98 protein-coding genes and 14 pseudogenes (1 of these 112 cut by a window edge) are annotated in these 111,623 nt (G+C 69.4%); 52 read left to right on the top strand and 60 right to left on the bottom strand.

Going from position 1 to position 111,623, the window contains the following annotated elements; all coding sequences use genetic code 11:
* The 15 genes and pseudogenes from QEG98_RS04120 to QEG98_RS04050 form a co-directional block, all read right to left on the bottom strand.
* Window positions 1–152, bottom strand: a pseudogene (locus QEG98_RS04120) (protein kinase domain-containing protein); its annotated part reaches 343 nt to the left of the window's first position; the annotation flags it as partial.
* A gap of 514 nt (window positions 153–666) precedes the next feature.
* Entirely contained in the window at window positions 667–1,197 is a 531-nt protein-coding gene (locus QEG98_RS04115; protein ID WP_316565819.1) for a hypothetical protein, read from the bottom strand.
* A gap of 260 nt (window positions 1,198–1,457) precedes the next feature.
* Window positions 1,458–2,261, bottom strand: a complete 804-nt coding sequence (locus tag QEG98_RS04110; RefSeq protein WP_140787285.1) for an ABC transporter permease — start codon at window positions 2,259–2,261, stop codon at window positions 1,458–1,460.
* A 2-nt stretch (window positions 2,262–2,263) separates the two neighbouring features.
* The gene (locus QEG98_RS04105) at window positions 2,264–3,040 is read right to left on the bottom strand and encodes an ABC transporter ATP-binding protein (RefSeq protein WP_090485909.1); all 777 of its coding nucleotides are present in this window, start codon (window positions 3,038–3,040) and stop codon (window positions 2,264–2,266) included.
* Window positions 3,025–4,176 (bottom strand): GAF domain-containing sensor histidine kinase, encoded by a 1,152-nt coding sequence (locus QEG98_RS04100; RefSeq protein WP_316565818.1) that lies wholly within the window; start codon window positions 4,174–4,176, stop codon window positions 3,025–3,027. The genes QEG98_RS04105 and QEG98_RS04100 overlap by 16 nt, the downstream gene beginning before the upstream one ends.
* Window positions 4,134–5,531: a GAF domain-containing protein gene (locus tag QEG98_RS04095; protein ID WP_316565817.1), complete on the bottom strand. Its 1,398-nt coding sequence runs from the start codon at window positions 5,529–5,531 to the stop codon at window positions 4,134–4,136. Before QEG98_RS04095 ends, QEG98_RS04100 begins: the two co-directional genes overlap by 43 nt.
* 103 nt (window positions 5,532–5,634) lie before the next feature.
* Window positions 5,635–5,907 carry a DUF5985 family protein gene (locus QEG98_RS04090; RefSeq protein WP_186817910.1) on the bottom strand — a complete coding sequence of 91 codons (273 nt, stop codon included), beginning with the start codon at window positions 5,905–5,907 and terminating at the stop codon, window positions 5,635–5,637.
* A gap of 9 nt (window positions 5,908–5,916) precedes the next feature.
* The gene (locus tag QEG98_RS04085) at window positions 5,917–6,177 is read right to left on the bottom strand and encodes a DUF5985 family protein (protein ID WP_011550845.1); all 261 of its coding nucleotides are present in this window, start codon (window positions 6,175–6,177) and stop codon (window positions 5,917–5,919) included.
* Window positions 6,170–6,571: a hypothetical protein gene (locus QEG98_RS04080; RefSeq protein ID WP_316565816.1), complete on the bottom strand. Its 402-nt coding sequence runs from the start codon at window positions 6,569–6,571 to the stop codon at window positions 6,170–6,172. Before QEG98_RS04080 ends, QEG98_RS04085 begins: the two co-directional genes overlap by 8 nt.
* 55 nt (window positions 6,572–6,626) lie before the next feature.
* Window positions 6,627–7,004 (bottom strand): hypothetical protein, encoded by a 378-nt coding sequence (locus QEG98_RS04075; RefSeq protein WP_316565815.1) that lies wholly within the window; start codon window positions 7,002–7,004, stop codon window positions 6,627–6,629.
* Complete coding sequence (locus tag QEG98_RS04070; RefSeq protein ID WP_316565814.1) at window positions 7,004–7,762, bottom strand: two-component system response regulator; 759 nt, start codon at window positions 7,760–7,762, stop codon at window positions 7,004–7,006. Before QEG98_RS04070 ends, QEG98_RS04075 begins: the two co-directional genes overlap by 1 nt.
* A 64-nt stretch (window positions 7,763–7,826) precedes the next feature.
* Window positions 7,827–8,317, bottom strand: a pseudogene (locus QEG98_RS04065) (chemotaxis protein CheB).
* Window positions 8,314–9,150: a CheR family methyltransferase gene (locus QEG98_RS04060; RefSeq protein ID WP_090485927.1), complete on the bottom strand. Its 837-nt coding sequence runs from the start codon at window positions 9,148–9,150 to the stop codon at window positions 8,314–8,316. The pseudogene QEG98_RS04065 and the gene QEG98_RS04060 overlap by 4 nt, the downstream one beginning before the upstream one ends.
* On the bottom strand, window positions 9,147–15,602 hold the full coding sequence (locus QEG98_RS04055) for a HAMP domain-containing protein (RefSeq protein ID WP_316565813.1): 6,456 nt from the start codon (window positions 15,600–15,602) through the stop codon (window positions 9,147–9,149). The genes QEG98_RS04060 and QEG98_RS04055 overlap by 4 nt, the downstream gene beginning before the upstream one ends.
* Before the next feature lie 231 nt (window positions 15,603–15,833).
* Window positions 15,834–16,067, bottom strand: a complete 234-nt coding sequence (locus QEG98_RS04050; RefSeq protein WP_316565812.1) for a hypothetical protein — start codon at window positions 16,065–16,067, stop codon at window positions 15,834–15,836.
* A gap of 20 nt (window positions 16,068–16,087) precedes the next feature.
* Between QEG98_RS04050 and QEG98_RS04045 the strand changes: the two genes are divergently transcribed.
* Window positions 16,088–16,618 (top strand): hypothetical protein, encoded by a 531-nt coding sequence (locus QEG98_RS04045; protein WP_316565811.1) that lies wholly within the window; start codon window positions 16,088–16,090, stop codon window positions 16,616–16,618.
* A 43-nt stretch (window positions 16,619–16,661) separates the two neighbouring features.
* Here the strand turns inward: QEG98_RS04045 and QEG98_RS04040 are convergent, their stop codons facing one another.
* The 5 genes from QEG98_RS04040 to QEG98_RS04020 all read right to left on the bottom strand — a co-directional run bounded on the left by QEG98_RS04040 (window position 16,662) and on the right by QEG98_RS04020 (window position 19,551).
* The gene (locus QEG98_RS04040) at window positions 16,662–17,027 is read right to left on the bottom strand and encodes a response regulator (RefSeq protein WP_011550838.1); all 366 of its coding nucleotides are present in this window, start codon (window positions 17,025–17,027) and stop codon (window positions 16,662–16,664) included.
* A 28-nt stretch (window positions 17,028–17,055) separates the two neighbouring features.
* Window positions 17,056–17,721: an RAD55 family ATPase gene (locus tag QEG98_RS04035; RefSeq protein WP_316567821.1), complete on the bottom strand. Its 666-nt coding sequence runs from the start codon at window positions 17,719–17,721 to the stop codon at window positions 17,056–17,058.
* On the bottom strand, window positions 17,658–18,479 hold the full coding sequence (locus QEG98_RS04030; RefSeq protein WP_316565810.1) for an RAD55 family ATPase: 822 nt from the start codon (window positions 18,477–18,479) through the stop codon (window positions 17,658–17,660). Before QEG98_RS04030 ends, QEG98_RS04035 begins: the two co-directional genes overlap by 64 nt.
* A gap of 138 nt (window positions 18,480–18,617) precedes the next feature.
* Window positions 18,618–18,971, bottom strand: a complete 354-nt coding sequence (locus QEG98_RS04025) for a DUF3703 domain-containing protein (RefSeq protein ID WP_316565809.1) — start codon at window positions 18,969–18,971, stop codon at window positions 18,618–18,620.
* Window positions 18,972–19,035: 64 nt separating this feature from the next.
* The gene (locus QEG98_RS04020; protein ID WP_316565808.1) at window positions 19,036–19,551 is read right to left on the bottom strand and encodes an AraC family transcriptional regulator; all 516 of its coding nucleotides are present in this window, start codon (window positions 19,549–19,551) and stop codon (window positions 19,036–19,038) included.
* Between the two features lie 516 nt (window positions 19,552–20,067).
* Between QEG98_RS04020 and QEG98_RS04015 the strand changes: the two genes are divergently transcribed.
* A complete protein-coding gene (locus QEG98_RS04015) occupies window positions 20,068–21,609 on the top strand; it encodes an ATP-binding protein (RefSeq protein ID WP_316565807.1) in 1,542 nt (513 codons plus the stop codon).
* A 6-nt stretch (window positions 21,610–21,615) separates the two neighbouring features.
* On the opposite strand, the gene QEG98_RS04010 is transcribed toward QEG98_RS04015, so the two are convergent.
* The 3 genes from QEG98_RS04010 to QEG98_RS04000 are packed head-to-tail and all read right to left on the bottom strand — an operon-like array spanning window position 21,616 to window position 23,737.
* Entirely contained in the window at window positions 21,616–22,296 is a 681-nt protein-coding gene (locus QEG98_RS04010; protein ID WP_316565806.1) for a hypothetical protein, read from the bottom strand.
* The gene (locus tag QEG98_RS04005) at window positions 22,221–23,588 is read right to left on the bottom strand and encodes an FUSC family protein (RefSeq protein WP_316565805.1); all 1,368 of its coding nucleotides are present in this window, start codon (window positions 23,586–23,588) and stop codon (window positions 22,221–22,223) included. The genes QEG98_RS04010 and QEG98_RS04005 overlap by 76 nt, the downstream gene beginning before the upstream one ends.
* Window positions 23,585–23,737, bottom strand: a complete 153-nt coding sequence (locus QEG98_RS04000; RefSeq protein ID WP_316565804.1) for a hypothetical protein — start codon at window positions 23,735–23,737, stop codon at window positions 23,585–23,587. Before QEG98_RS04000 ends, QEG98_RS04005 begins: the two co-directional genes overlap by 4 nt.
* Window positions 23,738–23,914: 177 nt before the next feature.
* Here QEG98_RS04000 and QEG98_RS03995 point away from each other — a divergent pair.
* The 3 genes and pseudogenes from QEG98_RS03995 (at window position 23,915) to QEG98_RS03985 (ending at window position 27,535) form a co-directional block, all read left to right on the top strand.
* A pseudogene (locus tag QEG98_RS03995) lies at window positions 23,915–25,257 on the top strand (short-chain fatty acid transporter).
* An 82-nt stretch (window positions 25,258–25,339) separates the two neighbouring features.
* Window positions 25,340–25,840, top strand: coding sequence for a hypothetical protein (locus QEG98_RS03990; RefSeq protein WP_090485950.1), 501 nt, complete (start codon window positions 25,340–25,342; stop codon window positions 25,838–25,840).
* Window positions 25,841–26,461: 621 nt separating this feature from the next.
* Window positions 26,462–27,535 (top strand): hypothetical protein, encoded by a 1,074-nt coding sequence (locus tag QEG98_RS03985; RefSeq protein WP_316565803.1) that lies wholly within the window; start codon window positions 26,462–26,464, stop codon window positions 27,533–27,535.
* Window positions 27,536–27,656: 121 nt separating this feature from the next.
* Here QEG98_RS03985 and QEG98_RS03980 read toward each other — a convergent pair whose 3' ends face one another.
* Window positions 27,657–28,220 (bottom strand): hypothetical protein, encoded by a 564-nt coding sequence (locus tag QEG98_RS03980; protein ID WP_316565802.1) that lies wholly within the window; start codon window positions 28,218–28,220, stop codon window positions 27,657–27,659.
* Window positions 28,221–28,354: 134 nt separating this feature from the next.
* Entirely contained in the window at window positions 28,355–29,305 is a 951-nt protein-coding gene (locus QEG98_RS03975; RefSeq protein ID WP_316565801.1) for an alpha/beta hydrolase, read from the bottom strand.
* Window positions 29,306–29,472: 167 nt separating this feature from the next.
* On the opposite strand from QEG98_RS03975, the gene QEG98_RS03970 reads away from it, so the two are divergent.
* The 4 genes from QEG98_RS03970 (at window position 29,473) to QEG98_RS03955 (ending at window position 33,620) form a co-directional block, all read left to right on the top strand.
* Window positions 29,473–30,396, top strand: a complete 924-nt coding sequence (locus QEG98_RS03970; RefSeq protein WP_090485961.1) for an oxygenase MpaB family protein — start codon at window positions 29,473–29,475, stop codon at window positions 30,394–30,396.
* Window positions 30,397–30,547: 151 nt separating this feature from the next.
* Window positions 30,548–30,937: a hypothetical protein gene (locus QEG98_RS03965; protein WP_316565800.1), complete on the top strand. Its 390-nt coding sequence runs from the start codon at window positions 30,548–30,550 to the stop codon at window positions 30,935–30,937.
* A gap of 236 nt (window positions 30,938–31,173) precedes the next feature.
* Window positions 31,174–31,905 carry an ABC transporter permease gene (locus QEG98_RS03960; protein ID WP_316565799.1) on the top strand — a complete coding sequence of 244 codons (732 nt, stop codon included), beginning with the start codon at window positions 31,174–31,176 and terminating at the stop codon, window positions 31,903–31,905.
* A gap of 5 nt (window positions 31,906–31,910) precedes the next feature.
* Window positions 31,911–33,620 carry an ADOP family duplicated permease gene (locus QEG98_RS03955; protein WP_316565798.1) on the top strand — a complete coding sequence of 570 codons (1,710 nt, stop codon included), beginning with the start codon at window positions 31,911–31,913 and terminating at the stop codon, window positions 33,618–33,620.
* Window positions 33,621–33,678: 58 nt separating this feature from the next.
* Here QEG98_RS03955 and QEG98_RS03950 read toward each other — a convergent pair whose 3' ends face one another.
* The 4 genes from QEG98_RS03950 to QEG98_RS03935 all read right to left on the bottom strand — a co-directional run bounded on the left by QEG98_RS03950 (window position 33,679) and on the right by QEG98_RS03935 (window position 38,754).
* Window positions 33,679–35,733, bottom strand: coding sequence for a B12-binding domain-containing radical SAM protein (locus QEG98_RS03950; protein WP_090485972.1), 2,055 nt, complete (start codon window positions 35,731–35,733; stop codon window positions 33,679–33,681).
* 141 nt (window positions 35,734–35,874) lie between these two features.
* A complete protein-coding gene (locus QEG98_RS03945) occupies window positions 35,875–36,147 on the bottom strand; it encodes a hypothetical protein (protein WP_225888511.1) in 273 nt (90 codons plus the stop codon).
* A gap of 237 nt (window positions 36,148–36,384) precedes the next feature.
* Window positions 36,385–36,705, bottom strand: coding sequence for a hypothetical protein (locus tag QEG98_RS03940; protein WP_316565797.1), 321 nt, complete (start codon window positions 36,703–36,705; stop codon window positions 36,385–36,387).
* Between the two features lie 567 nt (window positions 36,706–37,272).
* Window positions 37,273–38,754 carry a hypothetical protein gene (locus tag QEG98_RS03935; RefSeq protein ID WP_316565796.1) on the bottom strand — a complete coding sequence of 494 codons (1,482 nt, stop codon included), beginning with the start codon at window positions 38,752–38,754 and terminating at the stop codon, window positions 37,273–37,275.
* Between the two features lie 363 nt (window positions 38,755–39,117).
* On the opposite strand from QEG98_RS03935, the gene QEG98_RS03930 reads away from it, so the two are divergent.
* From QEG98_RS03930 to QEG98_RS03895, 9 genes are all read left to right on the top strand, one after another.
* Window positions 39,118–39,441 carry a hypothetical protein gene (locus tag QEG98_RS03930; RefSeq protein WP_316565795.1) on the top strand — a complete coding sequence of 108 codons (324 nt, stop codon included), beginning with the start codon at window positions 39,118–39,120 and terminating at the stop codon, window positions 39,439–39,441.
* Window positions 39,442–39,594: 153 nt separating this feature from the next.
* Entirely contained in the window at window positions 39,595–41,013 is a 1,419-nt protein-coding gene (locus tag QEG98_RS03925; protein WP_316565794.1) for an NAD(P)/FAD-dependent oxidoreductase, read from the top strand.
* 250 nt (window positions 41,014–41,263) lie between these two features.
* A complete protein-coding gene (locus tag QEG98_RS03920; RefSeq protein ID WP_316565793.1) occupies window positions 41,264–42,193 on the top strand; it encodes a siderophore ABC transporter substrate-binding protein in 930 nt (309 codons plus the stop codon).
* A gap of 12 nt (window positions 42,194–42,205) precedes the next feature.
* On the top strand, window positions 42,206–43,168 hold the full coding sequence (locus QEG98_RS03915; RefSeq protein WP_090485991.1) for an ABC transporter permease: 963 nt from the start codon (window positions 42,206–42,208) through the stop codon (window positions 43,166–43,168).
* Window positions 43,158–44,126: an iron chelate uptake ABC transporter family permease subunit gene (locus tag QEG98_RS03910; protein ID WP_316565792.1), complete on the top strand. Its 969-nt coding sequence runs from the start codon at window positions 43,158–43,160 to the stop codon at window positions 44,124–44,126. Before QEG98_RS03915 ends, QEG98_RS03910 begins: the two co-directional genes overlap by 11 nt.
* Complete coding sequence (locus tag QEG98_RS03905) at window positions 44,123–44,881, top strand: ABC transporter ATP-binding protein (protein ID WP_316565791.1); 759 nt, start codon at window positions 44,123–44,125, stop codon at window positions 44,879–44,881. Before QEG98_RS03910 ends, QEG98_RS03905 begins: the two co-directional genes overlap by 4 nt.
* Window positions 44,881–45,111 carry a cittilin family RiPP precursor gene (locus QEG98_RS41620; RefSeq protein ID WP_090485999.1) on the top strand — a complete coding sequence of 77 codons (231 nt, stop codon included), beginning with the start codon at window positions 44,881–44,883 and terminating at the stop codon, window positions 45,109–45,111. Before QEG98_RS03905 ends, QEG98_RS41620 begins: the two co-directional genes overlap by 1 nt.
* A gap of 118 nt (window positions 45,112–45,229) precedes the next feature.
* Window positions 45,230–46,582, top strand: coding sequence for a cytochrome P450 (locus QEG98_RS03900; RefSeq protein ID WP_316565790.1), 1,353 nt, complete (start codon window positions 45,230–45,232; stop codon window positions 46,580–46,582).
* Window positions 46,566–47,180, top strand: a complete 615-nt coding sequence (locus tag QEG98_RS03895) for a class I SAM-dependent methyltransferase (RefSeq protein WP_316565789.1) — start codon at window positions 46,566–46,568, stop codon at window positions 47,178–47,180. Before QEG98_RS03900 ends, QEG98_RS03895 begins: the two co-directional genes overlap by 17 nt.
* A gap of 43 nt (window positions 47,181–47,223) precedes the next feature.
* Here QEG98_RS03895 and QEG98_RS03890 read toward each other — a convergent pair whose 3' ends face one another.
* The gene (locus QEG98_RS03890) at window positions 47,224–48,459 is read right to left on the bottom strand and encodes an RNA polymerase sigma factor (protein ID WP_316565788.1); all 1,236 of its coding nucleotides are present in this window, start codon (window positions 48,457–48,459) and stop codon (window positions 47,224–47,226) included.
* An 18-nt stretch (window positions 48,460–48,477) separates the two neighbouring features.
* Window positions 48,478–48,855, bottom strand: coding sequence for a YciI family protein (locus tag QEG98_RS03885; RefSeq protein WP_316565787.1), 378 nt, complete (start codon window positions 48,853–48,855; stop codon window positions 48,478–48,480).
* A 276-nt stretch (window positions 48,856–49,131) separates the two neighbouring features.
* Here QEG98_RS03885 and QEG98_RS03880 point away from each other — a divergent pair, with 276 nt between their 5' ends.
* The 3 genes from QEG98_RS03880 (at window position 49,132) to QEG98_RS03870 (ending at window position 51,679) form a co-directional block, all read left to right on the top strand.
* A complete protein-coding gene (locus QEG98_RS03880; protein WP_316565786.1) occupies window positions 49,132–49,941 on the top strand; it encodes a M57 family metalloprotease in 810 nt (269 codons plus the stop codon).
* Window positions 49,942–50,182: 241 nt separating this feature from the next.
* Window positions 50,183–51,154: an aldo/keto reductase gene (locus QEG98_RS03875; protein WP_316565785.1), complete on the top strand. Its 972-nt coding sequence runs from the start codon at window positions 50,183–50,185 to the stop codon at window positions 51,152–51,154.
* A gap of 144 nt (window positions 51,155–51,298) precedes the next feature.
* Entirely contained in the window at window positions 51,299–51,679 is a 381-nt protein-coding gene (locus QEG98_RS03870) for a hypothetical protein (protein WP_090486024.1), read from the top strand.
* A 69-nt stretch (window positions 51,680–51,748) separates the two neighbouring features.
* Here QEG98_RS03870 and QEG98_RS03865 read toward each other — a convergent pair whose 3' ends face one another.
* The 4 genes from QEG98_RS03865 to QEG98_RS03850 form a co-directional block, all read right to left on the bottom strand.
* The gene (locus QEG98_RS03865; RefSeq protein ID WP_316565784.1) at window positions 51,749–52,294 is read right to left on the bottom strand and encodes an SRPBCC family protein; all 546 of its coding nucleotides are present in this window, start codon (window positions 52,292–52,294) and stop codon (window positions 51,749–51,751) included.
* 41 nt (window positions 52,295–52,335) lie between these two features.
* Complete coding sequence (locus QEG98_RS03860) at window positions 52,336–52,824, bottom strand: SRPBCC family protein (protein ID WP_090486031.1); 489 nt, start codon at window positions 52,822–52,824, stop codon at window positions 52,336–52,338.
* Window positions 52,825–52,935: 111 nt separating this feature from the next.
* Window positions 52,936–53,256, bottom strand: coding sequence for a transcriptional regulator (locus QEG98_RS03855; RefSeq protein ID WP_316565783.1), 321 nt, complete (start codon window positions 53,254–53,256; stop codon window positions 52,936–52,938).
* Entirely contained in the window at window positions 53,253–53,810 is a 558-nt protein-coding gene (locus tag QEG98_RS03850) for a hypothetical protein (RefSeq protein WP_228558119.1), read from the bottom strand. Before QEG98_RS03850 ends, QEG98_RS03855 begins: the two co-directional genes overlap by 4 nt.
* 267 nt (window positions 53,811–54,077) lie before the next feature.
* On the opposite strand from QEG98_RS03850, the gene QEG98_RS03845 reads away from it, so the two are divergent.
* From QEG98_RS03845 to QEG98_RS03835, 3 genes are all read left to right on the top strand, one after another.
* On the top strand, window positions 54,078–54,281 hold the full coding sequence (locus QEG98_RS03845; RefSeq protein WP_002635980.1) for a cold-shock protein: 204 nt from the start codon (window positions 54,078–54,080) through the stop codon (window positions 54,279–54,281).
* A gap of 93 nt (window positions 54,282–54,374) precedes the next feature.
* Window positions 54,375–54,941, top strand: a complete 567-nt coding sequence (locus QEG98_RS03840) for a DUF99 family protein (protein WP_141254708.1) — start codon at window positions 54,375–54,377, stop codon at window positions 54,939–54,941.
* A gap of 200 nt (window positions 54,942–55,141) precedes the next feature.
* Entirely contained in the window at window positions 55,142–55,570 is a 429-nt protein-coding gene (locus QEG98_RS03835; RefSeq protein WP_174258632.1) for a hypothetical protein, read from the top strand.
* Window positions 55,571–55,624: 54 nt separating this feature from the next.
* Here the strand turns inward: QEG98_RS03835 and QEG98_RS03830 are convergent, their stop codons facing one another.
* Complete coding sequence (locus QEG98_RS03830; protein ID WP_316565782.1) at window positions 55,625–56,182, bottom strand: DUF2378 family protein; 558 nt, start codon at window positions 56,180–56,182, stop codon at window positions 55,625–55,627.
* 55 nt (window positions 56,183–56,237) lie between these two features.
* On the opposite strand from QEG98_RS03830, the gene QEG98_RS03825 reads away from it, so the two are divergent.
* On the top strand, window positions 56,238–57,023 hold the full coding sequence (locus tag QEG98_RS03825; protein WP_316565781.1) for a hypothetical protein: 786 nt from the start codon (window positions 56,238–56,240) through the stop codon (window positions 57,021–57,023).
* Here QEG98_RS03825 and QEG98_RS03820 read toward each other — a convergent pair.
* The 5 genes and pseudogenes from QEG98_RS03820 to QEG98_RS03800 form a co-directional block, all read right to left on the bottom strand.
* Window positions 57,011–60,124, bottom strand: a pseudogene (locus QEG98_RS03820) (efflux RND transporter permease subunit). The gene QEG98_RS03825 and the pseudogene QEG98_RS03820 sit on opposite strands and share 13 nt — an antisense overlap.
* 12 nt (window positions 60,125–60,136) lie before the next feature.
* On the bottom strand, window positions 60,137–60,955 hold the full coding sequence (locus tag QEG98_RS03815; protein WP_316565780.1) for an efflux RND transporter periplasmic adaptor subunit: 819 nt from the start codon (window positions 60,953–60,955) through the stop codon (window positions 60,137–60,139).
* A gap of 14 nt (window positions 60,956–60,969) precedes the next feature.
* On the bottom strand, window positions 60,970–61,242 hold the full coding sequence (locus tag QEG98_RS03810; RefSeq protein WP_316565779.1) for a hypothetical protein: 273 nt from the start codon (window positions 61,240–61,242) through the stop codon (window positions 60,970–60,972).
* Complete coding sequence (locus tag QEG98_RS03805) at window positions 61,239–61,970, bottom strand: helix-turn-helix domain-containing protein (RefSeq protein ID WP_316565778.1); 732 nt, start codon at window positions 61,968–61,970, stop codon at window positions 61,239–61,241. The genes QEG98_RS03810 and QEG98_RS03805 overlap by 4 nt, the downstream gene beginning before the upstream one ends.
* Window positions 61,971–62,068: 98 nt before the next feature.
* Window positions 62,069–62,743: pseudogene (locus tag QEG98_RS03800) on the bottom strand (DUF2293 domain-containing protein).
* A gap of 119 nt (window positions 62,744–62,862) precedes the next feature.
* Here QEG98_RS03800 and rnz point away from each other — a divergent pair.
* On the top strand, window positions 62,863–63,786 hold the full coding sequence (gene rnz / locus QEG98_RS03795; RefSeq protein ID WP_011550794.1) for a ribonuclease Z: 924 nt from the start codon (window positions 62,863–62,865) through the stop codon (window positions 63,784–63,786).
* A 2-nt stretch (window positions 63,787–63,788) separates the two neighbouring features.
* Here the strand turns inward: rnz and QEG98_RS03790 are convergent, their stop codons facing one another.
* Window positions 63,789–64,313, bottom strand: a complete 525-nt coding sequence (locus tag QEG98_RS03790) for a hypothetical protein (protein ID WP_316565777.1) — start codon at window positions 64,311–64,313, stop codon at window positions 63,789–63,791.
* A 201-nt stretch (window positions 64,314–64,514) separates the two neighbouring features.
* On the opposite strand from QEG98_RS03790, the gene QEG98_RS03785 reads away from it, so the two are divergent.
* From QEG98_RS03785 to QEG98_RS03770, 4 genes and pseudogenes are all read left to right on the top strand, one after another.
* Entirely contained in the window at window positions 64,515–65,288 is a 774-nt protein-coding gene (locus QEG98_RS03785; RefSeq protein ID WP_090486063.1) for a rhomboid family intramembrane serine protease, read from the top strand.
* 100 nt (window positions 65,289–65,388) lie between these two features.
* Window positions 65,389–66,084 (top strand): hypothetical protein, encoded by a 696-nt coding sequence (locus QEG98_RS03780; RefSeq protein ID WP_316565776.1) that lies wholly within the window; start codon window positions 65,389–65,391, stop codon window positions 66,082–66,084.
* A 42-nt stretch (window positions 66,085–66,126) separates the two neighbouring features.
* Window positions 66,127–67,928 (top strand): annotated as a pseudogene (locus QEG98_RS03775) (amidohydrolase).
* 186 nt (window positions 67,929–68,114) lie between these two features.
* The gene (locus QEG98_RS03770) at window positions 68,115–68,663 is read left to right on the top strand and encodes a hypothetical protein (RefSeq protein WP_244171470.1); all 549 of its coding nucleotides are present in this window, start codon (window positions 68,115–68,117) and stop codon (window positions 68,661–68,663) included.
* Window positions 68,664–68,702: 39 nt separating this feature from the next.
* Here QEG98_RS03770 and QEG98_RS03765 read toward each other — a convergent pair whose 3' ends face one another.
* Entirely contained in the window at window positions 68,703–70,709 is a 2,007-nt protein-coding gene (locus QEG98_RS03765) for a hypothetical protein (RefSeq protein ID WP_316565775.1), read from the bottom strand.
* Here QEG98_RS03765 and QEG98_RS41615 point away from each other — a divergent pair.
* Window positions 70,665–72,046: pseudogene (locus QEG98_RS41615) on the top strand (DUF6068 family protein). The gene QEG98_RS03765 and the pseudogene QEG98_RS41615 sit on opposite strands and share 45 nt — an antisense overlap.
* Window positions 72,047–72,244: 198 nt before the next feature.
* Here the strand turns inward: QEG98_RS41615 and QEG98_RS03750 are convergent.
* The 3 genes and pseudogenes from QEG98_RS03750 to QEG98_RS03740 form a co-directional block, all read right to left on the bottom strand.
* Window positions 72,245–72,681 (bottom strand): annotated as a pseudogene (locus QEG98_RS03750) (organic hydroperoxide resistance protein).
* Window positions 72,682–72,698: 17 nt separating this feature from the next.
* Window positions 72,699–73,154, bottom strand: a complete 456-nt coding sequence (locus QEG98_RS03745; RefSeq protein WP_171452291.1) for a MarR family winged helix-turn-helix transcriptional regulator — start codon at window positions 73,152–73,154, stop codon at window positions 72,699–72,701.
* Between the two features lie 107 nt (window positions 73,155–73,261).
* Window positions 73,262–74,881 carry a S8 family serine peptidase gene (locus QEG98_RS03740; RefSeq protein ID WP_316565772.1) on the bottom strand — a complete coding sequence of 540 codons (1,620 nt, stop codon included), beginning with the start codon at window positions 74,879–74,881 and terminating at the stop codon, window positions 73,262–73,264.
* A gap of 181 nt (window positions 74,882–75,062) precedes the next feature.
* Here QEG98_RS03740 and QEG98_RS03735 point away from each other — a divergent pair.
* Window positions 75,063–75,847 (top strand): annotated as a pseudogene (locus QEG98_RS03735) (HipA family kinase).
* Window positions 75,825–76,241 carry a DUF3037 domain-containing protein gene (locus QEG98_RS03730; protein WP_316565771.1) on the top strand — a complete coding sequence of 139 codons (417 nt, stop codon included), beginning with the start codon at window positions 75,825–75,827 and terminating at the stop codon, window positions 76,239–76,241. The pseudogene QEG98_RS03735 and the gene QEG98_RS03730 overlap by 23 nt, the downstream one beginning before the upstream one ends.
* Here the strand turns inward: QEG98_RS03730 and QEG98_RS03725 are convergent.
* Together QEG98_RS03725 and QEG98_RS03720 are read right to left on the bottom strand one after the other, a co-directional pair.
* Complete coding sequence (locus QEG98_RS03725; RefSeq protein ID WP_316565770.1) at window positions 76,216–76,773, bottom strand: hypothetical protein; 558 nt, start codon at window positions 76,771–76,773, stop codon at window positions 76,216–76,218. The two genes, QEG98_RS03730 and QEG98_RS03725, sit on opposite strands and share 26 nt — an antisense overlap.
* 56 nt (window positions 76,774–76,829) lie before the next feature.
* Window positions 76,830–77,348, bottom strand: a complete 519-nt coding sequence (locus QEG98_RS03720; RefSeq protein ID WP_316565769.1) for a hypothetical protein — start codon at window positions 77,346–77,348, stop codon at window positions 76,830–76,832.
* A gap of 321 nt (window positions 77,349–77,669) precedes the next feature.
* Here QEG98_RS03720 and QEG98_RS03715 point away from each other — a divergent pair, with 321 nt between their 5' ends.
* A complete protein-coding gene (locus tag QEG98_RS03715; protein WP_141591761.1) occupies window positions 77,670–78,662 on the top strand; it encodes an endonuclease/exonuclease/phosphatase family protein in 993 nt (330 codons plus the stop codon).
* Window positions 78,663–78,672: 10 nt separating this feature from the next.
* On the opposite strand, the gene QEG98_RS03710 is transcribed toward QEG98_RS03715, so the two are convergent.
* Window positions 78,673–79,464 (bottom strand): J domain-containing protein, encoded by a 792-nt coding sequence (locus QEG98_RS03710; RefSeq protein WP_316565768.1) that lies wholly within the window; start codon window positions 79,462–79,464, stop codon window positions 78,673–78,675.
* 187 nt (window positions 79,465–79,651) lie between these two features.
* Here QEG98_RS03710 and QEG98_RS03705 point away from each other — a divergent pair, with 187 nt between their 5' ends.
* The 3 genes from QEG98_RS03705 (at window position 79,652) to QEG98_RS03695 (ending at window position 84,359) form a co-directional block, all read left to right on the top strand.
* Window positions 79,652–82,294, top strand: coding sequence for a M1 family aminopeptidase (locus QEG98_RS03705; RefSeq protein WP_316565767.1), 2,643 nt, complete (start codon window positions 79,652–79,654; stop codon window positions 82,292–82,294).
* Window positions 82,295–82,489: 195 nt separating this feature from the next.
* Entirely contained in the window at window positions 82,490–84,037 is a 1,548-nt protein-coding gene (locus QEG98_RS03700) for a sensor histidine kinase (protein ID WP_316565766.1), read from the top strand.
* Between the two features lie 154 nt (window positions 84,038–84,191).
* Window positions 84,192–84,359: a hypothetical protein gene (locus QEG98_RS03695; protein ID WP_162295036.1), complete on the top strand. Its 168-nt coding sequence runs from the start codon at window positions 84,192–84,194 to the stop codon at window positions 84,357–84,359.
* Between the two features lie 6 nt (window positions 84,360–84,365).
* On the opposite strand, the gene QEG98_RS03690 is transcribed toward QEG98_RS03695, so the two are convergent.
* Window positions 84,366–84,935 (bottom strand): TspO/MBR family protein, encoded by a 570-nt coding sequence (locus QEG98_RS03690; RefSeq protein WP_090487035.1) that lies wholly within the window; start codon window positions 84,933–84,935, stop codon window positions 84,366–84,368.
* Between the two features lie 102 nt (window positions 84,936–85,037).
* On the opposite strand from QEG98_RS03690, the gene QEG98_RS03685 reads away from it, so the two are divergent.
* Entirely contained in the window at window positions 85,038–85,592 is a 555-nt protein-coding gene (locus QEG98_RS03685) for a DUF924 family protein (RefSeq protein WP_316565765.1), read from the top strand.
* Between the two features lie 3 nt (window positions 85,593–85,595).
* Here QEG98_RS03685 and QEG98_RS03680 read toward each other — a convergent pair whose 3' ends face one another.
* Together QEG98_RS03680 and QEG98_RS03675 are read right to left on the bottom strand one after the other, a co-directional pair.
* On the bottom strand, window positions 85,596–86,369 hold the full coding sequence (locus QEG98_RS03680; protein ID WP_141591755.1) for a ferritin-like domain-containing protein: 774 nt from the start codon (window positions 86,367–86,369) through the stop codon (window positions 85,596–85,598).
* Window position 86,370: 1 nt separating this feature from the next.
* A complete protein-coding gene (locus QEG98_RS03675; protein WP_316565764.1) occupies window positions 86,371–87,576 on the bottom strand; it encodes a hypothetical protein in 1,206 nt (401 codons plus the stop codon).
* 264 nt (window positions 87,577–87,840) lie between these two features.
* Between QEG98_RS03675 and QEG98_RS03670 the strand changes: the two genes are divergently transcribed.
* The 3 genes from QEG98_RS03670 to QEG98_RS03660 are packed head-to-tail and all read left to right on the top strand — an operon-like array spanning window position 87,841 to window position 91,783.
* A complete protein-coding gene (locus tag QEG98_RS03670) occupies window positions 87,841–90,195 on the top strand; it encodes an adenylate/guanylate cyclase domain-containing protein (RefSeq protein ID WP_316565763.1) in 2,355 nt (784 codons plus the stop codon).
* A 26-nt stretch (window positions 90,196–90,221) separates the two neighbouring features.
* Window positions 90,222–90,800, top strand: coding sequence for an SH3 domain-containing protein (locus QEG98_RS03665; protein WP_194863009.1), 579 nt, complete (start codon window positions 90,222–90,224; stop codon window positions 90,798–90,800).
* Window positions 90,797–91,783 (top strand): M48 family metalloprotease, encoded by a 987-nt coding sequence (locus tag QEG98_RS03660; RefSeq protein ID WP_316565762.1) that lies wholly within the window; start codon window positions 90,797–90,799, stop codon window positions 91,781–91,783. Before QEG98_RS03665 ends, QEG98_RS03660 begins: the two co-directional genes overlap by 4 nt.
* Before the next feature lie 10 nt (window positions 91,784–91,793).
* Here QEG98_RS03660 and QEG98_RS03655 read toward each other — a convergent pair whose 3' ends face one another.
* The 3 genes and pseudogenes from QEG98_RS03655 to QEG98_RS03645 form a co-directional block, all read right to left on the bottom strand.
* On the bottom strand, window positions 91,794–93,014 hold the full coding sequence (locus QEG98_RS03655; RefSeq protein ID WP_316565761.1) for an extensin-like protein: 1,221 nt from the start codon (window positions 93,012–93,014) through the stop codon (window positions 91,794–91,796).
* A gap of 5 nt (window positions 93,015–93,019) precedes the next feature.
* Entirely contained in the window at window positions 93,020–93,979 is a 960-nt protein-coding gene (locus QEG98_RS03650) for a ParA family protein (RefSeq protein ID WP_090486128.1), read from the bottom strand.
* A gap of 40 nt (window positions 93,980–94,019) precedes the next feature.
* Window positions 94,020–96,148, bottom strand: a pseudogene (locus tag QEG98_RS03645) (HEAT repeat domain-containing protein).
* A gap of 367 nt (window positions 96,149–96,515) precedes the next feature.
* Between QEG98_RS03645 and QEG98_RS03640 the strand changes: the two are divergent.
* The 3 genes from QEG98_RS03640 to QEG98_RS03630 all read left to right on the top strand — a co-directional run bounded on the left by QEG98_RS03640 (window position 96,516) and on the right by QEG98_RS03630 (window position 98,774).
* Window positions 96,516–96,875: a helix-turn-helix transcriptional regulator gene (locus QEG98_RS03640; protein WP_026114223.1), complete on the top strand. Its 360-nt coding sequence runs from the start codon at window positions 96,516–96,518 to the stop codon at window positions 96,873–96,875.
* A 145-nt stretch (window positions 96,876–97,020) separates the two neighbouring features.
* The gene (locus tag QEG98_RS03635) at window positions 97,021–97,920 is read left to right on the top strand and encodes a fatty acid desaturase (protein ID WP_316565760.1); all 900 of its coding nucleotides are present in this window, start codon (window positions 97,021–97,023) and stop codon (window positions 97,918–97,920) included.
* An 80-nt stretch (window positions 97,921–98,000) separates the two neighbouring features.
* Window positions 98,001–98,774, top strand: a complete 774-nt coding sequence (locus QEG98_RS03630; RefSeq protein WP_316567820.1) for a helix-turn-helix transcriptional regulator — start codon at window positions 98,001–98,003, stop codon at window positions 98,772–98,774.
* A gap of 244 nt (window positions 98,775–99,018) precedes the next feature.
* On the opposite strand, the pseudogene QEG98_RS03625 reads toward QEG98_RS03630, so the two are convergent.
* Window positions 99,019–99,650: pseudogene (locus QEG98_RS03625) on the bottom strand (phospholipase D-like domain-containing protein).
* Between the two features lie 98 nt (window positions 99,651–99,748).
* On the opposite strand from QEG98_RS03625, the pseudogene QEG98_RS03620 reads away from it, so the two are divergent.
* The 5 genes and pseudogenes from QEG98_RS03620 to QEG98_RS03600 all read left to right on the top strand — a co-directional run bounded on the left by QEG98_RS03620 (window position 99,749) and on the right by QEG98_RS03600 (window position 104,813).
* A pseudogene (locus tag QEG98_RS03620) lies at window positions 99,749–100,430 on the top strand (TetR family transcriptional regulator).
* Between the two features lie 28 nt (window positions 100,431–100,458).
* Window positions 100,459–101,910: an aldehyde dehydrogenase family protein gene (locus QEG98_RS03615; protein WP_316565759.1), complete on the top strand. Its 1,452-nt coding sequence runs from the start codon at window positions 100,459–100,461 to the stop codon at window positions 101,908–101,910.
* A gap of 38 nt (window positions 101,911–101,948) precedes the next feature.
* Complete coding sequence (locus tag QEG98_RS03610; RefSeq protein ID WP_090486156.1) at window positions 101,949–103,388, top strand: aldehyde dehydrogenase family protein; 1,440 nt, start codon at window positions 101,949–101,951, stop codon at window positions 103,386–103,388.
* Between the two features lie 75 nt (window positions 103,389–103,463).
* Complete coding sequence (locus QEG98_RS03605; protein WP_316565758.1) at window positions 103,464–104,054, top strand: PH domain-containing protein; 591 nt, start codon at window positions 103,464–103,466, stop codon at window positions 104,052–104,054.
* A gap of 75 nt (window positions 104,055–104,129) precedes the next feature.
* The gene (locus QEG98_RS03600) at window positions 104,130–104,813 is read left to right on the top strand and encodes a PH domain-containing protein (RefSeq protein WP_316565757.1); all 684 of its coding nucleotides are present in this window, start codon (window positions 104,130–104,132) and stop codon (window positions 104,811–104,813) included.
* A 51-nt stretch (window positions 104,814–104,864) separates the two neighbouring features.
* On the opposite strand, the gene QEG98_RS03595 is transcribed toward QEG98_RS03600, so the two are convergent.
* Window positions 104,865–106,487, bottom strand: a complete 1,623-nt coding sequence (locus QEG98_RS03595; protein WP_090486165.1) for an ABC-F family ATP-binding cassette domain-containing protein — start codon at window positions 106,485–106,487, stop codon at window positions 104,865–104,867.
* A gap of 185 nt (window positions 106,488–106,672) precedes the next feature.
* On the opposite strand from QEG98_RS03595, the pseudogene QEG98_RS03590 reads away from it, so the two are divergent.
* From QEG98_RS03590 to QEG98_RS03580, 3 genes and pseudogenes are all read left to right on the top strand, one after another.
* A pseudogene (locus QEG98_RS03590) lies at window positions 106,673–107,298 on the top strand (hypothetical protein).
* Between the two features lie 50 nt (window positions 107,299–107,348).
* The gene (locus QEG98_RS03585) at window positions 107,349–108,125 is read left to right on the top strand and encodes a YdiY family protein (RefSeq protein ID WP_316565756.1); all 777 of its coding nucleotides are present in this window, start codon (window positions 107,349–107,351) and stop codon (window positions 108,123–108,125) included.
* Window positions 108,126–108,271: 146 nt separating this feature from the next.
* Window positions 108,272–108,610, top strand: coding sequence for a CBS domain-containing protein (locus QEG98_RS03580; protein ID WP_186817966.1), 339 nt, complete (start codon window positions 108,272–108,274; stop codon window positions 108,608–108,610).
* Window positions 108,611–108,637: 27 nt separating this feature from the next.
* On the opposite strand, the pseudogene QEG98_RS03575 reads toward QEG98_RS03580, so the two are convergent.
* From QEG98_RS03575 to QEG98_RS03565, 3 genes and pseudogenes are all read right to left on the bottom strand, one after another.
* A pseudogene (locus QEG98_RS03575) lies at window positions 108,638–110,337 on the bottom strand (dihydroxyacetone kinase family protein).
* A 14-nt stretch (window positions 110,338–110,351) separates the two neighbouring features.
* Complete coding sequence (locus QEG98_RS03570) at window positions 110,352–110,993, bottom strand: carbonic anhydrase (RefSeq protein ID WP_141591611.1); 642 nt, start codon at window positions 110,991–110,993, stop codon at window positions 110,352–110,354.
* Window positions 110,994–111,110: 117 nt separating this feature from the next.
* Entirely contained in the window at window positions 111,111–111,599 is a 489-nt protein-coding gene (locus QEG98_RS03565; RefSeq protein WP_316565755.1) for a gluconokinase, read from the bottom strand.
* Window positions 111,600–111,623 lie beyond the last annotated feature (24 nt).

Genomic DNA, 111,623 nt, shown 5'->3' with positions numbered 1-111,623 from the left:
TGCTCCGCGAGCAGCACGACGCCCAGGCTCCCCCGGCCCAGCTCGCGCAGCAGCCGGAAGTGGCCCACCTGCTGTCCCACCAGCGAGGCCGCCGAGGACGGGAGCGGGGCCTCCCTCGCGGGCGGCACCAGGAAGGATGGCGGACACCCCATGGACACACGACGCGCGCCCGCCCGGGCCGGACACTCGCAGACTTCCCCGTGCGCGGGGACACAGCCACACGGGGACCGGAAGGTCTGGGTGAACACGGGAACGGAGGTGGTGACGTCCGACCGGGACATGATGCCAACGTCCTTCGCGCGATAGGCGCCCCGCTCCGGCCAGCAGCCAGTGGGCCCACGCACGAGCCAGCGCGAAATGGGTTTCGGAAGAGGTGACAGCGCCCGTTCGGAACGCGCGTCCTGGCGCTCCGATGTCCCCCTCCTTGAGCTGAAACCCTAACGCCGTCACGGCGCGTTTCGCGACGCACTTCGGAGCGTGCGTCGAACGCGCAACGACCGCTCTGTTGGGCGGAGCACGCACGCCTCGCGGGACCTCCAGGGTGGACGTCGCGCCACCGTCTGGAGCCTCGGCAAGTGTGCTGCGCTCAACGCGCGTCCGCGCCCGTGAGCCGAGCGCGGCGGACCTCCCCGCCCAGGTGCGGACGGGGAGGTGCGTTCATCCACGTCAGCCGATGACGGGATCGCAGGTGTTGTCCTCGCCGCACATCAGCCCCAGGCAGCACTCGGCGGCCTCACCACAGGCCTCGCCAATGGGGGCGCACACCGGAGCACCCGCGTCCGGCTCCTCGCCGCCCGTGCCCGCGTCCGGCTCCTCGCCACTGCCGGCATCCGGCTCCTCGCCACTGCCGGCATCCGGCTCCTCGCCGCCGCCTTCGCAGGGGCCCAGCGTGTCTCCATGCCGCTCATGCGCCGGCCAGGCCGACGTGGACACCGAGATGGTGTGCGCGTTGGCGGGGTTGCCCGGGGGAATGTGGCAGATGGTGACCTTGCCCGGCGTGGCGTCATCGTCCCCGGGGTACGTCGGCTCGTCGCCGAAGCCAGGGCCTCCTTCGCCGGCCTTGCCGCCCAGCCCGCCGCTCTGAGGGGTCTGCATGTCCGGCTCATCGCCCGACGGTGAACCGCCACAACCGCCCGCGAGCAGTGAGCACAGGGCCATCACCACCGCGGACGAGAAAACAGGTTTGAGGCTTCGCATCGGTATGCTCCAGGTACGGGTGTACGATTGCTGCCACCCACGCCGGGCCTCATCCACGACGACCTCAGCCACCACCTTGCGCATGTCGACACCAGTCCGCGGGCAGGGGCGCGGCTTCTGGAGTCACAAGCGCGGTTCGTCCAGGACTCGGCCCCCCGCGGATACAGCCACCACGGAGATTAGACTCGCCCACGGCCCCATCGGCCACGCGTTTGCGCACGCCCTCCCCGTGTTGACAGCACGACTGAAAACGTCCTGAATCAGCTCACGCTCTCAGCGCTGTATCGCGCGATGAGTCCCGTGCGCACGGCCTGCCGGTGTACCCGCGTGAAGAAGGCACACGCGAGCAGGATTTCCACCACGGCGAGGCCAGCCCCCCACAGCAGCGTGGACACCTGGAACGCGCCCCCCGCCGCGAGCGTGCGCATACCCTCGAACACATACGAGGGTGGTAGCAGATGGGACACCGCCTGCATCCACGCGGGCAGCGTGGACAGCGGGTAGAACACGCCGGCGAAGGGCGACAGCAGCGCGGGGATGGGCCAGACGAACCACTCCGACGCCGGGCCCAGGCGCAGCACCAGCGCGCAGCCGAAGATGCCCAGCGCGATGCCGAACAGGAACAGCACCAGCAGGAAGGGCACGAAGAGCACGCCGTACGCGGCGAAGGACAGGCCGAAGACGGTGCTGGCCAGCACCAGCATCACCAACAAGCCCAGGGTGCTGGTGGCGATGCTGGAGAGCACCAGCCCGCCCAGGTATTCGGAGATGGTGAGCGGGGACGCGAACATGTTGAGGAAGTTGCGCGACCACACGTCCTCGAAGAACACCATCGTCACGCCCTGCATGACGCGGATGAAGAAGTCCCACAGCAGGACGGCGCCCAGCAGCACCGGAACGAAGTTGTATTCCTGAGAGGTGACGGTGTTGAGGTAGCGGCTCATGAAGCCCCACAGCACCATGTCGATGGCCACCCACGCGAAGAGTGGCAGGAAGCGCGCGAGGCTCCCTCGCAGGAGGTAGTAGTGGCGAAGCGCGACGGCGGCGGCCCGGTGCAGGTGCATGGTCAGCTCCGCTCCAGCGCGAGCGGCTCGCGCGCCACGGCGATGAAGAGCTCTTCCAGCGAGGCCTGGCCGTGCTCGCCGGGCAGCGTCCTCGGGTTTCCTTCCAGGAGCACCCGGCCGCGCGCCAGGAACAGCACCCGGTCGCAGACCTCCTCCACCTCGTACATGTTGTGGGACGTCCACAGCACGCCGCCGGTGTCCCGCGCGGCGAACTCGCGAATCCGGGCGCGGATGTCCCGGGCCGTCGCGGGGTCCAGCGACGCGGTGGGCTCGTCCAGGAGCAGCAGGTGCGGACGGTTGAGCATCGCCTTCGCCAGCGCCACGCGGGTCTGCTCTCCGGAGGACAGCACGCCGCACTTCACGTCGCGGTACTTCACCAGGTCGAACTGCTCCAGCAACTCCGCGATGCGCGCCCCCAGGGACTTCACCCCGTAGATGAGGCCGAAGACGCGCAGGTTCTGGTACACGGAGAGGTTGCCCGGCAGCGGCGAGTAGACGGCGGCGAAGTTCGTCAGCGCCAGCGCGGCGGAGCGCTGCGCCGCCAGGTCCAGGTCCTGGATGTGGATGGTGCCGGACGTGGGCTGCAGCACGCCGAGCACCATGTTGATGGTGGTCGTCTTCCCCGCGCCGTTGGGGCCCAGCAGCCCGACAATCTCTCCGCGTCCCACCTCGAAGGAGACACCCTCCACCGCGGCCTTGCCGCCGTACTCCTTCCGCAGCTTCGCCACCGACAACACCTTGGGCACGTCCGCCCTTCCCACGGTCACCATGGCGCGCATTGTGCCGTGGACCGGGGCAGGCGCACGGTGAAGATGGACCCCAGCCCGGGCCGGCTCTCCACCTCGATGCGGCCCCCCATGGCGTCCACGATCTGCCGGCTGATGTAGAGCCCCAGTCCCAGGCCGCCATAGTGCCGGTCGGACACCGCGCGCTCGAAGCGGCCGAACAGGCGCGGCAGGTCCTCCGCGGCGATGCCGATGCCCTCGTCACGCACCGACACCCGCACCATCTCCTCGCCCTCGAAGGCCGCCTCCACCAGGACAGGCCGGCCCGCGCCGTACTTGGCCGCGTTGGTGAGCAGGTTCACCAGCACCTGGTCCAGCCGCAGCGAATCCCACTTCCCCGGCAGCGGACCCGGCACCTCCACCCGCACCGGACAGCCCGCCAGGGAGAACACCTCCTCCATGCGGTCCACCGCGTCGCGCACCGCCTGGCCCAGGTCCACGTCGGACGGCTCCAGCTTCAGCCGCCCCAGCGACATCCGGCTGACGTCCAGCAGGCTGTCCACCAGCGCGCTCAGCCGCTGCACCTGCCGCACGGCCGTGGCCAGCCGGGGCCGCACCTTGTCCCCCACATCTCCGAGGGCGGCGCGGTCGATGAGGCCGTGCTGGAGCTTCAGGCTGGTGAGCGGCGTCTTCAGCTCATGGCTGGCCACGGAGAGGAACTCGTCGCGCAGACGCACCGCGGCCTGCGCGTCCCGGTACAGCGACGCGTTCTCCAGCGCCACCGCCACGCGCCGCGCCAGCTCCTCCGCCATGGCCACGTCGGCGGTGACCAGCCGGCGGCAGGGGGCCGCGGTGCCCAGCGTGATGACGCCCAGCGTGCGCCCCCGCATGCGCACCGCCACCGCGAGCAGCGAGTGTGGATTCAGCGCCTCCAGGAGCGCGCGGTGCTCGGGCCCCTGGCACATGCGCTCGCGCAGCTCCGGCCCCACCTCGGGCAGGAAGCGCGTCTCCCCCGACAGGAAGCACTCGCGCGCCGGATGCAGCGTGCCGTCCACCCAGGGAAGGGACAGCGAGGCCAGCACCGCCCCGTCCCGCTCCGGCTCCCGGTGGGACGCGGCCACGCCGCGCGGCACGCCGTCCGCTCCCATCAGCTCCACCAGGCAGTACGTGGCCACGTTTCGCGCGGCCACTCGCGCCAGTGCTCCAGCGTCCACTCCACGTCGTCCAGGTGCTCGGCCAGCGCGCGGCTCGCCTCCAGCAGGAAGAAGAGCCGTTCCTCGGCCTCCTTGCCCGCCTCCAGCGCCAGGTGCAGCTTGCCGCCGCGCTCACGCAGCGCCTCGTACAACGCCGCGCGCTCCAGCGCCTGCGCGCACTGCTGCGCCAGCGAGGACAGGAAGCCGCGCTCCTCCGCGAGGAACACCTGCGGCCCGTCCCACGCGAACAGCAGGAAGCCCCGGATGCGGTGCTCCACCTTCAAGGGCAGCACCGCCCAGGCCCCGGTCCCCACGCCCTGGACGAAGTCCCCTGCCCACTCGGGCACGGCGCGCGGCACCGCCGCGGGGTTGGAGAACCACTGCGGCTCCAGTTGCTCCAGCGCCCGGTCCACGCCGGGCACCTGGTCCGCCCACAGCCCGCGCAGGGTATCCAGCACCGCCGGCGCGTAGCCAAAGGAGCCCAGCACGTGCAGCCGGCCATCCTCCAGCATGCCGAGCACCGCGCCGCGCGCCGGGCCCGTGGGCCGCAGCTCCTCGCGCATCAGCGCTTCGGCCACGTCCTCGGCGGTGGCCGCGCGGGACAGGGCCGCGGTGACGGCCTGGAGGCGCTCGGTGCGCTGCTGCGCGCCGCGCGCCTCCGCGTACAGCAGCGCGTTGTCCAGGGACAGGCCGGCGCGCCGGGCCAGCTCCAACGCCAGCTCCAGGTCGGACGCGCCGGGCCCCTCGTCTGAGTCGCCCCGGACCAGCGACAGCGCGCCGAGCACGCGGCCTCGCGCCAGCAGCGGCACGATGAGGCCCGCCCGGATGCCCAGGCGCCGCGCCACCTCCAGCTGCGCCTCCGTGAGCACCACGCCCGGCAGCATCGCGTCCAGGACTTCGGGCAGGAGGGCGGCCTTGCCGGTGCGCAGGACCTCCGGGATACCGCCCTCGGCCGTCAGGTCCAGGGGCTGGAGGCGTGCCAGCTCGTGCACCAGCGGCACCTGCTCCGCCAGGCGGTGCGCCGCGGCCACCCGCTCCACCCGCCCGTCCGCCGTGAGCACGTCCACCGCGCACCAGTCCGCCAGCAGCGGCACGGCCAGCTCCGCCAGTCGCTGGAGCACCGTGCCCGAATCCAGGGACGACGACAGCAGCTCGCCCGCGCTGGCCAGGAACGCGAGGCGCTCCTCCGCGTCGTCACTGCCGCGCAAGCGGACGGCCTTCCCGGCCCCACCCACCTGGGACTCCAGCCCTCGCGGCGGACACACCGCGTCCGATTCCGTGGAGACGGACCGCTCGGGTTCGCGCTCGTCCACGGACGCGGGCCGCGAGGATGAAGAAGGGCGGCGCGACATGGGGTGTCGGAGATAATGACGCCCCTCCACCTGCGACAACGGTGCCTGGCCGCAGGTACGAGGCAACTGTCAGCCAGATGACCTGCCAGACAACGGCGCGGCCCTACCCGGGGCCGTGGCGGTTCGCGCGGTTCTTGTCCCAGATGGCGTAGAGGATGAGCAGGAAGGCGAAGAGCCGCACCACGTAGATGTAGTAGCGCCGCTCGTCATCCGCGTCCAGCAGCGCCGCCACCACCGAGTTGCCCGCCAGCATCGTGAAGGCCAGCGCGAAGAAGGCGAAGAGCCGGTCCTTCGACTGGACCCAGAAGCGCAGGAAGAACAGCGCGCTCGCCAGCCACGCCATCGCCACCGCACCGTTGAGCATGGGTTTGAGCATCACGGCACCTCAGGACGCGTCCCAGATGAGGCCATAGAGCAGGACAGAGGCACTGGACAACGTGGCGATGGCACGCGGCATGTACAGGTCGATGGTGGCGGGCAGCAGCACCAGGTCCACGAAGAGGAGCACGTTGCTGACCACCAGGCCCACGAAGCACAGCCCACTCCACAGGAGCAGCCGCATGCCCGTGCGCTTGTAGGCCCGGAGCAGCAGCACCGCGCACGCCACGCTCGTCAACGCACACAGGATGTAGACTGCTTCAGCCATGGCCGTCCTTGTCCTTCTTCAGGATGAATGCCTCGGCAAAGCCCCGCACCTTGTCCAGCGGCCTCGAGAAGATGAAGGAGATGACGCTGACGCGCTTCGCGCCGTACACCGCCGCCAGCTCCGTCACCGCCTGCACATCCTCCGACGACTCAGGACTGTAGCGATACGACGGAGGTGAGGCACCATCGCTCACCAGCATGCGTCGGTTCGTCAGGTCCTCCAGCCTGGAGGCGGCGGAAGCATCTGTAATGCGCAGTTCCAGACTCACCGCCGATGCCGTCCACTCCCTGTCCGCGTGCGCACGAAGCAGGAGGAGCACCTCCAGCTTCTCCAGGGAGTCGATGTGCGTCGAGATGAAGCGCTGGACCCGCTGTGGGATTCCGGCGTCACTCACACGGCCACCTTGCCCATGTTATTTTGTGCGTCAACCATTTCTCGACCGGTGATGTTCAGCGCGCGGGCCGAGGAGGATTGCCCGCCTGGCTGCTCTCCTCTGCTCGCAAGGAGCCCTCCTCGCGCTCCTGTCCGGGGCTCCCGGTGCTCAAGCCCGGAAGGTTCCGCAGCACCTCGATGAGCCGAGTGAGCGGGCCAGTGTCTTCACCCTGTGCCTCCAGTGTAGCGATGTGCTCCGTGAGCGGCAGGGGGAGCCAGTCGTGGCGAGCGGCGGCTCGGAGCGCCGTCACGTCCAAGAGGCCCAGCACCATGGTCTCCGGGCGTCCATGCATGCGAGGCAGCCGCTCACTGGAAGCGAGCACCGAACCGCGCTGGCCGCCCACGTTCCACTCTACGGGGGACGCCTGGAACACCTCACCGCGCGCGGCGCGCATCAGCGGCAGGTCTTCATCCGCGAGCAGCCGGCCATCCGCGCCGCGGAAGCATGCGTCCGCATGCAGCGCGCGCGCCTCGCGGTAGGCCAGGCAGCCCCCGCCAGCCCTTGCGCCGCCCGGTTGGCCAGCAGGGTGTGGCCGCTTCCCGGCTCCACCAACGCCAGCGGCATGGGGAGCGCGGCAAGCGCCGCCTCCAGCCAGCGCTGCTGGTTTCGGTTGGTTTCTGAACGAAGCCGCTCGGCCTCCACGCGCCGCTGCGCCTCCAACAACTCCCGCGCGTGCTCGCGCTGCTGGGCCTCGCGCAGCGCCTCCGCCTGCCGCCGCACCAGCTCCGTCTTGCGGTGCAGTTCCACGAAGACGCTCACCTTGGAGCGCAGGATGGCCGGTTCGAAGGGCTTGAGCAGGAAGTCCACCGCGCCCATGGCATAGCCGCGCAGCTCCGGATGGGGCCCCCGCGACAGCCCGGTGAGGAAGATGAGGGGCGTGCCGCGGCTGCGCTCTCGTTCGCGGATGAGCTGGGCCGTCTCGAAGCCGTCCATGTCCGGCATGACGACGTCCAGGAGGATGACGGCGAAGTCCTGCGTCAGCAGGTGACGCAGCGCCTCGCGGCCGCTGCTCGCGGTGACCAGCCGCTGCCCCAGGGGCGCAAGCGTCGCCTCCAGCGCCAGCAGGTTCTCCGGCTGGTCATCCACCAGCAGCAGGCAGACGGGCTCCGCCGGAATCGCCGGCAGGCGCTCGCGCGTGGGCGCGCCGCTCAAGGCAGCACCTTGGAACGCGGCACATAGGCCAGCCGCGCGAGCCACCCTCCCACGGAACCCAACGTCAATTGCGCCATCTCTCCCTCCTCACCACCATCTCCGCCCGTCTGGAGCGTGCCCACCACGGCCACCCGGGCGCCTCTCGCATGGAGCACCTGCAAGCCCGCCCCCCATCCTCGTGCCCCGCGAAGAGCAGCCCCGCGGCCCTGGGGCCATGGCTGTCCGCCGCGGATTCGAAGAGCGCGTCCAGGCCGGGCCGCTGCCCATGCTCGGGCGGCTCCACGGACAGGGACACGCAGCCCCGGTCCACCAGCAAGTGGTAGCCCGCGGGCGCCGGTACACGGCGCCGGGCAGCAGCGGGTCCTTGTCGTCCGGCTCCACCACCGGCAGCGCGCAGCGGCGGCCCAGCGGCGCGGCCAGCGCGTCCAGAGGGCCCCGGTGCAGCGCCAACACCACCGGCACGGGCAGGTGCGGAGGCAACAGCGCCAGCACCGACTCCACGTCCGCCGCCGCGCAGCGCGGCGCCCCCACCACCAGCAGGCCCAAGGGATTCATGCCACCCTCCTGAAGATGCGACCGCAGTCCTCCAGCATCTCGTAGGCCCCCGCGTGCGGCGTGCGCGCCAGCGACTCCTTGCGCCCCAGGCACAGGAAGCCGAAGCGGGCGAGGCTCTCGAAGAGGCGGCCGTGGATGTGGTCGTGCAATGCGCGGTTGAAGGTCAGCAGCGTGTCCCGGCACACGATGACGTGGAACTCGTTGAACGAGCCATCCGTGGCCAGGTTGTGCTGGGTGAAGAAGATGCCGTCGCGCAGCCGGGGCTGGAGCAGCGCCCAGTTGCCGTCGCGCGTGTAGTAGTCGGAGAGCGCGCCCTTCCCGCCCGCCTCCAGGTAGCGCTGCGCGTCCTCCTGCGTGGGCAGCGGCAGCACGCCGGTGCGCGCGTCTGCCAGCAGCCCTTCACTCGCGTCGGACGCATACAGCCGGCACTTGCCCCACAGCCCTTCCTCGTGGAGGAGGATGGCCAGCGCGTACGTGTCCTCGCCGGTGCCACAGCCCGCGTGCCACACGCGCACGGAGGGCCAGGTGCGAAGCACCGGCACCACCCGGGTGCGGAAGTCGCGGAAGAAGACGGCCTCCGCGAACAGGGCGGGCGGTGTGCAGGACAGCGTGCGCAGCAACGCGTCCAGCGCCTCGGCGTCGTGCAGCACGCGGGCCTGGAGCGCGGAGAAGCTGTCCAGCCGCTCCTCGCGGAGGTGGTGCCGCAGCCGCCGCAAGAGCTGCGGCCGGGAGCGGTTGCGCAGGTCGAAGCCCCATTGCCGGGCCACGCCCTCCAGCAACAGGTCCACCTCCAGCGCCTCCAGCTCCGCGCCGCGCGCGCCGGGCCCCGTCATCCGGAGACCTCCGTGCGCGAACCGCGCGGCGGCATGCCCCGCGGCGCGTGCAGCCACACGCGCAGCAGGCTGAGCAGCTTCTCGATGTCCACCGGCTTGGTGATGTAGTCGGACGCACCGGCCTCCAGGCACTTCTCCCGGTCACCCTTCATGGCCTTGGCGGTGAGGGCCAGGATGGGCAGATGGACGAAGCGCTCCATGCGGCGGATGGCGCGCATGGCCTGGTAGCCGTCCATCTCCGGCATCATCACGTCCATCAGCACCAGCTCGATGTCGGCGTCCTTCTCCAGCTGGTCCAGGCCCTCGCGCGCGCTCTCCGCGAAGGCCACCTTCATGCCGTAGCGCTCCAGCACGGTGTTGAGGGCGAAGATGTTGCGCACGTCGTCGTCCACGACCAGCACCTTGCGGTTCACCAGCAAGGGGTCCTTCTCGCGCGCCTTCTCCAGCATGCGGCGCTTGGGCTCGGTCAGCTCCGAGGGCGAGCGGTGGAGGAACAGGCTCGTCTCCTCCAGGAGCCGCTCCGGGCTCTGCGCGTCCTTCACCACGATGGCCTCGGCCACCCGCCGCAGCTCCGTCTCCTGGGCGCGCGTCAGCTCGCGGCCCGTGTAGACGATGAGCGGCGGCCCGCCCGCGCCGTGCGCCTCATGGATGCGGCGGATGAGCTCCGTGCCGGGCATGTCCGGCAATCCCAGGTCCAGCACCATGCAGTCGAAGCGGCGCTCGGCCAGCGCGGCCAGGGCCTCCGCCGCGGTCCCCACCGCCACCGTCTGCACGTCATCACTGCCCAGGAGCTCCGTCAGCGTCTGGCGGTGGACGGGGTCGTCCTCCACCACGAGCAGCCCGCGGCCCTTGCGCTCCACGAAGCGCTTGAGGGACTCCAGCGCGGCCACCGCCGCCTCCGGGTCCGCCGCCGCGCGCAGGTGGCCAATGGCGCCCAGGTTGAGCGAGCGCTCGCGGTGGTCCTCCACCGACACCGTGTACACCGGCAGCGCGCGAGTGGACGCGTCGTGCTTCAGCCGGTCCAGCACCACCCAGCCCGCCATCTCCGGCAGGTCCAGGTCCACCGCCACGGCCGCTGGCCGCGTGTTGCGGACGGCGTCCAGCGCGTCCTCCACCTCGGTGGACACCAGCACCTTGAAGCCCGTGCCCTGCGCCGCGGCACGCAGGCGCGCGGCATGGTCCGCCAGGTGCGTCACGGCCAGCAGCACCTTGTCTCCAGGCAGGATGGAGCTCCGGTCATCATCGATGTCCATCCGGCTCAGCGAAGACACCCGCGACTCGGAGACTGGCTCCGCGAGGGGCACGGGAAGCACCGTGGTGGCCAGCGGGTGGTAGTCCCAGCGCGCATGCTCCTCCTGCGGACGCTCCGCCATGAAGGCCAGCGGCAGGTAGAGGGTGAAGGCGCTGCCCCTGCCCACGTCGCTCTCCAGCCGGATTTCGCCGCCGAGCAGTCGCGCGATTTCACGGCTGATGGACAGGCCCAGGCCGGTGCCCCCGTACTTGCGGGCGGTGGAGCCATCCGCCTGCTGGAAGGCCTCGAAGATGATTTGATGCTTGTCCTTCGGGATGCCGATGCCCGTGTCCACCACGGTGAAGGCGACCACCGAGGGCGCGGAGGACAACATGGCGTGGTCCGGAGACCAGCCGCCCTTCGCCAGCCCGATGTGCAGCGACACCGAGCCCGCCTCGGTGAACTTGAAGGCGTTGGACAGCAGGTTCTTGAGCACCTGTTGCAGGCGCTTCGCATCCGTCTCCAGCTCGCCGGGCAGCGAATCCCCCAGGCCGATGTGGAACTCCAGCCCCTTCTTGTCCGCCACCTGCCGGAAGGTGCGGTCCACGAACTCGCGCAGGTCGCCGAAGCGCAGCGGTCCCACGTCCACGGCCATGGTGCCGGATTCAATCTTCGACAGGTCGAGGATGTCGTTGATGAGCTCCAGCAGGTCCGCGCCGGATGCGTGAATCGTCTTGGCGAACTCCACCTGCCGCGACGTGAGGTTGCCATCCACGTTGTCGCTGAGCGTCTGGCTGAGGATGAGCAACGAGTTGAGCGGCGTCCGCAGCTCGTGGCTCATGTTGGCCAGGAACTCGGACTTGTACTTGGACGTGAGGCTGAGCTGTTCGGCCTTCTCCTCCAGGGCGAGCTTGGCCTGCTCCACCTCGCCATTCTTGCGCTCCACCTCCGTCTTCTGCTCGGAGAGCAGCTTCGCCTTCTCCTGGAGCTCCTCGTTGGTGCTGCGCAGCTCCTCCTGCTGACGCTTGAGCAGCTCCTCCGACTGCTGGAGCGAAGTGGCCTGCTGCTCCAGGCGCTTGTTCGTCTCCGTCAGCTCCTCCTGCTGCTTGCGGAGCTCGTCCGTCAGCGCCTGCGACTGCTTCAGCAGCGCCTCGGTGCGCATGTTGGCGGCAATCGTGTTGAGCACGATGCCGATGGACTCCGTGAGCTGCTCCAGGAAGCCCATGTGGACCTCACTGAAGGTGTGGAAGGAGGCCAGCTCGATGACGGCTTTGACTTCCCCTTCGAAGAGCACCGGCAGCACCACGATGTTGCGTGGCACCTCCTCGCCCAGGCCGGACGCGATGCGGATGTAGCTGTCCGGCACGTCCGACAGGAGGATGGGCTCCTTCTCCAGGGCGCACTGGCCCACCAGTCCCTCGCCGTACTTGAAGGTGTTCGCCAGTCCCTTGCGCTGACGGTATGCGTAGGACGCCAGCAGCTTGAGCATCTGGTCGCCGCCGTCCGCGCGCTCGGAGATGTAGAAGACGCCGTGCTGGGCATCCACCAGCGGCGCCAGCTCCGACAGGATGACCTTGGACACCGTGAGCAAATCCCGCTGCCCCTGGAGGACGCGGGTGAACTTGGCCAGGTTCGTCTTGAGCCAGTCCTGCTCCGTGTTCTTCCGCGTGGTGTCCTTCAGGTTGCGGATCATCTCGTTGATATTGTCCTTCAGGGCGGCCACTTCGCCCTGGGCGGACACAGTGATGAACCGCGTGAGGTCACCCTTCGTCACGGCGGTGGCCACCTCGGCGATGGCGCGCACCTGCGTGGTGAGGTTGGCGGCCAGCTGGTTCACGTTGTCCGTGAGGTCGCGCCAGATGCCCGCCGTCCCGGGCACGCGGGCCTGACCGCCCAGCTTCCCTTCGATGCCCACCTCACGGGCCACCGTCGTCACCTGGTCGGCGAACACCGCCAGGGTGTCAATCATGCCGTTGATGGTGTCCGCCAGCTCCGCGATTTCGCCCTTCGCGTCCACCACCAGCTTGCGCTTCAGGTCGCCGTTGGCCACCGACGTCACGACCTTCGCGATGCCGCGCACCTGCGTGGTGAGGTTGGAGGCCATGGAGTTCACGTTGTCCGTGAGGTCCTTCCACGTGCCGGCCACGCCCTTCACCTCGGCCTGTCCGCCCAGCTTGCCCTCCGTGCCCACCTCGCGCGCCACGCGCGTCACTTCCGACGCGAACGAGTTGAGCTGGTCCACCATCGTGTTGATGGTGTTCTTCAGCTCCAGGATTTCGCCCTGCACGTCGACGGTGATCTTCTTGGACAGGTCGCCCTTGGCGACGGCCGTCGTCACCTCGGCGATGTTGCGCACCTGCGACGTCAGGTTCGACGCCATGGAGTTCACGTTGTCCGTGAGGTCCTTCCACGTGCCGGCCACGCCCTTCACCACGGCCTGGCCGCCCAGCTTGCCCTCCGTCCCCACCTCGCGCGCCACACGCGTCACTTCCGAGGCGAACGAGTTGAGCTGATCCACCATCGTGTTGATGGTGTTCTTCAGCTCCAGGATTTCGCCGCGCACGTCCACGGTGATCTTCTTGGAGAGGTCACCGTTGGCCACGGCCGTGGTGACTTCCGCGATGTTGCGCACCTGCGACGTCAGGTTCGACGCCATCGAGTTCACGTTGTCGGTGAGGTCCTTCCACGTTCCACCGACACCGCGCACGATGGCCTGACCACCGAGCTTTCCTTCCGTCCCCACTTCGCGCGCCACGCGCGTCACTTCCGAGGCGAAGGACGACAGCTGGTCCACCATCGTGTTGATGGTGTTCTTCAGCTCCAGGATTTCGCCGCGCACGTCCACGGTGATCTTCTTGGAGAGGTCACCGCGCGCCACCGCCATCGTCACCTCGGCGATGTTTCGCACCTGGGACGTGAGGTTGGACGCCATGGAGTTCACGTTGTCGGTGAGGTCCTTCCACGTGCCACCGACGCCGCGCACGATGGCCTGACCACCGAGCTTTCCTTCCGTACCGACTTCCTTCGCGACGCGCGTCACTTCCGAGGCGAAGGACGACAACTGGTCCACCATCGTGTTGATGGTGTTCTTCAGCTCCAGCACCTCGCCCTTGGCGTCGACCGTAATCTTCTTGGAGAGGTCACCCTTGGCGACCGCCGTCGTCACCTCGGCGATGTTTCGCACCTGGGACGTGAGGTTGGACGCCATGGAGTTCACGTTGTCGGTGAGGTCCTTCCACGTGCCACCGACACCGCGCACGACGGCCTGTCCGCCCAGCTTGCCCTCCGTGCCCACCTCACGCGCCACGCGCGTCACTTCCGAAGCGAACGAGTTGAGCTGGTCCACCATCGTGTTGATGGTGTTCTTCAGCTCCAGGATTTCGCCCTGCACGTCGACGGTGATTTTCTTCGACAGGTCGCCGTTCGCCACGGCCGTCGTCACCTCGGCGATGTTGCGCACCTGGGACGTGAGGTTGGACGCCATGGAGTTCACGTTGTCCGTGAGATCCTTCCACACGCCGGCCACGCCCTTCACGTCGGCCTGACCGCCCAGCTTTCCGTCGGTGCCCACCTCGCGCGCCACGCGCGTCACTTCCGACGCGAACGAGTTGAGCTGGTCCACCATCGTGTTGATGGTGTTCTTCAGCTCCAACACCTCGCCCTTGGCATCAACCGTGATTTTCTTGGACAGGTCACCCTTGGCGACGGCCGTCGTCACCTCGGCGATGTTGCGCACCTGGGACGTGAGGTTGGAGGCCATGGAGTTCACGTTGTCCGTGAGGTCCTTCCACGTGCCGCCCACGCCCTTCACCACGGCTTGGCCGCCCAGCTTGCCTTCCGTGCCCACTTCACGCGCCACGCGCGTCACTTCCGAGGCGAAGGACGACAGCTGGTCCACCATCGTGTTGATGGTGTTCTTCAGCTCCAGGATTTCGCCGCGCACATCGACGGTGATTTTCTTCGACAGGTCACCGTTGGCCACGGCGGTGGTGACATCCGCGATGTTTCGCACCTGGGACGTCAGGTTCGACGCCATGGAGTTCACGTTGTCCGTGAGGTCCTTCCACGTGCCAGCCACGCCCTTCACTTCGGCCTGACCACCCAGCTTGCCTTCCGTGCCTACTTCACGCGCCACGCGCGTCACTTCCGAGGCGAACGAGTTGAGCTGGTCCACCATCGTGTTGATGGTGTTCTTCAGCTCCAACACCTCGCCCTTGGCGTCGACGGTAATCTTCTTCGACAGGTCGCCCTTGGCGACGGCCGTCGTCACCTCGGCGATGTTGCGCACCTGGGACGTCAGGTTCGACGCCATGGAGTTCACGTTGTCCGTGAGGTCCTTCCACGTGCCGGCCACGCCCTTCACTTCGGCCTGACCACCCAGCTTGCCCTCCGTGCCCACTTCACGCGCCACGCGCGTCACTTCCGAAGCGAAGGACGACAGCTGGTCCACCATCGTGTTGATGGTGTTCTTCAGCTCCAGGATTTCGCCGCGCACGTCGACGGTGATTTTCTTGGACAGGTCGCCCTTGGCGACGGCCGTCGTCACCTCGGCGATGCTGCGCACCTGCGCGGTGAGGTTGGAGGCCATGGAGTTCACGTTGTCCGTGAGGTCCTTCCACGTGCCGGCCACGCCCTTCACCTTGGCCTGACCGCCCAGCTTTCCGTCGGTGCCCACCTCGCGGGCCACGCGCGTCACCTCGGAAGCGAAGGCGCCAAGCTGCTCCACCATCCCGTTCACCAGCCGGGCGGTGCGGAGGAACTCGCCTCGGAGGGGACGTCCATCCACTTCCAGGGCCATGGTCTGCGACAGGTCACCCTTGGCCACCGCGCCGATGACGCGGCCCATCTCCGTCGTCGGTTGCACCAGGTCGGCGACCAGCGTGTTCACCGACTCGACGCAGTCGCCCCACGAGCCCAGCGCGCCCACCACGTCGCCGCGCTGGGTGATGCGGCCTTCCTTGCCCACCACGTTGCCGATGCGCTCGAACTCCCGGGCCATGCGCTCGCTGAGTTCGATGATTTCGTTCAGCGTGTCCGCCACCTTGCCGGCGCTGCCCACCTTGTCCACCGGCATGCGCACGGAGAAGTCGCCCTTGCGGACCGCGGTGAGGACCCGCAGCAACTGGCGCGAGTCGAGCGACTGCGAATCATCCTCCCGGATTCGCGATGGAGGGGGAGCCGCGACAGGTGCACGGCGGGAGGAAACCTTCTTCGTGGCCATATGAGTTCCTGGTCGGTCCCGGGACGGCGAAGCACGGGCTGCCGTCCTGCGGGAATCTCGCAGCTGGAGCGTGTTTTCTCGCGCTTTCGCACACTTGGACCAGTCCCCCCGGGACGCCCGGCTGGCCATCAGGCGACATTCCAGGAGGACTTCGTCCGGCAGCCAACACTGGCTCGGACGCGGCGCTACTCGGTGTGAAAGCCGGTGCGCTCGCTGACGGAGCGGGCAGGCTCAGTGCCGGACGCGGGGCGCGGGCGCGCGGACGCGCACCTGCATCTGCTCGTCTCCGGCCACGACGCTGCTGAGCACCTCGCGCTGCTCCGGTGACAGCCGGGCCACCGCGCGCAACGACGCCACCAGCACCAGGGACTCCAGCGGAGACGGCACGCTGATGCCATCCGGCCCCGTCTTCAAGGGCAACGGCAGGCGCGGCGCGCGCCCCGGCGGTGAGCGCGTCCACGGCATACGCAGGGGACGTGTCCAGCGTGACGGCAATCGCGGGCAGGCTGGTGGCGGCGTCACCCTGGCCGCACGCCTGCATCTCCATCAACATCTGCAGCGCGCCCGGCTTGAAGTACAGCGCCAGCCCCGCGCGCCCGTCCCCCATGTGGAAGACGCACCCCTCGAAGGTGTGGTTCATCGGCCCGGTGACGGCCACCTCGAAGGGCTGGCTGTCATCCCAATGCGTCCAGGGCCGCGCATCCCAGTACTCCGTCGACGCCTGCACGAAGAGCAGCGCCTTGTCCGAACCAAGCCCGGACAAGCCTCGCTGCCCCCACGCCACGAAGGTCGCGATGGCCGCGCAGGATGACAGCGCTTGCGGTGAAGGCTCCGCCACGGCGAGCCCCAGCTCCGCGCCCGCGGCGGCCAGCGCCGGCACGCAGCGCACCTCCGCCGCGTCCACCCCTTCCAGCAGGGCCCGCAGCCCCGCCCCGTCGTCCGATTCAAAGACGGGCGCGGCGGGCTCTCCGGAGTCGGAGATACGCAGATACACCTGGACCTGCGTGTTGCCCTGACTGAGTGGCACGGGGCCCAGCTTGAGCAGGTAGAACATGGGGCTCAGCCTTGCTTTCCGTCCAGGGCCTTGCGGACCTGTCGCATCAGCGCGTGGATGTCGAAGGGCTTCTGGAGAAACGGCATGCCAGGATACCGATGCCGCAGCGCGGACACGTCCACCGCGCTCATCCCCATGAGTGACACATCCTTGTAGGCCGGCTCAGCCCGGATGCGCTCGATGAGCGCCGGTCCGTCCAGGACGGGCATCATCCAGTCAGTGAGGACCAGGTCCGGCCGGAGCTCCGCCATCCGCTCCAGCGCCTCACGGCCGTGAGAGGCCGTCAGAACGCGGTAGCCCTCCTCTCGAAGGAGGTCCGCCAGGGCTTCCAGGATGCCCTGCTCGTCATCCACCACCAGGACCGTCTCCATACGGGTGGTACTACTCCTCGACGTTCGTTCAGAAATGGCCAGCGCCCGGATGCCGGGCAAGTCCCGTGAGCAGGGTATCCACAGCGACACTGAAGGGGGGCAGCACCTCGATTCCCTGGGGTGTGATGACGAACTCCCTCAGGGTGGGGTCATAGTGGGTGTCACGCATCTTGAAGATGCTCAGCAGCCTGCGCAGGCGGCCTTCGAGCTCGACATGTCTCAGGAAAAAGAGGTTCTCCGCCACAGCGGAAGGACCGACCTCCATCGGGACGTCCAGCACCGGACCGAAGAGCCGCGGTGTCTCCATGCCGAAGAGCGTGGTGGTCCCCGTGCAACGCAGCTCCTGGGTGAGGGCCGCGAAGAACGAATTGATGCGCGCGGGCTCGGGCGAGGCCTGTTGCATGGCGCTGAGCCCGTCCACGAACACGCGCTTCACGTTGCGCCGCCGCACGTCCGACAGGAGCTGGTCCGCCAGCACGTCGAGAATGCACTCGGAAGGCGGCTGCCAGATGAAGTTGAGCCGTCCGTCCGCCATGGCGCCGCCCAGGTCGATGCCCGTGGATGCCACCTTGCCCAACAGCCGGTTGGGCGGCTCATAGAAGCCCATGTACAGGCAGTGCTCGCCCTGCTTCAGGCCCTCCGCCAGAAAGCTGCTGCCCAGCAGCGTCTTGCCCGCGCCAGGCGGGCCGAGCAGCAGGGAGGTGGACCCCGCCGCCAGCCCCTCCGGGAAGAGCGCGTCCAGGGACGGAACGCCGAAGTGGAGGCGATGGGCGCCCGGGTCCGGCGGCGGCGTGCGCTGCACCCGCGACTCCAACCGGGGAAGACCTCCAACCCGTCGCTGGTGATGCGGAAGGCGTGGACGCCGTGCAGCGTGGGGCTCCCCCGGAACTTGCGCACTTGCAGCTCGCGCCAGGAGCGCACGCCCTGGGTGCGCTCGCGCAGCTCCAGGATGCCATCCACCATGGTGTATTCCGGATGGACGGCGGGACCGTTGGCGCTGGTGAGCAGCAGCGCCGTGAAGCGCGTCAGCCCGGCGGCGACCTGGAGCTCATGGATGAACTTCTTGAAGTCGCGGCTGCTGCCGGCCGCCTCCTGCGCCTGCACCAGGCCATCCAGCACCAGGATGCTGGCGTTGTGGTTGCGCACCTCGCGCCGCAAGAGCTCCAGCAACCCCGGCAGCCCGTGCTCCTCCAGCGTGCGGAAGCCACTGACGTAGTAGACGCCCTCGGGCAGCAGCGCCGAGTCGAAGAAGGCCATGTCCCGCATGTTGGCCAGCATGCGAGCGTGGGACTCCGCCAGCAGCGTGACATACAGGCAGCGCGCGCCGGCGCGTCCCTGGTGATAGCAGAGCTGGTTGGCGAAGAGGGTCTTCCCCGCGCCCGGCTCCCCCACGAAGATGTAGACACCCGACGACACGAGACCGCCGCCCAGCACGGCGTCAAGCCCAGGCACGCCAGTCGATACGCGTGCGTCCTGCCGTGCCGGTTGCTCGGAAGAGGACATGATGTCCGTTCCATACCGTAATTCGCCCCAGCGCGCGCCTCGGAATGTGAGAAGAGAACCGCGCGAGCCGTGAACAGCGAATGGGCCTCAGCGGTCTGCGTCCAGCAGGGCGCGCAGGTCGTCGGGAATGGGCATGGGCGTGAGGATGCCCACGTTCGCGCCACCGGTGTTTCCCAGCGGTGCCCGCCCGAGCCATGAGCCTGGCGCGGCGACCAGCAGCCGCACCACCTGCCCCACCCACTCCGCGGCGTTCCGCCGGCGCCACCCGAACCCCAGCATGCGCCAGTGCACCCGCACGTGAGGGCCCGCGTGGGCCTGGCTGAGGACGTGGGCCCGCTCGAGGTGCCGCCAGGCACGCACATGCTCCGCACGCGACTCCGCTTCATGGGCCTCGCGCAGCTCCGCTTCGAAAGCGGCGCGCAGCTTCGCCTTCATCGACATGGACGCTCCCCGGTCATGTCGCCACCTTCGCGCCACGAAGCCCCCGCCGGCTTGTAAGAACGCGCTATCGCGAAGGCGGGCGCACCCACTCCACCACGCCGGCAATCTCCGAAGGCTTGAGGCCGAAGGTGCGGCGGAAGGCGTGGTTCAGGTGCGCGCTGTCGGTGAAGCCCGCGGCGTGCGCGGCCTCGGTGAGGGACGCGCCTTGTTGCAGATGCTCGGCGGCCCGGTGCAGGCGCAGCCAGAGGATGTAGGGCCGCAAGGGGAAGCCCACCTGCGCGCTGAACAGATGCGACAGCCGGCCCACCGACAAGCCCACGCGCGGAGCGAGCGTGGCCAGACGCACGTCTTCCTCCAGCGCCTCTGGCAGCAGCCGCAGCAGCTTCTTCACCGCGGGGTGGGTGGGCTTCGCGACGCCCGCGTCGGCTTGGAGCTCACGCAGCAGGACCTGTGTCTGCGCCTCGGCCTCCGACCAGCGCACCGGCAACCGGCCGATGCCACAGGCCCTCAAACGTTCGCCCGCCGCGCCCCACGCGGCCGCGTCCGCGCCAATGCCCAGCGTCGCCAGCCGGCGACCCACGGTCCTCCGCGGGGACGTGGAGCAGCACCGCGGCCAGGGCGCCTTCCACGATGGCGTGCTCGGCGTCCGGAGGAACGACGGCCGCCTGACATTCGACCTCCTGCTGACGGGCGTCGCGCAGGCGCACCGGCGCGTCCAGGGACAGCAGGACCTGAAAGGTGGGGTGGGCGTGCGGCTCCGTTGGAGCGAGCGGCCCCACGTACATCAAGCGCCGGGGGCCAAAGAAGACGCGCCCCAGCCACCGGTCCTCACGGGAAGGCGGCACACGGGCGCGGGCGGGGCGAGGAGGCGTCATGGGGCGGGCTCGGTGCGCCATCCTCGCATGGCTCCGCCTGCGCATTCCCCGCGAGGAAGCAAGGCCCTGCCCCGGGGCGCCCCGGCCTGCCCGGTTCCTGAGATTCGGCGGACGATGCACCCCTGGCCGTAAGGGGCCGGTGGCGCCGGGCCCCCTGGGTGTATTGATTGAAGAAGGTCCGAGACACGGGAGAGCCCCCGCTCCAGGGGAGGGAGCGCGCCATGGTGGAGAGGGAGCCGGGCCTCGACGCAGCCGGGGACGTCAGCCCGCCTGCCCGGGGTGGACATGACGCGCTGATCGACAATGTCGACGGCATCGTCTGGGAGGCAGACCCCTCTGTCCGCTTCATCTTCGTGAGCAAGCAGGCGGAGCGGCTGCTCGGCTATCCGGTGGAGCAGTGGCTCACGGAGCCTCACTTCTGGATAGAGCACCTGCATCCAGATGACCGGGGCTGGGCCTCCACCTACTGCCACTCCGCGGTGGAGCAGTGCCTTCCCCACGAATTCGAATACCGGATGCTGGCCGCGGACGGCCGCGTCGTCTGGCTGCGTGACATCGTCACCGTGCTGTCCAAGGACGGCCGCGCCCACCGGCTTCAAGGCGTCATGGTGGACGTCACCGAGCAGCATCAGGCCCAGGAGCGGCTGGAGCAGACGGTGTCCCTGCTGGAGGCCACGCTCGACTCGACGGCGGACGGACTGCTGGTGGTCGACCGGGACGGACACATCACCGCCTGCAACCGCCAATTCGAGCGGCTCTGGGGACTGACGGGACCGACGGCCTGCATGCACGACGCGACGCTGCTCGCGGCTGTGCGCGAGAAGTTGAAGGCCCCGGACGCCTTCTTCTCGCGGGTCCAGGCCCTGTACGAGGCGCCATGGAAGGAGAGCTTCGACATCATCGAACTGCGCAACGGCCGCATCCTGGAGCGCTACTCCCTGCCCCAGCGCCGACGCGGGCGCATCACCGGCCGCGTCTGGAGCTTCCGCGACATCACCGAGCGCGTGCACGCACAGCGCGCGCAGGAGCGGCTGCTGGCCGAGGCGCACGAGGCCATTCGCGTGCGCGACGACTTCCTCTCCATCGCCGCCCACGAGCTCAAGACACCCCTGACGCCGCTGCGCCTCCACCTGGAGCTGCTGAAGCGGACGCTGGCGGCCAGGGAGCCCATCTCGCCCGAGCGCGTGGACAAGGCCATGGCGCAGGTGGACCGCCTGTCCGCGCTGGTCAACGATTTGGTGGACGCCACCAGCGTGGAGGCGGGCCGGCTGAAGCTGCATCGCGAGCCCGTGTCGCTCCTGGAGGTGGCGAACGAGGCGTGCTCGGAGTTCCGCGGCGCCAGCGCGGCGCATGCCTTCATGTGCGAGCTCCCCCAGGAGGACCTCCTCGTCATGGGCGACCGGGGCCGGCTGTCGCAGGTGCTGTCCAACCTCCTGGAGAACGCCGTCAAATACAGTCCGCTGGGCGGCATCGTGCGCGTCTCCCTGTCTCACGTGGACGGCAACGCCGTGCTCAGCGTGGCGGACGGCGGCATCGGCATCTCCCGGGAGCAGCAGGCGCACCTCTTCGACCGCTTCTTCCGCGCGAGCAACGCGCCCGTATCCGGCTTCGGGGGCCTGGGCCTGGGGCTCTACATCTGCCGGGACATCATCGAACGGCACGGCGGTCACATCTGGGTGGACAGCGAGCTGGGCCGAGGCTCCACGTTCCATGTCTCGCTGCCCGTGCTGACCGCGGCGGCGCAACGGGAGGCCCGGCCCTGACGCGGCTCACCGCAGGACCGAGCCACTGCTGAGCCGCGACACGGCGCCGTGCAACATGCCCAGCTGGCGGGGCACCCGTTCGAGCAACGCGCCGAAGACGGGGTCATCCGTCTTGCACGACACCTTCAACGGCGGCAGGGGCGGCGGCACGCGCAGGTCGCTGAGCGCGTCCGCGAGCTCGTCGAGCGCGCGCCCCGCCTGGTGCGCCAGCTGCTTCAACTGGTCGGGAACCTCCGCCTCCGGCCGCTCCATGCCCAGGGCCGTCACCACGGTGGCGAAGCGGCGCGCATAGGTGATGACGGCCATGCCTGACTCGAGCTGCTGGGGCGGGCCGTGGTACTCGGCGGTGAGCCGCTCGAAGGACGCCTCCGCGTCCAGCAGCGCCAGGCTGAAGGTGCGCCGCGCGGCGCCCACCTCGGGCCGGGTGCCGCTGCGTCGGGAGATGACCTCGCGCAGGTATTCACCATCCGCGCGTAACGCGGTCGCCGCGGCTTCCGGGAAGCGGCGGCGCTCCGGCATGGGCCACAGCAGCCACGCGCCCGTCAGCGCCAGCGCGCAGGCCACCAGCACACCCAGCGCGCGCTGGCCGGCGAGGCTCCAGTCCCCCGAGCTCAACGTGGCCAGCAGCAGGTAGTCGGGCGTGAGCAGGACCTGGAAGGCACCGAAGTTGATGGGCAGGAGGGACACCGACACCGCCGTGAGCAGGACGATGACGGCGAGCAGCGCGGAGGAGAATGCACGCGCGTGGCAATCACCGCCGCCAGGCATGCGCCCAGCAGCGTCCCGCCGACGCGCTGGAGCGCGCGCTCCTCCGTGATGGCCGAATACGGTTGGAGGATGGCGATGACGGTGAGGCTCACCCAGTGGGCGTCGCGGATGCCCAGCGCCCGCGTCACCACCAGCGCCGCCGTCGCCACCAGCCCCACGCGCAGCGCATGCCGGAAGACGAGCGAGTCGGAGCGGAGGTGGTCGCGAAGCGGGGCCAGCCACGAGCGCGCGCGCCGCGGCTCCTGGCCCACCACGCTCCGCCCGCGGTCGGACACCGGGTCGCCATGGAGCAGGCCCGCGGCCGTCTCGTGCGCCACTCCCGCCAGCTCCCGCAGCTTCCCGAAGAGCGCCTCCACGTGGAGGGACAGCGGGTCCTCGCGGTTCCGGATGTCTGGAGCGGGCCGGTAGCGCCGTCTGCGCGAGCGAGGCACCATCCGGGGCGCGCGCGGGACGCCTTCATTTCGCTCGCGCACCAGCACCTGCTCCACCCAGCTCGCCATGGCCGCGTAGGCGTCACACAGCGAGTCCACGCGCGCGCGCAGCGGCAGGAAGCGGGGCTCGCGCACGGCCGCCTCCATGGCCTCGGCCAGGGCGATGAGCTGGGCGGACATCGGCTCGCACGTCTCGAGCAACACGAGCAGGTGCTCGCCGCGCCGGGACCTGCCCAGGTGGGTGCCGCGCATGGCCCCCAGCGTGGCGCGCGCCTGCTCCATGAGGGGCCGCACGCCCATGTGCCGCTCCGCGGCCTCCACCCACTCCTGGGAGCTGGCGCCCTCGCGCGACAGGCGGCCCAGATCCCAGCACGCCTCCGCCAGCTCCCCATACACGCGCGCGATGGCCCTCCGCGCCGGGCGGTAGGGCCGCAAGGGCCACAGCACCAGGGACAGCGTCATGGCCCACAGGCCGCCGAAGAGCAGCCAGAAGGCGCGGGCCAGCGCGGCATCCACCCCCACCGCGGGCGCGCCCAGCGACACGACGAAGATGACCGCGAGCTGCCCGCCGACGGAGCCCGCCGTCTCTCCGTAGCTCCGCGCGAAGGCCGCCGCCGTCACCCCCAGCCACATCAAGGATACGTCCAGCCACGGCATGGACCCGCCCGGCGCGCCCAGCGCTCCCACCAGGGCCCCCAGCAGCGTCACCGCGCCCAGCTCCTTCGCACGCGTCCGGTACGAGCCGCCCTTGTCGGCCAATGACACCAGGAGACCGGTCAAGCCCCCCAGCCCGCGTCCTTCACGCCCAGCAGGAACGCGAGCACCAGGGGCACGGCGGTGGCCAGCGCGGTCCGCAAGCCCGCGCCAATGGCGGGCTTTCCTGGCCGGACGCGGAGGACGGAACGCAGGTGTCTCAGCAGTCGGCGCATCCTGGAGCGTTGACACCGTGCGGCGCGGAAGGAACCTCCGCCCTCCCTCTCCGGGCACCCCCGCGGCCAGGGGAGCCGGCGCGCCCGGGCTCGTGCGGCCAGGACTCGCGGCGGGATTGCGCCACCGGCGCGCCGCGCATGACGTAACGTGCCGGCCCTGCCAAGGAGCGACACCTCGTGGAGACCCTTGTCCGAATCGCGGAGAGCCTCGGCCGCTTCTCTTCGCGCTTCGTCCCCAGCGCGTTCGCCATCGCCGTCCTGCTCACGCTGCTCACCATGGCGCTGGCCACCGGCTGGGCCGGCGCCGCGCCGCCCGCCGTGCTGGACGCCTGGGGCGGCGGCTTCTGGGAGCTGCTCGGCTTCTCCATGCAGATGGCGCTGGTGATGTTCACTGGCTACCTGCTGGCCCTCACCGGCCCCGTGCGCGCGTTGCTGGAGCGCGCGGCGCGGGTGCCACGCACACCCCGGGGCGCGGCGGCGTGGATGGCCTTCGTCTCCATGGCCCTGGCCTACGTCAACTGGGGTCTGTCCCTGGTGGCCAGCGCCATGCTCGTGCGCTTCATGGTGAAGCGCCGGCCAGACGTGGACTACCGGCTGCTGGTGGCGTGCGCGTACTTCGGCCTGGGCGCCACCGGCACTCGGGCCTGTCCGCCTCCGCGCCGCTGCTGGTGGCCACGCCGGGCCACTTCCTGGAGAAGAGCCTGGGCGTGCTGCCCATCGACAGGACGCTCTTCTCGCCCTTCAACATCGGCCTCACGCTGGCCGTGGTGGCGGGGCTGACGCTGCTGGCGTGGGTGCTGCACCCCAAGCCGGAGAACACCGTCCGCGTGGACCCGGCGGTGCTGGAGTCCCTGGGCGACTTCACCCCGCCCCCGCGCTCCGCCGAGCGCGGCTTCGCCTCGTGGCTGGACCACTCGCGGCTGCTCAACACCGTCATCGGCATCCTGGGGCTGGTGTGGCTGGCGCGGCACCTGTGGATGAATGGCGGCTGGCGCGCGCTCAACCTCAACGTGGTGAACTTCACCTTCCTGGTGCTGGCGGTGCTGCTGCACGGCACCCCCGCGCGGCTGCTCAAGGCCAGCGAGGAGGCCGGCACCGTGCTGCACGGCATCGTCCTCCAGTTCCCGCTGTACGCGGGCATCTACGGCATCTTCAAGGCCACCGGCCTGACGGAACGCATCGGCGAGCTGTTCGTGTCGTTGTCCACGCGCGAGACGTTCCCCGCCATCGTCTACCTGTACAGCGGCGTGGTGAACTACTTCGTCCCCTCCGGCGGCTCGAAGTGGGCCATTGAAGCGCCCTACCTCCTGGACGCCGCGACGCGGCTGGGCGTGGCACCGGAGAAGGTGGTGCTGGCGTATGCGTGGGGCGACATGGCCACCGACCTCATCCAACCCTTCTGGGCGCTGCCGCTGCTGGCCGTGGCGCGCTTGGAGTTCAAAGAGCTCCTGGGATTCCTGCTGGTGGCCTTCCTCGTGTACCTGCCGCTGGTGACGCTGGCCTTCTTCCTCTTCGGCTGAGCGGCGACGCGGGCTGTGGTAGACCCAGCCTGGCAAGGCGGGCCTGGGGGCCTGTCACATCACGAGAGCGAGGGGACTTGAGATGGCGAAGATGCTGACGCGGGGCCTGCTGTGCGCGGTGCTGGGAATGTCGCCGGTGGCCATGGCGCAGGACGCGGAGCCCGCCGCCGCGCAGGTGAAGGCGCCGGACGCGGACGCGGTGCGTGACACCTGGAACTACTTCTACAAGGGCCAGGGCCAGGGCCCCGTGCTGGTGGAGGCCAAGGTCTGCACCGAGGTCGCCAAGGAAGGCCCCAACAAGTACGAGTGCATCGCGGAAGTCGGCCCGGAAGGCATCAAGGCCGGCACCAGCGTGATGCTGTGGCAGGCCTACCTGGTGCCGCAGGGCGACTCCGTCGAGGACATCATGGTGCAGTCGAAGCAGGGCACCGTCGTCCGTGAGACGAAGGACGTGAAGATCAAGGGCGAGGGCTGGCGCGCGCGGCAGTGGACGGGCCTGCGGCTGAACAAGCCTGGCGCCTGGACGGTGTCGGTGCTGCGCGGGGACCAGGTGCTGAAGGAGATTCAGGTCAAGGTGCTCTGATTCACCCCTGAAGCAGGTGGAAGCACCTCAGCGCCCGCCGGCGGCCCTCAGGCCACCTGGCGGGCGTTTGCGTTGGTGCACCCGGCACACACCTACCCCCAAGGCCAGGCAGTCCGTCGTTTTTCCCCCGACGTTCCCTGCCGGACAGGGAGTTTTTTCAGCGCGCCGACACCCGCCTCTGCCCCGAGGGCAATGTTCCGCCCGTCTCCAGAGGGGAGCCGCCCCATCACGGCGTCTGGCAATGCCCTTGCACAAGAGGTTCTCCGGTTGAGGGGCAGGGGGTTGTCGGGGCTGGGGTTGGGGGAGAGACCGGGGCGGGGATGGTGGGGCGGCGGCGATGGGCAATCGGGGTGCTGGCGTTCGGGCTTCTCCTCGTGGGGTGCGGGGAGAGGGCGCACGCGGCAGCCCGCGCCCCGGGCTTGGAGGTGGCGGGGTCGGCTGCAGGTGAGGGCGAGGGGTCCTGGCGTGGACGCGTCCGCTGGTTCTGGGGGACAGCGAAGCGCCACATGCCGTGGTGGCTCCCGACGGGGACGTCCTCGTCGCGGCGACCTACCGTGAGCCTCTGGACCTTGGGGAGGCTCCCTGCCCTTCAACCACGTATCAAGAGCGCCTCACCTGCTGGTGGCGCGCTTCTCTTCGGAAGGCACCCTGCGCTGGGCGCATGGGCTGACACCGGAGACAGACACCGCGCGCGCGCACGTGGGCGGGCTCACCGTGGATGGCGAAGGCAACGCGTGGCTGGGCGGCGTGTCCGCAGGCTTCGCGCAGGGCGCGGTGAAAATCCCGCCCGGAGCCTTCCTGGCCCGGCTGTCGCCCCAGGGCGCGCTGGAGCGCGTGCGGAACTTCGACGGCACGGGTGCGCTCACCGTCAATGCGCTCGCGCCGGACGGCACTGGCGGCGTGGTGCTGGTGGGAGACTTCCAGGGCCAACGCGACTTCGGCGACGGCGTGAGGGAATCCCCTCAGGGCCAGCGCTCCGCCTTCGCGGTGAGCCTGGACGCCAGCGGCCGGACGCGCTGGAGCCGCACCTGGGCCGCGGGGAGCGAAGGCCTGGTGACGGCCCGGGCCGTGGCGGTGGATGTCTTTGGCGGCGTGCACGTCGCGGGGGCCTATGCGGGTTCCGTCTGCTTTGGCGGGCCGGCGCTCGTCACGGTGCGGCAGCGCACGCCTTTCGTGCTGAAGCTGTCTTCGGACGGCGAGCACGCCTGGAGCCGGGACTTGCGTGGCACCGAGGGCACCGCCAATGCCCTGGCGGTAGGCCCCGACCGCGTCTTCGTCGGAGGGAACTTCTCCGGGCGCTTCTACTTCCGGGGGAAGCCTCACACCTCCAACGGCTATCAGGGCTTCGTGACTGTCTTTGATACCCATGGCAAGGAACGCTGGGCGCGCTCCTTCGCGGCCACCGCCACCGCGCTGGCCACGGATGATGCCGGGCAGCTCACCCTGGGGGCTCGCATGATGGCGGGCTGGATTTGGGCGGCGGCGGCGTGCCCGCGGGCCTCTACGTGGCCCGGTTCCACCCGGAGGACGGCGCTTCGCTCTGGGTGCGCAGCTTCACCAGTCCAAGCCCCACCCTGGCGCGCACGGTGGCGGTGGATTCGAGCGGCCACACGGTGGCGGCGGGCGCGTTGGCGCGCTCGCTTCCAGAAGGCACGCCCTACCCTCGCCCGCGGGATGGATTCCTCCTGCGACTGAGGCCCTGAGAAGGAGCCGGCGCGGAGCCCACGCCTTCAGCACGTGAGCAGCACGGCCCTGCTGTCCACATTGAGGACCTGGGGCCCCGCGGGCCCCAGCGAATCAAATACGCAGACAGCGATTAGAACAGCCGCAGCAGGGTCAGCGAGACGTTCGCCGTGGCGGAGCTCACGCCGCCGAGGATGCACTGGGTCACCCCGGGCACGGACAACACGTCCATCGTCTTGATGGCGAGCGCATTCTCATACCGGCCGCTGGAGACCCGGCCCAGCACCGTCACCATCGTCATCCCCACCGGCCGCACATCCGCTCCACCGAGGAATTCGATGACGCTCTGGGAGCCGTCATTCCAGGTCACGGTGTTCTGGGTGGGCACGCTCGCCATCAGACAGCTCGCCACGCCATTCCCGGTGATGGTGAACGAACCAAAGGCAATCCCGGGGGCCGTCGCGTCCAGACAGGACGAGAACTGCCCCGAGCCCGTCACGTCCACCAGACGGGCGAAGAGCGAGATGGCCGGCGTGTAGTTCTGGCTCTGGTTTCCTTGCATGCACTCGACCAGGGTGAACTCGGGCGGGGGAACCTGCGCGAACGCCGCCGCGGGAGCGACCGTGAACGCCAGCGCGGCAATACCACTCACGCAACTGGCAACAGCGAATGAGGACTTGAGAGACAGACGCTTCATGGCGACCTCCAATGCAGCGGGGGGAGGCGCCAAGATTGAGAGGCAGCCGGCATGCAGCCATTGCCTTGGAGAGCCGGCGCTCGTCATGCGCTCGCCAGTCTCCTCGGCTGGCTCTCAGAAAATGAAAGGCGGGCTCAGTTCGCGTGCAGCCACTCGCGCAGCTTGGTGGTGGTCAGCGCGATGGCGCCTCGCGCCGCCGGCGTCTGCGCCAGCGCGTTGAGCATGACGAAGTCGTGATGCGTCCCCAGGAAGCGGACCTGGGTGACGTTGACGCCCGCCTCGGAGAGCTTCGCCGCGTAGGCTTCGCCCTCGTCACGCAGCACGTCGTTCTCGTCGGTGATGACCAGCGCGGGGGGCAAGCCCTTGAGCTGGTCCAGTGACGCCCGCAGCGGGGACACATGCGGGTCCACGCGCTTGCCGGCCTCCGGCAGGTAGGCATCCCAGAACCACTTCATCGCCTTGCGCGTCAGCCACGGCCCCTCCGCGAACTCCTGGTAGGAGCCGTTGTCGAAGTTGGCGTCGGTGACGGGATAGAAGAGCACCTGGAAGCGGATGGACGGGCCCCCGCGCTCCTTCGCGAGCATGCTGACGACGGTCGCCATGTTCCCTCCGACGCTGTCTCCCACCAGCGCCATGCGGCGGGCATCCACGTTGAATTCGTCCGGATGCTCCGCCACGTACTTCGTCGCGGCATAGGTCTCTTCGATGGCCACGGGGAACTTGTTCTCAGGCGAGCGGCCATAGTCCACGAACACCGCGGCGACATTCGCCCCCTTGACCAGCTCCCGCACCAGCCGCTCGTGCGTCCTGGCATCTCCCATCACCCAGCCCGCGCCGTGGACGAACACCACCACCGGCAGGCGCTCCTTGCTCCCCTTCGGCCGGAAGAGCAGCGTCCGGACGGAGCCCCTGGGCCCCACGGGCAGCTTGCGCTCCTCCACGTCCGCGTCTGGCATGGGCACTGGAATCGACTGCGCCTCGAGGAGGACTTCCCGTGCCTGCTCTGGCGTCAGGGTATACAGCGGCGGGCTGTTCGAGGCCGCCAGGTCCGAGACGAACTTCTGCGTGGAAGGGTCCAGGTTCATGCGCGCTGCTCCTTGGTCCGGCGCCCGAGGACGGACGCCGCCGGAAAGGTGCCAACCCGGGCGCGAGCGTCAGCAACCATGCGGGCGAGGCCCCGACGCGGCGCCAGCGGGCGCGGCAGGCCCTGTCTGGGCTAGACTCCGCGTTCGCATTCACAGAGGAGCGATGGATGAACCGCTTCGCGCTGCGCGACCTCACGGACCGCCTCGACGCCCAGACCCAACACGAGGACATCGTCCGCATCCTCGCCACCCGGGAGTTCCCCTGGGACGTCGAACAGGCGCTCAGCTTCGCGCTGTTCCGCACCTACGCGGTGCCCAGCATCGGCGTCCTCCTGCACGACACGGGCGAGTTCACCCAGCGCACCCAGAAGCGCTACGACGACACCGTGCTCATCCTGGACACCATCCTGGAGCACGGCATGGCCAGCCAGGAAGGCCGGAGCGCCTTCCGGCGCATGAACCAGATGCACGGCGCCTATGACATCTCCAACGATGACATGCGCTACGTGCTCTCCACCTTCGTGGTGACGCCCGTGCGCTGGATTGCGGACTTCGGATGGCGGCCGTTCACGCCGCATGAAGTGACGGGATGGACGAACTACTACCGCGCCGTCGGCCGCCACATGGGCATCCAGGACATCCCGGAGACCTACGAGGCCTTCACCTCGCTCATGGACGGATACGAAGCCAAACACTTCGCCTTTGACGCGCGCAGCAAGGCCGTCGCGGACGCCACCCTGGAGCTGCTCACCACCTTCCCGCCGACAAACCTCGCGCCCAAGCGGCTGGTCACCCTCTTCGCACGCACGCTGATGGAGGACGCCCTGCTGGACGCGTTCCACTACCCCCACCCGTCTGGCCTCAGCCGAAAGGTGTTCCGTCTGGCGCTCAAGGCGCGCGGCACGTTCGTCCGCTACGCGCTGTCTCCAAAGAAGGAGCCCGCCTACGCCCGGCAGCGCGCGAACATCCGCAGCTACCCGAATGGCTACGCCGTCGAATCCTTGGGAACCTTCCCCAGGACGTGTCCCGTGAAGCATGGCGCCGCCGCGGAGGGCTCGCCTCAGCGCGCGCCGCCCAAGGGCGGCCCCTGAAGCACCCGGCGCCTCACGCTGTATGCCATCCGGGCACAGACCGGCGGCTTCGTGGGAGAAAAGGCGCACACAGGAAACTTTCGCCCACATACCCCGACAATCATTTCAAGAAACACATCGCGGGGCCGCGAAGGCCCACGGGGGAAACGCCATGTTCAAGGTCAAGCAAAACCACACGTTCCAGAATCCGATGCGGCAGCAGATCGACCAGACCACGCAGGGCAAGCAGAGCGACTACGCCCACGCGGTCGGCGGCGTGAACCAGATTCTCGACCGGCACAACATCGGCATCTCTTCGCGCTCCCAGGCCAGCGTCATCGACAACGTGAAGAAGGTGGAGACGGGGGAGCGCAGCGAGGTCAACGCCCACCAGCGCGAGGCCCTGAACTTCGGCCGGGACGCCTTCGAAAGCGCCAAGAAGGGCAACTACAAACAGGCGGGCGTGGAGGCCTTCGGCTCCACCGTCAATGGACTGGCCTCGCTGTTCAAGTCCATCTACACGGAGACGCCCAGCGAGAAGCAGGGCATCGCTCCCCACTGAGGTGACGCGCTCCAGTTCGCCGCCGCGCCTTCTGTCGTCTCGTCCGTCATTCCTGGAGCGCGCACGCCCGAACAGGTGAAGGCGAACGTGCAGTCCATGACGGTCGCGATTCCAGACGCCTTCTGGGAGGCACTGAAGAACGAAGGGTTGATTGCGCGGGACGCGCCCGTCACCTCCGGGCCTGGGTTCATTGCCGGGTGAGCTGTTTTTGCTAGGCTTACCCGCGCGAGGTGGACATGGCCCGTATCGCCGACGGAGTGGGGGACATCGCGAGCGACTTCAAGTTCGCGATGCGGATGCTCCGGAAGGACCCGGTCTTCACGCTGGTGGCCGTGCTGTGTCTGGCATTTGGGATTGGCGCCAACGCGGCCATCTTCAGCGTGGTGGATGCGGTGCTGCTCCGCCCGCTGCCCTACCACGAGCCAGGGCAGCTCGTTCGCCTCTTCGAGACGACACCGGCGCGGGACCCGACGTGGCGGGGCTCGGTGTCGTGGCCCAATTACCAGGACTGGTCCACCCAGCTCCCCTCGCTGGAAGGCGTGGCCGCCTACGAGTTCCAGGGCCGCAACCTGATGACGCCCGAGGGCGCGGAGCGGGTGAACGTGGTGGCGGCCACGGCCAACCTCTTCCAGCTCCTGGGCACGCCGCCCAAGCTGGGCCCCGGCTTCGCGCCCGGAGATGACCAGCCCGGGGCCGCGCCCGTCGTCGTCATCGGCGAGGGCCTGTGGCAGCGCCGCTTCGGAGCCGACCCGGGCCTCGTCGGGCGCACGCTGACGCTGGACGGACAGCCGCACACCGTGGTGGGCATCCTGCCCACGGCGGTGGGCTTTCCCGCGGGGGCCCGGATGGAGGTCTTCATCCCCTTCGTCCCCTCCGCGGACCGGGTGGACAACCGGGGCTCGCACTTCCTGAGTGTCCTCGGGCGGCTGCGCCCGGGGTCCCGCCCCAGACGCTCGCCGCGGAGCTGAAGGAAGTGGCGCGCCGCATCGAGGAAGAGCACCCCGCGCAGCAAGCCGGGCGAAGCGCCGCGGCGGTGTCCCTGTCGGAGACGGTGACTGGCAACGTGCGGCCCACGCTGCTGCTCCTGCAGGGCGCGGTGCTGCTGGTGCTGCTCATCGCATGCGCCAACGTGGCCAACCTGCTGCTCGCCCGGACCTCCACGCGGCAGCAGGAGATTGCCGTCCGCTTCGCACTGGGCGCGAGCCGGGGACACATCGTGCGGCAGCTCCTGGTGGAGAGCCTGCTGCTGTCGCTGCTGGGCGCGCTGCTGGGCGTACTCCTGGGCGCCTGGGGTGTGAACGCCATGGGCAACCTGGTCCGGGCGTCCTTCCCACTCACCGGGGACCTTCCCCTCAACGGGCGGGTCCTCGGCTTCCTCCTGCTGATATCCGTGGGAAGCGCGCTCACCTTCGGCCTGACACCGGCGCTCCAGGCCACGCGCACGCCGCTGCGCGCCAGCCTCGCCGAGCCAGGGGCCAAGCAGTCTCCGTCGCGCGCGCACCGCTCCTTTCGCGGCGCGCTCGTCGTGACGGAGGTGGCCCTGTCGTTGGTGCTGCTCGTGGGAGCGGGGCTGCTGCTGCGAGGCTTTCTGAAGTTGCTAAGCACCGAGCCCGGGCTGGAGCCACGCCACGTCCTCACCGCCCACCTGCCCATCACCCCGAACCAGTACCCCCGGGAGGAGGTCGTCGAGCGCCTCTTCCAGCCCATCCTGGAGAAGGCCCGGACGCTCCCGGGCGTGGAGTCCGCGGCGCTCATCTCCCTGCTGCCCATCCAGACGGCGTGGACCAGCGGGGACTACGCAGTAGAGGGAGAGCTGCCGGCGGAGCCGGGCAAGACGCTGTTCGCGGAGTTCAGGACGACCAGCCCGGACCTGTTCAAGTCGCTGGGGATACCGTTGCTGGCCGGCCGCGACTTCACCGAGGACGACGGCCGCGGCGCCGAGCAGGTCGTCATCGTCAACCAGGCCCTCGCCCGCCGGCACTTCGCGGGAAGCGAGGCCGTGGGACGCCGGCTGCTCATCGGGGGCCAGCCCGTGGAAATCATCGGCGTGGTGGGAGACGTGCGGCAGGCGGGCCTGGACCAGCAGCCCCTCCCCGAGGTCCACCTCCCCTACAACCATCCGCGCTCCACGCTCTGGTACTTCCAAGCGGTGACGCTGGTGCTCAAGACACGCACGGCGCCCGCTGGCGTGGCGGCCACGCTGCGCGGCGCGGTGCGCGCCGTGGACTCCGAGCAGCCGCTCTACAACATCATGACCATGGAGGAGATCATCCAGCAGTCCGTGGCGGGACGGCGCCTGAGCCTCACGCTCCTGGGCTCGTTCGCGCTCATCGCGTTGGTGCTGGCCACCGCGGGCCTCTACGGCGTCATCTCCTACCTCGTCTCGCAACGCACCCAGGAGATTGGCATCCGCATGGCGCTTGGGGCGCCTCCGGGCCGGGTGGTGCGGCTGGTCATGGACCAGGGCATGAAGATGGCGGGCTTGGGAATCGGCGTGGGGCTCGTCGCCGCCTTCGGACTGTCCCGCTACATGGAAAGCCTGCTGTACGGCGTCAGCGGGACGGACCCACTGACCTTCGGCGTGTTCGCCCTGTTGCTGGGCGGCGTGGCGCTGCTGGCCACCTGGCTGCCCGCGCGCCGCGCCTCCCGCGTGGACCCCATCATCGCCATCCAGAAGCGATGACGGGGCGCTGTCCCTCGCGCCCGGGGCCTCCAGGAGCGAGGGACACGGACGCCTGGCATCAGGACGCTTCGCGCAGCGCTGTCAGCTCCTCCACGTCCTCGGGCACCGGGTCCAGCGCGGCCGACAGCGCGGGATAGGCGGTGAGCAGGTCCTCCACCTTGGCGCCGAACTGGAGCCACCCGACGATGCGCACCGCGTCCTCGTTGGTGATGCACACCCGGCGCAACCGCCGGTTCACCACGAAGTGACGCTTGCCCTCGGGCGTGTCGAATTCATAGCCCCGCAGCAGCTCCGCCGCGGAATAGCCCCGGTCCGAATCCTCGACCTCGGCGAAGGCCTTCTTCAGTGCGTCCCGCCCGTAGCGGCTGAGCAGCAGCAGCAGGTGCTCCCGGTCCACCCAGTGCCCGTGCTGGTAGACCTTCCGCTCGCGCTTGAGGCGGTTGTAGCGCTCCAGCATGGCCTGCGCGCCAGCCGCGTCCAGCCCCGTGGCGGGCTCGTATTCATAGAAGAGGTCCAGCACGGTGTCCGTGCGCGGCTTGAAGGTCTTCACGCCGAACTGCTCGGGCGACAGGTGGATGGGCGCGTTGTGCTCGAAGACGAAGGTCCCCGTTCCCTCCGAGTGCAGGATGTCCGAATGCCCCAGCAGGAACTGGACGGTCTCCTCCGCTTCGGCCTCCGTCTCCGTGGGGAAGCCGAAGAAGTTGAAGGTATGGCTCCAGATGCCCGCGTCGTGCGCGAACTGGAGATTGTCCACCATCACCTTCTGCGTGTTGTTCTTGCGCATGTGGCGCTGCACGCGCTCGGACGCCGTCTCCAGCCCGATGTAGAGCGAGCGGAAGCCGATGTCGTGCATGTTCTGGAAGTCCTCCCGCGTGAAGTACTTCTCGAACTTGTAGAGCGCGGTGAAGAAGTAGCGCCCCTTGGGGACGGCGGGCGGCAACATGCGAAAGAGCTTGGGCGGCAGCGCCTCGTCGTTGAACGCGAAGTGCCGGACGCCATGGCGCGCGTTGAGCACCTCCAGGTCCTTGGCAATCATCTCGGGCGCGCGCATGCGGTAGCGGTCGCCGTAAATCATGCCGTGGTAGCAGAACGCGCACTTCCCCCAGTAGCAGCCGCGCGTCGTCAGCAGCGGCAGGACAATCTCGGGGGACAGGTACTCATCCAGCGGCAGCCCCCCGAAATCCGGCGTGGGGACCTCGCTCATCGGCAGTGAGTCCCCCAGCGGCGTCAGCACCAGGTTCTCACCCTCCATGAAGGCGAAGTTGGGCGGGCGGTCTCCCCGTGGGTCTTCCACGGACAGAAAGCGGTCCAACGGACGCTCGCCCTCGTACCGGCAGATGAAGTCGAAGCACCTGCCAAACAGCTGGGTGACCCACGTGCTTTCCTTCTCCACCAGGCGGGAGAACACGCTGCCCCCCACCAGCACCGGGACGTCCGGATGACGCTGCTTCAGCACACGGCAGAGCGTGAGTCCCGCGACAATCTGCTCGGTGCCGATGATGGACACGCCGAAGTAGCGAGGCAGCTGCTTGACGCCCGCGACCTGCTCCTCGAAGAACGCGATGAAGGGGTTGGCGTTGCGGTTGTCGATGAAGGCGAGCAGTGACGGAATGGAGCCCAGGACGTCGCCGTCCTGGAGTGACGTCGTCCCCACCTCGATGACGGGCTCCGCCGCGGAGAACGCCGCGAGCAGCGCCTTGAGCGCGTCCACGCTGTCCTTGAAGCGCTCCACCGTGCCGTAGGTATCGCCGGTGCGCAGCCCCTCCACCTGGACGATGAGCTGCTCATACTCCTCCAGCGTCGCCAGCGCCTGCAGGCACCGGGCGCGGTAGAGGCGGTGCTCATCCGTCAGCGCCGCGATGAAGCGCTCCAGCCGCGCCCGCGCCAGGGGCAGGCGCGCCCGGCTGATGAACCAGCGATAGAAGACGACGTTCCAGTCGTCCTGGTGGACGCGGTGGCCCTTCTGCTCCAGGTAGGCCTTGAGCGACGGGGTGCTCAGGAAGGGCTGGAGCGGAGACCACTGCGGAGGAAAGACGAGATGAAGGTCCGGTCGCGAGCTGTCGCGGGCCTCCTGGGGGGTGTCACCGGGCCGCTGCGTCAAGGGCGTTTCCATGGGCCAGAACCTCCATGTGCTGGGCTGAACCGACAAGGCTGTGCGTCATCGCGCGCCGGGAGCGCTCCCATGAATTGAATGCCCCCGAAGAAGCGCTGCCTCCCAACAGGAAGGCAGCGCTGACAACAGACTTCGGTGGAGCTATGCGAGGCCCAGGTCCGCGACGAGCGACTGGAGCATCACCGGCTTGCCGCTGGCCATGGTGCCAGGCTTCACGACCTGCTGCTGTTGCTGCTGCTGCTGCTGCTGGACCTCGGTCGTCGGGAAGCTGACGTTGCTGACGCCAATGGTGTCATTCACCACGGGCTTCAGGGTCGCGGCGTTGCTGGCGAAGGCTCCGAAGAGCACCGTCAGGGCAGCCGGTGAGGCGAGTGCGCGAATCGTACGACGAGAACCCTTCTTCGAGTCGTCCATGCGTACCTCCGGGGGTGTTGTTTTTGTCTGCGACCCGTTCAGGTCTTCACGCATCACCTGTCCGGGCGTCTTGATTGTCCATGACCCTCTCACGACATATCAAGACGCGCCCCGGCAAAAACAAACACCCCGCCGCCACCATGACTGAATGACTTTATCAGACACCTGAAACGGCGAACGCGGGCCTCCGGCGTACCGGGGCCTCGCGACGAATTGGAGACGGGCAACGCCGGGGACTCAAGGCGTCGGAGGCGGAGGCGGCGGGGGCGGCTCCGGCGTGGGAGGTAGGGCCAGCCCCGGGAACTCCGCCGCCGTGCCAGTGAACACCATACGCGTGCCGCCACGGAGGACCTCGAACTCGAAGGACGAGGGCGCTCCGGTGCGCCAGACGAAGAGGATGTCCGATGGGCGGGAAATCTGCTGCGTGTTGATGCGCACGATGACGTCGTTCTTCTGGAAGGGCCAGAACGCCACCGGAGAAGACTCGGTCACGACCACCGCGCTGAGGTCACGCACCGTCTTGAGCTCGACCACCAGGCTCGCACCATTCGCCTGCATGGAGACGCGGTCCGTTGAGGCACGGGTGCTGGCGGAGTTCACCGTGGCCACCCTTTCACGCGAGGAGTTCGCGGCATGACTCGGGCCTGCGCTGGCCACGAGCAAACCCAGAATCAGGATGGGACTGTTCACAGGCGACCTTCCTTGTGGAGGTGGACTGCGGGACGACGAGAGGAGCGGCTCCGGACCTGGGCCTGTCGCACGGCTCAGCGAGGCCCTGCCTTTTCAGACCATCGGCATGGACGACAGGCTTCATGGCTGCGACATGAAGCAGCGCACGAAGAGATAATCCAACCATGACTCATGGTCAAATCACGACGGCCCATCTGTGAATGCAGCCATTTCGCACCAACACGACGAGGCGCGCAACGACAGGACTCTCGTTTGGATCCTCCCGTATTTCCTGGCAAGAGCCAGTCCCATCACGGATGTCTGGATGCCGGGTTGTTACATTTCATGTCACAACTGGGACTTTCCCGACACCGGCGACGACCGCGTGCGTCGAGCCTTGCTCCAGGCAGACTCGGACGCACGCCGCCATCCACCGCCTCACGCAGTCACGGCGCGTCAGCGCGCGAGGCGCTCCTGGGTGGGGCATGCCACGTTGGTCGGCATGGCCCACAGCGCGTCACCCCAGGTGTTGGAGTAGGCGCGGAAGAACACGGTGCCGCCCACGCGGGTGAAGGCCTCGGGCGAGGAGCCGCCCAGGGGACTGAGGTCCGCGACGAGACCTGTCCGCTCGGGCGTGCCGTCCGTCACCCAGGGCTCCAGGCCCGTGCCGCCCTCGTTCGAGCTGAAGAGCAGCGTCCCGGCGCCGGTGTCGAAGAGCGGCGAGGCCCACTCATCGGACGTCGACAGGCCCCGGCTGAGCTCCCGCGTCCCGGCCGCCGTGCCATCCGTCACCCAGAGGCTCACCTCGCGAGGCGCGGGCCCAGGCGTGCCGATGCCCACGGACAGATAGAGCTTCCCGCCCGCGCGCACCGCCATCTGCGCGAAGGGCCACGCGCCGGGCTGACCCGCGTAGCGATTGGGCAACGTGGTCACCGTCTCCTTGCCACCGCCCGCGAGCGACACCCTCGACACCCTCAAGGCTGTCCCTCCCCCGGCCACGGACGACAGATAGACGTGCCCACCCAGGGCCCCCAGCAGCCGGACATCGCCACCGAAGGACTCCAGGCGCACGGTGCCGCCCGGAGTCCCGTCCGTCTTCCAGACCTCGGTGATGGCCCCCGAGTCCCAGAAGGTGAAGACACCCACGCCCGTCTCGGTGCGCGCCCAGCCGGAGAGATAGATCCGCTCCGCGTCCAGACGCTTGACCCGCATGGTTCCCGCGGCCGTTCCATCCGTCCGCCACAGCCAGGTGCCCGCCCCCGTGCTGCTCATGGTGAACAAGCGCGCCCCCGCCACCTCCAGCGAGCGTGACGACACCTCCTGGTCCGGTCCGTAGGCCATGAGCTGGAACGTCCCCGCCTCCGTCCCATCGGAGCGCCACAGCGACACCCCGGCCCCCGCGGAGGGGTTCCGGAAGAAGGTCAGCACGTCCCCTGCCTGTCCCAGGTAGGACAGCGAGGAACTGGCGGTCCCCGGCTCGAGGTCCCTGACGAGCCGCGTGCCCGCTCCCGTCCCATCACTGACCCACAACTCCCTTCCAAATGGCGACGCATTCACCATGAAGAAGAGGCGGGCGCCCACCGGCGTGAACCCGCTCAGTCCCTGGTAGCCCGGTCCCGGCGCGATGAACTCCTTCACGGGCACGGTGCCCACGGAGGTCCCATCACTGCGCCACAGGGTGGCGCGGTCTCCGTAGAGGTCCGACCCGAAGTAGAGCGTGCCCTGCACATTCGTCAGTGAGTCGGGCACCGGCACGTTCGGGGACGGGAGCGGCGCGCCCGGAGGCAGGATGTCCTTCACCTTGTAGACGGTGCCCCCGGGAGCACAGGCATGTGCCTGGACCCGCGCGTCCCCGGTGGCGGCGCTCACGTCCTCCTCGACACCACCACAGCCCAGCATCCCCAGCCCCGCGAGAACACACCAGCTTCCAACGCGCATGTGCACCACGCCTCTCCGGCCCGAAACCGGGGGACGGTGGGAAGCAAGGTGGCGAACGCCCATTGCCCTGGAGGGCCGGCCGCTTCAGGAAATCCGACAAGGCGTCTGGCCAAGGCAACGCGCTCGGGTCGATGGAGACGCCCTTCGCCCGGTTCTTCAGGCGCTGACGCGATGAATCTCGACTGCTGTTGGGAACCTCCTTCGACATCCGATGCGGCTGCGACGGACCGGGCCGCAGCATCCGTTCTCCCCATGGGAAGTGCTGGTGCGGTTGTCCTCCGCGGCAGCACTCGGCACGTGCTTTCAGCGAATGACGTGGTTGATGCATCATCCCTGGAGTCCACTCCTGGAAGGAGCCGAGCCATGAAAGCCTCCCGTCTCATCGCCTCGCTGACCGCGTGTCTCTCCTTGTCGCTCATCGCCTGCGGTGGCGGAGAGGCCGACCTGGACGTCCCCGAGGGTGAGGCCCCTGTCAGCGTCGAGCAGGGCCTGGGCTACCCGCCGCACTGCCCCAATGGAGACCTCATCTACTGGCTCGAGAACGTGCAGGCCTGTACGGCGAAGTGCGGAAACACGCGTCAGAACGGCCAGCCCGCCACCCAGTACGCGGCATGTCAGTCCAACATCACGGGCACGCGCACGCTCATCAACGTGCGTTACTGCATCCCCGGCTGCGAACTGCTTTGAGTCGACGTCCAGCCTGGGCAGCGCGTGCGCATTCCAACGGCACACGTCAGACCCACGCCATGGAATGTCCCCACTGATGGCGACTGGCTTCGAGAGAAGGCTTTGCCTTCTCCCGAAGCGGGCACGTCGGATGGAACGCAGGGGGCCTGAAACGTGGACGAGCCTGGACATCGCTTTGGAAGCGCCGTGGTCATGGGCGGCAGCATGGCGGGGCTGCTGAGCGCCCGCGCGCTCGCGGACCACTTCGAGAAAGTCATCATCCTGGAGCGGGACTCGCTCCCCGGCGCGCACGCGGCGCGCAAGGGTGTTCCCCAGGGCACGCACGTCCACGTGATGCTGGACGCGGGTCACCGCCTCCTGGAGCGCTTCTTCCCCGGCCTCCTCCAGGACCTCCAGACCCAGGGAGCCGCGCTCATCGATTCGAGCCGGGACGTCGCGTGGCACCACTTCGGCGTCTGGAAGTCGCGCGTCCCCCAGGGCCTCCCCCTGCTGGTGTGTACGCGTCCCTTCCTGGAATGGCACGTGCTGCGCCGGGTGCTGGCGCTGCCCAACGTCGAGTTTCACGGCGGCGTCTCGGTCGAAGGGCTGCTCACGGACGCCTCCCACCAGCGCGTCACCGGCGTGCGGTTGAAGAAGGCCGGCGTGGAGGAACCGCTGGAGGCCGCGCTGGTGGTGGATGCCACGGGCCGGGGCTCGCGTGCACCCCAGTGGCTGGAGGCCCTGGGCCATGCACGTCCCGAAGAGGAACAGGTGCGGGTGGACCTCGCGTACACCACCCGCCTCTACGAACCTCCCGCGCACCTCCAGGAGGACTGGAAGGTGCTCATGCAGTACCCGTGTCCGCCGGTGAACTGGCGCGCGGGCTTCATCTCCCGCGTGGAGCAGGACCGCTGGATTGTCACCCTCAATGGGTACTTCGGTGAGCACGCGCCCACGGACGACGAAGGCTTCCTCGCGTTCGCCCGCTCACTGCCCCAGCCAGACCTGTACGCCTGCCTGCGGGAGGCCCGGCCGTTGGGACCGCTCACCCTGCACAAGGTGAAGGAGAGCCGCTGGCGGCACTATGAACGCCTCGCGCGCTTCCCGGAGAACTGGGTCATCGTCGGTGACGCCGTGTGTGCCTTCAACCCCGTCTTCGGCCAGGGCATGTCGGTGGCGGCCCAGGGCGCGGCGCTGCTCCACGCCTGCATCGAAGAGCAGGCCAGGCGCTTCCCCACGACGCTCGACGGACTCGCCCAGCGCTTCCGCAAACGCCTGTCCGACACCATCCGCCTGCCCTGGTTCATGGGCACGAACATCGACCTGCAGTACCCGCAGGCCGTCGGCCAGCGGAAGCCCGGCGTGGGGGTGCTGCACTGGTACATCCGGCGGATGATGGAGCGCAGCTCCCGGGACGCCGCCGTGCACCGGCAGTTCAACCGCCTCCTGCATCTCCAGGCAGGGCTGGGCGCCGTCCTCCAGCCTTCAGTGGCCCTGCCGGTGCTCGCGGACGGCGCCCGAGCGCTGTTCATGCCCCTGCATGCGCGGGCGAACACAGACATCCGCCCGGCCCTGCCCGCCTCATCTCCATGACGGACCGGCGCGCGAATGCACGCGGCGGCCGAGCCGCTCCGCCAACGCTCACCCTGCGCTGTCCAGCTTGACGGGGGCAACTCCAGCCTCCTCTCCCCTCAGAAGAAACACCCAGGCTTTGACGGTGCGGACGTAAGCATCTATGATGCGCAACTGATTCGCAGAATCAAAATCACTCTATCCAGCGACCACCGTGAGTCCATCCAACAGGCGTTCCCTTCCGCTCTTCGCCCTGCTTTCCGTCGTCGTCGTGCTGGCCGTCCTGTGGGTGGGCGTGAGGTTCCAGCGCCCGGACGCCGCCGCGTCCGCTCCCGCCGCGGAGGCTGCCGCGCCGGAGGGCCGAACGGTGACGCACGGACAAGGCACCACCGTCGTCCCGTTGAAGCCGCGGCGGGTGGTGGTGTTCGACCTGGTGGCGCTGGACATCCTCCAGGCCCTGGAGGTGGACGTCCACGGCGTGGCGGGCGACATGTTCCCCCAGCACCTGACCCGGTTCCGGGACGCGAAGTACCCGCGCATGGGCACCCTGTTCGAGCCTGACTACGAGGCACTCCAGGCCGCGAAGCCGGACCTCATCATCACCGGGGGCCGCTCCAGCGCGAAGTATGCAAACCTCTCCCGCATCGCGCCCACCATCGACGTGCCGATGAGCGGCAAGGACTTCATCGCCTCGGTGATTGCCAACACGGAGATGCTGGCCAGCGTCTTCGGCAAGGAGGAGAAGGCGCGCGGCCTGATTGAGGACCTGCGCAAGTCGGTGGCGGACCTCCAGCAGGTGACGGCGACCCGGGGCAAGGGCCTGGTCGTGCTCGTCACCGGAGGGCGCATGAGCGCCTATGGCCCGGGTTCGCGCTTTGGCGTCATCCATGGTGACTTCGGCGTGCCCGAGGCCGCCGAGGGCCTGCGCACCTCGCTGCACGGCGAGTCCATCAGCGCGGAGTTCATCCGGGAGAAGAACCCCGACTGGCTGTTCGTCATCGACCGGGACGCCGCCACCGGTCAGAAGGAAGGCAATGCCCGGCAGGTGCTGGACAACGAACTGGTGCGGCAGACGACGGCCTGGCAGAAGAACCAGGTCGTCTACCTGGACCCCGGCGTCACCTACCTGACCGGCGGCGGCATCCAGTCCGTCAAGCAGCTGCGCGACCAGGTCGCGAGCGCCTACACGCAGGCCCAGTAGTCCCTCCCCACCGTGAAGCGCGCGTTCGCCGCCGCCGCCGTCCTCGTCACGCTGGCGGTGGTCAGCCTCCTGATTGGCGCCAGTGACGTGTCCTGGCGCGCCCTCTTCGCTCCCGAGCCGGATGAGCGCGCCCTCCAGGTGCTGGTCATCAGCCGGCTGCCGCGCCTGTTCGCCGTCATGCTGGCGGGCACGTCCCTGGGCGTCGCGGGCCTCATCATGCAGATGATTGCCCGCAACCGCTTCGTGGAGCCCACGACGGCGGGCACCGCGGAGTCCGCCAGCCTGGGCCTGCTGACCGCCACCCTGCTGGCGCCTGGCCTTCCGGTGCTCGGGAAGATGATGGTGGCCACCGTCTTCGCCCTCGCGGGGACGGCGCTGTTCCTGCTGGTGCTGCGGCGCATGCCCCTGCGCTCGGCCCTCATCGTCCCGGTGGTGGGCCTGATTCTGGGAGGCATCATCGATTCGGCGACGACCTTCTTCGCCTACCGGTACGACCTGCTTCAGACGGTCAACGCGTGGACCACCGGCGACTTCTCCACCGTGCTTCGCGGCCGTTACGAGCTGCTGTGGGTGACGCTGGGCCTCACCTGCGCCGCCTACACCGCCGCGGACCGCTTCACCGTGGCCGGCATGGGCGAGACGTTCACCACCAACCTGGGGCTGAACTACCCGCGCATCGTCGCGCTGGGGCTGTTCATCGTCGCCCTGGTGACCGCGATGGTGGTCGTCACGGTGGGCATGATTCCGTTCCTGGGCCTGATTGTCCCCAACCTGGTCAGCATGGTCATGGGCGACAACGCGCGCAGGTCCATTCCCTGGGTCGCGGTGAGCGGCGCCGCCTTCGTGCTGCTCTGCGACATCGTGGGCCGCGTGGTGCGCCACCCGTATGAGATTCCCGGAGGCACCATCGCTGGCGTCATCGGCAGCGTGCTCTTCCTGTACCTCCTGCTGAAGCGAGGCGCCCGTGCCGGCTAGCGCCCCGCCCGTCACCCCCCTGCGGCCCCTGCTCGTGCTGGGCTGCGTGGCCGTGGCCTTCATGGCCCTGTTCATGCTCGTCGACGTGAGCGGCCCGTGGGACTTCGTGCTGCCCTTCCGCGGGAAGAAGGTCGCCACCGCGCTGCTGGTGGGCTACGCCGTCGCCGTCTCCACGGTGCTCTTCCAGACGGTGACGGGCAACCGCGTGCTGACGCCCGCCATCATGGGGTTCGACTACCTGTACGTGCTCATCCAGACGTGCCTGGTGTTCTTCCTGGGCTCCACCACCGTGGCGGGGCTGGACCCCCGGTTCCTGTTCGGCGCGGAGGTCATCATCATGGTGGCCTTCTCCGCCATGCTGCACGGCTGGCTCTTCGGCAGGGCCCGGGGCAACGTCCACCTGCTGCTGCTCAGCGGCGTGGTGATGGGCGTGCTGTTCCGGAGCCTGTCGTCGTTCGTCCAGCGCGTCATCGAACCCAACGAGTTCATCTTCCTGCAGGACCGCTTCTTCGCCAGCTTCAACGACCCGGAGCACGACCTGCTGCTGCTCTCCGCGGTGCTGACGCTGGGGGTCTCCGTGCTGGGCCTGCGGCTGCTGCGCGCCTGTGACGTCCTGGTGCTGGGCCGGGAGGCCGCCATCAACCTGGGCGTGGACTACCAGCGGACGGTGTCATGGGTGCTGGCGCTGGTGGCCATCCTGGTCGCCGTGTCCACCGCGCTGGTGGGGCCCGTGACGTTCCTGGGGTTGCTGGTGGCCAACATCGCCTACGCGGTGATGCGGACGTATCAGCACGCGTTCGTCCTCCCCGCCGCCGCGCTCATCGCCGCCATCGCCCTGGTCGCCGGGCAGTTCATCCTGGAGCGCGTCTTCCGCCTGGACACCAATCCCCGGGTCATCATCGAGTTCGTCGGTGGGGCGGTGTTCATCGCGATGCTCATGAGAAAGGCCACGAGATGATCGAGGCGAAGAACGTCAGCAAGCGCTACGGTGAAACGCTGGTGGTGGATGGCGTCACCCTGAGCCTGCCCGTGGGCGGCATCACCTCCATCATCGGCCCCAACGGCGCGGGCAAGTCGACCCTGCTGTCCATGATGAGCCGGGTGATGCCCATGTCGTCGGGCAACGTTTGGGTGGACGGGCTGGACGTCACCACCACGCCGGGGGACACGCTCGCGAAGCGGCTGGCCATCCTCCGGCAGGACAACCACATCTCCGCCCGGCTGACGGTGCGTGAGTTGGTGACCTTCGGCCGCTATCCACACACCAAGGGCCGCCCCACCGTGCAGGACCGCGAACACGTGGAGCGGGCCATCGAGCACATGGGGCTGAGCGCGCTCGCCGACCGCTTCCTGGATGAGATGTCCGGCGGCCAGCGTCAGCGCGCCTTCGTGGCCATGGTGCTCTGCCAGGACACGGACCACGTACTGCTGGACGAGCCGCTCAACGGCCTGGACCTGAAACACGCGGTGTCCATGATGAAGCGGCTCCGGCACGCCGCGGACATGCTGGGCAAGAGCTTCGTGCTGGTGCTGCACGACATCAACTTCGCCTCCTGCTACTCCGACCACATCGTCGCCATGCGCGACGGCAAGGTCGCGTTCCAGGGCCGCCCGGAGGACATCATGCGCCCCGACGTCCTGCGCGCCATCTACGAGCTGGACATCTCCGTGCAGCAGATTGAGGGCGACTGGATTGCCACCCACTACCGGTGATGGCGCGGCGCACCAGCCTGGGAAGCAAGGGGTTTCCACTAATCACAGACACTTGCACTGCCTTCTCGGGCTGTGCCACATTTCACCGCGCTGGCCATGACGTCAGCAGACAGCAAGACGCCACCATCTCAAACCAGGAGTTCGCCATGAAGAAGGCCCTGTACTCTTTGGCTGTGCTGATGCGGTTTGCTCGCGCGGACAAGCTCTCCGCCCCGTATATCTATTACTAGTCAAAAGCCGTCAGGCATTGTGCCCTGACGGTTGGGTCTCAAGAGCTGGTCGACGTGGGTGGAGCGCATGGTTCGCTCCATCTGCGCCAGCGGCAGTTCCCCCCTCCAGGACCCTTTCATGCCACAGGTGCGCCTTCCGCCGGGGCCCCAGGGCCACTTCATTGCTGGCAACCTGGTGGAGTTCTCCGAGGACCCGCTGGGGTTCCTCACCCGCTGCGCCAGGGAGTACGGCGACGTGGTGCGCCTGGGGAAGCGCAACTTCCTCCTCAATCACCCGGACCTGATTGAACGCGTCCTCGTCAACGGCGACGGCAACTTCGTGAAGCTCGCCGGAGTGGGCCAGGGCAAGCGTCACAAAGGCGGCTTTCCCGAAGCAATGATGAACAGCGAGGGCGAGGACTGGCTGCGCAAGCGGCGCCTCGTCCAGCCCGCGTTCCATCGCAAGCACGTGGCCGCGTGTGGTGACACCGTGGTGGCCCTCACCGAAACGATGCTCCAGACGTGGTGTCCGGGCGACGCGCGGGACGTGCACGCGGACGTGTCCGCGCTGGCGCTCGACATCGTCAGCCGCTTCCTCTTCCACACGCCCATCGACGACGAGGCCCGCCACGTGGCCGCCGCCGTAGACGCCGTCATGCGGCACACCGACAGCCCCCTGCGTCCGCCCATCTGGGTGCCCACGCCCACCAACCTCCGCCTGCGCCGCGCCCTGGGCCGGCTCAACACGCTGCTCGCGACGCTCGTGCGCCGCTATCGGGAGCAACCGGAGTCGCGCACGGACCTGCTCGCCCTGCTGCTGTCCGCTCCGGTGCCCCTCTCCGAGGCCCAGCTGCGCGATGAGCTGGCGACGATGATCATGTCCGGGCACGAGACGACGGCGGACGCGCTCGTGTGGGCCTGGTACCTGCTGGCCCAGCACCCGGAGGCCGAGGCCCGGCTGGTGGCGGAGCTGGAGACGGTGCTCGGGGGCCGGCTCCCTGGCGCCGAGGACCTTCCGCGCCTGCGCTACACGGAGGCGGTGGTGAAGGAGGCCATGCGCCTGTACTCACCGGCGTGGATTACCAGCCGGGAGGCGCTGCGCGACTGTGAGCTCGGTGGGTTCCACGTCCCGGCGGGAACGATGCTGGCGGTGAGCCAGTGGGTCACCCACCGCGACGCGCGCTACTTCGACGCCCCCGAGTCCTTCCGTCCAGAGCGCTGGCTGTCCGAGGACGCCCAACGCATGCACCGGTACGTCTACTTCCCGTTCAACGGCGGCCCCCGGTTCTGCATCGGCTCGGCGCTGGCGATGATGGAGACGGTGCTCATCACCGCGTGCGTGGCACGGCGGTTCCGGCTGGAGCTGGCACCGGGCTGCGTGGTGCGGCCCCGGCCGGCGCTCGCGCTCCAGCCGCTCGGGGTCCGGCTGATTCCGCGGCATCGCGCTCACAAAACCCAGGAAGGCGAGGTGCGGCATGCGGCGGGAGCATGAAGGGGCAGCGGTCCGGCGCGAGTTCTTCCGCTCGGCATACCTGCTGGGCGCGCCCTGGGACATCGGACGGCCCCAACGGGCCTTCGTCCAGTTGTGGGAGGCCGGCGCGATTTCCGGCGAGGTGCTCGACGTGGGCTGCGGCTTCGCGGAGAACGCCCTCTTCCTGGCGGCCAAGGGCCTGCCGGTGTGCGGCGTGGACATGATGGAGCCGGCCATCCAGCGGGCACGCGAGACGGCGTGTCTGCGCGGGCTCGACGTGGACCTGCGTGTGGGCAACGCCCTGGAGCTGGCCACGCTGGGCCGGCGCTTCGACACCGTCATTGATTCGGCCCTGCTCCACGTCTTCGAGCCTGGAGACCGGCCCGCGTTCGCCGCCAGCCTCGCGAGCGTGCTCCGGCCCGGCGGGCACTACCATGCGCTGTACTTCCGCGACGGACCGCGCGCCGTTCCACCGGAGGCACTGAGCGCGGCTTTCGGGGAAGGCTGGCGCGTGAAGTCCATCCGGGAGGCGCACTACGAGCAGACCGACCCGGAGGGCGCGCAGGCCTGGCTCGCCACCATCGAGCGGCTGCCTCCTTCGTCATCGACGGAGGACTGACTCAGGCGCTGGAGCGACCACCGAGAAGCCAGCGAGGGCGCCTTCACTCCGCCAGCAGCTCGCGGAGCCGCGCTTCCAGGAAACGCCGCTCGGGCGCGGTGCGGACCCTTGCCAGTGCCCGCCGGTAGGCACTCACGGCCTCGTCCTTGCGACCCAGACGCCGGAGCAGGTCCGCGCGTGCGGCCGGCAGCAGGTGGTAGTCCGCCAGCCGTCCGGAGGCCTCCAGGTCGTCCACCAGGGACAATCCGTGCTCGGGGCCGCGGGCCATCGCCACGGCGGCGGCGTGGTTGAGCGCCACCACGGGCCCCGGCGTCAGCCCCACCAGCCGCGCATACAGCGCGGCAATCTGCGCCCAGTCGGTGTCCTCGGCGCGCGGAGCCTGGGCATGCAATGCCGCGATGGCCGCCTGCACCGTGTACGGCCCCCGAGCGCCCATGGCGAGCGCGACTCCCAGCTCCGCCAGTCCTTCGTCCCGCTGCGCGCCATCCCAGAGCGAGCGGTCCTGCCGGTCCAGCAGCACCAGCCCGCCATCCGCCGCCACGCGTGCCCGGCGGCGGGAGTGGTGAAGCAGCATCAGCGCCAGCAGGGACGCCACCTCCGCGTTGCCTGGGAGCAGCGAGCGCGCCAGCCGGGCCAGGCGCAGGGCCTCTTCGCAGAGGTCCACTCGCAGCAATGCGGGCCCGTCCGTGGCCGCGTAGCCCTCCGAGAAGACGAGGTAGAGCGTGTGCAGCACGCCCTCGGTGCGCTCCGCCAGCGCCTCGGGCTCCGGGATGACGTAGGGGATGCGCGCGGTGCGTATCTTCCGCTGCGCGCGCACCAGCCGCTGGGCCAGCGTGGCGGGCGACACGAGGAAGGCGCGGGCGATCTGCTCCGTCGTCAACCCACACAGGCAACGAAGCGCGAGCGCCACCTGGGCCTCGGGTGACAAGGCGGGGTGACAGCAGGTGAAGAGCAGCCGCAGCGAGTCGTCCGGCAACGTCTGCCATTCGGCGTCGTCCACGGATGGCGCCACCGCCTCCAACTCGCCCACGCGCGCCTCCAGGCGAGCGGACCGCCGCATGCGGTCCACCGCCTTGTTGCGCGCGACACGCATCAGCCAACCGGCCGGCTCTCGCGGCACGCCCTCGCGCGGCCACTGATTCAAGGCAGCGGCGAAGGCGTCCTGCACCACCTCCTCCGCCGCGCCGAAGTCGCCGTCCAGCACGCGGATGAGCGTGGCCACGATGCGCCCGTAATCCTCACGGTGCGCCCGTTCGAGAATGGAGGGGGTGTCCATCATGCCGCGCGGGACCCGGCGTCAGTCCTGGGGCATGGTGAATTCCCGCACAGGCCGCACCTCGATGGAGCCGCTGCGCGCGCTGGGAATGCGAGACGCGATGCCAATGGCCTCGTCGAGGTCCCTGGCATCCACGAGAAAGAAGCCGCCCAGTTGCTCCCGCGTCTCCGCGAATGGGCCGTCGGTCGTCAGTCGCTTGCCGTCGCGGATGCGCACCGTGGTGGCCGCCGCCGTCGGCTCCAACTCCTCGCCCGAGATGAAGTGCCCGCTCTGCCGGATGGCCTGCTCGAAGGTGCCGTACTCCCCCATCACGCGCTGGACGTCCGCCTCCGACAGCGTCTCGGCGGCCTTCTCGTTCTCGTAGATCATCAGCAGGTACTTCATGGGTCCGTGCCTCACGGGTGAGCGGGAGAAGAGCCTCCCTGCTTCCGTGGTCGAACGAAACCTCCGTGAATCGACCGCCTTTTCACGGGGGATTTCTTTTCGATGACCCGCCCCCGGTGCCCGCCGTCGAGGCGGGCCGATTCACCCTGAGTCAGAGCAGACTCTCTCACTTCCAGTGAGACTCAAGCCCCGGTTCAGAATTCGCGTAGACCTGTGTGTCCATTTTCCCGGTGCCGGGGTCTTCTTCTCGCTTTTTGTTTCAATTCCGAGAATCCGCTCCGAGGGTCCACCATGGCTAAGTTTCGCTCCATTGCGCTTCTGGCAGGTATCTCCGTCCTTGGCTCCGCGTGCGGCGCCCCTGAGTCCGAGACGCAGGAGACGCAGCAGGTCTCGTTCGAGGAGTTCCGCGCCGGCGCGTATCAGGAGCCCGAGTCCGGTGGTTTCGTCGTCGACGGTGACATCTTCCTGCCGACGGAGTCGGAGCTGCGCGAGTTCTACGAGCAATCCGTCAGCGGCATTGGCACCCAGCGGGGCGCGCTGGCCGTGTATTACAGCGGTGGACGCGACATCAAGTGGAGCGCCAGCCAGGCGCTCAACCTCACGTACTGCGTGAGCACCAAGTTCGGCGGCAACTACACGCGCGTGGTCAACGCGATGAAGAGCGCCGCGGCGGAGTGGGAGGCGGCCGCCAACGTCAAGTTCGTCCACGTCAGCGCCGAAGACTCGAAGTGCACCAACCGCAACAACAACGTCGTGTTCGACGTGAACCAGACCAACACGGCCCAGTACCTGGCGCGCGCCTTCTTCCCCAACAGCGCCCGCCGCAGCGCCAACGTCCTCATCTCGACCACGTCCTTCCAGAACATCGCCCCCTGGACGCTGGAGGGCGTGCTTCGCCACGAGCTGGGTCACGTGCTGGGCTTCCGCCACGAGCACACCCGCCTCACCAGCACCGGCTGCTACGAGGACAACGCCTGGCGCGCGCTGACGCCGTATGACGCCAGCTCCGTCATGCACTACCCGCAGTGCAGCGGCACCCAGACGGGTGACCTGGTGCTGACCAGCGACGACCGCAGCGGCGCCCGCGCGCTGTACCCGTAAGCCCTACGGTCTTCCGCCGGCCCCAAGGGCCACCGCCTTCATGGCGGTGGCCCTTTTTCGTTGCACCAACGCCGCCTCGACACGCGCCCGGGTTGGCTGTCCGACACCTGGCGTGGGTGTCACCGCAAACCCCTGGCCCCCATGCGCCGCGGATGCCCTGAATGCACGGCACCCGCGGGGCGGTGAACGGCCGGGCCGTCCTCGGTGGAGGGAGCCTGCCTCCGGCCATCGAGGAGTCGCCATGAAGTACACGCAATTGGGCCGCTCGGGGCTCTCCGTCAGCCGGCTGTGCCTGGGCACCATGAACTTCGGTTGGACGGCCGAGGAGCCGGAGTCCCACGCCATCATGGATTCCGCGCTCGGCCACGGCATCAACTTCTTCGACACCGCCAACGTCTACGGCTTCGGGGAGAACAAGGGCCGCACCGAGGAGGTCATCGGCAACTGGTTCGCCAAGGGCGACCGGCGGCGCGAGCGCACCGTGCTCGCGACCAAGCTCTACGCGCCCATGGGTGACTGGCCCAACGAGGGCAAGCTGTCCGCGCTCAACATCCGCCGCGCGCTGGATGCCAGCTTGAAGCGGCTGCGCACGGACTACGTCGACCTCTATCAGTTCCACCACATCGACCGCGCCACGCCCTGGGAGGAGATCTGGCAGGCCATGGAGGTGGCCGTGGCGCAGGGAAAGGTGCTCTACGTCGGCAGCAGCAACTTCGCGGGCTGGCACATCGCCCAGGCCCAGGCCATGGCGGCACGGCGCAACTTCACCGGACTGGTCAGCGAGCAGTCGCTCTACAACCTGATGGCCCGCACCGTGGAGCTGGAGGTGATTCCGTCCGCGCAGTTCCACGGCGTGGGCATCCTCCCCTGGTCTCCCCTCCAGGGCGGACTGCTGGGCGGCGTGCTCCGCAAGGAGCGCGAGGGCAAGCGCCGTCTGGAAGGACGCGCCAAGGAAGCCCTCCAGAAGCACCGCGACCGCATCGAGCGCTACGAGGCGCTCGCCGACGAGCTCGGGCATGAGCCTGGAGACGTCGCGTTGGCGTGGCTGCTACACCAGCCCGCCGTCACCGCGCCCATCATCGGGCCTCGAACGTCCGCCCAGCTCGATGCCGCCGTCCGCGCGGCCAGTGTCACACTCGATGCGAAAACACTGTCACGCTTGGATGACATCTTCCCGGGCCACAAGCCCGCACCAGAGGACTATGCCTGGTGACGCACCGGGCGAGACATAAAAGGCTACAAACCCCTCTCAAACGGTCGAAAAAGACACCCATCCATCACAAAGCGAGACCATTGACGACAGGGAATTCCTCTCATATTTCCTGCCGCGGTATCTCCCAACAAAAGAGAGGTTCTCATGAAGTCGATGGCTGGAATCTTCGTCATGGCGCTGGTGATGCTGACCTCTTGCGGGCCTGTGCCCACCGAGGAGCAGCCCCAGGGAGGTAACGACGTCACCGCCGAGGACCACTTCCGCACGCAGGAGGCCGCGCTGACCGGTGACTGTTTCGTGCAGATCGAGTGCGAGGGTGGGAATATCAAGTCGTGCTCTGGCACGGGCTTCGCCTGTTCGGCCAACAGCGCCAACGGCGGCACCGTGACTTGCAACGGCAACGCCCAGACCTGCAGGCCCATCATCCTGGAGCCCACCTGCAGCTGCCGGGCGGATGGCTGCTGCAATCAGCTCTGCGCCCTCACCGACCCGGATTGCCGCTTCGTCCCCGAAGAGCCGAAGTAGACATGGACCTCCGGGTGCGGTCTTCCAAGGGCCGTACCCGGATGCACCGCGGGAGCGCCGGCAACCGCGTTACTCAAAGCCCGGGCGCGCGACGTACTCGGCGTGGACGCGTTCGTAGGCCTCCCAGAAGTCCGGCGAGCGCTGTCCCTTCAGCCGGTCGACCAGGAGGTCGAGGTGCGTATGCCAGCCGCCCGCCACGCTGCGCAGGGCATCCCGGCCATCGAGTCGCACGTGGGTGACGGTCAGCAGGACGCCGTCCTCGCGCTCGGTCAGCTCGAAGCGGACCTCTGACGGGTCCCCGTGGTTCTCCGCCCATGTATAGGCAAACAGGTGCGGCGGCTCACACGCCGTCACGCGCCCCACATTGACGTGGCCCTGTGCCATGTCCGCATGGCGCGACGGTGGGGCGCCGCCTTCCTCCGACAGCTCGGCGTGGCGGAACAGCAGCTCCACCTTGCCACCGACCTTCGTCTCCGTGGGGCCACCCGCGAGCCACAGCCGGCGCTTCTCCGGCTCGGTGAGATAGGCCCACACGCGCTCGATGGGGCCGGGCAGCAGGCGTTCGATACGGACGGTGTCGGAGGACAACAGGCGGGCGTGCGAGTCTCGTTTCATGGCGCCTTCGGTCATGCGTGGAGGTGGGGGGAACCGCGGCGTCAGATGAGGTGCCGTGCGTCCTCGGGGACATGGTCCGGGACGAGCGCGAGCGCGATGCCGTGCTCCAGCCAGGCCTTGGCCCCGGCGAGGAGCAGGTTGAAGCCCCCGGTGCTGTCCAGCGCTCGCGCCACGACGGCCTTGTCGTCACCCCGGAAGCCGGACTCGACGACGCGGACATACGTGCGGTCCGGCGACAGCGCCGTGAAGGTCCACTCCACGAAGGTCATCGCCCCCGGGTCGCCCCACTCGATGCGCAGGCGGGCACCGGGCTCGAAGTCCAACACGTTCACGGTGGCCGACACGCCGTAGGTGTCCCAGAACCACTGCGCCGTGCCGCCGGGCTGGAGCCGCGCGCTGCCCCGGCTGAACCAGAACTTCGTGGTGATTGCGGGGTCCACGAAGGCCGCGAAGACGTCCGCCACGGGACGGCGAATCATCATCATCGCCGTGGCAACCGGCGCACCCTTGTCACTTCCTGTCGACGCCATGACGCCCTCCCGATATTCATCCAGTTGGTTGAGTATTCCTGCAATCACCGCTCGATTGTCAACCGAATGGTGAAATCTCCACCGAGCCCGGGACGGCGTCCCCAGGCGCTTTCAACCGATGACGCGGAAGGCCGGCGGCTCGATGCGCGTGGCGCGGCACTGGGGGCAGGCACCGGGCCGCGTGAAGCGCCTGCGGTCCTTGAAGGTGAAGCCACACGCCAGGCATGAGGCGGGCAACACCTCCAGGCGGGCGCCCTGGACCTTGAGGGATTTCTCCAGGTGCTCCAGGTGTCCGGCCACGTCCTTCTCGGAGATGCCCACCAGGGCGGAGAGGTCCTTCGCGGTGAGGCCGCTCTCCGGGGCGGACGTCAGCGCCGCCTCCAGCGCGCCGCGCACGGTGCTGCCGCGCGCTGGAGGAACAGGGGCACTCACGCGCCAATCGCCCCCGGGTCCGTCGCCAGCTCGCCGCCCAGGTGCATGCCCGTCTGGCACCGGTAGTCCGTCACCAGCGACGCGAGCACGGTCGTCACGCCCACCGCCACGTGGATGGCCGCGGCCAGCGGGCTGCGCTTCGCATAGCCCAGCACGAAGGGCGAGAGGATGGACGCGGCGCCAAAGGCATAGTCGGCGATTTCATGCGCTTCGATGGGGATGAGCTTGGTCAAGCTGATGCGGTAGTCCGTCAACAATGACACACCGAGGATGGTGGACCCCAGGGCAATGCCCGCGGACTTCGCCACGGCATCTCCGGACAACACCCCCGCCACCACCGAGGCCGTCCCGCCCTTGTAGTCCATGAGCGAGTGCAGGTCCTGGGGCACCCACCGGCGCAACGGCAGCCGTCCCAGGAGCGGACGGGAGATGATGCCAGCGGCGGCGCTCCGGTCCATGGCGCGGCGCACGCCCCGCCGGAAGCGCCCTTCCGGAGGCACCGGGGGCGGGACGAGTCTGGGGGTGGACGGGCTCAGGGTCTGCGGTTCAGCCATGTGGCGCTCCTTCCAGTCTTGCCGTCGTGAAGTCGCCACTACGGTAGGCACGCGGCCCGTGACGCACGGCGATGCGCGCCTCGCCTGCCCGGGCACCGAGGGTAGGAAGCCTGTCCACCCGCGAATTCCTGGCTGCTGGGGGACCAGGGGGGCTTCCACTCGGTGGCCCGCCCCGGGCAGACTATGGCTCGCAGCACGGCCCTTCAGTTTCTGAGAGGGCGATATCCGCGGCCACCCCAGCCGCTTTGGAACGAAAGAACGCGATTCATGGCAACCGGTACCGTCAAGTGGTTCAACGATGCGAAGGGTTTTGGGTTCATCGTGCAGGACGGCGGCGGTGAGGACGTGTTCGTCCATCACAGCGCCATCAACATGGATGGCTTCCGCACCCTGCAGGAAGGCCAGAAGGTGGAGTTCGAAGTAGGCCGGGGCCCCAAGGGTCTGCAGGCGCAGAACGTTCGCGCGGCCTGAACGGCGGTCCGGCGAAGCCATGGAAGCCCGGTCTCGCGGATGGCGAGTCCGGGCTTTCTCTTTGCGGGCGCCCCCTGAGAGGCTGCGCGGTCCATGCGCCTGCCCCGCTTCCCGCGTGTCATCGGCTTCGACGACGGCCCCTTCGCGCGCCGCCCCGGCGCCGCGGTGCCCCTGGCGGGCGTGGTGTGCGGCGGCACTCGCTTCGAAGGGCTCGTCTGGGGACGGGTGCGCCGCGACGGCTGGAACGCCACGCGGGAGGTGTGCCGGCTGCTGGAAGGCGGGAAGTTCCTCCCGCAGCTCCACCTGGTGCTGCTGGATGGCATTGCGTTCGGCGGCTTCAACGTCGTGGACCTGCCCCTGCTGGCCAGCCGGCTGAAGCGGCCGTGCGTGGCGGTGATGCGGCGGCCACCGGACCTGGGCGCGGTGGAGCGCGCGCTGCGGCGTCTGCCTCGCGCGGACGCGCGCTGGGCGAAGCTGAAGCGCGCGGGCCCCATCCACCAACTGGGAGGCTTCACCTTCCAGGTGCAGGGCGCGGAGCCCGCCTGGGTGGCCGAGGCGCTGGCGCGCGTGACGGACCGCGGCCTCGTCCCCGAGGCCCTGCGGCTGGCGCACCTCATCGGCTCCGCCGTCGTCACCGGCCAGAGCAGCCAGCGCGCCTGAGCCTTTCCCAGACGGGCTTCACCTCCTGGCGGAGGATTGTGCCGTCACCCCATGCGGGTGCCAGCGCGCGGAAACTTCCACCGGCGCCAGACAACCCAGACACGCTTGCACACCCTTCCAGCCATGGACCTGCCCTGGAGGGCCGCATGGAACCCCGTTTGTCTTCATGTTAATCTTTGCCTCGCGAGGAGGGCGCACGCATGTTCGAAGTCATCAATGACAAGAATCGCCGTACCGTCACCGTGCGGTTGAGTGGGTTCGTCAGGCCGAACGAGATGCGGGACTTCGCGAGCCGGTATCGTCACGAAACAGACTCCTACGGAGGAGGACGACACCTGGTGCTCGCGGACATGCGTGGGCTCAGGACCCTGGAGCCGGAGTCCGCCAGCCTCTTCGGAGAGGTGGTGGCCTACGGCCGGCAGATGGGCTGCGTCATGTGCGCGCACGTCTCGGATTCCACCATCGCCCGGCTGCAGACGGCGCGGGTGGCCTCGGCGGCGGCGGCGGACAACGACATCACGGTGGACTGCGTGTCGCTGGAGGAAGCGCACTCGCAGCTCGCCAAGGCGCGCTCGCGCTACTTCCTGGGCGCGGCTCCGGAAGGCGCGGTGGAGCACGCCGCGCGCTGAGACACACCTCCAGGCGGGGGCAGGACGGCTCCAGCCCATGGAATCCCAGCAGGCTCAGGCCTCGTGGCCGTTGCGCCACGTGAGCCGGTAGGTGACGCCTTCGTCGGTGAAGGCGCGCACCTGCACCTCGGCATGCGGCGCTCCCACGGCGCGCAGGCCCGCGCGTAGCGCGCCTTGCGTGAAGTAGCGGATGGCCCCGGCCTCGTTCATCCACAGGTCCACTTCGGTGGGGGACACGTCGTCCAGGCGTGTCTCCGTGTAGTTGTTCCCGGAGCGGAACATCTGCCGGGCCCGGCTCACGCACCGGCGGGGGCCCAGGAGCTGAATCACACCGAAGGCCGCGCGGCCCAGCACCGTCTCCCGGTAGCCGTCCACCAGGCGCTCACCCAGCAGCGCGTAGCCCACGTCGTCGGGCACGTCCGGGTGCAGCTCGCGCGCGGCCACGCGCACGGCGAAGCACCATGTTTCAAAGGAGTAGGCGGGCTGCAGCTTGCGCTCCAGGTCCACCCCCACCTCCCGCAGCCGCTCGCGGAGCACGGGGGTGACGCGGGCCCCCAGTCCTCGCACGAAGAGACCCTCCAAGGTGTGCTCGAAGACGAGCTTCTCCGGCATGTTCAGCAGTGTACCCTTCCTCCGCTAGGATGTGCGGCGAGGGGGTAGGAATTCCATGGGTCTGCAACGAGAGCTCGCCATCCTGGCCATGAAAGCCACGCCGCTGCCGGGGAAGAAGAACTTCCTGGCGGAGGCCGGTATCGCCACACCGGTGCCCGCCATCCGCGGGTCGATTGGCGCGGTGGCGCATGAACCCTTCATGGCCTTCGACACCAAGCGACTGATGGACCTGCTGGTGGCCTTCACCATCGGAGACTTCCCGGAGCGGGCCGGGTGCTCCAACTACTTCAACCCGCACAGCCCCTGGTACAACGTCTTCTACGGCGCCTACGGCATCCGCTCGTACAAGCGGGATGGCAGCCCGTGGGGATTCACCCGCGACGGCCGCCCGGACCTGGACGAGATGCTGGAGATTCCGCGGCTCGACTACAACTTCCTCACGGCCGGAGAGCTGGGCTGCCCCGCGTCGAAGATGTGCTTCGAGGTGCTGGACGTGCGCCAGGGCCGTGAAGGCCCGTGGCACATGGCGGAGGTGGGCTGCATCATCCCCAGCGGACTGCACCGGGTGCAGGACGCGCAGGCGCCGGACCTCACCTACTACGCCGTGTTCGGCGTGCCAGAGGAGGACTACCTCGTGGGCGGCCGGGAGAGCTACGAGCCGGTCCGCATGCGCGGGCGAATGTACTTCCGCCCCGTGGCCGAACGCCTCACGCTCGTCTGGGGCGGACTCTGCCCGGACACGCCCGACGGCCAGCGGCTGATGGGCGCCATCGTGGATGCGATGGCGCCGCTGTACGCGGGGGATGAACGCCCCCGAGCCTGTGGACCTCAGGCCGCCTGACCGGGCTTGGGCTCCACCGGTGCGGCGGCGCGGCGGCATCGTCGCGCGGAAGGCGGCGCTTGAAGCCCAGGCGCTCCATGCCGGCGAACACCACCGGCACCACCAGCAGCGTGAGGAAGGTGGAGGTGATGACGCCACCAATCACGGAGATGGCCATGGGTGCGCGGAACTCCGAACCCGTGCCCGTGCCCACCGCCGTGGGCACCATGGCGATGGCCATGGCCGCGCTCGTCATCAGGATGGGCCGCAGCCGGCGCGGACCCGCCTTGAGCAGCGCTTCGTCCACCGTGTCGCCTTCCCGCAGGTTCTGAAGCGCGCCGTCGATGAGCAGAATCGCGTTCTTCGTCACCAGGCCCATCAGCAGGATGATGCCAATCATGGCGCCCATGGACAGGTGGAAGCCCGTGACCACCAGGCCCAGCAGCGCGCCCACCAGGGCCAGTGGCAGCGACACCATGATGGTGAGCGGGTGCTTGTAGGACTCGAACTGGCTGGCGAGCACCATGTAGATGAAGACGAAGGCCAGACCGAACGCCGCGCCGAAGGCGTCGTTCTGCTCGTCCAGGTTCTTCATCTGCCCGTCGTAGATGAGCGCGTAGCCCGGTGGCAGCGGTTGGGCCGCCACGCGCGCCTTCAGCTCCCGGGCGATGTCGCCCAGCGCCGCGCCCGGGCCCAGCTGCGAGTACACGGCGATTTGCCGCTCGCGGTTCTCATGCTCGATGAGGCTGGGGCCGTTCTTCATCTCCACCCGGGCCACGTCCGTCAGCGGGCGCAGGCCGCTGGGCGTGTACACCTCCAGCTGGCGCACGCGCTCCGGCGTGGCGCGGTCCTTCTCCGACAGGCGCACGCGGATGTCCGTCTCGGTGATGCCCTCGCGCAGCTTCGCCACCACGTCACCGCCAATGGCCAGCCGCAGCTGCGTGGCCAACGCGCCCGCGTGCAGGTCCACGTCGCTGGCGCGCGCGCGGTCGATGAGCACCTGCATCTCCGGCTTGGGCGGGTTGGACTCCACGCGCACGTCCGCGGAGCCCGGCAGCTCGCGGAGGATGCCCGCGACGCGCTCGGCCTCCTCGTTGACGCGCGCCGGTCCGGTCCGGTGATGCGCACCATGATGGGGTAGTAGTCGCCCATGCCCTCCAGGATGGGCGGGTCGCTCAGGTTCACCCGCGTGCCCACCAGCCCTGGCTCCAGCAGCGCGCGCGCGTCCTCCTTCAGCACCTGGATGCCCTTGGCGCGCGCGTCCTTGCCCACCGTCAGCACGCGCATGCGGGACTTGTTCACATCGCCGTCCTTGCCGACGATGGAGTAGACGTCCGTCACCTCCGGGAGCTGGCGCAGCAGCGCCTCCGCGTCGGCGGTGCGGGCCTCCGTCTCCCGGATGCTGGCCGAGTCCGGCAGCGTCAGGTCCACGAAGAACTGCGAGCGGTCCTCCGCGGGCATGAACTCCATGCCCAGACGGCTGGCGCCTCCGAAGGACACCACCAGCAGCACCAGCGTGAGGCCCATCGTCGTCCACTTGTGCGCCAGCACCCAGCGGAGGATGGACTCGTAGACGCGCTCGGTGCCGTCCAGGAAGCGGCGCAGCGCCGCGGCCACCGCGTTCTCCTGGCGGACCTCCCCCGGCACGCGCCGCTTCGCCAGCCGCGCCGACATCATCGGGTCCAGCGTGAAGGAGATGAACAGCGAAATCAGCACCGCCACGGAGATGGTGATGCCGAACTGCCGGAAGAACTGGCCGACGATGCCGGGCATGAAGGCCACCGGCACGAACACCGCCACCAGCGACAGCGTGGTGGCGAGCACCGCCAGGCCCACGTCCTTGGTGCCGTTGGACGCGGCGCTCTCCGGGTCTTCACCCTTCTCCAGCCGGTGGGTAATCGCCTCGCGAACCACCACCGCGTCGTCGATGAGCAGACCGATGGCCAGCGACAGGCCCAGCAGCGTCATCTGGTTGAGCGTGTAGTCCAGCACGTACATCACGAAGAAGGTGCCCAACACGGAGGTGGGCAGCGCCAGCGCCGAGATGAAGGTGCCGCGCACGTCCAGCAGGAAGATGAGGATGATGAGCACCGCCATCGCGCCACCGAAGATGAGCGCCACCCAGACCTCGTGCGCGTTCTCCTGGATGATGTCCGACTGGTTGATGAGCAGCGTGGCCTGGAAGCCATGCCCCACCACCGAGCCCATCTGCGCCATCACCTGCCGCACCGCCTCGCTCACCGCGACGGTGTTGGAGCCCGGCTGCTTGACGATTTCCAGGATGACGGCGTCCTGCCCGTTGAGGCGCGCCAGGGTGCGCCGCTCCGCCACGCCGTCCGTCACGCTGGCGATTTCGCCCAGCCGCACCTGCGCGCCCGTCGCGCTGCGCGCCACCGGCAGGTCGCGGATTTCATCCACGTTCTGGAACTGCCCCAGCGAGCGCACCGTCATCTCGGAGGCGCCCAGCTGGAGCCTGCCCGCGGGCAGGTCCAGGTTCTCCGACGCCACGCGCTGGGCGATGCCCAGCGGGGACACACCCGCCGCGCGCGCCTTGTCCAAATCGATGTCGATTTGCACCTCGCGCGTGTCTCCCCCGTGACGCGCACCTCGGCGGCGCCTTCCAGCTGCGCGAGTGCGGGCTTCACGCGGTCGTCGATGAGCCGGCGCAGCTCCTGCGAGGGCAGCTCCGCCGAGACAGCGTAGGTGAGGATGGGCGTGGCCCCCAGGTCCACGCGGCCGATGACGGGCGCGTCCGCGTCCTGGGGCAGGCGGCTGACGATGCCAGCGACCTTGTCGCGCACGTCCTGCACCGCGCGGTCCAGCGGGGCGGTCATCTTGAACTGCACCACCACGATGCCCACGTTCTCCCGGCTGTAGGAGTGAATCTTGTCCACGCCGCTGATGCCAGCGACGGCGTCTTCGATGGGCTTGATGACCTGCGTTTCGATTTCGCCCGGACCCGCGCCTTTGTAGACGGTGTTGATGACCACCACCGGGAAGGACACGTCCGGATAGAGGTCGGTGCCCAGGCGGCCCAGGCCCATGAGGCCGAGCACGACGAGGCACAGCGACAACATCGCGGTGAAGACGGGCCTGCGGATGGAGACGTCGCTGAGCAGCATGGGGAGGGCTCCCTACTTCACGGAGACGCGGGCGCCCTGCGACAGGCCCGGAGTGGGGTGGTCAACGACGGAGTCGAGCGGCGAGGACGCCAGCACCACCACCTCGCCCTGCTCGCGCCGCTCCAACACCCGCACGTCCACGCGGCGCACCTGACCGGACGCCACCACCCAGACATGGTCCCCGTTGAGGGCCGACAACGCGGTGCCCGGCAGCACCTGGGCGTCCTGCACCGGCCCAGTGAGAGGACCGCCCGCGCCAGCGTGTGCGCCACGAAGCGGCCATCCGCGTTGGGGACGGCCAGCTCCACCGGGATGCGGCGCGTGGCGGGGTCCGCGGAGGAGGATGGTGCGCACCACCGCCTCGTCCGAGGACACGCGCGCGCCCACCGACTCCACGCGCACCTTGGCGCCGGGCTCCAGCTGCGAGCGCAGGGCCTCCGACACCGTCGTCTTCAAGAGCAGCGTGTCCAGGCGCTCCAGGTTGAACAGCGGCGTGCCCGGCGCCACAGTCGCGCCCGTCTGCTCCGGTGCGTCGATGATGGTGCCGTCGAAGGGCGCCCGCAGGTCGTGCCGGCGGCGGGACGCGCGCGCCTGGGCCAGCTGCGCCTTGGCGGCCATCCACTGCGCCTGCGCCTGCGCCGCATTGGCGCTGGCGGTGCGGTGAGCCACCTCGCTCACCCCGCCCTGCTGCTGGAGCTTCTCGTTGCGGGCGGCCACGTCGGCGGCCATGGTGGAGGCGGCCTCCGCGGCGGCCACCGCGGCCTCGGCCTGGGCCACCTGCGCGTCGGCAATCTCCGGGTCCAGCTGCGCCAGCACGTCGCCCTTCTTCACCCCCTGCCCCTTCTTCACCCGGACGACCGCCGGCGGCCTCCCACCTCGAAGCCCACCATCAATCCCTGCGCGGGAAACAGCGTCCCCGTCACCGACTCGCTCGGCGCGGCCCGCACCGTCCGCGCGGAGACGACCTTCACCGTGGGCACCACCTCCTGCGCCAGCCCCTTGGCGGGCGGCGACGACGAGGCATCCGCCTTCTGGCATGCGGTCAGCGACAGCACGGCGGTGGCCATGCCCGCCGCGGCGAACACGCGGACAGCGGACGGCTTCAGGTTGGGTTTCACGAGCGTTTCCTCGGGGTCTTTCGGGGTTTCTCGGCGGCGGCCCGGGGCCGGCGCGCAACACGCTTGGACGGAGCGGGCGACGCCGGACGGGTGCCCTCCTGGCACAGCCGCTGGAGCGTGTTCGCCCACGCGTTCAGGTCCGGCTTCTCATCCAGCCGCGCCATCTGCGTGGAGAGCAGCAGGAAGGACCCGACGATGATGGAGGCGAAGATTCGCGCGTCCAACTCCGGGTCCATGGCGCCAGCCTCCTGCAGCCGCCGGAAGTCGTGGGAGATGCGCTCCACCTGGGCATCCGTCACGCGCCACAGCAGGGATTCGAACTCCGTGCCCTGGCTGCCGCTGGTGAGGACCAGGGACACGTCCCGGAACTCCCACACCCAGTCCAGGGCCTCCAGGTCGTGCTCTTTCTCCAGTTGGAGGAACCGCAGGTAGCGCTCGCTGCGCTCGATGCGGTCCTGCGCGCCCGGGATGCCGTGCGCCTGGAAGAAGCCCTCCATGCGCGCCATGCGACGCCCGTTCATCTCCATCAGCCCGGACTCGAACGCGCCCACCACCTCCCCGAACAGCGCCTCCTTGGACGGAAAGTGCAGGTAGAAGGCGCCCTTGGACAGCCCGCACGCGGCGGTGATGTCCTCGATGCGCGCCCCCTTCAGCCCCCGGCGAGCGAACTCCCGCCGGGCCGCGGACACCAGCGCACTGCGAGCGTGAGGGTCGGCGGGACGGGCCATGCTGGCCGGATTCCTAACCCGCCGGTCATTAACCACGCAAGGTTTCTGAACACCGGGTCAGTAACCCAAGAGCTGCGACTGTGGGTGCGTTCCGCCGCTCAGGTCCGCGTCAGCGCGGTGCACAGCGGGCACGCGGCGGGCCCGTGGGGGTATCGCGGCGGTGCAGGTCCAGCACGGCGCGGGAGATGTCCGCCAGTTCCCGGCGCACCTCCCGCCGGGCGCCCTTCACCCGGGCGATGCGCATGTCGTCGTAGCGCGTGGTCTGATGTCGCATCCACGCGATGACGGCGGCCTCGGCGCGGCGCTCCAGGGGATGCGCTCCGTGCGGGCCACGGTGCCGCTGCCCACGGGGGTGGCATGGGTGGCGACGAGCACCGCCATGCGCTTGGCGTGCGGCAGCCACGCCGGGGAGAAGGCGAGGAAGCGCAGCACGGCGTTGGCGAAGTCGACCTCGTAGGCCTCCTGCTCGCGGGCGCGGCGCTCGCGTCCGGCGGCCAGCTTCTTCTCGTAGGCGGGGGTGGCGCGCTCGGCCTCGAGGGCGGCGCGGGCGTGGAGGATGTGCGCTTCCGGCGCCCACACGCCCCGGGAGAACAGCTTGCGGCCCACCTTCTCCGCCACGGTCCAGGAGGGCCCCGCCGCCTTCACGCGGCGGGTGAGCCCGGCGTCACCGGGGGAAGCAGGGCCCAGCCGTCCGGCACGGTGAGCACGCGGCCATCCGGCGCGCGCACGCGGCGAGGGTCCGAAGTCGGCGCGAAGGTCAGGGATTCAGGCATGGTGAAGTCCGAGGTCGGGGGCGGCCACATAGCATGGGTGCCTCCAACCCTGGTAAATGGCCCCCTCGCGTCGGCGGTTGCCTGGCGCGGGAGGTCCTCAACGCGTGGGAAGTGCCGGCATGTCCCTCCTCAGGCTCACGTTCCTCGGTACATCCGCCGCGCAGCCCACGCTGCACCGGAACCTGTCCGGACTCGCGGTGAAGGCGCACTCGGACCTGCTCCTCTTCGACTGTGGCGAGGGCAGCCAGCGGCAGATGGTGCGCTACGGCACCGGCTTCACCGTGGACGCGGTGTTCTTCACGCATTTCCACGCGGACCACTACCTGGGCATCATCGGCTTCCTGCGCACGCTGGGCATGACAGGGCGCTCCGAGCCCATCCACCTGTACGGCCCGCCCTCCGCGAAGCGCCTGCTCCACCAGGCCGTCCACCTGGGCGTGGAGTCCATGTCCTTCCCAGTGGAGATTCACGAACTGAAGGACGGTGACGTGGTGCCGCGCAAGGGCTACGCGGTCCACGCGGTGGGCGTGGACCACCGCATCAACGCCCTGGGCTACGCGCTGGTGGAGGACGACCGGCCCGGGCGCTTCAACCTGGACGTGGCGCGCTCACTGGGCGTGCCGGAGGGTCCCAGCTTCGGAAAGCTCCAGCGGGGCGAGCCGGTGACGCTGGAGGACGGGCGGACGGTGAAGCCGGAGGACGTGCTCGGCGCGCCACGCCCGGGGCGCCGGCTGGTCATCTCCGGGGACACGCGCCCGTGCCCGGCGCTGGTGAAGGCCGCGAAGGACGCGGACCTGCTGGTCCACGAGTCCACCTTCTCCGACGACGAACAGGAGCGGGCCGTGGAGACCCGGCACTCCACCGCGCGGGAAGCGGCGCGTGTGGCGCGAGAGGCGGGAGCACGACGGCTGGTGCTCACCCACCTCTCCAGCCGGCACGACACCGACCCCTCGAAGCTGCTCACGCAGGCGCGTGAGGAGTACCAGGGGCCGGTGGAGGTGGCCTTCGACGGGTTCACCGTCGAATTGCCCCTCAGGGACTGAGGCTACTGAATCTTCTCGGACTCGGCGAGCAGGGCCGACGCGGACTCGGCGTCCACGCGCTGGACCAGCTCCCACTCCAGCGCCTCGTCCCGGGTGATGTTGCCGCCGTCGGCGCGCACGGCGGGCTCGGTGATGTCACTCGCGCGGCCGGACGTGTTGGCGGCGCCTGCGGACTGCGTGACGAGCTGCCGGGTGAACTCCACCGAGCACTGGCCCGGGCCCTTCTCGATGCCGCGCACCAGGTAGCGCACCTGGGTGGTGCCCAGCGACGACGGGGCGCCCTGCATCAACCACTCGGTGGTGGCCTCGAAGCCGCTCTGGGCCGTCTTGAAGGAGTAGCCCTTCTCCTTCAGCAGGGCGAGCGCCTGCGGATACACCTCCGCCACGGGCTTGCGGTAGACGTGGTTGCGCGCCTTCTCCAGCAGGAAGGCTTCGCGGCGGCGGCCGGCGCAACCAGTGGTGGTGAGGGACAGCGCGGCGACCACGAGGAGCGCGGCGGCGCCGCGCGACAGCATCGACAGGTTCATTTCTCAGGACTCCACGGGAGTGTGAGGCGGCTCAACATCCCTCAACCTTCTTCCCGCCGCCAAGTCTCCCCGGGGATGGTTTCCCTGGGCAAGCATCCCACCCGCTCCGTCCGTATGGGTGTCCATGCGTCCAGCGCCGCACATCCAGGCCCCCTCCGCCGCCGCGCCCGGCCAGGGGAACGCGCATGATGGGGCCCCCACATGATTCCCATCAGCGACGACAACCCCACCCTCCGCACTCCCGTCGTGACGTACCTGCTGCTCGGCACCATCGGCTTCGTCTGGGTCTTCATCCAGGGCGCGGGCCTGGACGCCTACCGGCTGGCCGCCAGCGTCTGCAACCTGGGCATGGTGCCGGGCGAGCTGACGGGCAAGGCGGCGCTGGGCCTCCCCGTTCCCCTGGGAGATGGGCTGGCGTGTGTGGTGGACAACGAGCCCATCAACCTCCTCACCCCCATCACCTCCATGTTCCTGCACGGCGGCTGGGGACACCTGCTGGGCAACTGCCTCTTCTTCTGGGTCTTCGGCAACAACGTCGAGGACAGCATGGGCCGCCTGCGCTTCGTGGTGTTCTACCTGCTGTGCGGACTGGCCGCGGCGGCGGCGCACCTGCTGGTGGACCCGGGCTCGCCAGTGCCCACGGTGGGCGCGTCCGGCGCCATCTCCGGCGTCATGGGCGCGTACCTGCTGCTCTATCCACGGGTGCGGGTGAACATGCTGTTCATCATCGTCATCTTCATCCGCGTCTTCCCCGTGCCCGCGTGGGCGGTGCTGCTGTGGTGGTTCGGCGTGCAGCTCTTCAGCGGCCTGCCCCAGCTCAACACGGTCAGCGCGGAGGCGTCCGGCGGCGTCGCCTTCTGGGCGCACATCGGCGGCTTCGTGGCGGGCATGGCGCTCATCAAACTGTTCCAGAACACGCGCTACACGAACCAGCGCACGTCGATGCGCCACCGGCTCCATCCCAACCATCCGTGATGGGGGCCTGACTTTTCCGCATCCGTGAATTGCCAGACTTCGTGAACCACTGCGTATCCAGGCTGCTGGGGCCAGACACCTGAAGGAAGCGCAGATGCGGATGAGCAAGACGAAGCGACAGACGCTGGGGTTGACGATGGGCGCGGTGCTCGCGCTCACGGCCTGCGGTACGGAGCCCATGGAGCCGTCGCCGACGCCCGTGGAGACGGACGCGGTGGAGCGCGTGGACGCGCAGGCGGCGGACGCGAAGCCGGTGGACATCATCGCGCTGGAGAAGCAGCTGCTGGAGACCGGCCTGGCGCCGCCGGCGCAGTGCAATGACCCCTCCTGTGAAGGCGGCGGTGGCGGTGAGCCCGACCCCGACTGGCCCTACTACACGCTGTTCTGGCGGGCGAACCTGCTGTCCCTGAAGTGCATCACCACGTCGGACATCGACGGCAACGACGAGGCCTGGCTGGAGGCAGAGGTCACCGGCGACCATCAGTCCGATGTCATCTGGAACGACGATTACATGACGCCGAACAAGCGGGTGGAGTGGAGCCCCCTGAATTCCTATCCGCCGCCGCTGCAGTTCACGACGCAAACGGTGGGCGCGGGCGGCAAGCTGGTGGCGCTCTGGGACAAGAGCATGCACATCTTCGATGTGCAGGAGCAGATTGGCTGGACCACGCTGCGTGGCCAGACGGGCACCTTCACCGCGATTCTCGAAGGCCACGGTGGCAAGTACGAGCTGACCTACCAGGTGGAGTCCACGGGCTGCTCGCCGCGCACGCAGCCCTGCCCCACCAACCTGTAACCGTGCAGTGACGTCAACGCGCCTGGAGGGGGACGCCCATGCTTGGCCTCCCCTTCCAGGTGCGCCAGAGTGTCGCGCCGGACGCGCCAGGAATTGGCGCGGGCTTCCAGACAGGTGCCAGACATGACGCTACGACGACTCGGTGGTGGACTCCTCGGGGCGGTACTCCTTCTGACAAGCCTTTCGGGCTGCACCCGGCGCGTGCCGCCCGTGGATGACAACCCGGCCCCCGCGCCGGAGCCCACCGCCACCACGACGGTGTACGTGGCCCAGCGCATCCGGACGCTGGACCCGGCGAAGCCCCAGGTGGAGGCGCTCGCGGTGAAGGACGGCAAGGTGCTGGCCACCGGCACCCAGGACGAGGTGCTCGCGGTCGCCGGCAAGGACGCGCGCGTGGTGGACCTGGGCGGCGCCACGGTGGTGCCGGGCCTCACCGACGCGCACGGGCACCGGCGGGCCTGGGCCGCGGCCTGGTGACGGTGGACCTGCAGGGCGTGGATACCAAGGAGGAGGCCCTGGAGCGGCTCGCCTCAGCGCCCTCCTCCGCGTTCCAGGGCGAGTGGCTGCTGGGCCGCGGCTGGGACCAGAACGACTGGCCGGAGAAGACCTTCCCGTCGCGCGCCGACCTGGACAAGCGCTTTCCCTTGCGGCCGGTGGCGCTGAGCCGCGTGGACGGACACGCGCTGTGGGTCAACGGCGAGGCGCTCCGCCGCGCCGGCATCACCCGTGACACGAAGGACCCGGCGGGCGGGCGCATCCTCCGAGGTGAGGGCGGAGAGCCCACCGGCATCCTGGTGGACAACGCCATGGAGCTGGTGGAGTCCGTGCTGCCGCCCGCGACGGACGCGCAGCACGCGGCGCAGTTGACCGCGGCGCTCCAGCGCGGCGCGCAAGTGGGCCTCACCGGTGTCCACGACGCGGGCATGGACCTGCGCACCTTCCGCCTGCTCCAGCGCTGGGACAAGGCAGGCAAGCTGCCGCTGCGCGTCTACGCCATGGCGGATGGACAGACGGGCGACCGGGAGACGTACCTGAAGGACGGCCCCTATGAGGGGCGCATGCTCACGATGCGCGCGGTGAAGCTCACCCTGGATGGCGCGCTGGGCAGCCGGGGCGCGGCGCTGCACCAGGACTACAGCGACGAACCCGGGCACCGCGGCCTGCTGCTGCTGTCCCCCGAGGAGTACGAGGCGCGCGTGCGCGCCTTCATGGCGCGGGGCTTCCAGGTGTGCACGCATGCGATTGGAGACCGGGCCAACACGGTGGTGCTGGACGTGCTCGCGCGCGCGGCCGAGGCCACCGGCACGCTCCAGTCCGGCCGGCACCGCGTGGAGCACGCGCAAGTCATGCGCCCCGAGGATATCGAACGGCTGGGCCGCAGCGGCTTCATCGCAAGCGTGCAGCCCACGCACGCCACCAGCGACATGCCGTGGGCGGAGGCCCGCGTGGGAGCGGAGCGCATCCGCGGGGCCTACGCGTGGCAGCGGCTGAAGGCGTCCGGCGCGGTGCTGGCGCTGGGCAGCGACTTCCCCGTGGAGCGCCCCAACGTGCTGGCGGGCCTGTACGCGGCGCGCACGCGTCAGGACGTCCGGGGCCTGCCGGAAGGCGGCTGGTACGGGGAGCAGCGGCTGAGCGGGCAGGAGGCGCTGGAGGGCTTCACCGTGGGCGCGGCGCACGCGTCCTTCGCCGAAGCCCGGCGCGGCCGGCTCCAGCCCGGCATGGACGCGGACTTCGTGGCCCTGTCGGTGGACCCGGTGGACGGGCCCGTCACCGCGCTGCCCGGCGCCGAGGTGCGGCTGACGGTGGTGGCCGGCGTGGAGGTCTACCGCGCCTTCCAGCGCTGAGCGCTCAGGACAGTCGGGGAATCCAGGGCGCAACGTGGCTGTCGCGGGGAATTGGCGTGTACTGCTATTTCCGCCGTGTCGTGGAGTGCTCTAGCATGCGGCTTTGCCGCAACCCTCCTGTGAGCCAAGGCCGGCTCACAGGTTGGAGCGGGGGGTATCGCAAGCGTGACAGCCTCATTGTCCGGAGTGAATTACAAGGGCTTCACCGTCCAGAACCTGCTGGCCTACGTGCACGAGCGCTTCGGCGAGGACACCGCGCGTACGGCCGTGGAGTCGCTGCTTCCCGAGCTGCAACCCCACGCGGACCCGCGCACGACGCTGGCGGTGGGCTGGGTGCCGGTGGAGACGTACTTCGGCATCATCCAGCACGTGGTGGACCGGCACTTCGACGGGAAGCCGGAGGGGGCCCACACGGTGGGCTACGAAGTCACCCTGCGAGACATCCACTCCATCTTCAAGATGGTGCTGCGCTTCACCACGCCCAACATGGTGCTGGGGATGGCGCGGCGCATGTGGCGCTCCTACTGCGACCAGGGGGAGCTGCTGCACCAGGAGGAGAACGGCACGGGCATGCTGCTGCTGCGCCATTTCACCTACCAGACGCCGGTGGCCCTCCATGAGATGGCGGGGGGCTTCAGGGCGTACCTGGAATGCTCCAGCGCCAAGAATCCGCGCGTGGAAATCGTCACGCCGGACAAGGATGGGACGCTGCGCTGGCGCATCGTCTCCGGGTAGCGAAGGCTGCCCGGTGCGGTCCGGGCAGCCCACCGCGGATTACAGGTCCGCCGTGTAGCTGAGCGCCTGGATGCGGCGGTTGAGCGCCTTCTGCGCCTCCTGCCGCTGCTTCGCCAGCTTCTCCAACTCGCTGGCAATGGCCTCCAGGCGGTCCTCCTGCTCGTTGAGCTTGGACACGAAGCGGTCCGCCAGCTCGCGTTGCGACGCCCCGCTCTTCAGCGACTCGATGTTGGAGCGGATGCGCTCCTGGTCCCGGAAGAGCTGGTTGCGCTCCTCCTGCAGGCGCTGCTCGTCCTTTGCCAGCGCATCCACCTGCTCGCGCTGCGTGACGACCTCCTTCAACGCACCCGCCATCTTCTCGTCAACGAAGCGCTGCGACACGAAGTAGGAGACCTGGTCCAACCCCATGCTGGAGATGAGGTACTGGCGCTGCCCCCGCGTGCGCTCGGTGACGGTGAGCGAGTCCTGCCCCCCCGCGGCCAGCTCCCGCTTGAAGCGCCAGAAGCCGTCCGTCGTCTCCGCGGGCTCCGGAGCATCCTTGGCCAGCTCCCAGCCCTGGCGCGGATGCTCCACGAACAGCACCTGCGCCCGCTGCCCCTTGTTGCGCGACAGGTACGTCGTGCGCCGCACGTGGAAGTACTCCGCCACCAGCATCCCGGAGCTCACCGCCACGCGGAACACCGGCCCGTCCTCCGTGTGGTCCTCAATCGACACCACGCAGCCCAGCTCCACCGCGTAGGGCACGAAGCGCCGGTCATTCGGCTTCATCGTGTCGAGCATCGCCTCGCCCACGTAGCGCTCGTCCTCCGACACCGTCACCGGGCCGCCCTCCAGCGTGAGCCCCGTGGTGTTCTTCAGCTCGATGCACGCCATGGGGTTCTTCTCACGCGTGGCCCGGTTGTAGAGGAGCACCCGCTTTCCCTCGAAGGGCTTGTGCAGGATGGGCACCAGCGCGCTCTGGTTGCGGTGCACCGTCACCGGCCGGTCCACGCCGTACTCGAAGAGGTCCCCCACCTCCTTCGTGAGCGTCGTCACCGCGGCGCTCGTCTCCATGGCCTCGCGCCGGCTCGGGCCTCCACGGCCAGGGCCGCCCACCATGGCCTTCTCCGCCCGAGAGCGGCGCGGCGCGGCCATGGGGGCCGCGGCGGGCATGGCGGACATCATCGGCGCGGCCATCTCCTTCTCCATCATCATGTCCCCGGCGCTGCCGAAGCTCTCCTCCGGAATCACCGGCGCGGCGGCGGCCTCCGTCGTCACCTCCACCACCGGCCGCTTCATGTACCGGGGGTTGTAGAGGTCATGCACGAAGGACACCGGCAGCCCGGCGATGAGCGACAGCTTCACGTCCACCCAGTCCTCGTCCCCGGTGTTGTCCACCAGCGCCCAGCCCTGGAGCAGCGGCGGCTCGCCCTCATCCAGGAGGATGCGGTAGCTCGTCTTCCACACCGGTGACTCCACCACGTAGCTGACGAACAGCTCGCGCTCGCCCTGGCCCGAGGTGAGGATGGCCATCCGCTTGGAGTCCTTCTTGTACGAGGACAGCACCGTGGCCAGGTAGAACTCCAAATCCTTGCGCACCGCCTCGTCCAGGAACTCCAGCTCCGACACGTCCAGGATGTCGAAGGTCCGCAGCGAGGCGCCCACCAGCAGCGACAGGAACGGGCGCATCAGGCTCGTCTCGCCGGCCGCCACCGCCAGCGAGTCCAGGCCGATGATGGAGCCCTCCACCTGCGCGCCGCCCACGCGCACCCGCACGCGCGCGCCCTTGATCTGCCCCAGCAGCGCCGTGAGGCTGCCATCCTCCGGGATGCGGATGGTGGCCTCCGCCAGGAGCTGCTCCAGCGGCTTCGTGGAGTCGTAGCTCACCGCCGACACCGAGCCGCCCGACAAGTCGAGCACCGTCAGCGACTTCAGCACGTCGTTCATGTCACGCGCCTTGAAGTCCAGGTGGAGCGTGTCGTTGCCGCTCACCTTTCCCCGGCGCTCGAAGTAGCCGACGCCATGCTTGTAGAGGACGACACGACGAATGCGCAGGTTCGTGGTCATGGGACGCGGAACTCCAGAAAGTTGAGGGCGGGCCAGCACCCCGGTGTATCAAGGTCGGACAGGGGTGACGCAATGCCCCTCACCGCCGAGGTTGCCCGAATGCGAAAGCCTGTCGCCTCCTCCCTGTCCCGCTCCGCGATGCTGTGCGCGGCCCTGGCCCTTGGCTCGAGCTGCAAGAGCGTGGAGCCCCACACCACGCCCTCCGAGGGCACCACCGCGCCGCCGGAAGTTTCCACCCAGGAGCCCGTGACGGAGACGAAGTCGGAGACCGAGACGGAGACGGAGACGCCAACGCGGCGCGGCAACTCGCCCTGGCTGCGGGCTCGCGTGGGCGACCGCGTGGCGTATTCCTTCTCCGCCAACCGCAAGGCCATGGGCCGGCAGCAGCCCGGCACCGCGCCAGAGGCCGCGGTGGCCGGTGTGGTGACGCTGGAGGTCGTGGCGGTGGAGCTGCCCTGGGTCTGGGTGACGCTCTACTTCACCGAGGATGGCGGCGCGCCGTCGCGGCGGCCGATGCTGGCGCGGCCGCTGGTCGTGCCCGTGCGAGCGGATGAGTCGCGTGCGCTGGAGGTCCCCCGCGAGGGCAAGCAGAGCACCGAGCAGCTCACCGCCGCGGGCCGCCACTGGGAAGCGAAGCGCTACCTCAACGACAAGCGGGCGTTCGACGGCCCCCTGGAGAACCGCCTCTACGCGGCGACGCCGGGCCCGCTGTACCTCACCAATGGCCTGCTCGACGCGAGCATCACGCTGGCGGGCTTCGCCATGGGCGGCGGCTCACAGCTCACCCTGGTGGAGGCGCGCCAGGGACAGGAGGGTGGCACCACCGGCTTGCCTCCGACGCTCGCCCGCCCTTGGGGGCCTGGCACCTGGTTCGACATGCGGATGGAGACGGAAGGCACCACGTCCGTGCTGCGCACCTGCCGGCCGCGGAGCGAGGCTTCATCCTGCGTCAGCAGGTGACGCCGCCCACCTCGGGAGCGGCGTGCCCGGACTTCGCCCAGGCGGAAGCCGTGCCACTGGAGGAGGCGGTGCTCGCGCGCATCTGGGAGTCACTGGACGCACGGCAATGGCCCCCTGCCCCCGAGGGCGCCGCACCAGCGAAGCGCGAGACGCTGACGGTGGGCACGCACCACGTGCCGGTGCTCCAGTTCGAGACGGCGCAGCCCCAGGCGAACAACGTCCGCGTCCAGGCCTACGCCGCCGACCCCTGGGAGGATGCACTCTCCGGGCTGGCCCACGAGGCCCGCTTCCAGCCGCTGCTTGACCACGTCACGCCCGGCGGTGGCGGCACGCAGCTGACGGACTGGGGCGTGTGGGTGCCGGGCGTCACGCCGTAGGCGCCTTGTGCCCAGGCACGCGCGCACTCGTCGAACAGCGCGCGCGTGCTCCGGCTTCGTTTCGCGCCGGCCGATGACATGGCCCTCCCGGTCACGATGAGGGCCAGCGACGCACGCGGCGCGGAAGCCGGCAGCGAGGAATCCGACATCGCGCGCGATACCAACGCCTGCGCGGCCCCCTGAACACTCCACGTGCGACTAGCCAGCGACGGAGACCTTCACGTCGATGTTGCCGCGCGTGGCCTTCGAGTACGGGCACACCTCGTGGGCCGCCGCCATCAGCTTCTGGGCCTCGTCATTGGGGATTCCCGGCAGGATTCCTGGAGCTCCACCGCGAGCCCGAAGCCGCCGTCCGGCGCCTTGCCAATGGTGACGGTGGCGCGCACGCCCGCGTCGTTGCCCAGGTTCTTCCCCTGCATGCGCGCCACCAGCCGCAGCGCGCTCTCGAAGCAGGCGGAGTAGCCCGCCGCGAAGAGCTGCTCCGGGTTGGTGACGGCGCCGCCCGCGCCACCCAGCTCCTTGGGCATGGCCAGGGGCAGGTCCAGGACGCCGTCCTCCGACTTCACGCGGCCGTTGCGGCCACCGTGGGCGGTGGCGGAGGTGCTGTACAGCGGAGAGAGAGCGACGGGAGCCATGGTGTTCTCCTTGAGCGTTACTTCGCGGAATCAACGTGCGACTGAGAAAGCACTTCGAAAAGGCGCTGGACGTCGCGGCGCAGGCGGGTCGCTTCCTCCAGCGTCAGCCCCAACTTGCAGGCCATCGCTTCGGGAATGGACGTGGCCTTGCGGCGCAGGGCCCGCCCTTCGGACGTCAGGTAGATGCGCACCGAGCGCGCGTCCTCCGCGCTCCGCTCCCGCCGCACCAGGCCCTGGGACTCCATCCGCTTGAGCAGCGGCGTGAGCGTCCCCGAGTCCAGGTACAGCCGCTCCCCCATCCCCTTCACCGTCTCCCCGTCCGTCTCCCACAGCACCAGCAACACCAGGTACTGCGGGTACGTCAGGCCCAGCCGTGACAGCAGCGGCGCATACGCCTGCGTCATCGCCCGGGCCGCCGCGTAGAGCGGGAAGCAGATTTGCCGGTCCAGGCTGAGCGGGTCATCCATCGACATGGGAGATAAGTAGGGCGCAATTAAATTGTGCGCAACCAAATCGGGCACGAAAAAGCTCCCGGCACCTGGGCACCGGGAGCGCTTCACTGCGTCATCTCAGGACCGGCTCAGCGCCCGGCGACCGTGGGGTCGTCCTCGAGCGTGGCCTTGGCGGCGGCGACGGCGGCCTCGATGTCCAGCTTGCCGCTGGTGCTCACCTTGCCCTTGAGGTCGGAGTCCACCTCGACCGTCTGGACCAGCAGGTCACGCACCTGCGCGGCCGTCAGGTTGGGGTTTTCGGCGAACATCAGCGCCGCGGCGCCCGCCACCGTCGGGGTGGCCATGGAGGTGCCGCTCATCTCCTCCCAGCGGCCGCCCGGGACGGTGCTCAGCACGTCCTCGCCCACCGCGGCCAGCTCCACGACCTTGTCCCCGTAGGAGGAGAAGTCCGCGAGCTTGTCGTTCTTCTTGTCCATGGACGCCACGGTGATGACGTTGGGCAGGTCGATGTTGGCGGGCATGTCCGCCACGTCGTTCAGGTTGCTGCCGTAGCCGTTCGCCGTGGCCGCGACCAGGAGGATGTCCGCGTCAGCCAGCTTCTGCACCGCGTCCGTCCAGCGCTTCACGGAGGCCGCGTCACGGTACTCATTGCCGAAGCTCGCGTTGACGGCGCGGATGTTCACGCCGTGCTCGGTCTTCATCTTCACCATGTAGTCGACGCCGCGCTCGAAGTTCGTGAGGAGGTCCGCGCCGTTGTACAGGCCGCCCAGGCTCATGATCTTCGCCTTGCCCGCGGCGACGCCGGTGTTGCCCTCGCCGTTGTCCTCGGCGGCGATGATGCCGGCCACGTGCGTGCCGTGGTCCGTGCCGCTGCCGCGCATCACGTCGCCGCTGTTGTAGCCGACGTTGTAGCCGTAGATGTCGTCCTTGACGCCGTTGCCGTCGTTGTCGATGCCGTCACCCGCGACCTCGTTCGGGTTGACCCACATCGCGTCATCCAGGTCGGAGTGCTTGAAGTCCACGCCGCCGTCGAACACGGCGATGACCGGCGGGCCAGAGAGCTGGGGCTTCGGCTCCTCGATGGGGCCCGTGCCCGTCGTCTGGCCAGCGGCGTCCAGGCTCCAGCTCTTCAGGGTGCCCGTGTCGCGGCGAGCCTTGTCCTCGACGGAGAGCGTCCAGGTGCCCTTGGTGGACTCGCCCTTGAAGGCGGCCAGGTCGAAGCTGCCCTTGATGTCGTCCGCGCTGCCACCCTTCCGGTTGTGGAGGGTCTCCGTCTTGCCGGAGGGGCTGGTCAGCTTGACGACCAGGTCACCCTTGAAGGTGTGCGCCAGGTCCAGGTTCAGCTTCAGCGAGTCCAGCTTCACGTCCTGGTCGAAGGACACGGTGGACGTCGTCGTCTGGAGGTCGTTCACCTTCGCGTTGGGCGTGGCGGACGCCGTCAGCGTCACGGGCGCGCGGGCCGCGAAGGGACGGACGGCGACGTGGCCGGAGCCGAAGGTGAAGGCCGAGGCCGGCAGCGCCGACGGGGTGCCCTGGGGCAGGCCCGTGGGGCGGTCCACGAAGTTGCCCTTCGGGCGGTCCACGAAGTTGGAGCCCCGCGCGCCACCCGTGGGCGCCGAGTCGAAGCCATCCTTCGCCGTCTGGACCGGCGCCTTCTCCACGGGCCTGGCCGCAGCGGCCGGCTTGGCCGTGTCACCAGCGCGGGTGGACTGCGACACGGGCGACTTCGGCTTGCGAGAGATTTCCATGGTGGGGGAGCTCCGTGGGGGGCAGAAAAAACGCCGATAAATGATTGTCGCATTGTGTCGGACAAAGTTTCCAGCGATCAGCCCGAGGCGGCATCAGCGCCCCCCCGGCCGGCATGCTACATGCCGCGACGCGGCCCGACGCCCCAGGGACGACGCCAGGAGAGAGGACGGGAGGTCAGGAATGCCAAGGACGGTCACCGCCACGCGCTACGTGACGCCACTGCGGGAGGGCGGCTCGCTGCCGGCCATCATCGAGGCGGACGACGCGGGGCTCTACGTCGTGAAGTTCCGGGGCGCCGGACAGGGCGCCAAGGCGCTCGTCGCCGAGCTCATCGCCGGAGAGCTGGCCCGGGAGCTGGGCCTGCGGGTGCCGGAGCTCGTACTGGTGGAGCTGGACCCGGCCCTGGGACGCAACGAGCCGGACTCCGAGATTCGCGAGCTGCTCAAGGCCAGCGCGGGCCTCAACCTGGCGCTGGACTACCTTCCGGCGTCGGTGACGTTCGACCCGGTGGCGGACCCCGCGCCCACCGCGGCGGAGGCGTCCGGCATCGTCGCCTTCGACGCGTACATCACCAACGTGGATCGGACCCCACGCAACCCCAACATGCTGACCTGGCACCGGAAGCTGTGGCTCATCGACCACGGGGCCTCGCTGTACTTCCACCATTCGTGGGACGACTGGGAGGCGCGCAGCCAGGGCCGCTTCGCGCCCATCAAGGACCACGTGTTGCTGCCGTGGGCCACGGCGCTGACGGAGGCCGGCAAGCACCTGGGCGAGCGCATCACCCGGGAGGTGGTGGAGCGCATCGTCGGGGCCATTCCGGAGGCATGGCTCACGAGCACCGAGTCCCCCTTCCCCACCGCCGAGGCGCACCGCGCCGCCTACGCCACCGGCTGCTGCGCCGGCTGGAAGCCGTGCCCGCGTTCATCGAGGAGGCGGACCGTGCCCGCGCCCAGCTCGTTTGATTACGCCATCATCCGCGTCGTCCCGCGCGTGGAGCGCGAGGAGTTCATCAACGCGGGCGTCGTCCTCTTCTGCGCCACCCAGCGCTTCCTGGGCGTGCGCGTGGAGCCGGACGAAGCGCGGTTGAAGGCGCTGTGGCCCGACGTTGACGTGGACGTGATTCGCGGCCACCTGGAGAGCTTCCGCCGCGTGTGCGAGGGCGGGAAGGGCTCGGGGCCCATTGGCCAGCTGTCCCAGAAGGAGCGCTGGCACTGGGTGGTGGCGCCGCGCAGCACCATCATCCAGACGGGGCCGGTGCACTCCGGCCTGTGCACCGAGCCCCAGGCGGCGCTGGAGCACCTGCTGGACTCGGTGGTGCGGATGAAGCGCGCTACTCCGTCACCCGGCGGCCGGTGAAGCGGACGGCGGAGGCGCAGCCGGAGGCTATCGTGGAGCCGTTGACGGGGTCCCGCTCGACGTGCTCGTTGCGGACCCAGACCGTGCCCTGGATGGCGTCATCCAGGTCCTTGTTGTGGATGGCGATGCGGAAGGCGTGCTCGTTGCCCAGCGCGGACAGCTTGTGCTCCTCATCCAGGCGCGTCTGGATGTGGATGAACTGGTAGCCGCCGTCCGCGCCCACCGAGCCCATGAGCACGTCCGGCTCGCCGTCGCCGTTGATGACGTAGGCGTTGTTCGGCGTCTGGAAGTCGATGTCGGGGACCTCGAGGAACATCGAGTCCATCTCCCCGCGGCGAATCGTCCAGCGCTGCTGCGCGTCCAGGCCGACCGCGGGCCCCTGGGCAGGTTCGACGAACTCGCTGCACTCCGTCGGCACCTGGGCAAGCGTCTCCGCGTCCAGCGTCACGTCATACAGATACGTGTCGTCCTCGCCGCATCCCGTGAGCGCCATCACCACGGCGGCCATGGCGCCCCACTGGTCTCCACGCATCGGTCTCCGCTCCTTCCGTCACAGGGCTCGCGCCACGGCGACACGAGCGGAGCAGCCTACTCCTTCACGCGCTTGCCCGTGAAAGGGATGGTCGCGACGCATTCCGCCTCATCCCAATCGGCTTCCGGAGGCGCGACCAGGTGCTCACTTCGGAACCACAGATGGCCTTGGATGGTGTCGTCCAGGTGCTTGCTCGTGATGACGATGCTGAACGCCTGGTAGGCCCCCCACTCAAACCCGAAGTTCGTCACCTTGGTTTGCACGAACTGAAAACCACCGTCCGCGCCGACTGAACCGTGGAAGATGTCCGGCTCGTCGTCCGCGTCCACGCTGTACCCAGAGATACCCGGAGCCCGAATGTTGAGATCGGGCATCTCAAGCGTCATCGAATCCATCTCCCCGCGCTGAAGGCGCCACTGTTGCTGGGCCTCGATTCCAGTCGCCGGGCCGTCTCCTTCAAATTGTGCTTTGAGCTGGCCCGAGCACTCGTTCGGAACGTTGCTCAGCGCCGCCGCATCCAGCGTCACGTCATACAGATACGTGTCGTCCTCGCCGCACCCGATGAGCCCCATCATGGATGCGATTGCAACACCCCACGTGTATCCCCGCATGAACAGCCCTCCTTCGGTTACACCGCTGATGACCCGTCACGGGCCGCCGGGCGCCCCCCGCGAGCCCGGAACCCTCAGCAGAAAACCACAGGGTGGCTGAAACCCGGCTCCAGTCGTTGCCTGGTGAAGAGCATCTTGGCGCGGTGTCCTCGCCTCCCCGCACGAGCAGTGCGGCCGAGCGGGCAGGCCCTAGGAGTGTCAGGTGCCTGACGCCATCCCAAGCCGGAGCGCCTGGCGGTTAGTAGTTTCCTCCCGAGGCCCACTGGAGGGGCCAACGCGCTGCCCATGAGCCCATCCCCGCTGCGAATCGTCACCTACAACGTCCGCTACTTCGGCCACATGCTCCGCGGCCTGGCGAGCACCGTGGGCCCCAAGCGGCGCGTCGCCGCGGCGTTGGCGTCGCTGGACCCGCTGCCGGATGTCGTCTGCCTGCAGGAGGTGGAGACGTCCTCGCTCCGCAGCAACATCGCCGACCGGCCCAAACAGCCGGGCGAGACGCAGCTCACCGCCTTCATGGGCCGGATGGTGGAGACGTTCGACAGGCTGGGCCGGGAGATGCCCTACGAGGCCTTCTACTTCCGCGCCCACCACTACAAGCTCCGCGAGGTGTCCCTCTACACCACGGGGCTGGCGGTGCTGGTGAACACGCGCAAGCTGGAGGTGGCCACGCACAACGTGGGCGCCCCCCAGGCCATCACCCACCACCACGTCCAACGGCTCAAGGACCGGAAGCAGAGCCGCATCTGCGCGCACATGCGCCTGCTGCGCCGCGAGGACAGGCACCCCTTCCACATCTTCAACACCCACCTCAGCCTGCCCACGCCCTTCGCCCGTGAGTTCTGGGCCACGCGCGACAAGATGGGCGGCGGCATCAACCAACTCCACGAGGCGCGCAAGCTGACGGAGTTCATGCAAGGGCTCACCGGCGACGAGCCCTACATCGTGTGCGGAGACTTCAACTCGCCGCCCGCGTCGCCCGTGTACCGCTATCTCACCACCGATGGCCGGCTCACCTGCGCGCAGGCCGCCGTGGGACAGATTGACCCGAACGTGTCGCGCGGATTCCCCACCGCCGGCTTCATGCACATGCGGATGCACCTGGACCACGTGTTCTCCGGCGCGGGCGTGCGCTGGCTCGACACGCAGGAGACGTCTCCTTTCGGGGACCTCCGCAGCCGCTTCCATGGGCTGTCCGACCACATGCCCATCGTCGCGCGCTTCGCCCTGGACAGCGGCAAGACGCTCATCACGCCTCCGCCGACATCACTGCTGCTGTAGCCACGCGGGCTCACGCCCCTCCGGACAGCGCTCGCTCCACCTCTTCCCACGCGTCCAGAATCTCCCGTGTGCGCAGCTCGGCGAGCGCGTGGAACTCCGGCGCCAGGTGCGCCACCTTGTCCGGGTGGTACTGCACCACCAGCGCCCGGAAGGCCTTGCGCGCCTCATCCAGGGGCGTCCCGGGCGCGATGCCCAGCACCGTCCACGGGTCCTTCCTCGGCGGCGCGGGCGGCGGCACGCGCGTACCCCGAGGGGGCGTGGCCTCATCGTCCCAGCCGGCCCGCTCTCGCGTCCCCGCTGCGCGGGCGTGCGTGCCACCGCTCGCGGGCCGTGGGGGTGAGCGGGGCGCGGGCTCCGCGCGGCGGCGTCCTGGCCGCTGGGCCGGGTCCGGCGGGGGCACGCGAGGGGTGAGCTTGCTCAGGGCTTCTTGCAGGAACCAGAGGTCCTCGAACGGCGTGCCCTGCTTGCGCACCACCGCCGCGGGCCGGCCGTCCCGCAGCAACAGGTAGCCCGTGGACGCCGCGTAGGCGTCATCCCGGCTTCCGGGGTGGAGCCGGTCGCCCAGGTCTCCCAGCGGGTCTCTCCACATCCCATCCGTGGTGCCCTCGTCGGCCACCAGAACCTGCGACAGCACGTCGCCATGGAGTCGCTCCAGCGTGGCGAAGGGCTCGCGCGACTCCGGAGGACGCATGGCCGCGCCGTGCCGGACCCCTGTCACCAGCAACAACCCACGGGTCGAATCCACCCGGGCGAAGAGCTGCTCACGCACATGTCTGTCGGAGAAGAAGAGGACCCACTGCACGGTGGTCAGAGACTACCCGGTTGACGCCGTTCCGCGTGTGTTCAGGTGCATGTCATGAACGCTCCAGTGGGGAGGGGCGCGCCCCTGGCGTCATCTTCATGACTTCGTCGATACACGACGCTCATCGGCCCCCGGGTGCACTCCTTCTCGACGGTGACGCGAGCTTGCGGAAGAGTCCCCAGTGCCCATGCGCTGCTGCCACCGTCACGCCTCCGAGTCCGTCCCCTCCGGCCCCCGCCCCTTCTCCCTTCCTGGCGCCACCGAGCACTACGCCGCCGAGCGGCCGGTCCGCGCCGAGCACGTCCGCATCGAGGTCGACCTCGATTTCGACACCCACCGCATCACCGGCCTGTGCACCACGCGCGTCTCCGCCGTCCGTCCCGTCCACACCCTCACCTTCGACGCGGTGGACCTCGACGTGTCCGACGTCCAGGTAGACGGCCGCGCCGCGCGCTTCTCCAACTCCGGCGCCCACGTCCGCGTGGAGCTGTCCGCGCCGCTCGCCGCCGGGCAGGCCTGTGAGGTGGCCATCCGCTACACGGCCCGGCCTCGCCGCGGCCTCTACTTCTGGGCGCCCGACGCCGCCTATCCGCACCGTCCCCGCCAGGCCTGGACACAAGGCCAGGACATCGACGCGCGCGCCTGGTTCCCCTGCCTGGACACGCCCGCCCAGAAGGCCACGTCCGAGGTCATCGCCACCTTCCCCGAGGCGATGACGTCCCTGTCCAACGGCACACTGGAAAGCGACCGCGTCCACGACGGCCGCCGCACCCAGCACTACCGGATGGCGCAGCCGCACGCGCCGTACCTCGTCACGCTCGTGGTGGGTGAATTTGAAGAGGCCACCGACACGGCTGGCACGGTGCCCCTGCGCTACCTCTTCCCCAAGGGCCGCAAGGAGGACGCCCTGCGCTGCGTGCGCCGCACGCCGGAGATGGTGCGCGTCTTCCAGGAGGTCACCGGCGAGCCCTACCCCTGGAGCAGCTACGCCCAGGTCTTCGTCACCGAGTTCATCCTGGGCGGCATGGAGAACACCTCCGCCACCAGCCTCACCGACACCGTCCTCCACGACGCGCGCGCCCAGCCGGACTACAACGCCGAGCCGCTCATCTCGCACGAGCTGGCCCACCAGTGGTTCGGGGACCTGCTCACCTGCCGTGACTGGCCCCATGGCTGGCTCAACGAGGGCTTCGCCACCTGGCTCGAGATGCTCTGGAAGGAGCGCGCCGACGGGCAAGACGAGGCCGACCAGCACCGGCTCGTGGACCTGGAGGCCTACCTGAGCGAGGCGCGTGAGCGCTACGCCCGCCCCATTGTCGCGCGCCGCTTCCACGCGCCCATGGATGTCTTCGACCGGCACCTCTACGAAAAGGGCGGCCTGGTCCTCCACGAGCTGCGCCGCCGGCTGGGAGATGACCTGTTCTTCAAGGGCCTGCGCCACTACGTCGCGCGACACCGCCACGGCTCCGTGGAGACGGTGGACCTGGCCCGCGCGTTCGAGGACGCCACGGGCCACAACCTGGACGCCTTCTTCGACCAGTACGTCTTCGCGCCCGGCCACCCCGAGCTGAAGGTCGACGTCCGCTACGACGCCGAAGAAGCGCGGCTGCGCCTCCAGGTGCGCCAGACGCAGTCCACGGCGGACGGCGTGCCCCTCTTCCGGCTGCCGGTGGACGTGGCGCTCACCGTGGACGGCCGCGACACCGTCCACCGGCTGGAGGTGACGGACGCGGAGCACGCGTTCCACCTGCCCTGCCCCAGCGCGCCCTCGCAGGTGCGGGTGGACCCTCGGCGCGGGGTGCTCGGCACGCTGACGGTGGACAAGTCCGCGGGCCTTTGGATGGAGGAATTGCGTGCCGCGCCGGAGATGCGCGCGCGCACCGAAGCCGCCGTGGCCCTGGGACGCGACGGCAGCCCCCGCGCCGTGGACGCGCTGGGCACGGCGCTGGCGGACGCGCGGCTGTTCTGGGGCACTCGCGCCGCGTGCGCGAAGTCCCTGGGCCGCATCCGCACCCCCGATTCCCGCGCGCGCCTCCTGGACGCGCTGTCCACCGAGCATCCCCGCGTGCGCCGCGCCGTGGTGGCTTCGCTGGGCGAGTTCCGCCGCGACACGGAGGTGACAGCCCGCCTGCGCGCCCTGGTGAACGGCGGTGACACCAGCTACTTCGTGGAGGCGGAGGCCGCCCGCAGCTATGGCCGCGTGCGCGCGCCGGACGCGTTGGGCGTCCTGGAGGCCGCGAGCACCCGGCCCTCGTACCAGGACGTCATCGCCGTGGGCGCGGTGGATGGGCTCGCCGAGTCTCAAGACCCCGCCGCCTTCTCGGTGGTGCTGGCGCGCACCGCCTATGGCCACGCGGCTCCGCTGCGCCGCGCCGCCACGCTCGCGGTGGCGAAGCTGGCGGAGGTCGCGGGTCGCAAGCGCGAGGCCGTGGACCTGCTCGCGGAGCTGCTCCGCGACCCGCTCTTCCGCGTCCGCATGGGCGTCTTCGAGGCGGCGCGCACGCTGGGGGATTCACGCCTGGTGCCCGCGCTGGAGCAGACGCCACTGTTGGATGCCGTCGCCCGGCGCGCGGCGCGCGAGACGGTGCGCTTCCTGCGCGAAGGCGAACCGCAGGCCCGCGAGGTGGCATCACTGCGCGAAGAGGTGGACCGCCTCAAGGAGGAGACACGGGCCTTGCGCGAGCGGTTGGAAGGACTCTCGCTGAAGCCACCCGAACCGCCGCGTCCACCGCGCGGGGGCGCGAAGCCGGCGCGAAAGCAGGTCACGGCGCGCACGAAGACAGCCGCACGCAAGGCGGGTGGCCGGAAACGCAAGGCCACGCGCCGCTAGACAGGGGCTCGCCCGCTCGCCTGCACGTCGAACCTGGCGTCCGCACGCCGACCATCGACGTTGAAGGCGCGGGCTGTGCCTCCAATGCCTACTTGTATGGAAAGGGACACGCCCTCCGCATTCCGCGTCGAGGCGTTTCGAGCTCCCATGTCCCGGGACGCTGGCAACGATAACCAGCGGGTTTCCGAGGAGAGCATGGCCTCAGGCATCGACGAACTCAGCGCGTGGCTGGATGCCGCCGTGGACCCTTTCGTGGCCTGCGACGCCGGTGAGAACGTCTGCTTTCTCAACGCCGCCGCGGAGCGCCTGCTGGGATGGACGCGTGAGGAGCTCATCGGCCAGCCGGCGTCCCGGCTCTTTCCCCAGCGGCTGCACCGCCACGAAGGCGAGAGCCTGCTGCGCCACCTGCTCTCCCGGCGGGCCGCGCTCGGAGGGCGAGCGACCCGGGTGCTCGCGCGTCGCAAGGACGGCGCTGAAATCATGGTGGAACTGACGGTGGGCGCCTCCGGCAAGGGCCGGGATGAGCGCATCGTCCTCAACTTCCGCCGCCTGCACGAGGTCGTCGACACCCTGGCCGAGCCCGTGGAGCGCACGCTGCACGGAAGCGATTCGGAGAGCGTTCCCGGCGACGCGCTCTTCCGCGCCGTCGTGGAGCACGCGCCCCTGGGCATCATCTACTTCGACTTGGACGCCATCGTCATCGCGTGCAACGAGCTGTTCGTGAGCATCATCGGCTCGCCCAAGCGCTTGATGGTGGGCCTCAACCTCCTGTCGCTCCGGGACGAGAGCATCCTCCACTGCGTCCGGGAGACGCTGGCGGGACATACCTGCGACTACGAAGGCGAGTACCGCGCCATCACCTCCGGCAAGAAGACGCCGGTCCACATCCGCTTCGCCCCCTGCTTCAACGCGGCCGGACAGGTGGAGGGCGGCATTGGCATCGTCGAGGACATCTCCGAGCGCCGCCGCGCGGAGAGCGAGCGCGAGCGCCTGTACCGCGAGGCCCAAGAGGCCATCCGCGTGCGCGACGATTTCCTGTCCATCGCCTCGCACGAGCTGAAGACCCCCCTCACCCCGCTGAGCATCCGGCTGGCCACGCTGGAGCGCCGGCTGGCGCGTGGCGAGCGCGTGGAGTCGTCCACCTTGCGTCAGGCGCGCCTGTACCTCTTGCGCATCACCAGCCTCATCAACGACCTGCTGGACTCCTCACGCATCGAGGCGGGACGACTGGCCCTTCACCGGGAGGCCACCCGGCTGGAAGGACTGGTGGAGCACGTCCTCCATGAGCTCGAGCCCCAGCGCGGCGACCACACCGTGCGGTTCGACGCGCCCGAGCAGCCCGTGCAGGTGAGCGTGGACCCCTTCCGGATGGAGCAGGTGCTCGCCAATCTGGTGGAGAACGCGTTCAAGTACAGCCCGAATGGAGGCACCGTGCGCGTGAGCTTGCGCCAGCGCGGCGGGCTGGCGCTCCTGTCTGTCTCCGACGAAGGCATCGGCATCCCGCCGGACCAGCAGAAGCTGCTCTTCGACCGGTACTTCCGGGCGCGCAACGCCTCCGCCCATTCCTTCGGGGGACTGGGGCTGGGGCTCTACATCAGCCGGGACATCGTCGAGCGCCACGGCGGGCGCATCTGGGTGGAGAGCGAGCCAGGCCATGGCTCCACCTTCCATGTCGCCCTGCCGTTGATGGCGAGCGCTCCCGTGCAGCCGAACGTCGAGGAACCCGGACAGCTCATCCACTGAAACTCCGCCACCCCGCCTTCCGCAAAAATGACAGGTGTGGGTGTCTTCCATTGGCCAGGAGGCCTGGGGAAGCGCCTGGATTCGCACGCTTCCGGCGCTGGCATGGCGGCTGCTCTATCGAAAGGCGGAGGATGCACTTCGAGGGAGGATGACCATGACGACCGACACGCCTGCTTGGACTCGTGACAATGAAGGCTGGCTCGTCCGCGTGAAGGTGGGCGGACGCATCCAGGAGGTGCGCTGCACCACGGAGAGCCAGGCCCGCTACTTCGCCACCGTGTTGGCGATGAACCCGCCCAAACCGTCGAAGCTGCGCAACTAGGGTGGCTCAGGGGTTGAGGCGGACGATTTCGGCGTTGAGCACGTTGGCGAAGCCCACCCAGCCCAGGTACGGCACCACCATCCAGGCCGCGGGGCGGTCCACATCCTTGGTGACGGCGACATACGCCGTCACGCTGGCCAGCAGCGCCAGGTTGTCCGCCAGGGCGCGGCGCGGCTGGTGCCTGCCGAAGAAGAGCCAGGACCAGGCGGCGTTGCATCCCATCTGGATGCCCCACCAGGCCAGGGCCTGGGAGCGGGCCGCGCCCGCGGGCGCCGTCCATACACGCCAACCCGACAGGGCGATGAGGCCATACAGCACCGTCCATACCGGGCCGAAGACCTTCGGTGGCGGCTGGAACGAGGGCTTGCGCAGACGCCGGTACCAGCGCGTGTCCGCCGAGCTGACGCGAGCGCCCAGGGCCGCCGCGCCAAACGCCAGAGCGCCGAAGACCCCCAGCGCCACCACGGACTCCTTGCGCAGCGTGGGGTTGAGCGCCGTGCGCCGCACCGGGTCAGGCACGTTTCGTGTCGTCGGCTCCAGCGTCCAGTCCATCCGCGTCCTCCTTTGGCGGAGCACCCGCCAGTGTCGGGTGGAAGGTGGTACCGACGCCACCCAGCCGCCACCCCGGCTGGCGCCGGTGTACAAGGCGGCTTCCCCTCGTTGACGAAGAGGCGTCTCATGGCGAGCGCAGAGGAAATCCTGAGCTTCTGGTTCGGGCAGCCACGTGAGCGGTGGTTCCTGCGGGACGAAGCCTTCGATGATGAATGCCGGCGCCGCTTCCTGCCCGCCGTCGAGCGCGCCGCCGAGGGCGAGCTGGACGACTGGCGGGACGAGCCTCGCAGCTGCGTGGCCCTGCTCCTGCTGTTGGACCAGTTCCCGCGCAATCTCTTCCGCGGCACGCCCCAGGCCTTCGCCTCGGACGCGCGGGCGCGCGAGGTGGCCCGGCACGGATTGGCGCGAGGCCTGGACATGGCCCTGCCGCCGCTGTGGCGGTGGTTCATGTACCTGCCCTTCGAGCACAGCGAGTCCGTCAACGACCAGCGGCTGTCCGTGGCCCTCTTCGAGGTGCTCGCGCTCTATCACGCGGACAGCCGGGAAGCGCTCGACTATGCCCGGCAACACCGGGACATCATCCAGCGCTTCGGCCGCTTCCCGCATCGCAACGTGACGCTGGGACGGCCGACGACTCCGGAGGAGACCGTCTTCCTCCAGGAGCCGGGCTCGTCGTTCTGAGCGTCACACCCGCGGCTGCGTGCCCGCGCGCTCTTCGCGGGCAGGTGCCCCGCGCGCCTCCACGCTCACGCCCGCGGCCAGCCAGCCACGCACCCAGAGGAGGTGCTGCACCTCCGAATCCAGCGCGAGCTGGAAGCGGTCCGCCAGCGTGTCATGGCCCAGGTCGCGGGCCAGCTCGATGAGCATCTCCCAGCCGGCGTTGTCCGCCAGCTCCGCCACCAGCAGCGCTTCCAATGACTGGCGCAGGTTGGCTCGCGGGTCCGCGATGAGCAGCGGCAGGCCCTGGGACACCACCGCTGCGACGTCCGCGCTGGGCGTCATCGCCGTGGGGTCGGCGCCCAGTGACTTCAGGGCCTCGGTGAGCATGAGGAAGTGGGACAGCTCGTCGTTGTAGATTTTCTCCAGGCCCTCACGCGTGGGCCCTCCTTCCCAGCTGCCGTAGACGTCGAACTTGGCGAGTGCGCCTTCGTAGAGCCGGGTCCCGCTGCGCTCGAAGGCCAGCCGCTCTCCCAGCTTGTCGATGAAGACGGTGGGCTTGGAGCCCTTGAGCGCGTCCACCGCCGTCTTCGCCACGCCCTTGAGGCTGACTGGCGGCGGCACGCTGCCCAGGCCTTCGGATTCCCGCGCGTAGATTTGCCGGACCTGGAGGAGGAGCGAGCCGTCTCCCAGGTGGCTGGGCTGATGCTTCTCCGCTTCCTGGGTGATGTCCGCGCTGTCGATGGGTGAGGTGGCCACGCCCGTCCGGTTGCGCCCCATGTCGCTGGTCGTCGTCTTCATGTCAGTGAACCTTCTTTCCCTCGAACGTGGAGCCCATGCGCGGCGTGCGCGCGGCGAGCTCCGTGCCCGGAATCCATTTGTAGCCAGCGGCCACTGTCTCGGACGGGGAGCCGTCGGAGTTGAGCTGGTCGCGCCAGATGTACGAGCGGTGGTCGCGCGGCAGGTCCGCCAGCCGCACGTAGTCCTGTCCGTTGGAGGCCATGTCCTCCTCTTGATTCAGTGTCTTGCGAACGAAGTCGCGGTGTTCCTTGAAGCCGATGGGCTCCGGCAGCGTGCTGGGGAGCACCTCCGCCGCGTCACGCTTCTCCACGTTCTGGAAGATTTCCTTCACGTAGTGGAGCTGTCCCAGCTCGTAGTCCAGGAAGCGCTGCCATATCTCCTTGATGCGCGAGTTCTTCTCGAAGGCCACGCACGAGTAGAAGTTGTAGACCTCGCAGGCCTCGTGCATCAGCCACTTCTCCAGCATGGACTCGCCCGGGTCCAGCAGCGACTCGTACATGGAGGTGTGCTGCTCCTCGATGGAGGCAATCTCCGCGTAGAGCTGGCGGGCCACCGGGTCACTGAAGAACGGGCCGACCGTCATGTAGTAGTCGTGCGTCTGGTTCTCCGCCGCGGTGATGCTCATCGCGTGGAGCTTCGTCAGCGGGTGCGCCGTGCGCTTGTCGTAGGGACGGCGCAGGTCATCCAACGGATGGCGATGCTCCACGGAGGTCGGCCGCCCAGGGATGATGTCCGTGTACGACTGGGTGATGTTGTTGGGGTCCTTCCCCTCCAGCCGGTCGTAGAGCGCGGAGTAGCGATACAGGTGGTCAAAGTCCTCGAGCAGACCGAACCGGTACGTCTGGGCCAGGTAGGGGTCGGGCTCGCGCAGGGCCACGCTGGCCGTCACCTCGATGGCGACCTGTTCAAAGCCCAGGGTGGTCTCCAGCGGCGTCTGGTCCGGAGGATTGAGCCAGTTGATGAGCGTCTGTTCGTACTGCTCCACGCGGCGAATCAACGCCAGCGGCTCCCGCAGCTCGCGGTTCATGCGCGCGAAGGCATGCTTGGTCCGCAGTGCGTCCGCCATGATGCCGTTCATGTAGATGACGCACACGCGGGTGAAGGCGTCGTCATCCAGCTTGCTGTAGGGGCGCCGGACCAGGTCCTTCCAGGTGAAGACCTGCTTGTCGAGCGGAACGCCTTTTTCTTGGAGGATATCCAGGGCCACGTCTGACTCCTTGAAAGCGAAAATCCGTGTCGAACTGAGTGCAAAGGTCCGGACGGCACCGACATGTGGCAAACGGTCCACGGGTTTCCGGAAGGGTGACGTCAGAGGCGCCAGTGGCCCGCCTGGATGCCTGCCGGGGCCATCCTCGGGCGTCACCGGTTTCTCCGTGAATGCACGGTCGACACACCGAAACATGCGAGGTGACTGCCCACGCCCCTGCTGCTGGGGTAGTGTCCACTCCGGCACGCTTCGCAAGAGGGGGACGTGGCAGGCGAGCGCTGGAAGACGGTCCGTTCACGGTGGCAGAACCACTGGCGGCTGATGCTGGGCGTGGCGGTGCTGGCCACCACGCTGGCCGCCGTCTGCCTTCACTTCGACGCGAAGCTGGGCGGCCTGCTGGAGGAAGCGGAGCGCACGGCGTACGACACCGTCGTCACGCGATTCACCGAGCGGCGCGAGGTGTCATCCCAGGTGGTGCTGGTCACCATCGACCAGCCAAGCCTGGAGCGCATCCGCGCCAACGAACAGTACGCGCTCAACTTCGGAAGCTGGCCCTACAGCCGCAACCTCTGGGCGCGCGTGGTGGAACAGCTGGAAGCCGAGGGTGCTCGGGCCATCGTGTTCGACGCCGTCATGGACGAGCGCGGCACGGACGAGTCCATGGACCTGGCCTTCGCGCAGGTGCTCCAGGAGACGTCCATCCCCTTCTACCTGGGGGTCTCCACCCACTCGAACGCGCCGCTGCTGCCCCCCGCTGACTTCGGCGCGGCGGTGGTGGTGGATGGCCCCACTCAGGTGGAGGACACCTTCCCGGAGGAAGCCGACGCGGAGACGTTCGAGGACGGCGCCCTGGAGGCGGTCCTTCCCTCCGCTTCTCCCGAGCAGCTTGCCCGGGCCATCGCGTTTCCGGTGCGCGCGGACGGCCGGACGCTGCCCGCGCTGGATTACGCGACGTCCTCGGGAGAGCGGCTCCCCAGCCACCCGGTGCCGCCCATTCCCGTGCTGGTGGGCGCGGTGGATGGCTTCGGGCTGGTGGAGCCGGAGTCGGACGCCGACGGCTTCATGCGCCGCACGCGCTTCGTCTATTCGGATGGTCCCAATGCCTTCGCGACGCTGCCGGTGCGCGTGGCCGCGGGCCTGCTGGGCGCCAGCGCCATCGAGTTCTCCGGGCGCACGCTGCGCCTGGGCTCGCGCACCTACGCCGTGGATGCGGATGGCAGCGCTGGCATCGACTTCGGCGGGCAGTTGCATGACCGCTTCACCAGCGTTCCGCTCATCTCCGTGCTCGACGCGTGGGTGCACCGGGGCCAGGGCCAAGCCACGGGGCTGCCGCCGGACGTCTTCCGCGGCAAGGTGGTCATCATTGGCGGCAACGCGGTGGGCCTCAACGACGTCAAGGCCACGTCCTTCTCGTCGCATGAGCCCGGCGTGGTGAAACAGGCGGCGGTGCTGGACACGCTCCTGGGCAACGGCCGCTTCATCACCCGCGCACCGCTGGGGGTGAGTCTGGCGCTCGTCTTCGCGGTGGCCTTCGTGTCGGTGGTGCTGCTGATGACGACGCGCTGGACGCCGCTGGAGATTGTGTGGCCGCTGGGGCTCTACGCCGGCATGAGCTGGGTGACGGGCCCCGTCCTTGGACTGACGCACACCTACGTGCTCACCGCCCTGCCCGCGCTGGCGGGCGTGCTGGCCAGCGTCAGCGCCGTGGCCTTCAACCACCTGGTGGCCAACGAGGAGGCGGCCTTCATCCGGCAGGCCTTCAGCCGCTTCATGGAGCCCAAGCTGGTGGAGCAGATGATTGCCCAGCGCGAGCTGCCCCGGCTGGATGGGGAGAATGTCGAAATCACCGCCTTCTTCAGCGACATCCGAGGCTTCTCCACCTTCAGCGAGCGCTTCAAGGACGACCCGCGCAACCTGGTGCGCCTGCTCAATACGTATCTGACGCGGGTGAGCGCGGCGCTGCTGAAGGAAGGTGGGTGCCTGGACAAGTACATCGGTGACGCCGTGGTGTGTCTCTTCGGCGCGCCGATGCGACAGGCGGACCACGCGCTGCGCGGCTGCAAGGGCGCGCTCGCGGCGAAGGCGGCGGTGGACCGGCTGCGCGACGAGTTCCGCGCCCAGGGGCTGCCGGACATGTACACACGCATCGGCGTCAACACCGCGGTCAACTTTGTGGGCAACTTCGGCAGCGAGCAGCTCTTCAGCTACACCGCGATTGGCGACGGGATGAACCTGGCCGCGCGGCTGGAGGGCGCGAACAAGGCCTATGGCTCCGTCATCATGATTGGCCCGCGCACGTACGAGCTGGCGCGCGAGCACATCGAGGTGCGGGAGCTGGACCGGGTGCGCGTGGCGGGCAAGACGGAGGCCGTCACCGTGTACGAATTGCTCGCGCTCAAGGGCGGGCTGGACGCGCGCAAGCGGGAGACGGTGGAGCGATATCACGCGGCGCTGGCGCTCTACCGCGCGGCGCGGTTCGAAGAAGCAGCAGCGGTGCTGAATGCGCGCCGCGCGGAGGACCCGGAGGACGGGCCCACGCAGGCGTTGCTGGAGCGCTGTCAACGATATGTGAAGGCGCCGCCGCAGGACTTCGACGGCGTGGCGAACCTGGACAAGTGAGCGGTGCGGAAAGGAGTCGGGGAGACATGGGGATGAAGACGCGGGTGGCGTGGACCACCGCCCTGCTGGCGCTGGCGATTCCGGCGGGGGCGTCGGCCGTGAAGGTCGGCGAGCCGCTGTACGTGAAGGCGAAGAACACGCGCGTGCAGGCGAGTCCGTCCGGCTCGGACAACGCCGTGGCGGTGCTCCAGCCCGGAGAGCGGGTGACATGGGGCGGCGCGGATGCGAAGCACAAGCAGTGGCACCGGGTGACCACGGCCACCGGGAAGAAGGGGTTCGTGTTCCAGACGAACCTGTCCACCACGCCGCCCAACATGGAGCTGGTGACGCAAGGGAATGGCACCCAGCAGGTGGACCCGAAGAAGTTCGTCGCCAGTGGCGCCGCGGTGAAGGCGCTCAGCCCGGGCGCGGAGCAGTACGGCAAGGACAAGGGCGGCGACCACGGCAAGGCCGTGCGGGACATCCAGGCGCTGGAGACGCTGGCGAAGTCCGTATCCACGGCGGACATCGCCGCGCACGTGACGGCGGCGGGGCTCTTCCCAGTGGTGGGCGCCAGCGACACGGTCGCGAAGGCCGGGACGAACAAGCGGAGCGGCAACCGATGATGCGAACGGGCTGGAAGGTGCTCGCGTTGGTGGGTCTGGGCGCGCTGACGGCGTCCTGCAAGGGCTTCAATGCGTCCTCGCTCACCCGGGGTGAGAACCTCCTGGGGAAGCTGAGCGCCGCGTCCGCGGAAGCCAAGACGTGCAAGAAGCTGCGCGCCGCCCCCAGCGTGCAGGAGGAGTACGCCCTGGGCGGCGCGCTGGCCATCAACTACGTGCGGCGGGGTGGCGGGCTGCTGCTGGACGGCCCCAACGACGCGCTCCACCGCTACGTCAACGTCGTGGGGAAGAACCTGGCGGCGCAATCCGCGCGGCCCACGCTCGAGTGGACCTTCGGCGTGCTCCAGGACACGTCCCAGTTCAACGCGACGTCCGCTCCCGGTGGCTACGTCTTCGTCACCCGGAAGCTGCTCCAGGGACTGGAGAACGAAGGACAGCTGGCCGGCGTGCTGGCGCACGAAATCGCCCACGTCACGCTCAAGCACGCCATCCACCAGTACGGCGACGCGAAGGTGAAGACGTGCGAGCTGGTCACCTACGGCGAGGCCGTGCTCTCCCCCACCGCGGTGAAGGTGCTCTCCGCGGGCCGCAATGGCGATGGGACGCTGGATTTGGACCAGGACCCGGGCCTGCTGGGCCACCTGAGCGAGAAGACCATCGACCTCACCGACAAGGGGAACGCCAAGGAGCAGGAGCTGGAGGCGGACCGGATCGCCGTCGAGCTGATGCTCTCCGCGGGCTACACGCCGGACGACTACCTCGCCCTGCTGGCCAAGACGAAGGACGGGGGCAGCACCTTCGCCAACCACCCGGGGAAGGACGAGCGCCGGCGCAACATCCTCGCGCACGTCCAGGCACTGAAGCAGCCGGCTGGCGCCTTCAGTGGACTGGCCACCGAAGGGCTCCGCTCGCCGCCGCTCAGCCCCGCCTTCGCCGCCGTGCGCGGTGGAAACGACGCACGCGGCGTGGCGAAGGACGGGAAGTAGCCGGGCGGCTTCAGCGCACCGTGGCCTGACTCAGGGCCCGGTGCACCGACTCCAGGGCCTTGCGCGCCTCGAGCAGCTCGGCGCGCTCGGCGGTGAGCGAGGCCACCTGCTGGGCCAGCACGTCGCGCTCTCCCTGGAGCGCTTCCACCGCGCGCTGCAGCGACATGGACTCGTCCTTGGCGGACTCCAGCTCACCGGCGAGCCGCTCCTCCTCGGCCAGGCTGTCCACCAGGGACTGCTTGCCGCGGGCGACCTCTTCTTCCAGGGCCTCGCGCTCCTTGGCAGCGGCCTGAAGCGCCTGCCGCGTCTCCTGGAGCGACAGCAGCGCCTCGTCGCGCTCGCCCTCCAGCGCGGACAGCTCGCGCTCCAGGTCGGCCAGCAGCTTCACCCGGCCCTCCATCTCCGAGGACAGGCGGCGCGCCTCGTCCATGCGCAGGCGGGCCTCTTCCGTGGCCTTCTCCGCCTGACGGCGCGACACTTCCAGGTCCTGTGTGAGGGAGAGGTTGAGCGCCTTCACCTTCACCAGCTCCGCCTGGAGGTGGGTGATGCGCTCCACGGCGCGCTGACCCGCCTCCGCCACGGTGGCGGGCAGCGGCTCCGGACGCGGATTCTCCCGCACCGCCTTGAGCCGGGCCTTCAGTCGCTCACGGCGGGCCGAGGAGTCCTGCCCGTCCTCGCGCGGCGGGGCCGGCCGCTGCACCTCCACCTCGGTGGGCGGCGCTTCGACACGGGCCACCGGCTCCGCGACGGTGGCGGTGACGTGCGGCATGGACACGGGAGCCGAGGCCTGCGTCATGGGGTGCGCCTCCGGAGGAGGACTGACGGCGTCGAAGTGCAGCGTCGGAGGCGGCGCGGCGAAGGTGACGGGCTCGGCGTGCAGCTCGGTGTCGAGCAACGCCTCCGCCTCTGCCTCCGGCGGAGCCCCGTACGTCACGGGCGCGTCGGCGACCGCCTCGGGCTCCTGCGGCGGCTCCTCGTAGACGGGCGCGTCGTCCGGCTCGCGCAGGGCGGCGTCCATCGCCTCGGCGGCGCTGGGGCGCGGGCTGCGGGCGCGCTCGATGCGGGCGCGCACCTCGGCGGAGAGGTCGGGGGCCTCGGCGACGGGCTCGGGGGCCGCTTCGGCCTCGGGCTCGGGAGGCGTGGGCTCGACGGGGTCGACGAGGCCCGTCAGCGCGCCCAGGCGGAGGCGCGGCTTGGCGCGGGACACGTTCTGTTCAAAGGCTTTCTTCATGGTTCTCAGCCGGCCTGCTGGGTGCCCTTCGTCTGGGCGACGGCTGCCGCGGCCACCAGCCGGGGCAGGATGTTGTCAATCATGGCCTGGATGTCGTTGGCCCCCTTGGACGAGGGGTCCGCGACGAACACCGGCCGCCCCTCGCTGGAGGCCTGCGCGAACTTGGTGCACTGCCGGATGATGGTGGGCAGCAGGAACTCCGGATAGTGCGTCTGGAGCGCCTCCAGCGCCTCCTTCGCCAGCTTGAAGGTGGCGTTGAAGGAGTTGACCACGATGAAGACGTGGTCGAGCACGTGGTTCAGGTCCTCCTCCAGGCTCTGCACCGTTTCGAACAGCAGCTTGAGGCCGTGGAAGGACAGGAAGTCCGCGAGCACGGGGACGAACAAGTCGTTCGCCGCCATCAGCGCGTTGAGGTTGAGCAGGCCGAAGGACGGCGGCGCGTCGAAGACGACGACGTCGTACTGGGCCTCCACGTCCTTGAGGGCGTTGCGCAGCTTGAACTCGCGGCCGGCCATGGGCATCAGCGCGAGGTCCACCGTGGACATGGTCAGGTTGGACGGGACGAAGTCCAGGTTGGGCAGCGAGGACTTCTGGATGACCTTGGCCAGGGGCGTCTTGCGGACCAGGACGTCCAGGAGCGTCTTCTCGAAGTCCTCGCCTTCGTAGCCCAGGCACTTGGTGGCGTGGCCCTGGCTGTCGAGGTCGATGAGGAGCACCGCGTAGCCCAGCTCCGCCAGGCGCCAGGCGTACGACGTGGACAGCGACGTCTTGCCGGTGCCGCCCTTGAAGTTCAGGAAGAGCTGGCGGCGGTGGCCCACCCGCGCCGGGAAACGGTCGAGCGTGGTGCGCAGCTCCCAGATGTCGTCCGGCGTGTAGGCGTCCTTCCGCGATTCCTCCGGAATCTGCTTCGGGGACACGCCGAGCATCTCGGCGACCTGCTTGGAGCTGTACGTCGGCGCTTCCATGGACGACCCTTCGAAAGACGTGCGGGACGGCTACCTTGCCTCAAGCGGCGAAGTATTTGTGCCCCCTTCGAATCACCGCTCCCCGTGCGGACAACAGAGTGAGCGCCTCCTGGGCGAGCTCCGAGGGCGCCGAGAGCGCGACCGCCAGCTCGACGAGCGAGCGGCCTCGGACGGCGACGCGGACCTCGGCCAGCATCTGCGTGCAGAGGACTTCCACCGGTGACGCACTGGGGCGCACGGGGGCCGCCGGACGGGACGGCTCCGCGGCGGCGGCGGGAACACGCGGCGCGGGGGCGGCCTGCCCGGGCACCGCGCCCATGGCCACCAGGGCCGCTTGGACGGGGGACAGGCGAGCGGCCGGCACGCGCGGAGCCTGCGCGGGGCTGGAATGGTTTGGGGTGGCCTGCGGGGCTGGCGCGGGCGGACGTTGCACGGGAGCGGCGGCCTGTGGCGCGGGCGGACGCTGCACGGGAGCGGCGGCCTGTGGCGCGGGCGGACGCGGTGCGGAGGCGGCGGTCTGCGGAACCGACGCGGGCGGACGCTGCACGGGGGCGGCCTGTGGCGTCGGTGCGGGCGTCGGAGCCACCGGCGCTCCCACGGGGCCCGCTCGCCCCTGCACAGGCCCCACCGGACCCGCGCCCTGCGCGAGGCCCACGGTGACGGCCTGCCGATTCGCAGCCCCCACCGCGACGACCGCGTGAGCGGGCTGCTCGACCGCCGCCACCGGCGCCGGAACCACCGCGGCCACTGCCACTGCCGGCGCGACCGCCTGCACCGAAGCCACCACCGGACGAGGCTGCTCCAGCCGCGCCCGTACGGGCTTCACGGGCAACGTCGCCAGCCGGCGAATCTCCCGGCGGCGGTGCGTCTCGTCCAGGTCCACCACGGCCGAGACGTCCTGCCCCAGGATGCGCGACAGACTCTGCGCGGCGGCCTTGCGAACGCGCTGCTCACGGTCACCCAAGGCGCCCAGCAGCAGCGTGCGCGCGTTCTCCCCAGCGCCAGCGCCGAGCGCCAGCGCGGCCAGCGCGCGCGCCTCCGGATCCGCGTCGTGGATGGCTTCCTCGCCCAGCCGCCGCGCCGTCTCCCCTTCCAGGCCCAGCGCCAGCAGCGACGCGCGGCGGCGCACCGAGCGGTCCGGGTCCTTCATCGCCTGCGCCAGATGCGGCGCCGCGTCCTTCGGCGCCAGCGTCAGGAGCGCCTTGAGCGCCGCGATGCGCACCTCCGGCACCGGCGACGCGAGCAGCGGCGACACCACCGACGCGCCCTCTTCCTGGCACAGCGACGCGAATGCCTGGAGCAGCGCCACCTGCGCCGTCGGCTCCGTCTCCGCATGCAGCGCCGACGCCAGCGCGGGCGCGGCGGCCGGCTGTGACAGCGCCTTCAGGCGCTCCGCGGCACGCACCCGGGCCGCGCCATCCTGCGCGGACAGCTCGCGGATGGAGAACCCGAACAACGTCTCATCCGTCGGCCCGCCGAACCCCGCGTGCGAGGACAGCTCCGCGTGCTGCGCCGCGCTCACGCCCAACCGGCCCGCCTGCAGGAAGCGCTGCGCCTCACGCGCCACCGGTGACAGGCCGTCGTCCTCGACGACAGCGGCCACGGGCGGCTCGCTCACCGGCGCCGGCGTCACGGGGACACTGGCCGCCGTCTCACGCAGCGGCCCCGGCGAGCGCCGCGTGGGGACCACCAGCCCGCGGGCCACCGGCCCCCCTCACCGCGCAGCAGCACCTCGCTGCGAAGCTGGGAGATGAACGACGCCAGGTCGAGCCCCAGGTCGTCGTCCTCGTCGTCGCGCTCCTGGGCGGTGGCGCGGATGCGCCCCACGTCCAGCAGCTTGTCCATCATCTGGTTCCGCTCGCCGCGCAGGGCCTGGTTGAGCCGGGCCAGCTCCTCGCGTTCGGCCTGGAGCCGACCCACGCGGACCTCCAGCTCCGCGACCTCACGGCGCAGGCCCAGCTCGCGCTGGTGCGTCTCCGCGAGCTCGCGCTTGAGGTGCTCCATCTCATCGCGCGTCGAAGCCAGCTCGCTGTGGAGCTGTTGGGCACGCGCCTCGAAGTAGACGATCTTTTCGAGTGCGCTCTTGAGCAGCGCGTCCGGACGCTCGTCGCTCACGACCTCAACAGCCTCCCCGCGAGGCACGCGGCGCGGCCTGCGGATCCGAGTCACCGGGGGTTTGCACCGGATTCCCGGTACCTACCGGGGGGCCCACCCTACGTCAGACGTCCTCACTTCGTAAACCACGGAAACACCAGGGCTTTTTTCAGCGCGTCCCGGGCAGTCATTGACAACGCCGCGCAGGCCGAATTTTCGGCTTCCGCGCGCACGAGCGGGCCGCGCGAGACACATCCGTCTCAAGGGGTTGAAGCGCTCGATTCCGGACGCTCCAGCAGGCCCTCCCGGAAGCCCCGGAATGTCAGACCCCACTCGTAATCTGTGTTCCACGAGGCAGCCAACGGCCGTCACTTCTCCCCGGAGCCTCTCCGCCTGGATGCGGGGGGACGAAGCCCTCTTTTCGACAGGTTTTCCGCACGCCATGGAACAACGACTGGCAACCCTCATTGGAAACGCGGTCCGCGCGGCGCGACAACGGCTGGAGCTGACCCAGGCCGACGTGGCCGAGCGCGTTGGCATCGCCACCGAGGTGTATGGCCGCCTGGAACGCGGCCACATGCTTCCCAGCGTCCGCACGTTGCGCAAGCTGTGCCTGGTGCTCAACTGCTCGTCGGACGTGCTCTTGGGAATGGCGGGCGTGGAAGGCGCGCCCACGCTGGCGGAGGACCCGCCGGAATACCGTGAGCGCCCGGAAGTCCGCCGGCTGCTGCGCACGGTGCGCAAGCTGGACGCACCGCGTCTTCGCCTGTTGGGGCAGGTGGCGAACGCGCTCGAGACGTAGCGATACAGCGGAGACCCGGCCGGGGCGGTGAAGACCCTGGCTGGGACTTGAAGGGTGGTGAGGGGCCGGACGGATTGCGCCCTGGCGCAAGCGCTTGGCGCGTGGAGTGAAGCAGCCGCTGCTGGGGGGGCGTACTGAATGCTTCATGACCCCCGCCCGCCCCCCGCCCCCTTCAGCCGACCTGCCGCAGCTCGCGGTTCATGCGTTGTGGTGGGGGTGGTTCCCAGCCTTCATCTGGAGCTGGGACGCGCTGCCCTGGGTGGGGCGGCTGGCCATGTGCCTGCTGGGCTGGGCCATCTGCTTCTGGAACTACGCCGTCCTGCACAACCACATGCACGTGTCCATCGCCCGGCCTCCGCTGGCGCACTGGGTGGTGTCCCGTGCGCTGGGCATGGCGTGTGGGTTCCCCTACCGGGGCTACTTCATCCACCACTTCAACCACCACCGGTACGATGACGGCCCGGGCGACTGGGGCCGCCGCCGTCCCGGAGAGCGCGTCTTCCGCTACTGCCTGCGCTCGGCGCTGACGCCGTGGCTGTGGCCCTACGAGACGCTGGGCCAGGTCTGGCAGTGGGCGAAGAAGAAGAACCAGCGGCTAGAGCTGGCGGTGGATTTCCTGGTGGTGGACGGCGCGCTGCTGGCGGTCATCGTGTGGAAGCCCGCGCTGGGCCTGGCCTGGTGGGGGGTGCTGCTGGTGACGCAGTTCTGCATCCACTGGCTCAACCTGGCGGCCCACTTCGAAACGGACTCCGAGCAGAAGGACGCCCTGGGGACCACGTCCTATTCCGCCTTCTACAACCGGTGGTTCTTCAACGCGGGCTACCACCAGGCCCATCACCTGAAGCCGCAGGTGCCCTGGTACGAGCTTCCGGCCCTCACCGAGGACCTCGCTCGGACGTCCAGGCTCCGTCCAGAGCTGACGACCGGGCTTTCCCCCATCAATCCGTTGTGGGTGGCACGGGTGGTGAAGCGCTATTCTGCCAAGCCGTGCGATCGGCAGACGGAGTCGAAGATTACCTCCGGGACCCCCACGGCCGTTACCTAGTCGGGGAGGGCTTCCTCCACTGGTACGCCTCGGAGGACCTGTGCGGCTTCATCCTCTGGGGACGTCCCGGAGAGGCCGAGGTGCGCCGGCTCGTCCAGGTGCTGGACGTGGAGTTGTCCCCCGCCAAGCCGCATGCCTCGCTGGTGGACGCGCGCCGGCTGGAGGCCGCGGACCCCATGGCCTTTGCCGCCCTGGTCAAATACATGCAGCCCCGCGAGAAGGACTTCAGCACCTCCGTGCTGAAACAGGCGCTGGTGCGGCCTGAAGGCGTGGTGGGCGCGGTGGTGGGCGGCTTCTACACGCTGCTGTCCGGGGCCTATCCCAGCCGGGCCTTCACCGCTCCCGACACCGCCCTTCAGTGGTTGGGGCAGCCGGAGGCCGAGGCCGCGGCGCTGCTGGCGGAGCTCAACGGACTGGTCGCGGAGGCCACCGGCCAGTCTCCCCTGCTGCGCGAGCTGCACCAGGTGATGCGGGGCCGGCTGCCGGAGGTGAATCTGTCGGACGTGGCCCGGGAGATGGGCATGTCCGAACGGACGCTGCAACGCCGGCTGAAGGAGGCCAGCACGTCCTTCCAGGCGGAGCTCAACGCGGTGCAGGTGCGCATGGCGCAGTCGCTGCTGCGCGAGTCGAACATGAAGCTCACCGCGGTGGCGGTGGAGGTGGGCTGCGCCTCGCTCCAGCACTTCAGCAGCCTCTTCCGCAAGCTGGTGGGCGAGTCCCCCAGCGCGTGGCGGGACCGACAGAAGCAGCCGCAGGGCGACGGCACGCCACCACCCGCCGAGGCCCTGATGGAGGAAGTGGCCGGAGCCCCCGGCAAGGGCCCCGTCGCGGGCACGTCCGAAGTCCCGGAGTAGTCACGCCCTGGAGCCGGCAATCCCTGCCAGTCACCACAGGCGCTCAACATTCCCAAACGTTGTCAGGCAGGAGCGCGCGATTCAGCGGGTGACGCGCAAGTCTTTGACACCTCGCGGGGTGCGCTACCTGGCGCCCGGGACTCCGGGAGTTCCTACTCGCAGCGGGCTTTCAGACTGATTCCCGCACTTTCATGGCGACTTGATAGTATTCAGCAATAAACACTGCAAAACCAGTGCAACCAACCTAGCGCTTGGCGGCCTTCGCGCCCCGCTGGAGACGGCGCGCCTTGCCCAGACGTGGGGCATCCGCGCGAGGACGGCGCGGCGTGGGCGCTCGCTTGCCTGCGGGCAGAATGGGGTCGGGGCACACCGCGCGGAGCTTGCATGCCTTGCACTCGGCGCCGCTCCACACCGCTTCGTAGAGCGCCGTCACCCGGTCGATGACGTCGAAGTCCTCGGTGACGAAGCCCAGCTCGAAGTTGCGCGCGGAGTCGCCCTTGGCGCCCAGCCCCGCGCCGGTGAGGTTGGCGCTGCCCAGGTATGCCCACGCGCCATCCACCACCACCGCCTTGAAGTGCACGCGCGGGCAGACCTTGAGCGACAAGCCCCCGCCACCAACCGCGCCTGCCGGTCGAAGGCGGCGCGAAAGGGCCGGCTCGGCAGCTCCGCGTGCAACAGGCGCAGCGCCACTCCACGCGCGGCGAGCGTGTCCAGCACGTCCACCAGCGGGACGAAACGGCCGCCGTGCTCCACGAACATCGCCTTCACGTTGGCCGTGGCCATCCACACCGACTCCCGGGCGTGGAGCAGCTTCTCCAACACCACCTCCCGGTACAGCGCGCTGCCCGACAGGAGCTCCGCCTCGATGGGACGCATGGGACACACTCCAACACACACGCCCTCACCCCGCCACCTGGCGGACAAATGACCTCCAGTCACTTGACGAATGACCGAGGGTCATTCATCCATGAGCCATGGCCAGCACCTCAGCGGCGAAGGCGAATCGGGCCCTGCCCCAGCGAGCTCGGAAGGACGAGGACAAGGAGGCACGGCGGCAACTCATCCTGGATGAGGCGCTGGCCCTGTATCAGGCGACGTCCTATGCCGAGGTGAAGATGGCGGACGTGGCCAGCCGGGCGATGCTGGCCAAGGGCACGGTGTTCCTCTACTTCCCCACGAAGGAGGCGCTGTTCCTGGCGCTGCTGGAGGACCTGCTCTTCGCGTGGTTCGCCCGGCTGGACGGGCTGCTGGCGGAGGACACGTCGGCCTGGACGGGACCCCGGCTGGCGCGCACGGTGGCCGAGTCGCTGGAGGGCGAGGAGGCCCTGACGCGGCTGCTCGCGCTGCTGCAGACGGTGCTGGAGCAGAACGTGACGGCCGAGCAGCTCCGCCCGTTCAAGGAGCGGCTGCTGGCGGCGCTGCTCCGCGCGGGCACGCGGGTGGAGCAGCGGCTGCCCTTCCTCCATGCCGGAGAAGGCCCGCGCTTCTTCATCCACCTGCACGCGCTGGTGACGGGCCTGCGGCAGATGGCGGACGTGGCGCCGGTGGCGCGCGAGGTGCTGGAGGCACTGCCCCACCGCGCCGCTGCGCGTCGACTTCACCGCCGAGCTGACGACGGCCCTCACCACCCTTCTTCGCGGATTGGAGTCCCGCTGAGGCCCCTTTCCCACCCCTGGAGAACCCCATGCTCGAAGCAATGTCTCAAGCCAACACGCAGCCCACCGCGGACACCGAGCGCATCCGCGCGGTGTTCGAAGCCCAGCGCGCGCACCGCTGGACGATGTCCCGCACCACGGCCTCCGAACGCATCGCCCGGCTGAAGCGGCTGCGCGAAGCCATCATCGCCCGCCGCGCGGAGCTGGCGGACGCCATCCACGCGGACTTCCGCAAGCCCGCGGTGGAGGTGGAGCTGACGGAGCTGCACCCCACGCTGGAGGAGCTGAACCACACGGTGCGGCACCTCAAGTCGTGGATGAAGCCCATGCGGGTGGGCACGCCGATGCTGCTGGCGGGCTCGTCCAGCCACGTGCGCTACGAGGCGCGCGGCACGGTGCTGCTGCTATCGCCGTGGAACTACCCCTTCAACCTGCTGGTGTCGCCGCTGGTGGCCGCCATCGCCGCGGGCAACACCGTCATCTGCAAGCCCAGCGAGAAGACGCCACACACCTCGCGCTTCCTGGCGCAGCTGGTGAAGGACGTGTTTCCCGAGAACGAGGTGGCGCTGTTCGAAGGCGGCGCGGAGACGGCGGAGGCGCTGCTGGAGCTGCCCTTCGACCACATCTTCTTCACCGGCAACACGCGCATCGGCCGCAAGGTGATGGAGGCCGCGGCGAAGCACCTGGCCAGCGTGACGCTGGAGCTGGGTGGCAAGTCGCCCGTCATCGTCGATGAGACGGCGGATGTCGCCGCCGCTGCCGAGCGCCTGTGCTGGGGCAAGTTCGTCAACGGCGGCCAGACGTGCGTGGCGCCGGACTACGTGTTCGTGCACGCGTCGAAGGAGCGGGCGTTCCTGGACGCGCTCAAGGCGTCCATCACGCGCTTCTACGGCGATACCGAGCAGGAGCGGCAGGCGAGCCCTGACCTGACGCGGCTGGTGGACCCGGTGGCGTGGCGGCGGGTGAAGGACCTGCTCGAGCGCTCGGTGGCCGCGGGAGCGAAGCTGGAGGTGGGCGGGGAGACGGACGAGCCCTCGCGCTATATCGCGCCCACCGTGCTGTCCGGCGTGACGGCGGAGAGCCCTGCGATGGAGGGCGAGATTTTCGGACCGGTGCTGCCGGTGCTCACCTTCCAGTCCCGTGAAGAGGTCTACGCACACATCCGCGCGGGCGGGAAGCCTTTGGCCCTCTACGTGTTCAGCCAGGACAAGCGGGCGGTGGAAGACATCTTCCAGAACACCACGTCGGGTGGCGCGGTGGTGAACAACGTGCTCGTCCACCTCGCGAACCCCAACCTCCCGTTCGGAGGGGTTGGAACCAGTGGCCTGGGGAACTACCACGGCCATTTCGGCTTCAAGACGTTCAGCCATGAGCGGGCAGTGATGGTTCAGTGGATGAAGTCGCTGGCTTCGGTGTTCTTCCCGCCGTATCGCGGGAAGGCGCAGGAATTGGCCTCCCGCGCGACCCGGCTGATGGAGTAGGCAACCCAGGCCGGGGCACCTCCGGAAGGAGCCGGGCGATGCGCGTGGTGAAGTTGGAAGAAGCACGGATGCCGGACGGTGTGCAGGAGGCGTTCGACCGCCTTCATGCGCATCGCTGGGAGGTGGCGCGCCGCGGCATGAAGGAACGGCTGGCCCGGCTGGAGCAGCTCAAGACGCTGCTCGTCGCCCGGCGCGAGGCCCTGGCCGAGGCGCTCCACGCCGACTTCCGCAAGCCGCGCGCGGAGGTGGAGGCCACCGAGGTCCTCCCCGTCCTGATGGAGTTGGCCTCCATCCAGAAGCACCTCAAGACGTGGATGAAGCCCCGGAAGGTCTCCACGCCCCTGCTGCTCACCGGCACGTCCAGCCTGGTGCAGTACGAGCCCCGGGGCGTGGTGCTGGTGATGGCCCCGTGGAACTACCCCTTCCACCTGCTGGTGTCGCCGCTGGTCGCCGCGGTGGCCGCGGGCAACGCCGTCCTGTGCAAGCCCAGTGAGAAGACGCCCAACACGGCGCGCTTCATCGCGGAGCTGGTGAAGGACGTCTTTCCCCCAGAAGAGGTCGCGGTGGTGGAGGGAGGCCCGGAGGTGGGCGAGGCGCTGCTGCGGCTGCCCTTCGACCACTTCTTCTTCACCGGTGGGGCCCGCGTGGGCCGGCGGGTGATGGAGGCCGCGGCGAAGCACCTGGCCAGCGTGACGTTGGAGCTGGGTGGCAAGTCGCCCGTCATCGTCGATGAGACGGCGGATGTCGCCGCCGCTGCCGAGCGCGTGGTGTGGGGTAAGTTCCTCAACGGCGGGCAGACGTGCATCGCCCCCGACCACGTCTGGGTCCACGCGTCGAAGGAAGAGGCGCTGCTGGAGGCGATGAAGGAGGCCCTGGAGCGCTTCTACGGCCGCACCGAGGAGGCGCGCCGCGCGAGCCTGGACCTGTGCCGCATGGTGGATGACAGCGCCTTCACGCGGGTGCGCCAGTTGATGGACCGCACCGTGGAGGCCGGCGCGCGCGTGGTGGTGGGCGGCGGCGTGGGCGCGGAGTCGCGATACATCGCGCCCACGGTGCTCGCGGACGTGACGCCGGACGCGCCCATCATGGCCGAGGAGATTTTCGGACCGGTGCTGCCGGTGCTGCGCTTCGAGTCCCTGGACGAAGTGGTGTCGCACGTGCGCGAGGACGGCAAGCCCCTGGCGCTCTACGTGTTCAGCAACGATGAGGCCACGGTGGAGCGGCTGCTGCGGGAGACTCGCGCGGGCGGCACGTGCATCAACACGGTGGTGCTGCACAATGTGAATCCGAACCTGCCCTTCGGCGGCGTGGGCGCCAGCGGCGTGGGCGCGTATCACGGCGAGACGGGCTTCCGGACCTTCAGCCACGAGCGCGCCGTGCTGCGCCAGGGGCGCACGTCCCTGGTCCACCTGTTCTTCCCGCCCTTCACGGGCAAGGCGCAGAAGCTGGCGCGGCTGGCGGGGCGGTTGTTCGAATAGGCGTGAAATGAGAGATGCTCCGGTCCGTAATGCCTGAGACCTCTCTCGCGAAAGACGCCTGCTGGTGAGCCGCACATGACAGACCCGGGGTCGCCTTCCCCTCTGACGGTGGTCCCCGATGGTGACGGGGGCTTCCTGTCGCGCCTGCCCACGGTGCTGCAACCGCACCGCAGCCTGCTCACCTACTACCTCGTCAGCGCGCTGCTGGCCGGGCCCGGCTTCCCCATCCTCGGGCTCATCCGCTACTTCAAGTACCAGACGCTGCGCTACACGCTGGACGACGAAGGCATCACCGTCCGCTGGGGCATCCTCTTCCGGCGGGAGGTGTCCCTCACCTACGCGCGCATCCAGGACATCCACCTGTCCAGCAACCTGGTGGAGCGCTGGCTGGGGCTGGCGCGCATCCAAATCCAGACGGCGAGCGGCAACTCTCAGGCGGAAATCACCATCGAAGGTGTGCCCGACTTCGGAGCCATGCGGGACTTCCTCTATTCGAAGATGCGGGGAAGCCGGGAGCGCGCAGTGCCCACGCAGGAGAGCGCACGCGCCATGCCCGCCGGTGACCATGACGCACTGGCGGCCACGCTCCGCGAGATTGCCGAGGAGGTGCGCGCCCTGCGGCTCAGCCTGGACGGCGGCGCCACGCGGGAGAAGCAGGATGTCTGACGCCGCGCCTGCCTGGCTCCTGCGCCTGCTGAAGGTGCCCCCGCGCCGCACATCCCCGAAGGCGCGGCGGTTCGCGTGTTCCGCGCCGCCCCGGCCCATCGCCAGCTCCAGTTGCTCCGTTGGGGCCTGCGGCAGGCCGGCGTCGTGGTGGGCCTGATTTTCACCTGGGTGGCGGTGAAGAACCGGTTCGTCCCGCACCTGCCCTACGCGCACGCGGACACGGTCTTCTTCGTCTTCGAGATGTTCGCCTGGCTCGCGTTCGCCGTGCAGGCCCCCATCACCTTCCTGGTGGCGTGGCTCGACTACGAGTACCGCTGGTACATCCTCTCCGACCGCAGCCTGCGCATCCGGGAAGGGCTCGTCTCCATCCAGGAGAAGACGATGACCTTCGCCAACATCCAGCAGGTCTCCATCCGGCAGAACCCGCTCCAGCGGCTGTTCGGTATCGCCGACGTGAAGGTGGAGACGGCGGGCGGAGGCAGCAAGCGCGGCGCGCAGGACGCGGACGCCTCACACACGGAAGGACTGCACGAGGCCCACTTCCGGGGCGTGGACAATCCGGAGGAGATTCGCGACGTCATCATGGCGCGGGTGCGCATGCACCGGGACGCCGGATTGGGCGAGCCGCAGCATCCCGAGCCAGCGCTGCCCGCGCCCGTGGCCTCCTCGGCCGCGACGCTGGGCGCGGCGAAGGAGCTGCTGGGTGAGATGCGGGCGCTGCGAAGCGCCCTGACGGCCCAGGGCCGCGTGGAGCCCTGAGCCGCCGTGAAGCGCGATGTGCCCGGCGGACGCCGGGCCCCTCGCGGTGCTTCAGCTCCGCAGACCGGGCGCTTCCTGGCCGGTGCGCGCGACGTACTCCGTGTAACCACCGCCGTACTGGTGGATGCCCTCGGGCGTCAGCTCCAACACGCGGTTGGACAGCGCGGCCAGGAAGTGACGGTCGTGGGAGACGAACAGCATCGTCCCCTCGTAGCGGGAGAGCGCCGTAATCAGCATCTCCTTCGTGGCCATGTCCAGGTGGTTGGTGGGCTCGTCCAGCACCAGGAAGTTCGGCGGGTCGAAGAGCATCTTCGCCATGACGAGCCGGGCCTTCTCACCACCGGACAGCACGCGGCACTTCTTCTCCACCTCGTCGCCGGAGAAGCCGAAGCAGCCGGCCAGCGCCCGCAGCGAGCCCTGCCCCGCGCGGGGGAAGGCGTCCTCCAGCGACTGGAACACCGTCCGCTCGCCGTCCAGCAGGTCCATGGCGTGCTGCGCGAAGTAACCCATCTTCACGCTGCCACCCAGCGCCACGTTGCCCGTGTCCGGCTGCGTGGAGCCCGTCACCAGCTTCAGCAGCGTGGACTTGCCCGCGCCGTTGACGCCCATGACGGCCCAGCGCTCCGTGCGGCGCACCAGGAAGTCCAGCCCCTCGTAGATGATGCGGCTGCCGTAGGCCTTGTGAACGCCCTTCAGGCTCACCACGTCGTCGCCCGAGCGCGGCGCCGGCTGGAACTCGAAGAGCACCGTCTGGCGCCGCTTGGGCGGCTCCACGCGCTCAATCTTCTCCAGCTTCTTCACCCGGCTCTGCACCTGCGCGGCGTGCGAGGCGCGCGCCTTGAAGCGCTCGATGAACTTCAGCTCCTTGGCGAGCATGGCCTGCTGGCGCTCGAACTGCGCCTGCTGCTGCTTCTCGTTCATCGCCCGCTGCTGCTCGTAGAACTCGTAGTTGCCGGTGTACGTCGACAGCGAGCCGCCGTCGATCTCCACCACCTTGTTCACGATGCGGTTCATGAACTCGCGGTCGTGCGACGTCATCAGCAGCGCGCCGTCGTAGTTCTTGAGGAACTCCTCCAGCCAGATGAGGCTCTCGATGTCGAGGTGGTTGCTCGGCTCGTCGAGCAGCATCGCGTCCGGACGCATCAGGAGGATGCGGGCCAGCGCCACGCGCATCTTCCAACCACCCGACAGCGCGCCCACGTCGCCGTCCATCATCTCCTGGGTGAAGCCCAGGCCCGCGAGAATCTCCCGCGCGCGGCCTTCCAGCGCGTAGCCGCCCAGCTCCTCGAAGCGCCCCTGGACCAGGCCGTAGCGCTCCACGAGCTTGTCCATGTTGTCCGCCTGGTCCGGGTCGGCCATGGCGGCCTCCAGCTCCTTCAGCTCGGCGGCCACCGTGCTCACCGGGCCCGCGCCGTCCATCACCTCGGCGGCGGCGCTGCGGCCCTCCATCTCACCCACGTCCTGGCTGAAGTAGCCAATGGTGACGCCCCGGTCGACCGCGACCTGGCCCTCGTCGGGGTGCTCCTGGCTGGTAATCATCCGGAACAGCGTCGTCTTGCCGGCCCCGTTGGGTCCGACGAGGCCCACCTTCTCCCCCTTGTGGAGCGCCGCGGAGGCCTCGATGAAGAGAATCTGCTGGCCGTTCTGCTTGCTGATGTTGTCGAGACGAATCATGTGCGTGCGGGGGGCCCGGAAGCGGGTGCGGCGCCCTTATGCCACGTAGCCCGCCCCGGAAAGAATGTTCCGAACCCCTGGAAAGCGACTTCTCTTGCATGGGAGCCGATAGGCGAGGGAGCCCCCGGTCCCAGGCTGGAAGTGGGACCTGCCCCCACTCGGGCCGTGACATAGACTGCCGCGCCGTGCTGACCGTCGACGCCCACCCCTCCCTGAACACCCTGGCCTTCACCACCACCTTCCCCGGGCCGCTGGGCGGACTGCCCTCCCCTGAGTGGCTGGTGGCCCTGCTGAAGCCCGGCGCCACCGCGCCCCTGTCCAGCGACGACACCGTGCGCGGCGCCATCCGCGACATGCTCCGCCACGGCGGCTACAAGCCCACCGGGCGTGGCAAGCCCGCGTCGGAGTACCTGGTGCGTGCCTCGGGTGACGGCTCGCTGGGCGCCATCAACCTGGCCGTGGATGCCTGCAACGCGGTGTCCCTGCACAGCGGCCTGCCCATCAGCGTGGTGGACCTGGACCGGGCCACCGCCCCTTCCGCGTAGGCGTGGCCCCGGAGGGCGCGCAGTACGTCTTCAACGCGTCCGGGCAGAGCATCGACCTGGCGGGCCTGCTGTGCCTCTTCGACGCGGAGGGCCCGTGCGCCAACGCCGTCAAGGACGCGCAGCGCACCAAGACGAACGCGGACACCTGCCGCACCCTCACCGTGCTCTGGGGCGCCAAGGCCCTGGGCGAGCGGACCGCGCGCGCCTTCGACTGGTATCGGGAGCTGCTGGAGCGCGCGGGGGCCACGGTGGAGCGCCTGCCCTGAGAGGCACGGGAGCCCTTGAAACATGCCGGCCGACGGGGCAGACCCGGGCCATGGCGGGACGGAAATCCAGCAGGTGGGTGCTGCTACTCGTGTGGCTTCATGCGGCGAGCGCGGCGGCGCAGATCGTCAACGTCCAGGCGCTGTTCGACGAGAACACGGGACCGGGGCGCTCGGCGGCCGTGGACCTGGGCGCGGACTGGCGCACGGGCAGCACCGACCTCTTCAGCGTGCGCGGCGCCCTGCTGGGCCAGTGGCGCAGCGAGACGCACACCTGGCTGGCCGTCCTCCGGGGGGAGTACGCCTTCGCCGCCGATGAGGTCATCGTCAGCAAGGTGATGGAGCACGTCCGCTACCGTTACGGATTCACGGAGCGGCTCTCCGGCGAGGTGTTCCTCCAACACGAGTTCGACAAGTTCCGCCGCATCCAGTTCCGGGCCCTGCTGGGCGCGGGGCCCCGGGTGAGGGTGCTGACCGACGAGAAGGCCACGCTGGTGGTGGGGCTCGCGCTGATGCTGGAGCACGAGCGCATCCGCCGGGATTCCGAACCGGATACCGGGGAGTTCCGCACCGACCCACGCCTGTCCAGCTACGTGCTGGGGCGGCTGGAGTTCATGGAGAACGTCTTCCTGGTGCAGACGCTCTACGCCCAGCCCCGCGTGACGAACCCCGCCGACATCCGCCTGCTCAACGACACCATCTTCGAGGTGAAGCCCAACCAGCGCCTCTCGGTGGGCATCGGCTTCAACCTCACCTTCGACAACTCTCCGCCCCTGGGCGTGCCCAAGCTCGACACCCAGCTGCGGACCTCGGTGGGCATCCGGCTGTAGCCGCCTTCGTCCCACGAAGTGTGTCACCCGGGCGACAGGAGCCAGCCCTCGCCTGCCTCTCCGCCCACACCCGGCAACGCCCCGGTTGTTGGCAACTGTCTTGCTACGGTGCCTCGCAGGGCAACAACAGGGTGGCGAGGCCGGCGATGACGGAACTGTACGTGGAGCGCGAGGACACGGTGGCGAAGGCAGTGACGCTCTTCCCCAAGGACACGGTGGTGAGGGCACTGTCACTGATGCAGCGGTATGGCCTGAGCCGGCTACCGGTGGTGGACGACGTGCACGGCGAGCTCATCGGCGACGTGACGGCGGACGACCTCACCCGGGTCTGGCAGCACGCGCCGCTGGCCTGTATGTCGGAAATTCTTTCACTGAAATCCCTGCGGGTTGAAGACCTGGAGGACGCCACCCGTTGGGGGCCGCGCCTCACCCTGGTCTCCCCCCTGATGGACGTGTACCAGACCAGCAAACGCTGGGTGCAGTAGGCCGGAAGGTCCGAATCCCGACGGCGCTCAGCCGATGCCTGGTGTGAGCGCCTTCATCCACACCACCACGGCCGCGGCGCCGGCGTCCGGCACACCGACGGCGCGCGCACCCAGGTAGCTGGCGCGTCCCAGGCGTGGCTGCATCCGGGACGTCGCCTCCTCTCCCGCCTCGGCCGCGTGCACCGCCGAGGCCCAGGCCTCGCGAGCCCCCTGCCCGCCGCGCACCCCTTCGCGAAGGCGTCGGCGGCGGGCCGGAGCGCATCAAGCATGGTGCGGTCCCCAGGCCGCGCGCCGCCCAGCTCCGATACGGCGGCGACGGCGAGGTCGAAGGCCTCGGCCCATGCGGCGGCATCCGCGGGCCCTTCCGCCAGCCTGCGCGCGGCGCGCAGCAGCGCCGTCGCATAGAAGGGCCCCGAGCTGCCGCCAATGCTGCGCCGCAGGGCATTGCCAATGGCCGTCAACGCGCGTGCGGGGCTCGTCCACGCGTCCTCCGGGAGGGCGCGAATCGCCTCGGCGCCACGCACCAGGCTGAGGCCCAGGTCACCGTCGCCCGCGGCGCTGTCGAGCGCGGTCAGCCGGGGCTCCGACTGCTCGAACGCGTCCGCCACCCGCAAGGCGGCCTTCCGGAAGCGGTCCATCCCCGGCTGCGGCGCCTCCGCCGGAAGCGATGCCGGAGACGCCGTGGACGAAGGCCGGTACACCCCCGGCTCCTTCGGCAGCCGTCCCGCGCCGGGCCACGCGGGCGCATCCGCCGCCGCATCCAGGCGGGCCAGCCGCGCGTCGTCCACCTTCAGCAGCGTCAACGAGCAGCCGGGCATCTCCAGCGCGGAGAGGAACGTCCCGCTCCACGCGCGCTCCACGCGGATGCCGCCCTGACGCAGAGCGGCCAGCGCGCGCCGGGCGACGATGGCCAGCTCCATGGGCGGCGTTCCGCCCAGTCCGTTGACGAGCAGCACCACCCTGTCTCCCGAGCTGATGCGCCGGTCCTCGACGATGGTGGTGAGCAGCGTGTCCACCAGGCTGTCCGCCGTCTGCATCGGCACGCGCCGCACGCCCTGCTCGCCGTGGATGCCCAGGCCCAGCTCGATTTCGTCCTCCTCCAGGGTGAAGCCCGGCTTGCCCGCCGCGGGCACGGTGCAGGGCCCCAGGGCCACGCCCATGGTGCCCAGCGCCTCCGCCGCCGCGGTGGCCTCGCGGAGGACGTCCTGGAGCGCCGCGCCCGCCGCGGCCGCCGCGCCCGCGACCTTGTGGACCAGCACCGTGCCAGCGATGCCCCGGCGCCGCGCGGGCTCCACCGTGTCGTGCAGGGACACGTCGTCCGCCACCACCACCGTCTCCACGGGGATGCCCTCGGCCCGCGCCAGCTCGGCGGCGAGCCCGAAGTTGAGCCGGTCCCCCGTGTAGTTCTTCACGACGAGCAGCGCGCCCGCGGGCCCCGCGACGGCGCGGATGGCGGCCAGCACGGCATCGGTGCTGGGCGAGGTGAAGACGTCACCGGCCACCGCCGCGTCCAGCATGCCCGCGCCCACGTAGCCCGCGTGCGCCGGCTCATGGCCGCTGCCGCCGCCGGAGATGACAGCCACCTTGCGCGCGCGGACGTCGGAAGGCGTGTCGGCGCGGAGCACCACCGACTCCGCTTCCAGCAGCACCTGCCCGGGGGCGAGCGAGACCAACCCCTCCAGCATCTCCCGCACCACCGCGCGAGGGGCGTTGACCAGCTTCTTCATGAAAGTGTCCTCTCTCAGACGCCGTTGAAGAAGTCGACCGCGCCCGTCTCCAGCGAGTACTCGGCGCCGACGATGCGCATGCCGTCCTCGCGGCACAGACGCTCCAGCAGGCGGCTGCCATGGCGGAGAGTGTCGCAGGAGTTGCGGATGTTGGCGCGGACGGCCTCCTTCATCAGGAACTCCCAGTCCGCCTTCGGCCCGGCGGCGCTCACCACCGTCGTCACCGGCTCGAGGCAGCGCTCCACGATGTCGCGGATGTTCTCGGACGCCTCGCTCTTGCCCTCACGCACGTAGTCCAGCGTGGCCTGGATGGCGCCGCAGTGCGAATGCCCCATCACCACCGCCAGGCGCGTGCCGAACTTCGCCGCCGCGAACTCCACGCTGCCCACCAGCGACGGCGCGACGACGTTGCCCGCCACGCGGATGACGAACAGGTCCCCCAACCCCTGATCGAAGATGTACTCCGACGGCGCACGCGAGTCCGAACACGAGAGGATGATGGCGAAGGGACTCTGCCCCGCCACCAGCGCCTGCCGGGCGGAGCGGCCGAGCGGGTTCTCCATGTTGCGCGCGTTCAGGACGAACCGCTGATTGCCCTCCCGAAGGCGCGCAAGAGCATCCTGGGCGGAGATGGGTGGCGTCGAAGCGGTGGGCATTGCGCGGGTCCTCGAGGGTGGGTGAAGCGGAAAGGTGGCAACCCAACAGAGCGCTATACACCAGCCGGGTGACCAAGGAACGGGCTGTCCTCCTGCTTCGACGCGGGAGTTCAGCCGTCAGACACCCAGCTCGTCACGGATGTGCTTCACGATGTCCGCTGGCGGCGGCGTCACGTCCACGCTGAGTGCGCGCGAGGGCAGCTCCATGGCCGCCATCTGACTCTCCAGCAGGGACGCGGGCATGAAGTGGCCCTGGCGCTGCGACATCCGGCGGGCGAGCACCTCATGCGGCGCGTGCAGGAACACCCACTTCACGTGTGCGGGGTCCAGCTCCTCCAGCAGCGTGCGGTAGGCCTGCTTGAGGCCGGAGAACGCCATCACCACGTCCTCGCCCTGCGCCAGCGCCCGGGCCACTTCATCGCGCAGCTTGCGCAGCCAGGGGGCGCGGTCCTCGTCCGTCAGCGGCGCGCCCGCGGCCATCTTCACCACGTTGGAGCGCGGGTGCAGGTCATCCGCGTCGATGAAGCGCCAGCCCAGCTCGGCCGCCAGGGTGCGGCCCACCGTCGTCTTCCCCGCTCCAGATACCCCCATGATGATGACGACCATTGACGCGACTCCTCCTGCTTCCGG

The organism is Myxococcus sp. MxC21-1, from assembly GCF_032612255.1.
In the GTDB taxonomy this organism is placed as follows: domain Bacteria; phylum Myxococcota; class Myxococcia; order Myxococcales; family Myxococcaceae; genus Myxococcus; species Myxococcus virescens.
Note: the sequence above shows the minus strand (reverse complement) of the source record. Positions and strands in the feature narration are given on the sequence as shown.

Excerpts from the sequence above, each read along its gene's own strand:
- QEG98_RS03665 (WP_194863009.1), top strand. The coding sequence starts at position 90,222 with ATGGGGATGAAGACGCGGGTGGCGTGGACCACCGCCCTGCTGGCGCTG.
- QEG98_RS03700 (WP_316565766.1), top strand. The coding sequence starts at position 82,490 with ATGGCCTCAGGCATCGACGAACTCAGCGCGTGGCTGGATGCCGCCGTG.
- QEG98_RS04060 (WP_090485927.1), bottom strand. The coding sequence starts at position 9,150 with ATGACGGGGCCCGGCGCGCGCGGCGCGGAGCTGGAGGCGCTGGAGGTG.
- QEG98_RS03605 (WP_316565758.1), top strand. The coding sequence starts at position 103,464 with ATGACAGACCCGGGGTCGCCTTCCCCTCTGACGGTGGTCCCCGATGGT.
- QEG98_RS04050 (WP_316565812.1), bottom strand. The coding sequence starts at position 16,067 with ATGCCGTGGACGCGCTCACCGCCGGGGCGCGCGCCGCGCCTGCCGTTG.
- QEG98_RS03980 (WP_316565802.1), bottom strand. The coding sequence starts at position 28,220 with ATGAAGCGTCTGTCTCTCAAGTCCTCATTCGCTGTTGCCAGTTGCGTG.
- QEG98_RS03580 (WP_186817966.1), top strand. The coding sequence starts at position 108,272 with ATGACGGAACTGTACGTGGAGCGCGAGGACACGGTGGCGAAGGCAGTG.
- QEG98_RS03835 (WP_174258632.1), top strand. The coding sequence starts at position 55,142 with ATGTTCGAAGTCATCAATGACAAGAATCGCCGTACCGTCACCGTGCGG.
- QEG98_RS03595 (WP_090486165.1), bottom strand. The coding sequence starts at position 106,487 with ATGATTCGTCTCGACAACATCAGCAAGCAGAACGGCCAGCAGATTCTC.
- QEG98_RS03900 (WP_316565790.1), top strand. The coding sequence starts at position 45,230 with ATGCCACAGGTGCGCCTTCCGCCGGGGCCCCAGGGCCACTTCATTGCT.
- QEG98_RS03565 (WP_316565755.1), bottom strand. The coding sequence starts at position 111,599 with ATGGTCGTCATCATCATGGGGGTATCTGGAGCGGGGAAGACGACGGTG.
- QEG98_RS03945 (WP_225888511.1), bottom strand. The coding sequence starts at position 36,147 with ATGGACGACTCGAAGAAGGGTTCTCGTCGTACGATTCGCGCACTCGCC.
- QEG98_RS03930 (WP_316565795.1), top strand. The coding sequence starts at position 39,118 with ATGAAAGCCTCCCGTCTCATCGCCTCGCTGACCGCGTGTCTCTCCTTG.
- QEG98_RS03845 (WP_002635980.1), top strand. The coding sequence starts at position 54,078 with ATGGCAACCGGTACCGTCAAGTGGTTCAACGATGCGAAGGGTTTTGGG.
- QEG98_RS03585 (WP_316565756.1), top strand. The coding sequence starts at position 107,349 with ATGGCGGGACGGAAATCCAGCAGGTGGGTGCTGCTACTCGTGTGGCTT.
- QEG98_RS04110 (WP_140787285.1), bottom strand. The coding sequence starts at position 2,261 with ATGCACCTGCACCGGGCCGCCGCCGTCGCGCTTCGCCACTACTACCTC.
- QEG98_RS03965 (WP_316565800.1), top strand. The coding sequence starts at position 30,548 with ATGTTCAAGGTCAAGCAAAACCACACGTTCCAGAATCCGATGCGGCAG.
- QEG98_RS03680 (WP_141591755.1), bottom strand. The coding sequence starts at position 86,369 with ATGAAGACGACGACCAGCGACATGGGGCGCAACCGGACGGGCGTGGCC.
- QEG98_RS04085 (WP_011550845.1), bottom strand. The coding sequence starts at position 6,177 with ATGGCTGAAGCAGTCTACATCCTGTGTGCGTTGACGAGCGTGGCGTGC.
- QEG98_RS04090 (WP_186817910.1), bottom strand. The coding sequence starts at position 5,907 with ATGCTCAAACCCATGCTCAACGGTGCGGTGGCGATGGCGTGGCTGGCG.
- QEG98_RS03785 (WP_090486063.1), top strand. The coding sequence starts at position 64,515 with ATGATTCCCATCAGCGACGACAACCCCACCCTCCGCACTCCCGTCGTG.
- QEG98_RS03875 (WP_316565785.1), top strand. The coding sequence starts at position 50,183 with ATGAAGTACACGCAATTGGGCCGCTCGGGGCTCTCCGTCAGCCGGCTG.
- QEG98_RS03765 (WP_316565775.1), bottom strand. The coding sequence starts at position 70,709 with ATGACCACGAACCTGCGCATTCGTCGTGTCGTCCTCTACAAGCATGGC.
- QEG98_RS03650 (WP_090486128.1), bottom strand. The coding sequence starts at position 93,979 with ATGGAAGCGCCGACGTACAGCTCCAAGCAGGTCGCCGAGATGCTCGGC.
- QEG98_RS03895 (WP_316565789.1), top strand. The coding sequence starts at position 46,566 with ATGCGGCGGGAGCATGAAGGGGCAGCGGTCCGGCGCGAGTTCTTCCGC.
- QEG98_RS03880 (WP_316565786.1), top strand. The coding sequence starts at position 49,132 with ATGGCTAAGTTTCGCTCCATTGCGCTTCTGGCAGGTATCTCCGTCCTT.
- QEG98_RS03990 (WP_090485950.1), top strand. The coding sequence starts at position 25,340 with ATGGCGAAGATGCTGACGCGGGGCCTGCTGTGCGCGGTGCTGGGAATG.
- QEG98_RS03850 (WP_228558119.1), bottom strand. The coding sequence starts at position 53,810 with ATGGCTGAACCGCAGACCCTGAGCCCGTCCACCCCCAGACTCGTCCCG.
- QEG98_RS03720 (WP_316565769.1), bottom strand. The coding sequence starts at position 77,348 with ATGATGGGGCTCATCGGGTGCGGCGAGGACGACACGTATCTGTATGAC.
- QEG98_RS03705 (WP_316565767.1), top strand. The coding sequence starts at position 79,652 with ATGCGCTGCTGCCACCGTCACGCCTCCGAGTCCGTCCCCTCCGGCCCC.
- QEG98_RS04015 (WP_316565807.1), top strand. The coding sequence starts at position 20,068 with ATGGTGGAGAGGGAGCCGGGCCTCGACGCAGCCGGGGACGTCAGCCCG.
- QEG98_RS03805 (WP_316565778.1), bottom strand. The coding sequence starts at position 61,970 with ATGGCCCGTCCCGCCGACCCTCACGCTCGCAGTGCGCTGGTGTCCGCG.
- QEG98_RS03660 (WP_316565762.1), top strand. The coding sequence starts at position 90,797 with ATGATGCGAACGGGCTGGAAGGTGCTCGCGTTGGTGGGTCTGGGCGCG.
- QEG98_RS03960 (WP_316565799.1), top strand. The coding sequence starts at position 31,174 with ATGGCCCGTATCGCCGACGGAGTGGGGGACATCGCGAGCGACTTCAAG.
- QEG98_RS03695 (WP_162295036.1), top strand. The coding sequence starts at position 84,192 with ATGACGACCGACACGCCTGCTTGGACTCGTGACAATGAAGGCTGGCTC.
- QEG98_RS41620 (WP_090485999.1), top strand. The coding sequence starts at position 44,881 with ATGGCGCGGCGCACCAGCCTGGGAAGCAAGGGGTTTCCACTAATCACA.
- QEG98_RS03935 (WP_316565796.1), bottom strand. The coding sequence starts at position 38,754 with ATGCGCGTTGGAAGCTGGTGTGTTCTCGCGGGGCTGGGGATGCTGGGC.
- QEG98_RS04105 (WP_090485909.1), bottom strand. The coding sequence starts at position 3,040 with ATGCGCGCCATGGTGACCGTGGGAAGGGCGGACGTGCCCAAGGTGTTG.
- rnz (WP_011550794.1), top strand. The coding sequence starts at position 62,863 with ATGTCCCTCCTCAGGCTCACGTTCCTCGGTACATCCGCCGCGCAGCCC.
- QEG98_RS03950 (WP_090485972.1), bottom strand. The coding sequence starts at position 35,733 with ATGGAAACGCCCTTGACGCAGCGGCCCGGTGACACCCCCCAGGAGGCC.
- QEG98_RS04075 (WP_316565815.1), bottom strand. The coding sequence starts at position 7,004 with ATGCGCGCCGCGCGCGGTGAGGTGTTCCAGGCGTCCCCCGTAGAGTGG.
- QEG98_RS03740 (WP_316565772.1), bottom strand. The coding sequence starts at position 74,881 with ATGGAAATCTCTCGCAAGCCGAAGTCGCCCGTGTCGCAGTCCACCCGC.
- QEG98_RS04000 (WP_316565804.1), bottom strand. The coding sequence starts at position 23,737 with ATGCGCCGACTGCTGAGACACCTGCGTTCCGTCCTCCGCGTCCGGCCA.
- QEG98_RS04040 (WP_011550838.1), bottom strand. The coding sequence starts at position 17,027 with ATGGAGACGGTCCTGGTGGTGGATGACGAGCAGGGCATCCTGGAAGCC.
- QEG98_RS03975 (WP_316565801.1), bottom strand. The coding sequence starts at position 29,305 with ATGAACCTGGACCCTTCCACGCAGAAGTTCGTCTCGGACCTGGCGGCC.
- QEG98_RS04025 (WP_316565809.1), bottom strand. The coding sequence starts at position 18,971 with ATGTCGATGAAGGCGAAGCTGCGCGCCGCTTTCGAAGCGGAGCTGCGC.
- QEG98_RS03825 (WP_316565781.1), top strand. The coding sequence starts at position 56,238 with ATGGGTCTGCAACGAGAGCTCGCCATCCTGGCCATGAAAGCCACGCCG.
- QEG98_RS03905 (WP_316565791.1), top strand. The coding sequence starts at position 44,123 with ATGATCGAGGCGAAGAACGTCAGCAAGCGCTACGGTGAAACGCTGGTG.
- QEG98_RS03715 (WP_141591761.1), top strand. The coding sequence starts at position 77,670 with ATGAGCCCATCCCCGCTGCGAATCGTCACCTACAACGTCCGCTACTTC.
- QEG98_RS03890 (WP_316565788.1), bottom strand. The coding sequence starts at position 48,459 with ATGATGGACACCCCCTCCATTCTCGAACGGGCGCACCGTGAGGATTAC.
- QEG98_RS03940 (WP_316565797.1), bottom strand. The coding sequence starts at position 36,705 with ATGCAGGCGAATGGTGCGAGCCTGGTGGTCGAGCTCAAGACGGTGCGT.
- QEG98_RS03615 (WP_316565759.1), top strand. The coding sequence starts at position 100,459 with ATGCTCGAAGCAATGTCTCAAGCCAACACGCAGCCCACCGCGGACACC.
- QEG98_RS03830 (WP_316565782.1), bottom strand. The coding sequence starts at position 56,182 with ATGCCGGAGAAGCTCGTCTTCGAGCACACCTTGGAGGGTCTCTTCGTG.
- QEG98_RS03865 (WP_316565784.1), bottom strand. The coding sequence starts at position 52,294 with ATGAAACGAGACTCGCACGCCCGCCTGTTGTCCTCCGACACCGTCCGT.
- QEG98_RS03745 (WP_171452291.1), bottom strand. The coding sequence starts at position 73,154 with ATGTCGATGGATGACCCGCTCAGCCTGGACCGGCAAATCTGCTTCCCG.
- QEG98_RS03840 (WP_141254708.1), top strand. The coding sequence starts at position 54,375 with ATGCGCCTGCCCCGCTTCCCGCGTGTCATCGGCTTCGACGACGGCCCC.
- QEG98_RS03570 (WP_141591611.1), bottom strand. The coding sequence starts at position 110,993 with ATGCCCACCGCTTCGACGCCACCCATCTCCGCCCAGGATGCTCTTGCG.
- QEG98_RS04115 (WP_316565819.1), bottom strand. The coding sequence starts at position 1,197 with ATGCGAAGCCTCAAACCTGTTTTCTCGTCCGCGGTGGTGATGGCCCTG.
- QEG98_RS03685 (WP_316565765.1), top strand. The coding sequence starts at position 85,038 with ATGGCGAGCGCAGAGGAAATCCTGAGCTTCTGGTTCGGGCAGCCACGT.
- QEG98_RS03860 (WP_090486031.1), bottom strand. The coding sequence starts at position 52,824 with ATGGCGTCGACAGGAAGTGACAAGGGTGCGCCGGTTGCCACGGCGATG.
- QEG98_RS04095 (WP_316565817.1), bottom strand. The coding sequence starts at position 5,531 with ATGTCGCGCCGCCCTTCTTCATCCTCGCGGCCCGCGTCCGTGGACGAG.
- QEG98_RS03655 (WP_316565761.1), bottom strand. The coding sequence starts at position 93,014 with ATGAAGAAAGCCTTTGAACAGAACGTGTCCCGCGCCAAGCCGCGCCTC.
- QEG98_RS03640 (WP_026114223.1), top strand. The coding sequence starts at position 96,516 with ATGGAACAACGACTGGCAACCCTCATTGGAAACGCGGTCCGCGCGGCG.
- QEG98_RS03780 (WP_316565776.1), top strand. The coding sequence starts at position 65,389 with ATGAGCAAGACGAAGCGACAGACGCTGGGGTTGACGATGGGCGCGGTG.
- QEG98_RS04055 (WP_316565813.1), bottom strand. The coding sequence starts at position 15,602 with ATGGCCACGAAGAAGGTTTCCTCCCGCCGTGCACCTGTCGCGGCTCCC.
- QEG98_RS03610 (WP_090486156.1), top strand. The coding sequence starts at position 101,949 with ATGCGCGTGGTGAAGTTGGAAGAAGCACGGATGCCGGACGGTGTGCAG.
- QEG98_RS03870 (WP_090486024.1), top strand. The coding sequence starts at position 51,299 with ATGAAGTCGATGGCTGGAATCTTCGTCATGGCGCTGGTGATGCTGACC.
- QEG98_RS03635 (WP_316565760.1), top strand. The coding sequence starts at position 97,021 with ATGACCCCCGCCCGCCCCCCGCCCCCTTCAGCCGACCTGCCGCAGCTC.
- QEG98_RS03970 (WP_090485961.1), top strand. The coding sequence starts at position 29,473 with ATGAACCGCTTCGCGCTGCGCGACCTCACGGACCGCCTCGACGCCCAG.
- QEG98_RS03725 (WP_316565770.1), bottom strand. The coding sequence starts at position 76,773 with ATGCGTGGAGACCAGTGGGGCGCCATGGCCGCCGTGGTGATGGCGCTC.
- QEG98_RS03790 (WP_316565777.1), bottom strand. The coding sequence starts at position 64,313 with ATGAACCTGTCGATGCTGTCGCGCGGCGCCGCCGCGCTCCTCGTGGTC.